This is a genomic window from Enterobacter asburiae (assembly GCF_007035645.1).
GTDB classification, from domain to species: Bacteria; Pseudomonadota; Gammaproteobacteria; order Enterobacterales; family Enterobacteriaceae; genus Enterobacter; species Enterobacter asburiae_B.
Genome location: NZ_AP019632.1, coordinates 976,200 through 1,091,542, shown reverse-complemented (window position 1 = coordinate 1,091,542; position 115,343 = coordinate 976,200). Strand labels below are relative to the sequence as shown.

104 protein-coding genes, 1 tRNA gene, 3 rRNA genes, 1 other RNA gene and 1 other annotated feature (2 of these 110 cut by a window edge) are annotated in these 115,343 nt (G+C 55.7%); of the genes, 46 read left to right on the top strand and 63 right to left on the bottom strand.

The genetic code is table 11. The annotated features are described in order from the left end of the window. The 3 genes from iscS to trmJ form a co-directional block, all read right to left on the bottom strand. Positions 1-276, bottom strand: partial view of a cysteine desulfurase gene (iscS, locus tag FOY96_RS05205; RefSeq protein WP_008502157.1) — the 5' portion only. 939 nt of this gene lie to the left of the window's left edge; only the first 276 of its 1,215 coding nucleotides appear in the window; the start codon lies at positions 274-276; its stop codon lies off the left edge, out of view. Between the two features lie 117 nt (positions 277-393). Next, the gene (iscR, locus tag FOY96_RS05200) at positions 394-885 is read right to left on the bottom strand and encodes a Fe-S cluster assembly transcriptional regulator IscR (protein ID WP_023308826.1); all 492 of its coding nucleotides are present in this window, start codon (positions 883-885) and stop codon (positions 394-396) included. Between the two features lie 215 nt (positions 886-1,100). Next, entirely contained in the window at positions 1,101-1,826 is a 726-nt protein-coding gene (gene trmJ, locus FOY96_RS05195) for a tRNA (cytosine(32)/uridine(32)-2'-O)-methyltransferase TrmJ (protein ID WP_033146224.1), read from the bottom strand. Between the two features lie 131 nt (positions 1,827-1,957). On the opposite strand from trmJ, the gene suhB reads away from it, so the two are divergent. After that, positions 1,958-2,761 (top strand): inositol-1-monophosphatase, encoded by an 804-nt coding sequence (suhB, locus tag FOY96_RS05190; protein WP_023308828.1) that lies wholly within the window; start codon positions 1,958-1,960, stop codon positions 2,759-2,761. Between the two features lie 40 nt (positions 2,762-2,801). Here suhB and FOY96_RS05185 read toward each other — a convergent pair whose 3' ends face one another. Both FOY96_RS05185 and FOY96_RS05180 read right to left on the bottom strand, forming a co-directional pair. Continuing rightward, positions 2,802-3,782: a nickel/cobalt transporter gene (locus FOY96_RS05185; protein ID WP_143346600.1), complete on the bottom strand. Its 981-nt coding sequence runs from the start codon at positions 3,780-3,782 to the stop codon at positions 2,802-2,804. Continuing rightward, entirely contained in the window at positions 3,773-4,411 is a 639-nt protein-coding gene (locus FOY96_RS05180; protein ID WP_033146226.1) for a DUF1007 family protein, read from the bottom strand. Before FOY96_RS05180 ends, FOY96_RS05185 begins: the two co-directional genes overlap by 10 nt. Before the next feature lie 125 nt (positions 4,412-4,536). On the opposite strand from FOY96_RS05180, the gene csiE reads away from it, so the two are divergent. Continuing rightward, the gene (gene csiE / locus FOY96_RS05175; RefSeq protein WP_047173875.1) at positions 4,537-5,814 is read left to right on the top strand and encodes a stationary phase inducible protein CsiE; all 1,278 of its coding nucleotides are present in this window, start codon (positions 4,537-4,539) and stop codon (positions 5,812-5,814) included. On the opposite strand, the gene FOY96_RS05170 is transcribed toward csiE, so the two are convergent. Beyond that, the gene (locus tag FOY96_RS05170; protein WP_039263750.1) at positions 5,809-6,954 is read right to left on the bottom strand and encodes a 3-phenylpropionate MFS transporter; all 1,146 of its coding nucleotides are present in this window, start codon (positions 6,952-6,954) and stop codon (positions 5,809-5,811) included. The two genes, csiE and FOY96_RS05170, sit on opposite strands and share 6 nt — an antisense overlap. A gap of 173 nt (positions 6,955-7,127) precedes the next feature. On the opposite strand from FOY96_RS05170, the gene FOY96_RS05165 reads away from it, so the two are divergent. Then, positions 7,128-7,550 carry a DoxX family protein gene (locus tag FOY96_RS05165; RefSeq protein ID WP_039263751.1) on the top strand — a complete coding sequence of 141 codons (423 nt, stop codon included), beginning with the start codon at positions 7,128-7,130 and terminating at the stop codon, positions 7,548-7,550. 54 nt (positions 7,551-7,604) lie between these two features. Here FOY96_RS05165 and glyA read toward each other — a convergent pair whose 3' ends face one another. Further along, complete coding sequence (gene glyA / locus FOY96_RS05160; protein WP_143346599.1) at positions 7,605-8,858, bottom strand: serine hydroxymethyltransferase; 1,254 nt, start codon at positions 8,856-8,858, stop codon at positions 7,605-7,607. Positions 8,859-9,162: 304 nt separating this feature from the next. Between glyA and hmpA the strand changes: the two genes are divergently transcribed. After that, positions 9,163-10,353: an NO-inducible flavohemoprotein gene (gene hmpA / locus FOY96_RS05155; RefSeq protein WP_143346598.1), complete on the top strand. Its 1,191-nt coding sequence runs from the start codon at positions 9,163-9,165 to the stop codon at positions 10,351-10,353. A 78-nt stretch (positions 10,354-10,431) separates the two neighbouring features. Here the strand turns inward: hmpA and glnB are convergent, their stop codons facing one another. From glnB to purL, 5 genes are all read right to left on the bottom strand, one after another. Continuing rightward, complete coding sequence (glnB, locus tag FOY96_RS05150; RefSeq protein WP_003860685.1) at positions 10,432-10,770, bottom strand: nitrogen regulatory protein P-II; 339 nt, start codon at positions 10,768-10,770, stop codon at positions 10,432-10,434. 65 nt (positions 10,771-10,835) lie between these two features. Continuing rightward, positions 10,836-12,173, bottom strand: a complete 1,338-nt coding sequence (glrR, locus tag FOY96_RS05145) for a two-component system response regulator GlrR (protein ID WP_033146229.1) — start codon at positions 12,171-12,173, stop codon at positions 10,836-10,838. Then, positions 12,160-12,897: a two-component system QseEF-associated lipoprotein QseG gene (qseG, locus tag FOY96_RS05140; RefSeq protein WP_064673770.1), complete on the bottom strand. Its 738-nt coding sequence runs from the start codon at positions 12,895-12,897 to the stop codon at positions 12,160-12,162. The genes glrR and qseG overlap by 14 nt, the downstream gene beginning before the upstream one ends. 1 nt (position 12,898) lies before the next feature. Beyond that, positions 12,899-14,326 (bottom strand): two component system sensor histidine kinase QseE/GlrK, encoded by a 1,428-nt coding sequence (qseE, locus tag FOY96_RS05135; RefSeq protein WP_033146231.1) that lies wholly within the window; start codon positions 14,324-14,326, stop codon positions 12,899-12,901. A gap of 531 nt (positions 14,327-14,857) precedes the next feature. Next, complete coding sequence (gene purL / locus FOY96_RS05130) at positions 14,858-18,745, bottom strand: phosphoribosylformylglycinamidine synthase (protein WP_143346597.1); 3,888 nt, start codon at positions 18,743-18,745, stop codon at positions 14,858-14,860. A 267-nt stretch (positions 18,746-19,012) separates the two neighbouring features. Between purL and mltF the strand changes: the two genes are divergently transcribed. After that, complete coding sequence (mltF, locus tag FOY96_RS05120; protein WP_039263755.1) at positions 19,013-20,563, top strand: membrane-bound lytic murein transglycosylase MltF; 1,551 nt, start codon at positions 19,013-19,015, stop codon at positions 20,561-20,563. Here the strand turns inward: mltF and tadA are convergent. Genes tadA through murQ form a run of 4 tightly spaced genes read right to left on the bottom strand, consistent with a single transcriptional unit; the run spans position 20,451 to position 23,920 of the window. After that, complete coding sequence (gene tadA / locus FOY96_RS05115) at positions 20,451-20,990, bottom strand: tRNA adenosine(34) deaminase TadA (RefSeq protein WP_143346596.1); 540 nt, start codon at positions 20,988-20,990, stop codon at positions 20,451-20,453. The two genes, mltF and tadA, sit on opposite strands and share 113 nt — an antisense overlap. A 24-nt stretch (positions 20,991-21,014) precedes the next feature. After that, on the bottom strand, positions 21,015-21,650 hold the full coding sequence (gene yfhb / locus FOY96_RS05110; protein WP_039263757.1) for a phosphatidylglycerophosphatase C: 636 nt from the start codon (positions 21,648-21,650) through the stop codon (positions 21,015-21,017). A gap of 3 nt (positions 21,651-21,653) precedes the next feature. Continuing rightward, a complete protein-coding gene (locus tag FOY96_RS05105) occupies positions 21,654-23,015 on the bottom strand; it encodes a PTS transporter subunit EIIC (protein ID WP_143346595.1) in 1,362 nt (453 codons plus the stop codon). An 11-nt stretch (positions 23,016-23,026) separates the two neighbouring features. After that, a complete protein-coding gene (gene murQ / locus FOY96_RS05100) occupies positions 23,027-23,920 on the bottom strand; it encodes an N-acetylmuramic acid 6-phosphate etherase (RefSeq protein WP_143346594.1) in 894 nt (297 codons plus the stop codon). A gap of 117 nt (positions 23,921-24,037) precedes the next feature. On the opposite strand from murQ, the gene FOY96_RS05095 reads away from it, so the two are divergent. Together FOY96_RS05095 and FOY96_RS05090 are read left to right on the top strand one after the other, a co-directional pair. After that, complete coding sequence (locus tag FOY96_RS05095) at positions 24,038-24,886, top strand: MurR/RpiR family transcriptional regulator (RefSeq protein ID WP_023308844.1); 849 nt, start codon at positions 24,038-24,040, stop codon at positions 24,884-24,886. A gap of 46 nt (positions 24,887-24,932) precedes the next feature. Then, positions 24,933-25,193 (top strand): YfhL family 4Fe-4S dicluster ferredoxin, encoded by a 261-nt coding sequence (locus tag FOY96_RS05090; RefSeq protein ID WP_008502177.1) that lies wholly within the window; start codon positions 24,933-24,935, stop codon positions 25,191-25,193. Here the strand turns inward: FOY96_RS05090 and acpS are convergent. The 12 genes from acpS to rseD form a co-directional block, all read right to left on the bottom strand. Next, positions 25,190-25,570, bottom strand: coding sequence for a holo-ACP synthase (gene acpS / locus FOY96_RS05085; RefSeq protein WP_023294331.1), 381 nt, complete (start codon positions 25,568-25,570; stop codon positions 25,190-25,192). The two genes, FOY96_RS05090 and acpS, sit on opposite strands and share 4 nt — an antisense overlap. Then, positions 25,570-26,301: a pyridoxine 5'-phosphate synthase gene (pdxJ, locus tag FOY96_RS05080; RefSeq protein ID WP_032659491.1), complete on the bottom strand. Its 732-nt coding sequence runs from the start codon at positions 26,299-26,301 to the stop codon at positions 25,570-25,572. Before pdxJ ends, acpS begins: the two co-directional genes overlap by 1 nt. Before the next feature lie 75 nt (positions 26,302-26,376). After that, entirely contained in the window at positions 26,377-27,084 is a 708-nt protein-coding gene (recO, locus tag FOY96_RS05075; RefSeq protein ID WP_143346593.1) for a DNA repair protein RecO, read from the bottom strand. A gap of 17 nt (positions 27,085-27,101) precedes the next feature. Beyond that, complete coding sequence (gene era, locus FOY96_RS05070) at positions 27,102-28,007, bottom strand: GTPase Era (RefSeq protein ID WP_006176722.1); 906 nt, start codon at positions 28,005-28,007, stop codon at positions 27,102-27,104. Next, positions 28,004-28,684: a ribonuclease III gene (gene rnc, locus FOY96_RS05065; protein WP_003860711.1), complete on the bottom strand. Its 681-nt coding sequence runs from the start codon at positions 28,682-28,684 to the stop codon at positions 28,004-28,006. Before rnc ends, era begins: the two co-directional genes overlap by 4 nt. A 222-nt stretch (positions 28,685-28,906) precedes the next feature. Further along, positions 28,907-29,881: a signal peptidase I gene (lepB, locus tag FOY96_RS05060; protein WP_048978831.1), complete on the bottom strand. Its 975-nt coding sequence runs from the start codon at positions 29,879-29,881 to the stop codon at positions 28,907-28,909. A 15-nt stretch (positions 29,882-29,896) separates the two neighbouring features. Continuing rightward, entirely contained in the window at positions 29,897-31,696 is a 1,800-nt protein-coding gene (gene lepA, locus FOY96_RS05055; RefSeq protein ID WP_032659499.1) for a translation elongation factor 4, read from the bottom strand. A 185-nt stretch (positions 31,697-31,881) separates the two neighbouring features. Further along, positions 31,882-32,358, bottom strand: a complete 477-nt coding sequence (gene rseC, locus FOY96_RS05050) for a SoxR-reducing system protein RseC (RefSeq protein ID WP_023308850.1) — start codon at positions 32,356-32,358, stop codon at positions 31,882-31,884. After that, positions 32,355-33,308, bottom strand: coding sequence for a sigma-E factor regulatory protein RseB (gene rseB, locus FOY96_RS05045; protein WP_023308851.1), 954 nt, complete (start codon positions 33,306-33,308; stop codon positions 32,355-32,357). The genes rseC and rseB overlap by 4 nt, the downstream gene beginning before the upstream one ends. Beyond that, positions 33,308-33,958: an anti-sigma-E factor RseA gene (gene rseA, locus FOY96_RS05040; protein ID WP_008502186.1), complete on the bottom strand. Its 651-nt coding sequence runs from the start codon at positions 33,956-33,958 to the stop codon at positions 33,308-33,310. Before rseA ends, rseB begins: the two co-directional genes overlap by 1 nt. A gap of 31 nt (positions 33,959-33,989) precedes the next feature. Next, a complete protein-coding gene (gene rpoE / locus FOY96_RS05035; RefSeq protein WP_006176728.1) occupies positions 33,990-34,565 on the bottom strand; it encodes an RNA polymerase sigma factor RpoE in 576 nt (191 codons plus the stop codon). Next, entirely contained in the window at positions 34,562-34,648 is an 87-nt protein-coding gene (rseD, locus tag FOY96_RS23080) for a rpoE leader peptide RseD (protein ID WP_223862639.1), read from the bottom strand. The genes rpoE and rseD overlap by 4 nt, the downstream gene beginning before the upstream one ends. A 340-nt stretch (positions 34,649-34,988) precedes the next feature. Here rseD and nadB point away from each other — a divergent pair, with 340 nt between their 5' ends. Continuing rightward, positions 34,989-36,608: an L-aspartate oxidase gene (gene nadB, locus FOY96_RS05025; protein ID WP_143346592.1), complete on the top strand. Its 1,620-nt coding sequence runs from the start codon at positions 34,989-34,991 to the stop codon at positions 36,606-36,608. On the opposite strand, the gene trmN is transcribed toward nadB, so the two are convergent. Continuing rightward, the gene (gene trmN, locus FOY96_RS05020) at positions 36,593-37,330 is read right to left on the bottom strand and encodes a tRNA(1)(Val) (adenine(37)-N(6))-methyltransferase TrmN (protein WP_023308853.1); all 738 of its coding nucleotides are present in this window, start codon (positions 37,328-37,330) and stop codon (positions 36,593-36,595) included. The two genes, nadB and trmN, sit on opposite strands and share 16 nt — an antisense overlap. Before the next feature lie 132 nt (positions 37,331-37,462). Between trmN and srmB the strand changes: the two genes are divergently transcribed. Next, positions 37,463-38,791, top strand: a complete 1,329-nt coding sequence (gene srmB, locus FOY96_RS05015) for an ATP-dependent RNA helicase SrmB (protein WP_023308854.1) — start codon at positions 37,463-37,465, stop codon at positions 38,789-38,791. A gap of 49 nt (positions 38,792-38,840) precedes the next feature. Here srmB and grcA read toward each other — a convergent pair whose 3' ends face one another. Continuing rightward, positions 38,841-39,224, bottom strand: coding sequence for an autonomous glycyl radical cofactor GrcA (gene grcA / locus FOY96_RS05010; protein ID WP_029741127.1), 384 nt, complete (start codon positions 39,222-39,224; stop codon positions 38,841-38,843). Between the two features lie 314 nt (positions 39,225-39,538). On the opposite strand from grcA, the gene ung reads away from it, so the two are divergent. Continuing rightward, complete coding sequence (gene ung / locus FOY96_RS05005; protein WP_023308856.1) at positions 39,539-40,228, top strand: uracil-DNA glycosylase; 690 nt, start codon at positions 39,539-39,541, stop codon at positions 40,226-40,228. Between the two features lie 48 nt (positions 40,229-40,276). On the opposite strand, the gene FOY96_RS05000 is transcribed toward ung, so the two are convergent. Beyond that, positions 40,277-41,407, bottom strand: coding sequence for a tRNA/rRNA methyltransferase (locus FOY96_RS05000; RefSeq protein WP_143346591.1), 1,131 nt, complete (start codon positions 41,405-41,407; stop codon positions 40,277-40,279). Positions 41,408-41,611: 204 nt separating this feature from the next. On the opposite strand from FOY96_RS05000, the gene trxC reads away from it, so the two are divergent. From trxC to FOY96_RS04975, 5 genes are all read left to right on the top strand, one after another. Next, positions 41,612-42,031, top strand: coding sequence for a thioredoxin TrxC (gene trxC, locus FOY96_RS04995; protein WP_023308858.1), 420 nt, complete (start codon positions 41,612-41,614; stop codon positions 42,029-42,031). 69 nt (positions 42,032-42,100) lie between these two features. Further along, entirely contained in the window at positions 42,101-42,799 is a 699-nt protein-coding gene (locus FOY96_RS04990) for a tRNA-uridine aminocarboxypropyltransferase (RefSeq protein WP_143346590.1), read from the top strand. A gap of 35 nt (positions 42,800-42,834) precedes the next feature. After that, positions 42,835-45,498, top strand: a complete 2,664-nt coding sequence (locus tag FOY96_RS04985; protein WP_143346589.1) for a bifunctional acetate--CoA ligase family protein/GNAT family N-acetyltransferase — start codon at positions 42,835-42,837, stop codon at positions 45,496-45,498. A gap of 110 nt (positions 45,499-45,608) precedes the next feature. Beyond that, positions 45,609-46,964, top strand: a complete 1,356-nt coding sequence (gene pssA, locus FOY96_RS04980) for a CDP-diacylglycerol--serine O-phosphatidyltransferase (RefSeq protein WP_023333068.1) — start codon at positions 45,609-45,611, stop codon at positions 46,962-46,964. Between the two features lie 44 nt (positions 46,965-47,008). Then, the gene (locus tag FOY96_RS04975; protein WP_143346588.1) at positions 47,009-47,332 is read left to right on the top strand and encodes a YfiM family lipoprotein; all 324 of its coding nucleotides are present in this window, start codon (positions 47,009-47,011) and stop codon (positions 47,330-47,332) included. On the opposite strand, the gene FOY96_RS04970 is transcribed toward FOY96_RS04975, so the two are convergent. The 8 genes from FOY96_RS04970 to rluD form a co-directional block, all read right to left on the bottom strand. Continuing rightward, positions 47,329-48,624: an MFS transporter gene (locus FOY96_RS04970; protein ID WP_029741120.1), complete on the bottom strand. Its 1,296-nt coding sequence runs from the start codon at positions 48,622-48,624 to the stop codon at positions 47,329-47,331. The genes FOY96_RS04975 and FOY96_RS04970 overlap by 4 nt on opposite strands. 209 nt (positions 48,625-48,833) lie before the next feature. Next, positions 48,834-48,949, bottom strand: a 5S ribosomal RNA gene (gene rrf / locus FOY96_RS04965). A 70-nt stretch (positions 48,950-49,019) separates the two neighbouring features. Then, positions 49,020-51,925 (bottom strand): 23S ribosomal RNA (locus FOY96_RS04960). Positions 51,926-52,107: 182 nt separating this feature from the next. Continuing rightward, a tRNA-Glu gene (locus tag FOY96_RS04955) sits at positions 52,108-52,183 on the bottom strand. An 85-nt stretch (positions 52,184-52,268) separates the two neighbouring features. After that, positions 52,269-53,810 (bottom strand): 16S ribosomal RNA (locus tag FOY96_RS04950). The 16S, 23S and 5S rRNA genes sit together here with 1 tRNA gene alongside, the layout of an rRNA operon. A 428-nt stretch (positions 53,811-54,238) precedes the next feature. Beyond that, positions 54,239-56,812, bottom strand: coding sequence for an ATP-dependent chaperone ClpB (gene clpB / locus FOY96_RS04945; RefSeq protein ID WP_023308864.1), 2,574 nt, complete (start codon positions 56,810-56,812; stop codon positions 54,239-54,241). A 129-nt stretch (positions 56,813-56,941) separates the two neighbouring features. Then, positions 56,942-57,673, bottom strand: coding sequence for a purine nucleoside phosphorylase YfiH (yfiH, locus tag FOY96_RS04940; protein ID WP_143346587.1), 732 nt, complete (start codon positions 57,671-57,673; stop codon positions 56,942-56,944). Further along, complete coding sequence (gene rluD, locus FOY96_RS04935) at positions 57,670-58,650, bottom strand: 23S rRNA pseudouridine(1911/1915/1917) synthase RluD (RefSeq protein ID WP_023308866.1); 981 nt, start codon at positions 58,648-58,650, stop codon at positions 57,670-57,672. The genes yfiH and rluD overlap by 4 nt, the downstream gene beginning before the upstream one ends. Positions 58,651-58,781: 131 nt before the next feature. Between rluD and bamD the strand changes: the two genes are divergently transcribed. The 4 genes from bamD to pheA all read left to right on the top strand — a co-directional run bounded on the left by bamD (position 58,782) and on the right by pheA (position 61,556). Continuing rightward, entirely contained in the window at positions 58,782-59,519 is a 738-nt protein-coding gene (gene bamD, locus FOY96_RS04930; RefSeq protein ID WP_023308867.1) for an outer membrane protein assembly factor BamD, read from the top strand. A gap of 268 nt (positions 59,520-59,787) precedes the next feature. Beyond that, complete coding sequence (raiA, locus tag FOY96_RS04925) at positions 59,788-60,129, top strand: ribosome-associated translation inhibitor RaiA (protein ID WP_003863162.1); 342 nt, start codon at positions 59,788-59,790, stop codon at positions 60,127-60,129. Positions 60,130-60,239: 110 nt separating this feature from the next. Continuing rightward, positions 60,240-60,365 (top strand) — a sequence feature (Phe leader region). Then, a complete protein-coding gene (gene pheL, locus FOY96_RS04920; protein WP_100249759.1) occupies positions 60,241-60,288 on the top strand; it encodes a pheA operon leader peptide PheL in 48 nt (15 codons plus the stop codon). (Overlaps the previous feature by 48 nt.) 30 nt (positions 60,366-60,395) lie before the next feature. Further along, on the top strand, positions 60,396-61,556 hold the full coding sequence (pheA, locus tag FOY96_RS04915; RefSeq protein ID WP_096151144.1) for a bifunctional chorismate mutase/prephenate dehydratase: 1,161 nt from the start codon (positions 60,396-60,398) through the stop codon (positions 61,554-61,556). Here the strand turns inward: pheA and FOY96_RS04910 are convergent. The 3 genes from FOY96_RS04910 to aroF are packed head-to-tail and all read right to left on the bottom strand — an operon-like array spanning position 61,553 to position 64,688. Further along, positions 61,553-62,425, bottom strand: a complete 873-nt coding sequence (locus FOY96_RS04910; RefSeq protein ID WP_064673563.1) for an SMP-30/gluconolactonase/LRE family protein — start codon at positions 62,423-62,425, stop codon at positions 61,553-61,555. The genes pheA and FOY96_RS04910 overlap by 4 nt on opposite strands. A 60-nt stretch (positions 62,426-62,485) precedes the next feature. Further along, the gene (gene tyrA, locus FOY96_RS04905) at positions 62,486-63,607 is read right to left on the bottom strand and encodes a bifunctional chorismate mutase/prephenate dehydrogenase (protein ID WP_033146250.1); all 1,122 of its coding nucleotides are present in this window, start codon (positions 63,605-63,607) and stop codon (positions 62,486-62,488) included. A gap of 10 nt (positions 63,608-63,617) precedes the next feature. After that, on the bottom strand, positions 63,618-64,688 hold the full coding sequence (gene aroF, locus FOY96_RS04900) for a 3-deoxy-7-phosphoheptulonate synthase AroF (RefSeq protein WP_033146251.1): 1,071 nt from the start codon (positions 64,686-64,688) through the stop codon (positions 63,618-63,620). Positions 64,689-64,902: 214 nt separating this feature from the next. Between aroF and FOY96_RS04895 the strand changes: the two genes are divergently transcribed. The 4 genes from FOY96_RS04895 (at position 64,903) to FOY96_RS04880 (ending at position 67,677) form a co-directional block, all read left to right on the top strand. Continuing rightward, complete coding sequence (locus tag FOY96_RS04895) at positions 64,903-65,277, top strand: DUF2799 domain-containing protein (protein WP_064673562.1); 375 nt, start codon at positions 64,903-64,905, stop codon at positions 65,275-65,277. Positions 65,278-65,429: 152 nt separating this feature from the next. Beyond that, positions 65,430-65,966: a regulatory sequestration protein YfiR gene (yfiR, locus tag FOY96_RS04890; protein WP_033146572.1), complete on the top strand. Its 537-nt coding sequence runs from the start codon at positions 65,430-65,432 to the stop codon at positions 65,964-65,966. Next, complete coding sequence (gene dgcN, locus FOY96_RS04885) at positions 65,959-67,179, top strand: diguanylate cyclase DgcN/YfiN (protein ID WP_029741024.1); 1,221 nt, start codon at positions 65,959-65,961, stop codon at positions 67,177-67,179. Before yfiR ends, dgcN begins: the two co-directional genes overlap by 8 nt. Before the next feature lie 12 nt (positions 67,180-67,191). After that, complete coding sequence (locus tag FOY96_RS04880; protein ID WP_029741023.1) at positions 67,192-67,677, top strand: OmpA family protein; 486 nt, start codon at positions 67,192-67,194, stop codon at positions 67,675-67,677. A 2-nt stretch (positions 67,678-67,679) separates the two neighbouring features. On the opposite strand, the gene FOY96_RS04875 is transcribed toward FOY96_RS04880, so the two are convergent. The 7 genes from FOY96_RS04875 to ffh all read right to left on the bottom strand — a co-directional run bounded on the left by FOY96_RS04875 (position 67,680) and on the right by ffh (position 73,097). Then, positions 67,680-69,050: a PepSY-associated TM helix domain-containing protein gene (locus FOY96_RS04875; RefSeq protein ID WP_143346586.1), complete on the bottom strand. Its 1,371-nt coding sequence runs from the start codon at positions 69,048-69,050 to the stop codon at positions 67,680-67,682. 38 nt (positions 69,051-69,088) lie between these two features. Next, entirely contained in the window at positions 69,089-69,493 is a 405-nt protein-coding gene (locus FOY96_RS04870; RefSeq protein ID WP_048979772.1) for a DUF2946 domain-containing protein, read from the bottom strand. A gap of 132 nt (positions 69,494-69,625) precedes the next feature. After that, positions 69,626-69,973, bottom strand: coding sequence for a 50S ribosomal protein L19 (gene rplS, locus FOY96_RS04865; protein ID WP_002914145.1), 348 nt, complete (start codon positions 69,971-69,973; stop codon positions 69,626-69,628). Between the two features lie 43 nt (positions 69,974-70,016). Next, positions 70,017-70,784 carry a tRNA (guanosine(37)-N1)-methyltransferase TrmD gene (gene trmD, locus FOY96_RS04860; protein WP_014832949.1) on the bottom strand — a complete coding sequence of 256 codons (768 nt, stop codon included), beginning with the start codon at positions 70,782-70,784 and terminating at the stop codon, positions 70,017-70,019. Positions 70,785-70,815: 31 nt separating this feature from the next. Next, positions 70,816-71,355, bottom strand: a complete 540-nt coding sequence (rimM, locus tag FOY96_RS04855; protein ID WP_029741020.1) for a ribosome maturation factor RimM — start codon at positions 71,353-71,355, stop codon at positions 70,816-70,818. A 15-nt stretch (positions 71,356-71,370) separates the two neighbouring features. Continuing rightward, the gene (gene rpsP, locus FOY96_RS04850) at positions 71,371-71,619 is read right to left on the bottom strand and encodes a 30S ribosomal protein S16 (RefSeq protein WP_003863133.1); all 249 of its coding nucleotides are present in this window, start codon (positions 71,617-71,619) and stop codon (positions 71,371-71,373) included. A gap of 116 nt (positions 71,620-71,735) precedes the next feature. Then, entirely contained in the window at positions 71,736-73,097 is a 1,362-nt protein-coding gene (gene ffh / locus FOY96_RS04845) for a signal recognition particle protein (protein ID WP_014884878.1), read from the bottom strand. A gap of 166 nt (positions 73,098-73,263) precedes the next feature. Here ffh and FOY96_RS04840 point away from each other — a divergent pair, with 166 nt between their 5' ends. Both FOY96_RS04840 and FOY96_RS04835 read left to right on the top strand, forming a co-directional pair. Then, positions 73,264-74,055, top strand: coding sequence for a cytochrome C assembly family protein (locus FOY96_RS04840; protein WP_014884879.1), 792 nt, complete (start codon positions 73,264-73,266; stop codon positions 74,053-74,055). Between the two features lie 18 nt (positions 74,056-74,073). Continuing rightward, complete coding sequence (locus FOY96_RS04835) at positions 74,074-75,360, top strand: HlyC/CorC family transporter (RefSeq protein WP_025759264.1); 1,287 nt, start codon at positions 74,074-74,076, stop codon at positions 75,358-75,360. 51 nt (positions 75,361-75,411) lie between these two features. Here the strand turns inward: FOY96_RS04835 and grpE are convergent, their stop codons facing one another. Next, the gene (gene grpE / locus FOY96_RS04830) at positions 75,412-76,005 is read right to left on the bottom strand and encodes a nucleotide exchange factor GrpE (RefSeq protein WP_023333122.1); all 594 of its coding nucleotides are present in this window, start codon (positions 76,003-76,005) and stop codon (positions 75,412-75,414) included. Positions 76,006-76,157: 152 nt separating this feature from the next. Here grpE and nadK point away from each other — a divergent pair, with 152 nt between their 5' ends. The 3 genes from nadK (at position 76,158) to bamE (ending at position 79,260) form a co-directional block, all read left to right on the top strand. After that, positions 76,158-77,036, top strand: coding sequence for an NAD(+) kinase (nadK, locus tag FOY96_RS04825; RefSeq protein WP_008502500.1), 879 nt, complete (start codon positions 76,158-76,160; stop codon positions 77,034-77,036). Positions 77,037-77,121: 85 nt separating this feature from the next. Next, complete coding sequence (gene recN / locus FOY96_RS04820) at positions 77,122-78,783, top strand: DNA repair protein RecN (protein WP_033146256.1); 1,662 nt, start codon at positions 77,122-77,124, stop codon at positions 78,781-78,783. Positions 78,784-78,921: 138 nt separating this feature from the next. Further along, the gene (gene bamE, locus FOY96_RS04810) at positions 78,922-79,260 is read left to right on the top strand and encodes an outer membrane protein assembly factor BamE (protein WP_008502502.1); all 339 of its coding nucleotides are present in this window, start codon (positions 78,922-78,924) and stop codon (positions 79,258-79,260) included. A gap of 103 nt (positions 79,261-79,363) precedes the next feature. Here bamE and FOY96_RS04805 read toward each other — a convergent pair whose 3' ends face one another. Then, a complete protein-coding gene (locus FOY96_RS04805; RefSeq protein ID WP_025759268.1) occupies positions 79,364-79,651 on the bottom strand; it encodes an RnfH family protein in 288 nt (95 codons plus the stop codon). Next, the gene (locus FOY96_RS04800) at positions 79,641-80,078 is read right to left on the bottom strand and encodes a type II toxin-antitoxin system RatA family toxin (RefSeq protein ID WP_024908332.1); all 438 of its coding nucleotides are present in this window, start codon (positions 80,076-80,078) and stop codon (positions 79,641-79,643) included. The genes FOY96_RS04805 and FOY96_RS04800 overlap by 11 nt, the downstream gene beginning before the upstream one ends. A gap of 156 nt (positions 80,079-80,234) precedes the next feature. Between FOY96_RS04800 and smpB the strand changes: the two genes are divergently transcribed. From smpB to FOY96_RS04775, 5 genes are all read left to right on the top strand, one after another. Next, on the top strand, positions 80,235-80,717 hold the full coding sequence (gene smpB, locus FOY96_RS04795; RefSeq protein WP_008502505.1) for an SsrA-binding protein SmpB: 483 nt from the start codon (positions 80,235-80,237) through the stop codon (positions 80,715-80,717). An 89-nt stretch (positions 80,718-80,806) separates the two neighbouring features. After that, positions 80,807-81,170, top strand: a transfer-messenger RNA (tmRNA) gene (gene ssrA, locus FOY96_RS04790). 183 nt (positions 81,171-81,353) lie between these two features. After that, positions 81,354-82,550, top strand: coding sequence for an integrase domain-containing protein (locus tag FOY96_RS04785; RefSeq protein WP_143346585.1), 1,197 nt, complete (start codon positions 81,354-81,356; stop codon positions 82,548-82,550). 12 nt (positions 82,551-82,562) lie between these two features. After that, a complete protein-coding gene (locus FOY96_RS04780; protein ID WP_033146327.1) occupies positions 82,563-83,720 on the top strand; it encodes an SIR2 family protein in 1,158 nt (385 codons plus the stop codon). After that, positions 83,708-85,483, top strand: coding sequence for an ATP-binding protein (locus FOY96_RS04775; protein WP_143346584.1), 1,776 nt, complete (start codon positions 83,708-83,710; stop codon positions 85,481-85,483). The genes FOY96_RS04780 and FOY96_RS04775 overlap by 13 nt, the downstream gene beginning before the upstream one ends. Positions 85,484-85,899: 416 nt before the next feature. Here the strand turns inward: FOY96_RS04775 and FOY96_RS04770 are convergent, their stop codons facing one another. Together FOY96_RS04770 and FOY96_RS04765 are read right to left on the bottom strand one after the other, a co-directional pair. Next, positions 85,900-86,463 carry a phage polarity suppression protein gene (locus FOY96_RS04770; protein WP_033146329.1) on the bottom strand — a complete coding sequence of 188 codons (564 nt, stop codon included), beginning with the start codon at positions 86,461-86,463 and terminating at the stop codon, positions 85,900-85,902. Between the two features lie 28 nt (positions 86,464-86,491). After that, positions 86,492-86,710 carry an ogr/Delta-like zinc finger family protein gene (locus FOY96_RS04765; RefSeq protein ID WP_015570058.1) on the bottom strand — a complete coding sequence of 73 codons (219 nt, stop codon included), beginning with the start codon at positions 86,708-86,710 and terminating at the stop codon, positions 86,492-86,494. Between the two features lie 302 nt (positions 86,711-87,012). On the opposite strand from FOY96_RS04765, the gene FOY96_RS04760 reads away from it, so the two are divergent. The 4 genes from FOY96_RS04760 (at position 87,013) to FOY96_RS04745 (ending at position 89,792) form a co-directional block, all read left to right on the top strand. Continuing rightward, entirely contained in the window at positions 87,013-87,735 is a 723-nt protein-coding gene (locus tag FOY96_RS04760) for a hypothetical protein (RefSeq protein WP_049015074.1), read from the top strand. A 2-nt stretch (positions 87,736-87,737) separates the two neighbouring features. After that, a complete protein-coding gene (locus tag FOY96_RS04755) occupies positions 87,738-88,205 on the top strand; it encodes a hypothetical protein (protein ID WP_033146330.1) in 468 nt (155 codons plus the stop codon). 498 nt (positions 88,206-88,703) lie between these two features. Beyond that, positions 88,704-89,060 (top strand): hypothetical protein, encoded by a 357-nt coding sequence (locus tag FOY96_RS04750; RefSeq protein ID WP_029740047.1) that lies wholly within the window; start codon positions 88,704-88,706, stop codon positions 89,058-89,060. Positions 89,061-89,234: 174 nt separating this feature from the next. Beyond that, the gene (locus FOY96_RS04745) at positions 89,235-89,792 is read left to right on the top strand and encodes a YceI family protein (protein WP_047059358.1); all 558 of its coding nucleotides are present in this window, start codon (positions 89,235-89,237) and stop codon (positions 89,790-89,792) included. On the opposite strand, the gene FOY96_RS04740 is transcribed toward FOY96_RS04745, so the two are convergent. Genes FOY96_RS04740 through FOY96_RS04730 form a run of 3 tightly spaced genes read right to left on the bottom strand, consistent with a single transcriptional unit; the run spans position 89,784 to position 91,637 of the window. Further along, positions 89,784-90,575 carry an anti-sigma factor family protein gene (locus tag FOY96_RS04740; protein WP_143346583.1) on the bottom strand — a complete coding sequence of 264 codons (792 nt, stop codon included), beginning with the start codon at positions 90,573-90,575 and terminating at the stop codon, positions 89,784-89,786. The two genes, FOY96_RS04745 and FOY96_RS04740, sit on opposite strands and share 9 nt — an antisense overlap. Continuing rightward, positions 90,572-91,102: an RNA polymerase sigma factor gene (locus FOY96_RS04735; RefSeq protein ID WP_143346582.1), complete on the bottom strand. Its 531-nt coding sequence runs from the start codon at positions 91,100-91,102 to the stop codon at positions 90,572-90,574. The genes FOY96_RS04740 and FOY96_RS04735 overlap by 4 nt, the downstream gene beginning before the upstream one ends. Positions 91,103-91,109: 7 nt before the next feature. Beyond that, complete coding sequence (locus tag FOY96_RS04730) at positions 91,110-91,637, bottom strand: tetratricopeptide repeat protein (RefSeq protein WP_033146334.1); 528 nt, start codon at positions 91,635-91,637, stop codon at positions 91,110-91,112. A 761-nt stretch (positions 91,638-92,398) separates the two neighbouring features. Between FOY96_RS04730 and FOY96_RS04725 the strand changes: the two genes are divergently transcribed. The 7 genes from FOY96_RS04725 (at position 92,399) to nudI (ending at position 108,693) form a co-directional block, all read left to right on the top strand. Next, positions 92,399-102,454, top strand: coding sequence for a BapA/Bap/LapF family large adhesin (locus tag FOY96_RS04725; RefSeq protein WP_143346581.1), 10,056 nt, complete (start codon positions 92,399-92,401; stop codon positions 102,452-102,454). A gap of 81 nt (positions 102,455-102,535) precedes the next feature. Then, the gene (locus tag FOY96_RS04720; protein ID WP_143346580.1) at positions 102,536-103,939 is read left to right on the top strand and encodes a TolC family outer membrane protein; all 1,404 of its coding nucleotides are present in this window, start codon (positions 102,536-102,538) and stop codon (positions 103,937-103,939) included. Then, positions 103,936-106,134, top strand: a complete 2,199-nt coding sequence (locus FOY96_RS04715; RefSeq protein ID WP_143346579.1) for a type I secretion system permease/ATPase — start codon at positions 103,936-103,938, stop codon at positions 106,132-106,134. The genes FOY96_RS04720 and FOY96_RS04715 overlap by 4 nt, the downstream gene beginning before the upstream one ends. A gap of 10 nt (positions 106,135-106,144) precedes the next feature. Then, positions 106,145-107,314: a beta-barrel domain-containing protein gene (locus tag FOY96_RS04710; RefSeq protein WP_086374946.1), complete on the top strand. Its 1,170-nt coding sequence runs from the start codon at positions 106,145-106,147 to the stop codon at positions 107,312-107,314. Between the two features lie 251 nt (positions 107,315-107,565). Further along, positions 107,566-107,865 (top strand): type II toxin-antitoxin system RelE/ParE family toxin, encoded by a 300-nt coding sequence (locus FOY96_RS04705; RefSeq protein ID WP_033146338.1) that lies wholly within the window; start codon positions 107,566-107,568, stop codon positions 107,863-107,865. A 10-nt stretch (positions 107,866-107,875) separates the two neighbouring features. Continuing rightward, a complete protein-coding gene (locus FOY96_RS04700) occupies positions 107,876-108,223 on the top strand; it encodes a HigA family addiction module antitoxin (RefSeq protein ID WP_033146339.1) in 348 nt (115 codons plus the stop codon). A 44-nt stretch (positions 108,224-108,267) separates the two neighbouring features. Next, on the top strand, positions 108,268-108,693 hold the full coding sequence (nudI, locus tag FOY96_RS04695) for a nucleoside triphosphatase NudI (protein ID WP_033146340.1): 426 nt from the start codon (positions 108,268-108,270) through the stop codon (positions 108,691-108,693). Here the strand turns inward: nudI and FOY96_RS04690 are convergent. Continuing rightward, positions 108,665-109,396: a helix-turn-helix domain-containing protein gene (locus tag FOY96_RS04690; protein WP_143346578.1), complete on the bottom strand. Its 732-nt coding sequence runs from the start codon at positions 109,394-109,396 to the stop codon at positions 108,665-108,667. The genes nudI and FOY96_RS04690 overlap by 29 nt on opposite strands. Before the next feature lie 97 nt (positions 109,397-109,493). Between FOY96_RS04690 and FOY96_RS04685 the strand changes: the two genes are divergently transcribed. After that, on the top strand, positions 109,494-109,913 hold the full coding sequence (locus tag FOY96_RS04685; RefSeq protein ID WP_033146342.1) for a nuclear transport factor 2 family protein: 420 nt from the start codon (positions 109,494-109,496) through the stop codon (positions 109,911-109,913). A 2-nt stretch (positions 109,914-109,915) separates the two neighbouring features. Here FOY96_RS04685 and FOY96_RS04680 read toward each other — a convergent pair whose 3' ends face one another. From FOY96_RS04680 to FOY96_RS04670, 3 genes are all read right to left on the bottom strand, one after another. Then, positions 109,916-110,434: a DUF6622 family protein gene (locus FOY96_RS04680; protein ID WP_143346577.1), complete on the bottom strand. Its 519-nt coding sequence runs from the start codon at positions 110,432-110,434 to the stop codon at positions 109,916-109,918. 84 nt (positions 110,435-110,518) lie between these two features. After that, positions 110,519-111,700 carry an aminotransferase-like domain-containing protein gene (locus FOY96_RS04675; protein WP_143346576.1) on the bottom strand — a complete coding sequence of 394 codons (1,182 nt, stop codon included), beginning with the start codon at positions 111,698-111,700 and terminating at the stop codon, positions 110,519-110,521. A gap of 20 nt (positions 111,701-111,720) precedes the next feature. Beyond that, positions 111,721-112,608, bottom strand: a complete 888-nt coding sequence (locus FOY96_RS04670) for a LysR family transcriptional regulator (protein ID WP_143346575.1) — start codon at positions 112,606-112,608, stop codon at positions 111,721-111,723. Between the two features lie 97 nt (positions 112,609-112,705). Between FOY96_RS04670 and FOY96_RS04665 the strand changes: the two genes are divergently transcribed. Then, positions 112,706-113,308: a short chain dehydrogenase gene (locus FOY96_RS04665; protein WP_143346574.1), complete on the top strand. Its 603-nt coding sequence runs from the start codon at positions 112,706-112,708 to the stop codon at positions 113,306-113,308. On the opposite strand, the gene FOY96_RS04660 is transcribed toward FOY96_RS04665, so the two are convergent. Continuing rightward, positions 113,302-114,036, bottom strand: coding sequence for a class I SAM-dependent methyltransferase (locus FOY96_RS04660; protein WP_143346573.1), 735 nt, complete (start codon positions 114,034-114,036; stop codon positions 113,302-113,304). The two genes, FOY96_RS04665 and FOY96_RS04660, sit on opposite strands and share 7 nt — an antisense overlap. A gap of 177 nt (positions 114,037-114,213) precedes the next feature. Further along, a protein-coding gene (locus tag FOY96_RS04655) for an amidohydrolase family protein (RefSeq protein WP_143346572.1) crosses the window boundary here: on the bottom strand, positions 114,214-115,343 show its 3' portion. The gene runs 250 nt beyond the window's last position; only the last 1,130 of its 1,380 coding nucleotides appear in the window; its start codon lies beyond the right edge, outside the window; its stop codon occupies positions 114,214-114,216.

The following is a 115,343-nucleotide window of genomic DNA, read 5'->3' as shown; positions in this document are numbered from 1 at the left end:
TTTCTGATAAAAGTTGGCTGCACCTTTGATCGCCAGGTTGTCGGATTCGGTCGCACCGGAGGTGAAAACAATCTCACGCGGGTCGGCACCCACCAGGTCGGCAATCTGATTACGGGCGATATCAACCGCCTCTTCAGCATGCCAGCCAAAACGGTGTGAACGGGAAGCTGGGTTACCAAAGTTTCCGTCCAGGGTCAGACACTGCATCATTTTCTCGGCAACACGCGGGTCCACCGGCGTGGTTGCGGAGTAATCGAGATAAATCGGTAATTTCATTGCTCTTTAAACTCCGTACATCGCTTCAATGCAAGGAATCAGGCAACCGGCTGGATGTACGACCGAGTACGCGGGGCGTGACCGCCCCGGCCTGATTCTGAAATCTTTATCGTTTTATTACGCGCGCAGTTTGACGTCGATAGCGTCCTGCGCGCGGGTGCTGCGTTGGGAATCCTGACCGTGCTGACGACCAGAGACATCCAGAACTTCCTGGTTATTGACCAGTTCACCCAGGGTGATGTTGTTCAGGAAGCCGGTGAGACGGTCGCTCAGATCGCGCCACAGCGCGTGGGTCAGGCACTTATCGCCGCCCTGGCAGCCGCCTTTACCCTGGCAACGGGTCGCGTCAACGGATTCGTCAACTGCGCTAATCACTTCACCAACTGCAATACTGCCCGCGTCTTTACCCAGCAGATAACCGCCGCCTGGGCCACGAACGCTGGAAACCAGTCCATTTTTACGCAGTCTCGAGAACAGCTGCTCCAGGTAAGAGAGGGAGATCCCTTGTCGTTCAGAAATATCAGCCAACGGAACCGGGCCCGCTTCGGAGTTGAGCGCAACGTCCAGCATCGCGGTCACGGCATAACGCCCTTTAGATGTCAGTCTCATGTCTTACTTAACCTCAAACTCGCCCCTGCCCGGGGTTTTTTATTGTAAAATGGGGGTATTGCATAGCAGGGCCAAGTCTGACATTCCTGACTAAAATGGTCAACTATTTACTTGACTGTTTTAGTCAGGTATTTAACGTTCCGTGCCTTCAAAATCCCGGTGCGGCCTGATGCCCTCACCCCAGCCCTCTCCCACGGGGAGAGGGGAAATCGACACTACTCTTTATTCTTCTGCTCAATCGACGCCAGAATCCCGCGCAGGATGTTAAGCTCCTGGCTTTCCGGGCGCGCGCGGGTAAACATGCGGCGCAGCTTGTTCATCACCTGGCCCGGGTGGCCTTCACGAATAAAGCCGGTTGAGAGCAGCGTCTGCTCCAGGTGACCGTAGAAGCGCTCAAGGTCGTCCACCAGCGGGTAGGCCGTTTCTTCTTTAGGCTCTACCTGTTTCTCCTGCGTCGCCAGCCACGCCATACGCACCTCATAGGCGATAACCTGCACCGCCATCGCCAGGTTCAGCGAGCTGTATTCCGGGTTAGCCGCGATAGCGACGTGATAATGGCACTTCTGCAGCTCGTCGTTGGTCAGGCCAACGCGCTCGCGGCCAAACACCAGCGCAACCGGAGCCTGTTCCGCTTCAGAGACGCTTTTCAGGCCGCATTCGCGCGGGTCCAGCATCGGCCACGGCAGCGTGCGTGAACGCGCGCTGGTGCCAACAACGAGGCTGCAGCCGGCCAGCGCTTCGTCAAGGGTATCGACGATCTGAGCGTTGCCGATCACGTCGCTGGCACCGGCCGCCAGGGCGATAGCCTGCGAGTCAGGTTTGACCAGCGGGTTAACCAGCCACAGGTTCGTTAAGCCCATGGTTTTCATAGCGCGGGCAACGGAGCCCATGTTGCCGGTGTGCGATGTTTCGACCAGCACGATTCGAATGTTTTGCAGCATAATTTTTAATGTCTGAATTCAGCGTCTGAAGAATATTCCGGCATATTATCATAAACGGGAGACATAATCCGATCCCACTGCTATACTCTGCGCCGATTTTCCTGTTCTTTAACATCCAGTGAGAGAGACCGATGCATCCGATGCTGACCATCGCCGTGCGCGCAGCGCGCAAGGCGGGTAATGTAATTGCCAAACACTACGAAACGCCAGACTCCGTAGAAACCAGCCAGAAAGGCAGCAATGATTTCGTGACTAACGTCGATAAAGCCGCAGAAGCGATTATTATCGAAACGATCCGCAAATCTTACCCGCAGCACACCATCATCACCGAAGAAAGCGGTGAACATGAAGGTACCGATCAGGATGTTCAATGGGTTATCGATCCACTGGATGGCACCACCAACTTCGTCAAACGCCTGCCACACTTCTCTGTGTCTATCGCAGTACGCATTAAAGGCCGTACTGAAGTCGCCGTTGTTTACGATCCAATGCGTAACGAACTGTTCACCGCTACCCGCGGTCAGGGCGCACAGCTGAACGGCTACCGTCTGCGCTGCAGCAACGCACGCGATCTGGACGGCACCATTCTGGCGACCGGTTTCCCGTTCAAGGCGAAACAGCACGCGACCACCTATATGAATATCCTGGGCAAACTGTTTACCGAATGTGCGGACTTCCGCCGTACCGGTTCTGCCGCGCTGGATCTGGCCTATGTAGCAACAGGCCGCGTTGACGGTTACTTCGAGCTGTCACTGAAGCCGTGGGACTTTGCTGCGGGCGAGCTGATCGCACGTGAAGCAGGCGCCATCGTGTGTGATTTCACCGGCGGCCATAACTATATGTCTACCGGCAACGTCGTTGCAGGTAACCCACGCGTTGTTAAAGCCATGCTGGCCAACATGCGTGATGAACTGAGCGATGCGCTGAAGCGTTAATCCCGGTCATTCCCTCTCCCCGTGGGAGAGGGAATCCCAACTAAAACGGCCGCAATCCTCTTCCCACCGGCATCGCGCTCATCCACATCGTCACCGCTGCCACCAGCAGAATCACCCCGCCCGCCAGCGCAAGCGTTGTCCACCCTACCTGTCGCCACAGCACCGGCGTTTTATTGCCGCTGAGTTTGACCGCCAGCTGACGGAAGCTGTGAACCAGCAGCGCTAAAGACGAAATGGTGAGAGATGTCCCTGCCGCCATCGCCAGCGCGGAAAGCATTCCCCAGCCAAACACGCCTATCACCTTGCTGAACAGCAGCACCATGATTGCCCCCGAACACGGGCGCATGCCCATCGAGAGAATAATCATCAGCCGCGCGCGCCAGTCGTCGCCGTTCTGCAACTGTTCCTGCGTGGGCAAATGCTGATGTCCGCAGCCGCAGCTTTCATCATGAACGTGGTGCGGCGTGAAGGTTTTGAATTTCGGTTTTTGCAGCAGCACGCGCAGCTTTTTCAGCGCCCGCCAGCAGAGGATCAGCCCCAGCACGCCCACCAGCGCGTAGCTTCCCTTCTCCAGCCAGAAACTGCTCATGTGCAGCTGGCGCGCGGGAAGCTGCAACAGCGAAAGCACGACTACGACGAGCGCAATCGCCACGCTGCACTGAAGCAGCGAGGAGGCCAGCGTCAGCCCGATACTCGATTTCAGCTTCGACGGATGGGTGGCGAGCCAGGTCGTTATCACGATTTTGCCGTGCCCCGGCCCCAGCGCGTGCAGAACGCCATAGATAAAGCTGAACGCCAGCAGGGAACCACCCGCTTTGGTCGGGTTCTCGGCCACCGCCTTCAGCAGACCGCTCATCTGCTGATTGACCTCACGCTGCCAGACGATGCTTTTCATCATGACCTGCGGCCAGGCCTGCCAAAGCCAGAGCGAGCCGCAAACGGCCAGCAGGAGAAAAAGCGCCAGCGGCCAGAGGTGCAGCCAGCGGCGCGGTTTCCGAACCGGAGAGGAGATCACTGACATTGTAACGTTACCTCCTGTGCGAACTGTTTACCCAACTCCATGTCCTCAGGCGGTGCATCTTCCTTATCAAGCGAGACCGCAAAGTTCAGCGTCTCCTCGCTGGGTTTCGGGGTGTGAACGCCAATTTTGCAGTTTTTTTGCAGAGCGTCCGGCAATCGTACGTCGCCGTCTTTGTCATAGCGCATATCGACATAGTAGGTAGGATCAAAAGTGGAAAACGTGTAAGTTTGCCCGGCCAGCGGCTGCGGATGCGCCAGCGGGAGCACAAACGTCAGCACCGCCTGATGCCCGTCACGCGTCATCCCGTATTCCGTTGGCCGGTTCAGAAATTTAACCTTTTGCCCGTTGTGCCAGAATTCCGTGAAGTAGTGCTGACCGAGCACGTTGGCCATCACTTCCGCCGCCAGCTTTTTCCAGATTTCATCGCCGGGCTTCGCGTTTCCCGCATCATAGAGCAGATCGGCCGAGGTGATTTCATCCATCGTCCAGCGCATCTTCAGGCCGCTCAGCTGCGTGCCGTCGGTAACCAGCTCGGTCTGGAGGTCAATAAAACTGTGAGGGTGTGCGCTGGCGGTGAAGCTGATAACCGCCAAAAATAACGCCATCGCACTTTGTTTAACTGTTTGCATCAATTCCTCACGTCAAAAATTCTGTGATGTTCCCCAGCAATCCTGAGTGAAAGGCCTGCCGGCGCGCTTTTCAGCGCTCATCCTTTAGCTATTCTTATCAAACATTCACACTGGATACCTGACAGATGATGACGACGCTTGAAATTCCATCTGTGCTTTCCAGTTCGCAGCGCCGCTGCCAGGTGCTTTTGATGCTTTACCTGCCCGATGCTGCCGTCACCGCACAGAGCATAATTGCTGCCAACGGGGTGGACGACGCGATGGCACGGCAAGATATAGCCGAGACGCGCGATGAAATCCAGCGCTATCACCGGCTGGACATCGTCACGCACCACGACGGCAGCTACCGGATTGAAGGCACAGCCCTGAATCAGCGTTTATGCCTGCTGCACTGGCTGCGCCGGGCGCTGCGGCTTTGCCCGCAGTTTGTCTCGCACCAGTTTACCCCCGCATTAAAAACCGCGCTTAAACAACACGGCATTGCGCGGCCGCTTTACGACGATGCGAACCTGCGGGCGCTGATCGGCTTCTGCTCACGCAAGCTGCAGCGCCAGTTTGAATGCCGCGACGTCCAGTTTTTACAGCTCTATCTGCAATACTGTCTTATTCAGCACCAGCTCGGGAATACGCCACAGTTTTCTCACGTTCAGCGCAGCTGGACCCAGTCGAGAGGGGAGTATTTTACGGCCCAGGAGATCGTGCGTCACTGGAGACGTCGCGTGCCGCAGGGTGCGCACGGGGATGAACAGCTGTTTCTGGCGCTGCTGTTTATGATGCTGCGCACGCCCGATCCGGTGCTCGATAAACACCAGCAGGATCAGCGCTTGCGCCGGGCCATCGTGCGCATGGTCGCCCGTTTTCGCTCGCAGACCGGGATGAACTTCAGCGATGAGCAAGGGCTGACCGATCAGCTGTATATCCATCTTGCTCAGGCGCTGGACCGCTCGCTGTTTGAAATTGGCATCGACAATAGCCTGCCGGAGGAGATCCATCGCCTATATCCCCGGCTGTTACGCACCACAAAGGAAGCGCTGTTTGAGCTGGAGGCGGAGTTTGGGCTGCGTTTTTCTGATGAAGAGATGAGTCTTGTCGCGGTGATTTTCGGCGCCTGGCTGATGCAGGAGACCGATCTGCACGAAAAACAGGTGATCCTGCTGACGGGAGACGATAAAGCCAGCGAGGATCTGATTGAACAGCAGCTTCGCGAGCTGACGCTGCTGCCGCTTAACATTCGCTATCTGACGCTGCAGGCTTTCCAGAAAGAGGGGGCACCGCGCGAAGCCGCGCTGGTTATCACCCCCTACCCTACCGTCCTGCCGCTGTTCTCGCCGCCGCTGATTCATGCCGTTGAAACATTGAACGCGCAGCAACAAGAACATATTCGCGCCATGCTGGAATCATAGCGGCGCGCGAGCGGCCACTTTCGGGCGAACAACGATGGCGGGTAAGGCGACCAGCGCCATCACCCAGAAGACGCCATGCCCCAGATGCTGGTAGAGGAACCCCGCAAAGACCGTCATGATTGCGATACTGCCCCCCATCGCGACCGCCGAGTAGACGGCCTGCAGGCGAATAACGTCTCCGCCCTCGCGCGCTGCGATATAGCGCATAGCCGCCAGATGGCACACGGTAAAGGTGCCGCAGTGAAGAATTTGCGCCACTATCAGCCACGGCAGATCGGTCGTCCAGCCCATAATCCCCCAGCGCGCCACGCCGCACACGGCGGAAAGCAGCAGAAGGTCTCGCGCGCCAAAGCGACGGAACAGCTTCTTGCTCAGGGCAAAAATAATGACTTCGGCCACTACCCCCAGCGACCACAGATAGCCCACTGCGGAAGCAGAATATCCCGCCCCCTGCCAGTAGATGGCGCTGAAGCCATAGTACGCCGCATGCGCCCCCTGAAGCAGACAGACACACGCCAGAAAACGCCAGCTTTGTGCCACCAGGCTCCGCCAGGCGGGCCAGCCTGCGCTCTCCTGATGGCGGCTTTCCCCTTGCGGCATCACCGACGGACGCAGCAGCATACCCAGCAGCATAGAGGCAATACCGATACTCAGCAGGGCGAGAATGGCGCGGTAATCGTAAAGGCTGACCAGTTTGCCCACCAGCGCGGAACCAATCACAAAGGCAATTGAGCCCCACAGGCGCACGCGGCCATAGTCCATGGTGATCTGCTTTTGCCAGGTGTTCGCCAGGGCATCCGTCAGCGGTACCAGCGGTGAGAAGAACAGGTTAAAGCCGACCATCACCACCATCAGCCAGGCAAACTGGTGGCTGACCCAGAAGCAGGCAACAAAGACCAGCGTCAGCAGAGCAAGAATGCGCACGGCCTTGATCAGTAAGGAGGGATCGCTGACGCGCGGGGCAATCAGCAGGCTGCCGAGGAAACGCGCCACCAGCCCGGCCCCCAGCAGGACACCGATAGTCTCAGGAGTCAGGCCGATACCCTTGAGCCAGACGCTCCAGAAGGGCAGAAAAATACCGTAGCTAAAGAAATAGGTGAAATAACTGAGCGCCAGCCAGCGCGTGGAATGCAAGACCATGAATCCCTCCCGAAATCGAGGCCATAGTCTGGCGAGAATATAAAAATTAAGCAAGTAGATAGCCTGCTATAAATTAACGAAAAATTAACATCTTGTGCAGTCGTCTGGCTTATGGCAGGGAATGAAAATATGTATTACGTTTAAATTACTCCACTTGCAGAGGTTTTTCTGCCATGAACTCACTACGTTATTTCGATTTCGGTCAGTCACGTCACCTGCTGCTGCTGATTGGCCGCATCGCACTTGTCGTGCTGTTTATCATCTTTGGTTATCCAAAACTGACGGGGTTTAGCGGCACCGTACAATATATGACCTCGCTGGGTACGCCGATGCCCATGCTGGCGGCCATTATTGCGGTGGTGATGGAAGTCCCTGCTGCCATCCTGATCGTGCTGGGCTTTTTCACCCGCCCGCTCGCGGTACTGTTTGTATTCTATACGCTGGGCACGGCGATTATCGGTCACCATTACTGGGATATGACCGGTGATGCGGTCGTACCGAATATGATTAATTTCTATAAGAACATCAGTATTGCTGGCGCCTTTATTTTACTGGCCATTGTTGGTCCGGGGGCTATTTCCCTCGACCGGCGTTAAGCCAAAAAAAAAGGCCGCAAGCGCGGCCTTTTTTATTTCTGCAAGGCAGAGGAATTACGCGTATACAGGGAAGCGTGCGCAGATATCCAGAACTTTACCTTTGACGCGCTCCATAACCGCTTCGTCATTGATGTTGTCCAGAACGTCACACATCCAGCCAGCCAGCTCTTTCACTTCCGCTTCTTTGAAGCCGCGGCGAGTTACGGCCGGAGAACCGATACGGATACCGGAGGTCACGAACGGGCTCTTCGGGTCGTTTGGCACGCTGTTTTTGTTCACGGTGATGTTGGCGCGGCCAAGGGCTGCGTCAGCTTCTTTACCGGTCAGGTTCTTATCAACCAGATCCAGCAGGAACAGGTGGTTTTCAGTACCGCCGGAGACCACTTTGTAGCCACGGTTCAGGAACACTTCCACCATCGCTTTGGCGTTCTTAGCAACCTGCTGCTGATAAACCTTGAATTCTGGCTCCATCGCTTCTTTCAGCGCAACGGCTTTAGCCGCGATAACGTGCATCAGCGGGCCGCCCTGCGCGCTTGGGAATACAGCGGAGTTCAGTTTTTTGTACAGCTCTTCGTCACCGCCTTTCGCCAGGATCAGGCCACCGCGTGGACCCGCCAGGGTTTTGTGGGTGGTGGTGGTCACAACGTGAGCGTGTGGAACCGGGTTCGGGTAAACGCCAGCGGCAATCAGACCCGCAACGTGCGCCATGTCGACGAACAGGTAAGCACCAATGCTGTCTGCGATTTCACGCATTTTTGCCCAGTCAACGATACCGGAGTAAGCAGAGAAACCACCGATGATCATCTTCGGTTTGTGCTCTTTAGCCTGCTTCGCCATGTCTTCGTAGTCAATTTTACCGGACTCATCAATACCGTAAGGGATGATGTTGTACAGTTTGCCGGAGAAGTTAACCGGGGAGCCGTGAGTCAGGTGGCCGCCCTGCGCCAGGTTCATACCCAGAACGGTATCGCCCGGCTGCAGCAGCGCGGTGTAGACCGCGAAGTTAGCCTGAGAGCCAGAGTGCGGCTGCACGTTCGCGTAGTCAGCGCCAAAGAGTTCTTTCGCACGGTCGATAGCCAGCTGCTCAACGATATCCACGTACTCGCAACCGCCGTAGTAGCGTTTGCCCGGGTAACCTTCAGCATATTTGTTAGTCAGCTGAGAACCCTGCGCCTGCATGACGCGCGGGCTGGTGTAGTTTTCGGAGGCGATCAGTTCGATGTGCTCTTCCTGACGTACTTTTTCCTGCTCCATAGCCTGCCACAGTTCGGCATCATAATCGGCAATGTTCATTTCACGCTTTAACATCCGCATCTCCTGACTCAGCTAACAAGTAAATTTTGGCCTGAAAAGGCAGTCCTGTTGGACGACGGGCAACAGTATAACTGATTAGTTCTGTGATAACAGGTCTTGACAAACGATTTTACGCAAACGTTTTCCTTTGCGCCACGCAAGGGTTTGAGGAATAAAGCTCTCGCCCTTTCCAGCGGATTTCTTTTCAGGTTTGTGATGCATATTTTTCATCTTGCAAAGAACCATTTACAACGCAGGGGTATTTTTTATAAGATGCATTTAAAATACATCATTAAAGTCACATCAGAAGGATGCGCTCATGCTCGACGCTCAAACCATCGCTACCGTTAAAGCCACCATCCCCCTGCTGGTGGAAACCGGCCCTAAACTCACCGCCCATTTCTACGATCGCATGTTTACGCATAACCCGGAGCTCAAAGAAATTTTCAACATGAGCAACCAGCGTAACGGCGATCAGCGCGAAGCGCTTTTCAACGCCATCGCGGCCTACGCCAGCAATATTGAAAACCTGGCGGCACTGCTGCCCGCGGTGGAAAAAATCGCGCAGAAACACACCAGCTTCCAGATCCAGCCCGAGCAGTACAACATTGTGGGTAGCCACCTGCTGGCAACGCTGGACGAGATGTTCAGCCCGGGCCAGGAGGTGCTGGACGCGTGGGGGAAAGCCTACGGCGTGCTGGCAAACGTGTTTATCAACCGCGAAGCGCAGATCTACAGCGAAAACGCCAGCAAGAACGGCGGCTGGGAAGGCACACGCGCCTTCCGCATCGTTGAGAAAACGCCGCGCAGCGCGCTGATTACCAGCTTTGAATTTGAGCCGGTGGACGGACAGCCGGTTGCCGATTACCAGCCGGGCCAGTATCTGGGCGTATGGCTGAAGCCTGAAGGTTTCCCGCATCAGGAGATCCGCCAGTATTCTCTTACCCGCAAGCCAAACGGCAAAGGCTACCGCATTGCGGTGAAGCGTGAGGACGGCGGTCAGGTATCCAACTGGCTACACAACGAAGCTAACGTGGGCGACGTGGTCCATCTGGCCGCGCCGGCGGGCGATTTCTTCATGGCCGTAGAAGCGAATACCCCGGTTACGCTGATCTCTGCGGGCGTCGGCCAAACGCCAATGCTGGCGATGCTCGATTCGCTGGCGAAAGCCAACCACGGTGCGCAGGTAAACTGGTTCCACGCTGCGGATAACGGCGACGTGCACGCCTTTGCGGATGAAGTGAAAACGCTCGGGGCGTCCCTGCCGCGCTTCACCGCGCATACCTGGTATCGCCTGCCGACGGATGCAGACCGCGCGGCCGCACGGTTTGACACTGAAGGCCTGATGAATTTAAGCCAGATGGAAGGGGCGTTTAGCGCGCCGGACATGCAGTTCTACGTCTGCGGGCCGGTGGCGTTTATGCAGTATGCCGCGAAGCAGCTGGTGGAGCTGGGTGTGAACAAAGACAACATTCACTACGAATGTTTCGGGCCCCATAAGGTGCTGTAATGAAAAAGCCCCTCGTTCGAGGGGCTTTTTTTCGCCGGGTGGTTGCACCTTACCCGGCCTACAAAACCGTTGGCATTGTTAAATCGCGGCGTCGTCTTCTTCGCCGGTACGGATACGGATCACGCGCGCCACGTCAAAGACGAAGATTTTACCGTCGCCGATTTTGCCCGTCTGCGCGGTGCGGATAATGGTATCCACGCAGGTATCGACGATATCGTCGCTGACCACGATTTCAATTTTTACTTTCGGCAGAAAGTCGACCATGTACTCTGCGCCACGGTAAAGCTCGGTGTGGCCCTTCTGACGACCAAAACCTTTCACTTCCGTCACGGTCATCCCGGTGATGCCGACTTCCGCCAGCGCTTCACGCACGTCATCCAGTTTGAAAGGTTTAATAATCGCATCAATCTTTTTCATGGTGGGTCCTTAAACTCTTGCCTGTAAGCTGCCTCGTAATCGATTGCTCACAGTATCATACGGCATTACTCTTTAAAATCGTTTGCTTCCAGCTCGTGGCGCGACAGCAGCTTGTAGAACTCGGTGCGGTTGCGTCCGGCCATGCGCGCCGCGTGGGTCACGTTGCCTTTGGTTATCTGCAATAGCTTGCGCAGATAGTTCAGCTCGAACTGATTCCGCGCTTCCGCAAACGTCGGCAGGGCCGTGTTTTCCCCTTCCAGCGCCTGCTCCACCAGCGCATCGCTGATCACCGGTGAGGAGGTCAGCGCCACGCACTGCTCAATCACGTTCACCAGCTGGCGCACGTTACCCGGCCAGCCTGCGGCCATCAGCCGCTTAATCGCGTCGGTGGAAAACGCGCGCACGAACGGTTTATGGCGATCGGCCGCCTGGCGCAAAAGATGGTTCGCCAGCAGCGGAATGTCTTCCGCGCGCTCCGCCAGCGCCGGGATCTTCAGATTCACCACGTTCAGACGGTAGTAGAGATCTTCGCGAAACTCGTTGCGCGCCATCACTTTTGGCAAGTCGCGGTGGGTGGCGGAAATAATGCGCACATTAATATCGATATCGCGGTTGCTGCCCAGCGGGCGAACTTTTCGCTCCTGCAACACGCGGAGCAGTTTGACCTGCAGCGGTGCGGGCATGTCGCCAATCTCGTCCAGGAACAGCGTGCCGCCTTCCGCGGCCTGGAACAGCCCTTCCCGGCTGCTCACCGCGCCGGTGAATGCGCCGCGGGCGTGTCCAAACAGTTCAGATTCGAGAAGCTGTTCCGGAAGCGCGCCGCAGTTAATGGCGATAAAGGCGTTTTTACTGCGCGGGCTGGCGTTATGGATCGCCTGGGCCAGGATCTCTTTTCCGGTTCCGCTCTGGCCGTTGATGAGCACGCTGACGTCGGACTGCGCCACCATCCGGGCCTGTTCAAGCAGACGCAGCATAATAGGGCTGCGGGTGACGATGGACTCCCGCCACGCTTCATCCCCCGCCGGGGCGGCATGTTCCAGCGCGCTGTCGATAGCCTTATACAGCGCGTCTTTGTCCACCGGCTTGGTCAGGAAGCTGAAGACCCCCTGCTGCGTTGCGGCAACCGCATCCGGGATCGACCCGTGCGCCGTCAGGATAATCACGGGCATACCCGGCTGCTGCTTCTGGATCTCCGCGAACAGCTGCAGGCCATCCATTTCGTCCATCCGCAGGTCGCTTATCACCAGATCGATTTTCTCGCGACTGAGGATCTTGAGCCCTTCCAGCCCGCTTTCAGCGGTCACGACGCTGTAGCCTTCGCTCACCAGACGCATCCCCAGCAGCTTTAACAGACCGGGATCGTCATCCACCAGTAAAAGATGGGCAGGTTTACGGCTCGTCATGCTTCACATCCTCTTGTTTCGGCGTATCGCTGTCCGGTGCAGCGGATGAGCTCCCCGGCTGATATTTGCGCGACGAGAGCTGCCTTTCGATATCCGTCAGGTTCTCCAGCTTACGCGTCGTGGTATCCAGCTGCGTACGTAAATGTTGCTGCTGTTGACGCAGCGTATCAAGCTCGCTGTCGGTTGACTGTTGCAGCTTGCTGTAGCGGGAGCGCTCTTCAGACAGCTGAAGCTGTAATGTCTGCCCATCGCGCCAGAGCTGGTATACCGGGCGTACCTGCACGGGAAGATTGACTACAAACGTGTCCAGTCGGGTCACATTGACGCGACGTTCAACGGGGGTAATTTTCGCATCTGCGAGTAAAATCCCGCGCTTGAAAGCGTCCTGCCAGGTGTCGTCATCCAGCATCGCCGCCTTCGAGCGGGCGTCTACCGGCGCCAGACGCTGGGCGCAATCTATCCCACGCAGCCAGAACAGCGGGTTGCTTTCAACGTCATGTCCTGACAGGTTCCAGATGTCGTCACAGCGGGTTGAGAGGAAGTCTGCCAGCTGGTTATCGGGCCATTTATCTTCCTGTTTATCGCTAATGGCACTTTGTGGCGCATGGGAAACACACCCTGCCAGAAATAAACAGGGCAGGCTCAGGCGAAGCGTTTTGCTGGAAAACACCGCACGTACGGCGCGGAAAAAGACGTGTGACATACTCACCAGACATAGATTCATTTTATTGATTTTTCCGGCTCACGGGCAGTTCGATACGGAAGCAAACATCTGAACGTTCGTCCGCGGCAATGTTTAGCTCACCCTGCATGCGTCGAATGCAGTCCCGGGCGATGCTCAAGCCCAGACCACTTCCTTTAACCGCGCCTTTCCGCTGATGACTTCCCTGGAAAAAGGGTTCGAAGATCATGGTTTTTTCGTCATCGGGGATCGGGGTGCCGGTGTTTGCGACGTCAATAAAGACCCGTGAACCATTCGTATTACTTCGGATATAAATGTTACCGGATTCAGTACCATAGTGCACCGCATTGGAGTAAAGATTATCCAGAACGCTCATCAGCAGCATGGGTTCAGCCAGGCACGCAGGCGCATTCAGCTCGACGCCGGTATGCATCATTTTAGCTCTTGCTGGCAAGCTGTGGGCGGAGATCACCATATCCACCAGCGGCTCAATCTCAACGTTTTCCAGTACGACCGCCCCGTCAGCCAGCTTGCGGTTGTAATCCAGCAGTTGCTCAATCAGCTTTTGCAGATTGCGGCTGCTGTTATCCAGGATCTCGACAATTTCTTTCTGCTCTGGCGTAAGGGGCCCGGCCACTTCGTCCGCCAGCAGCTCCGTCCCTTCGCGCATGCTGGCCAGCGGCGTTTTAAGCTCATGAGAGATATGGCGCAGGAACTGATGGCGCTGTGATTCGAGCCACGCCAGGCGCTCGGACAGCCAGATAATGCGCTGGCCTACGGATCGCAGCTCGCGGGGACCTTTAAAGGCGACCGTATCCCCGAGCGATTTCCCCTCCCCCAGACGGTTGATCATACGCTGAATGCCCTTCACCGGGCCGATGATCATGCGGGTAAAGAGCAGTACCAGCCCAAGGCTCACCAGGAACAGCACCAGCGCCTGCCAGCCGAAAAACTGGCCGCGCTCGGCAATCTCCTGCTGGAGCTGCTGGCCGCGAGAGAAAATCACCGCGCGCGTAGACTGCACCATCTCGGTGTTGGCGCTGGCAAAAGCTTCGAGGCGCGCGGCGGCAACGGCATCCGGGCCGCTGTTGCTGCACTGCAGCTGCGCGAGATCGTTCAAATCCTGACGTAACGCCTGATAGAGCTTGTCATCAGGTAAGACCCCCGCGTGAGCGTCCAGCATTTCGCTGTAGCGTTTACGCTGACTCTGATAAACCTTTTCCAGCGTCCGATCGTCAAGCACGCAATACTGACGATAGCTACGCTCCATCTCCAGCGCGGCGTTGGTCATCGCTTCACTGCGTCTGGCGTCGATGAGCGTCGTGCGGTTGGTCAAAGCCGCCTGCGCGCTCAGCGCGTTCAGGCTTTGCCACGCCTGCCAGGCAAGGATCAGCAGCGGCAGCAGGATCAGCAGGAAGGCCATCATGACGAGCTGCCGCAGGGAGCGGGGGAAAACGGGCCAGCGTTTCAACGCATTACTCTCTTAATGGGGATTTACGCAGAGCGTAACTGAGTCTGCCCTTCAGATACAACAAAGCCGGGTAAAAACCCGGCTTTGTCATGGAATGAGGCGGTGCCTAACTCGACGTTTCGCCCTGGCCTGATAAAGCATCGCTATGATCAGTAGTTGGACGGCAGGCACCTTTTTGTGCGTCATTCGAAGTTTATGTAGCGCGTCCCGAAGGGGCTGACATAAGAAGGTGAATGAGCCACTGGTTAATATTATGCAACACCCGTGCCAGAATGCAAAACAAAATATTAACAGTTTGAAATATATGAGTTTTACTCGTTTAGCCTGTTAATTATCGGTTGAATGATTTCCAGGCTAAGTGTCGCTATTAAGCAACACCTTAACGGGAACCTTTACTGCCATATATAAATCAACGAGTTAAATGTCGCCTTTTGGAGACAGTTGAATTACGGGTCTGTCGCGTAATTGCGACACAAATAAAAAAGCCCGGTCGAGCTCGCGCTTACCGGGCCTACAGGTACTGCCTAAAACTTAACCCAGCTGCTTACGCGCGTTGCGGAAGATACGCATCCACGGGCTGTCCTCGCCCCAGTTTTCCGGGTGCCAGGAGTTGCTCACGGTACGGAATACGCGTTCCGGGTGCGGCATCATGATGGTCGCGCGACCGCTTTCGCTGGTCACTGCCGTAATACCGTTGGCGGAGCCGTTCGGGTTAGCCGGATAGGTTTCCGTCACCTTGCCGAAGTTATCGACAAAGCGCAGCGCTACCAGGCCTTTGCTCTCCAGCTGAGCCAGATGCGCAGCGTCGCGCACTTCTACCTGACCTTCGCCGTGGGAAACGGCGATTGGCATCTGTGAACCGACCATCCCCTGCAGCAGCAGAGACGGGCTTTGGGTCACTTCCACCAGGCTGAAGCGCGCCTCGAAGCGGTCAGACTGGTTGCGCACAAAGCGCGGCCAGGCTTCGCTGCCCGGGATCAGCTCACGCAGGTTAGACATCATCTGGCAGCCGTTACACACGCCCAGCGCCAGGGTCTGCGGACGGTGGAAGAAGGTTTCGAACTCGTCGCGCACGCGGCTGTTGAACAGGATGGACTTCGCCCAGCCTTCGCCCGCGCCCAGCACGTCACCGTAGGAGAAGCCGCCGCACGCCACCAGCGCCTGGAAATCTTCCAGACCGGTACGCCCGGCCAGCAGGTCGCTCATGTGGACGTCGATAGCGTCAAAGCCCGCGCGGTGGAAGGCAGCTGCCATCTCAACGTGGGAGTTGACGCCCTGCTCGCGCAGCACGGCCACTTTTGGACGCGCGCCCGTCGCTATGTACGGCGCGGCGATGTCTTCGTTGATGTCGAAGGAGAGCTTCACGTTCAGGCCTGGATCCTGGTCATTCGCTTTCGCGTTATGCTCCTGATCGGCACATTCCGGGTTATCACGCAGGCGCTGCATCTGCCAGGTGGTCTCCGCCCACCACATGCGCAGCGTGGTGCGGCTTTCGCTGAACACCGCGTGACCGTCTGCTTCAATCACGAAGCGGTCACCCTGAACGGCTTTACCCAGATAGTGCACGCAGTCTGCCAGACCGTGCTTCGCCAGAATCGCTTCAACCGCGTCGCGATCCGCCGCGCGCACCTGAATCACGGCGCCCAGCTCTTCGTTGAACAGCGCCGCCAGACGGTCTTCGCCAAGCGTCGCAATGTTCGCTTCCACGCCGCAGTGGCCGGTGAAGGCCATCTCTGCCAGGGTCACCAGCAGGCCGCCGTCGGAACGGTCGTGGTAGGCCAGCAGCTTACGCTGCGCCACCAGCGCCTGAATCGCGTCGTAGAAGCCTTTCAGCTGCGCCACGTCACGCACGTCGGCTGGCTTATCGCCGAGCTGGCGGTAAACCTGCGCCAGCGCGGTAGCACCCAGCGCGTTGTGGCCTTTGCCCAGGTCAATCAGCAGCAGGGCGTTGTCTTCGGTCGCAAGCTGCGGCGTAACGGTGTGACGCACGTCTTCCACGCGGGCAAACGCGGTGATAACCAGCGACAGCGGAGAGGTCATCTCGCGCTGCTCGTTGCCTTCCTGCCAGCGGGTTTTCATCGACATGGAGTCTTTGCCCACCGGAATGGTCAGGCCGAGGGCAGGACACAGCTCCTCGCCCACCGCTTTCACGGCTTCATACAGGCCAGCATCTTCGCCAGGGTGGCCGGCAGCGGCCATCCAGTTGGCGGAGAGCTTGATACGTTTGATATCGCCAATCTGCGTCGCGGCGATGTTGGTCAGCGCTTCACCGACCGCCAGACGGGCAGAGGCCGCGAAGTCCAGCAGCGCCACCGGGGTGCGTTCGCCGAGAGCCATCGCTTCGCCGTAGTAGCTGTCGAGGCTCGCGGTGGTCACGGCGCAGTTCGCGACCGGGATTTGCCACGGGCCGACCATCTGATCGCGCGATACCATACCGGTCACGGTGCGATCGCCGATGGTCACCAAGAAGGTTTTCTCTGCCACAGCAGGCAGGTGCAGCACGCGGTTTACCGCTTCTGCCACGGTGATGCCCTGGCGATCCAGCGCTTTGCCCGCCGCTTTGCGGGTGGTTACGTCGCGGGTCATCTTCGGCGTTTTACCGAGCAGCACGTCCAGCGGCAGATCGATCGGCTGGTTGTCAAAGTGGGTGTCGCTTAAGGAAAGGTGCTGCTCTTCGGTCGCTTCACCGATGACGGCATACGGCGCGCGCTCGCGGCGGCACAGCTCGTCAAAAAGCGGCAGCTGATCCGCAGCAACCGCCAGCACGTAGCGCTCCTGGGATTCGTTACACCAGATTTCCAGCGGGCTCATGCCCGGCTCATCGCTCAGGATGTCGCGCAGGTTGAAGCGCCCGCCGCGGCCACCGTCGCTCACCAGCTCCGGCATGGCGTTGGACAGGCCGCCCGCGCCCACGTCGTGGATGAAGAGGATCGGGTTGGCGTCGCCCAGCTGCCAGCAGCGGTCGATCACTTCCTGGCAGCGGCGCTCCATCTCAGGGTTGTCGCGCTGCACGGAGGCGAAATCGAGATCCGCATCAGACTGGCCGGAGGCCATAGAAGAGGCCGCGCCGCCGCCCAGACCGATGTTCATCGCCGGGCCGCCCAGTACGATCAGCTTCGCGCCGACGACGATCTCACCTTTCTGCACGTGATCGGCACGGATGTTGCCGATCCCGCCCGCCAGCATGATCGGCTTGTGGTAGCCGCGCAGCTCTTCGCCGTTGTGGCTGTCCACTTTCTCTTCATAGGTACGGAAGTAACCGTTCAGCGCCGGACGACCAAATTCGTTGTTAAACGCCGCGCCGCCCAGCGGGCCTTCGGTCATGATATCCAGGGCGGTCACGATGCGCTCTGGCTTGCCGAAATCCTCTTCCCACGGCTGTTCAAAGCCCGGGATACGCAGGTTAGAGACAGAGAAACCGACCAGACCCGCTTTAGGTTTAGCGCCACGACCGGTCGCGCCTTCATCACGGATTTCGCCGCCGGAGCCTGTCGCCGCACCCGGCCACGGGGAGATCGCCGTCGGGTGGTTGTGGGTTTCCACTTTCATCAGGATATGCGCGGGCTCCTGATGGAAGTCATAGCGCCCTGCTTCGCGATCGGCGAAGAAGCGGCCCACCTCGGAACCTTCCATTACCGCGGCGTTGTCTTTATAGGCAGACAGCACGTGGTCAGGGGTTTGCTCCATGGTGTTTTTGATCATTTTGAACAGCGACTTCGGCTGCTGTTCGCCGTCAATAATCCAGTCGGCGTTGAAAATCTTGTGGCGGCAGTGCTCAGAGTTAGCCTGCGCGAACATGTAAAGTTCGATGTCGTTCGGGTTACGGTTGAGCTTAACAAACGCATCCTGCAGGTAGTCGATTTCGTCTTCTGCCAGCGCCAGGCCGAGACGCAGGTTGGCGTCAATCAGCGCCTGACGGCCCTGCCCCAGCAGGTCTACGCTCTGTACCGGCGCAGGCTGATGGTGAGAGAAAAGCTTCTGCGCGTCATCGAGAGAGGCAAAAACGCTCTCCATCATGCGATCGTGCAGTTCAGCCGCAACCGCCTGCCACTGCGCGTCGCTCAGGGTAGAGGCTTCCACGTAGTACGCCACGCCGCGTTCCAGACGGTTAATCTGGCTCAGGCCACAGTTGTGGGCGATGTCGGTGGCTTTGGAAGACCAGGGGGAGATGGTGCCCGGACGAGGCGTAGCAAGGATCAGTTTGCCGGTTGGCGTATGGCTGCTCAGGCTTGGACCATACTTGAGCAGGCGTTCCAGCTGTACGCGCTCCTCTGCATTGAGGGGGGCATTCAGGTCAGCAAAATGGACATACTCAGCGTAAATATTGCTTACCGGAAGGTCGGCCGCCTGAAAACGTGCCAGCAGTTTAGTGATACGGAAGGCAGACAGTGCAGGCGAACCACGCAGAATTTCCATCATAAGTCTCTCGTCTTCGAAGCGCCGGGGCGCTTACAGTGTGCGCAAGGGGGGAAAACGGGCGTCATTATAGAGAATCCTGAGCGCCGACGAAACCGTTTGCGTCGAAATAAAATTTGCACAGAGATTTAACAATAGATGTGACCTGTCTCTCTAATTGGTTGCCAAGTGGCGCAAGTTTACGCAAAATGCCGCTCATTCAATGGCAAACCTTATGATTAACATGGCTACAGCAGACTGAGGCAACCGGCGTCGCAGAGAATTAACTAATTGAAAAAATTAAAGATTAATTATCTGCTCATCGGCATTGTAACGTTGCTGCTGGCAGTGGCCCTCTGGCCTTCCATCCCCTGGTTCGGCAAAGCCGAAAACCGTATCGCCGCCATTCAGGAGCGGGGGGAATTGCGCGTCAGTACCCTCAACTCGCCGCTGATTTACAGCGACGTCAACGGCAAAATCATTGGCCTGGATTATGAACTGGCACAACAGTTCGCCGATTATCTTGGCGTGAAGCTTAAAATCACCGTCCGCCAGAATATCAACCAGCTGTTTGACGACCTCGATAACGACGATGCCGATATGCTCGCCGCCGGGCTGGTGTATAACAGCGAGCGCAGTAAGAACTACCAGCCAGGCCCGACCTACTACTCCGTTTCGCAGCAGCTGGTTTACCGCGTCGGGAGCCTGCGCCCGCGCTCGCTGTCCACGATTAACGATCGGCAGCTGACGATTGCGCCCGGCCACGTGGTGATTGACGATCTGCGGGAGCTTAAGGAGAAGAAATATCCCGACCTGAGCTGGACGGTGGATCCGAAACTCGGCACGACGGAGCTGCTGGAGCAGGTAAAAGATCAGAAGGTGCCCTACACCATCGCCGATTCGGTCGCGATCAGCCTGTTCCAGCGGGTGCATCCTGAAATCGCCGTGGCGCTGGACGTCACCGACGAGCAGCCCGTGACCTGGTTTAGCCAGCTTGATGACGATCAGACCTTCTCTGCCGCGATGCTTGATTTCTTCAACACCATCAATGAAGACGGTACCCTGGCGCGTCTGGAGGAGAAGTACCTCGGGCACGGCGATGACTTTGACTACGTTGACACCCGCAGCTTCCTGCGCGCGGTAGATAGCGTCCTGCCGGACCTGCAGCCGCTGTTCGAAAAATACGCCCAGGAGATTGACTGGAAGCTGCTGGCGGCTATTTCGTATCAGGAATCCCACTGGGATACCCAGGCCACGTCGCCCACGGGCGTACGCGGTTTGATGATGTTAACCAAAAATACGGCGCTGAGCCTGGGCGTGAACGATCGTACCGACGCCGAACAGAGCATCAGCGGCGGCGCGCGCTACCTGCAGGATATGATGGCCAAAGTACCGGAAACGGTGCCGGAAGAAGAGCGGATCTGGTTTGCGCTGGCGGCCTACAATATGGGCTACGCGCATATGCTTGATGCGCGAGCGTTGACGGCCAAAACGAAAGGTAACCCGGACAGCTGGTCAGACGTTAAGCAGCGCCTGCCGCTGCTGAGCCAGAAGCCATGGTATAACAAGCTGACATACGGCTACGCGCGCGGACATGAAGCCTACGCCTACGTGGAAAATATCCGTAAATATCAGATTAGCCTGGTCGGGTATCTGCTGGAGAAAGAGAAAGAGGCGACGGAGGCCAAACAGCTGGCTCAAAGTTACCCTGTCGTAGCGCCGGACGAGCTTAATCGCCCAACAGCTTCAGTTCTGCCTTTTGCTGCTTTTTCTGCTGACGGCGCATTCGAAAGAAATCGCTTAATAGCCCCGAACACTCTGGTGCAAGCACCCCACCGATAGTCTTCACCTGGTGGTTCATACCCGGGTGACCCAGCACGTCCAGCAGCGAACCGGCCGCACCGGTTTTTTCATCCCGCGCGCCGAAAACCAGAGTCCCGATCCGGCTGTGCACCATCGCGCCGGAGCACATCACGCACGGCTCCAGCGTCACATACAGCGTGGTATCAAGCAGGCGATAGTTTTGCAGAACCAGACCGCCCTGGCGAAGCGCCATAATTTCGGCATGCGCAGTAGGATCGTGGCGGCCAATAGGACGGTTCCACCCTTCGCCAATCACCTGGTTGTTATGAACCAGCACCGCGCCCACGGGCACTTCGCCCTCGTCCCAGGCGCGTTGAGCCAGCGTCAGCGCGTGGCGCATCCAGTATTCATGATTGTGTTCAGGGTTGGACAAAGGCTGATACTCCAGTCGAAAAGCGGGCGGCATTATACACGCCCATTATGGATAAGCCTATTCGAGTTGCTGAAGTTCGCCTGATGGCGTGACGCGCCAGCGGTGCTGGCAAAAATAGAGCAGCGGGTTGTCCTGCTTGCTGTCGCTGTAGCCGCTGTACAGGCGCAGCGGCGTACCGATGCGTTTCTCCAGCTGGACCACTTTTTCATGCCCCAGGCAGCGCAGGGTCAGCACCCAGCCGCCGTAACCGCGGGCAATTTGCGTGGCGATAAGATTCACGCGCGGAAGCCAGGGGGTATCAAAGTAGACCTGCTCCACCAGCGTCTGCGGGGAGCCGGTAATCAGCCAGATGTCGGCATCATTCGCGTCGAGGTAGCTGGTCAGGCGCGCCTGCACCACCGGAAAGGCGGCGACGTGGCCGCGAAACCAGTGCGCAAAATCCTTTTCGAGCTGCTTAAGCCGCGCTTCGCTGTGCCCAAAGGTACATCCCCACAGCAGCAGACTCATCGGCCATCGCGCTGCCCGGCCTTTGACCAGCAGCGCGATCCCGATAACCGGTAAGAGCGGCAGCACGAGCAGCGCATTCAAAGGCTGACGCCGCAGCAGGTAACGCATAAACGTACCAAACATATCCTGCTGATGCAGCGTTCCATCCAGGTCGAAAAAGACAACGCGACGCGCGTGATTTGCCAAACCTTACTCCTCTGGGTCGTTGAAACCTAACAGCCAGGTAAACAGGAACCCGGCGATCACCGCTACTAAATAGCCTAACAGATAGAGCATCACTTTTCCGGTCACGATGGTTAATGCCAGCGGTAAACCGGAGAGCCCAAAGGTGATAACGGTAGCGACTTTCCAGTAACTGATCAGCGCCCCGCCTACCGCGCCGCCCAGACAGGCGGCGAGGAACGGTTTACCCAGCGGCAGCGTAACGCCGAAAATCAGCGGCTCGCCGATGCCGAGCAGTCCGACCGGGAGCGCGCCTTTAATCATTTTTTTCAGACGCGCGTTGCGGGTTTTCATCAGGACGGCAATCGCCGCGCCGACCTGCCCCACCCCCGCCATCGACAGGATAGGCAGCAGCGCGTTATAGCCGTGCGCCTGCACCAGCTCGACGTGGATCGGCACCAGCCCCTGATGTAGCCCCGTCAGCACCAGCGGCAGGAAGGTACCTGACAGCACCGCTCCCACCAGCAGGCCGCCGCGGTCAATAGCCAGAGACGCGCCGTGAGCGATGGCTTCAGAGATCCATCCGCCTAGCGGCTGGAGGGCCACAATCGCTGCGCTACCGGTAATCAGCGTGGTCAACAGCGGGTTGAGGATCAGCTCGATCGAGCCAGGCAGAACCGCGCGCAGCCTTTTCTCGATCCAGCACATCAGGATGACCACCAGCAGCACGGCAATCACCCCGCCGCGCCCGGGCTGGAGCGCCTCGCCAAACAGCGTGATCTGCGCCAGCTGCGGGCTGGACAAGATGCCCGCCATTACCCCGCCCATCGCCAGCGATCCGCCAAACACCTTCGCGGTATTTACCCCGACCAGAATGTTCATGATGGCGAAAACAGCGCTGCCGAAGATCCCAAGGATCCCCAGCAGATTCGGATACTGCGTGGCGAAATCCCCCACGATATCCGGTCGCTTGAGGATATTGATGATCCCGGTGATCAGGCCGGAGGCAATAAACGCCGGGATCAGCGGAATAAAGACGTTTGCCAGCTGACGCAGCGCATCGCTCATGGGGGCTTTGTATTTGGCCTTTGCCTGCGCTTTGGTGCGCTCCGCATCGTCAATCGACGCGCTCGCGCTTACGCCCATCAGCGCACGCATGGCATCAACAACCTGCGCCGCTTTCCCCGGCCCGACGATCAGCTGATGCTGCTGCCCCTGTTTAACGTAGCCGCTGACGCCGGACAGCTGCTTCAGGCGCGGCACGTCGAGCTGGTCGTCGTTATGCACCTCGACGCGCACGCGCGTCATGCAGTTTTCGAGACGCTGAATATTTTTTTCCCCACCGATCCCCTGCAGGATATCGCTGGCGAGCGCTGCTGTTTTGTCCATAGACGCCTCTGTTAGTTTTCTAATGCCGCCCGTAAGAAGCCGCTATGCGCATCGAGTTTGGCTCTCGCGGCCGCCGCATCCAGCCCGCTCAGGATCATCAGAATGGCCGGTTTAACATCGTGATCGGTCTGCTTGAGTACCGCTTCTGCCTCTTCACGGCCTGCGCCTGTCGCCTCCATCACCATGCGGCAGGCTCTGTCCACCAGCTTGACGTTGGTGGCCTGCATATCCACCATCAGGTTCTGATAAACCTTGCCGAACTTCACCATCGCGCCGGTGGAGATCATATTGAGCACCAGCTTTTGCGCGGTCCCGGATTTCAGGCGCGTGGAGCCGGTGAGCGCTTCCGGCCCGACAACCGGAGAGATAGCAATAGCGGCCACCTGCGCAATCGGTGAGCCAGGGTTACAGGAGATGGCGACCGTCGTGCAGCCCGTCAGGTTGGCGTATTCCAGCCCGCCAATGACGTACGGGGTACGCCCGGATGCCGCCAGCCCGACCACCAGATCCTTCGCGGTCAGATTCAGATCCTTCAGGTCATCCTCGCCCAGCTGTGCATTGTCTTCCGCTCCTTCAACGGCTTTCAGCAGCGCACCGGGTCCACCGGCAATCAGCCCAACGACCAGACCGTGCGGCACCCCAAAGGTTGGCGGACATTCTGACGCATCCAGAACCCCAAGACGCCCGCTGGTGCCCGCTCCCATGTAGATAATGCGACCGCCGGCCTTAAGGGCTTCCGCCGCCGCATCGACAGCTTTCGCCACCTCGGGTAATGTCTCTTTCACTGCCTGCGCGACCAGCGTATCCTGTTGATTAAAGCGGTTAACCAGCTCCAGGGTGGAGAGCGCATCCAGATCCATGGTTTGCGGGTTACGCGTTTCAGAAACAAGTGAGCCAAGATTCATTTTTGTACCTCAAGAATTTTTAATTCATAATAATCACACTATAATGGAATATAAAATTCATTCAGGCGAGCAAAATTCGTATTTGCGCAGATAATCACATTTTCGCCAGGAGACCCTATGAACTGTTTAATTCGCATTCGCCAGCGCTATGCAGGCTTTGCCCAAAGCGACAAGAAGCTGGCGGATTTTCTGCTTTCTCAACCCGACCATGCACGCCATCTCAGCTCGCAGCAGCTGGCGAGTGAAGCCGGCGTGAGCCAGTCCAGCGTGGTGAAGTTTGCCCAGAAGATTGGCTTTAAGGGGTTCCCCGCCCTCAAGCTGGCGATCAGCGAAGCGCTGGTGAGCAACCCCAACCCGCAGTCAATGCCGGTGCATAATCAGATCCGCGGCGATGACCCGATGCGGCTGGTTGGCGAAAAGCTGATCAAAGAGAACGTGGCGGCTATGCACGCGACGCTTGATGTGAACACCGAAGAGAAGCTGCTGGAGAGCGTGGCGATGCTGCGCGGCGCGCGGCGAATCATCCTGACCGGTATCGGCGCGTCCGGACTTGTGGCGCGTAACTTTGGCTGGAAGCTGACGAAAATTGGGCTTAACGCCATCGTCGAGCAGGATATGCACGCCCTGCTGGCAACCGTACAGGCAATGGATCCTGACGATCTGCTGCTGGCCATCTCCTACTCCGGCGAGCGCCGTGAAATCAACATGGCAACTGATGAAGCGCTGCGCGTCGGCGGTAAAATTCTGGCGATCACCGGTTTTACACCGAATGCCCTCCAGCAGCGGGCAACGCGCTGTTTATATACCATTGCCGAGGAACAGGCCACGCGCAGCGCGGCTATCTCGTCCACCAGCGCGCAAATGATGCTGACGGACCTGCTGTTTATGGCGCTGGTGCAGCAGGATCTGGAGCGCGCGCCCGAGCGCATTCGTCACAGCGAAGAACTGGTAAAGAAACTGGTTTGACGCGTATAATGCCCCCCCGGTTTGTGTTGTTTCTGAGAATTTCCTGATGGCGCTGTTAATTACCAAAAAATGCATTAATTGCGATATGTGCGAGCCCGAATGCCCGAACCAGGCGATTTCGATGGGCGACAGCATCTATGAGATTAACAGCGACCGCTGCACGGAATGCATCGGCCACTATGAAACGCCGACCTGCCAGAAAGTGTGCCCGATCCCGAATACCATCCTGAAGGATCCGGCCCACGTCGAGAGCGAAGAGCAGCTATGGGATAAGTTTGTCCTGATGCACCACGCGGACAAACTTTAACTTTCGATGATCACCGTCGCGCTGGCATAGTGACGTTCATCCGCGATCGTCACGTGCATATGATTCACCCCCAGCTTTTCCGCCAGCTTTTGCGCTTCTCCCCACAGACGCAGGCTCGGTTTGCCCAGCTCATCGTTAAACACTTCGAACTGATTAAACGCCAGGCCGTTACGAATGCCGGTCCCGAAGGCTTTGGCCGCCGCCTCTTTTACCGCAAAGCGCTTTGCCAGAAAACGCACCGGCTGCTGATGCGCTTCCCAGATGGCCCACTCGTTATCGCTCAGCACGCGTCTTGCGAGGCGATCGCCGCTACGGGCGATCACCGCTTCAATGCGGGCTATTTCAACGATATCGGTGCCTAAGCCCAGAATGGCCATTACTGACGCGCTTCCTGCATCAGGCGTTTCATCTCTGAGACCGCCTCTTTCAGGCCGCTCATCACCGCGCGGCCAATGATGGCGTGGCCGATGTTCAGCTCGTGCATTTCCGGCAGGGCGGCAATGGCCTTCACGTTGTGGTAGGTCAGGCCGTGACCGGCGTTAACCTTCAGTCCCAGGCTTGAGGCGTACGTGGCCGCTTTAGCGATACGCTCCAGCTCTTTGGCCTGTTCGGCATCGTTTTTGGCATCGGCATAGCAGCCGGTGTGGATTTCGATATACGGTGCGCCCACGTCGGCCGCCGCTTTAATCTGGGCGAAATCGGCGTCGATAAACAGAGAAACCAGGATACCGGCATCCGCCAGGCGCTTGCAGGCATCGCGCATTTTGTCGAGCTGACCGGCCACGTCCAGACCGCCTTCGGTGGTCACTTCCTGGCGTTTTTCCGGCACCAGGCAGCAGAAGTGCGGTTGGGTCTCGCAGGCAATCGCCAGCATCTCTTCGGTGACCGCCATCTCCAGATTCATACGGGTGTCCAGCGTCTGGCGCAGAATGCGCACGTCGCGATCGGTGATATGGCGACGGTCTTCACGCAGGTGAACGGTAATGCCGTCGGCGCCAGCCTGTTCAGCGATAAACGCCGCCTGAACCGGATCGGGATACGCCGTGCCGCGCGCATTACGCAGCGTGGCGATGTGGTCGATGTTGACGCCTAACAGTAATTCAGCCATGACAATCCTCGGTATTTTGGTTCATTTCTCTTCCCCCTCTCCCTCCGGGAGAGGGCTGGGGTGAGGGGTAAAACGTTAACGTTTCGGCACAAATTGCCTGAATAATTCGCGGCTCTTTAAGGGATTGCCGCCAAGATACGGCTTGAGGGCAATCCGGGTAAAGCGTTTTGCTGCGCGCAGGGTGTCCAGATCGGGAAACTCGCGCTCATACAGCGCCCGGAGCTGGCGCCCGGTAAAGGTGCTGTTGTCTATCACGATACTGGCAATGAAGCCTTTTTCTTCGCGGTAGCGGTAGGTCATGGTGTCTTCTATCTCATCACCGCTGCCCGCGCAGTGCAGAAAATCTACGCCGTATCCGAGGTGGCCCAGCAGCGCCAGTTCAAAACGACGCAATGCGGGTTCGGGCGTGCCGGTTGCGCCAGCCAGCGACTGGATACAGTGCAGATAATCGAAGAAAAGTTCAGAGAAGCGGGTCTCATGTTCAAGAACCCGTGAGATGAGTTCGTTGACATACAGACCGCTGTAGAGCGTGATGCCGGAAAGAGGAAGCGCCAGGGAGACGGCTTCGGCACTGCGCAGGGTTTTCACTTCCCCTCGCCCACCGAAGCGTACCAGCAACGGTGTGAAAGGCTGTAGGGCGCCTTTCAGGTTAGAACGTTTGGAACGTGCGCCTTTCGCAACAAGGCGCACGCGGCCCGACTCTTCCGTGAAGACGTCCAGCATGAGGCTGGTTTCGCTCCAGGGACGACTATGCAGGACAAAGGCGCGCTGCCATCCATCCATATGCTCGTCGTCTTAAGTTACTGGTCTTCGCCGTAACCGAGGCTGCGCAGAGCACGCTCATCATCGGCCCAGCCAGATTTCACTTTCACCCACAGTTCGAGGTGAACCGGCGCTTCGAACATCTCCATCATGTCCTTACGGGCTTCAATGCCGATGGTTTTGATCTTGGCCCCTTTGTTGCCGATCACCATCTTCTTCTGCCCTTCGCGCTCAACGAGGATCAGGCCGTTGATATCGTAGCCGCCGCGCTCGTTGGTCTGGAAACGCTCGATCTCCACCGTTACGGAGTACGGCAGTTCAGCGCCCAGGAAACGCATCAGCTTTTCACGGATGATTTCAGACGCCATAAAGCGCTGAGAGCGATCGGTGATGTAGTCTTCTGGGAAGTGATGAATCGCTTCCGGCAGATGCTTACGCACGATGCCCGCGATGGTATCCACGTTCAGGCCGGTCTCAGCAGACAGCGGAACGATATCAAGGAAGTTCATCTGGCTACCGAGCCACTGCAGATGCGGCAGCAGGTCGGCCTTTTCCTGCACGTTATCAACTTTGTTGACCGCGAGAATGACCGGCGTTTTGCCGTCACGCAGCTTGTTCAGCACCATCTCGTCGTCCGGCGTCCAGCGGGTGCCTTCCACAACGAAAATCACCAGCTCTACGTCGCCGATCGAGCTGCTCGCCGCCTTGTTCATCAGGCGGTTGATGGCACGCTTCTCTTCCATGTGCAGGCCGGGGGTATCGACGTAGATCGCCTGATACGCGCCTTCAGTATGGATGCCGACGATGCGGTGACGCGTGGTCTGCGCCTTACGCGAGGTGATTGAAATCTTCTGCCCAAGCAGATTATTCAGCAGGGTGGATTTGCCAACGTTCGGACGTCCGACGATGGCAATAAATCCGCAATAGGTTTTCTCTTCGCTCATTCCAGCTCCAGCATTTTTAACGCCTGTTCGGCGGCAGCCTGTTCAGCCTTACGACGGCTTGAACCTGTGCCCACCACCGGTTCACTCAGGCCACTGACCTGGCAATGGATGGTAAATTCCTGATCGTGCGCTTCGCCACGCACCTGCACCACCAGATAAGACGGCAGCGGCAGATGACGACCCTGCAGATATTCCTGCAGACGCGTTTTCGGATCTTTTTGTTTATCGCCCGGGCTGATTTCGTCCAGACGGGTCTGATACCAGTTCAGGATCAGCTTTTCTACGGTCTGGATATCGCTGTCCAGGAACACACCACCAATTAATGCTTCGACCGTATCGGCAAGAATAGATTCACGACGGAAGCCGCCGCTTTTCAGTTCACCCGGTCCAAGACGCAGACATTCGCCCAGCTCAAATTCGCGAGCGATTTCCGCAAGGGTATTACCCCGAACCAGCGTGGCACGCATGCGGCTCATATCCCCCTCGTCCACACGCGGGAAACGATGATAAAGCGCATTCGCAATCACGAAACTTAAAATAGAGTCGCCTAAAAACTCGAGACGCTCATTATGTTTGCTGCTGGCACTGCGGTGGGTTAATGCCTGTTGCAACAACTCCTGATGATGAAAAGTGTAGCCCAGCTTCCGTTGAAGCCGATTAATTACGATGGGGTTCATGCGATACCAATAAATGAATGCGTCAAAAATGCAGCACACGAAACCGACCTGAGAAAACCAACGCGGTTTCGTGTGCCGTGGCACCCTTGCAGGGCCAACCTTAAACTTCGGGGGAATATTCTATACACAACGACAGGGGATGTCGTTAGTTCGAAGAGATTTATCGTGGAAATAATTCACGTAGCCGCTAATTAACGCGGCTACGCGTTCATTTATTGAGAATTAATGGATTCCGCCGATACGATTCAGGCGTACACCGGTCGGCCATTCGCCTTCCTGCTTCTCAAAACTCATCCAGATGGCGGTGGCTTTGCCGACCAGATTCGCTTCCGGCACAAAGCCCCAGTAACGGCTGTCCGCAGAGTTATCGCGGTTGTCACCCATCATGAAGTAATGTCCTGGCGGTACAATCCAGCTCGCGAGCTGCTGGCCCGGCTGGCGATAGTACATACCCAGCTGATCCTGCGCGATTGGCACGGTGAGGATTCGGTGCGTCACATCACCCAGCGTCTCTTTGCGCTCAACCAGACGGATGCCGTCCTCTTTGGTTTCACCTTTCGGTACCTGGAAGAATCCGCTGGTCGCTTCGCCGCCGTTACGACGGGCAAAGGTCTGCACAAAGTCACTTGGCTCAACGTTTGAGTAAGTGATTGGCAGCGCGTTTTCACAGGCGGTACCGGAGCTGCAGCCAGGCTGAACGGTGACTTCTTTCGCAACCGGATCGTAAGTGACTTTATCACCCGGCAGACCCACCGCGCGCTTGATGTAGTCCAGGCGCGGATCTTCCGGATATTTAAACACCACGATGTCGCCACGTTTCGGATGACCGGTTTCGATCAGCGTTTTCTGGTAGATAGGATCTTTAATGCCGTAGGCAAACTTCTCTACCAGAATAAAATCACCAATCAGCAGCGTTGGCATCATTGAACCTGATGGGATTTGGAACGGCTCGTAAATAAACGAACGTACCACCAGCACAATCGCCAGCACCGGAAATACCGAAGCGCCCGTTTCCAGCCAGCCCGGTTTCGGGCCGACTTTCTTCAGGGTTTTCGCGTCAATCTCATCACCTGTGGCTGCCTGAGCGGCAGCCTGACGTTCACGACGTTTTGGGGCGAAGATAAACTTATCCAGACACCACAGCAGACCTGTCACCAGGGTAGCAATGACCAGGATCAGGGCAAACATGTTCGCCATGCCAACTCCTTAGGGTTATTTGCCGTCTTTACCAACATGAAGGATGGCAAGGAATGCTTCCTGCGGCAGCTCGACGTTACCGACCTGCTTCATACGCTTCTTACCTTCTTTCTGCTTCTGCAGCAGCTTTTTCTTACGGCTGACGTCACCGCCATAGCACTTCGCCAGAACGTTTTTACGCAGCTGTTTCACGGTTGAACGCGCGATAATGTGGTTGCCAATCGCCGCCTGAATCGCGATATCGAACTGCTGACGCGGGATCAGATCTTTCATCTTCTCAACCAGCTCGCGGCCGCGGTACGGCGCATTGTCGTTGTGGGTGATCAGCGCCAGCGCATCCACGCGCTCGCCGTTGATCAGCACGTCCACACGCACCATGTTGGAGGCCTGGAAGCGTTTGAAGTTGTAATCCAGTGACGCGTAGCCACGGGAGGTCGACTTCAGACGGTCGAAGAAGTCGAGTACCACTTCCGCCATCGGGATCTCATAGGTCAGCGCCACCTGGTTACCGTGGTAAACCATGTTGGTCTGCACGCCACGCTTCTCAATACACAGCGTAATGACGTTCCCCAGGAATTCCTGCGGCAGCAGCATGTGACACTCTGCAATAGGCTCACGCAGCTCCTGAATGTTGTTCAGCGGCGGCAGCTTGGACGGGCTATCGACGTAGATCACTTCTTTCGAGGTGGTTTCAACTTCATAGACTACCGTCGGCGCCGTGGTGATCAGATCCAGATCGTATTCACGCTCCAGACGTTCCTGAATGATCTCCATGTGCAGCAGACCGAGGAAGCCACAGCGGAAGCCGAAGCCCAGCGCCGTTGAGCTTTCTGGCTCGTAGAACAGGGAAGCATCGTTCAGGCTCAGTTTACCGAGCGCGTCACGGAAGTTTTCGTAGTCGTCAGAGCTGACCGGGAACAGACCCGCGTAAACCTGCGGTTTCACCTTTTTAAAGCCTGGCAGCGCTTTATCTGCCGGGTTACGTGCACCGGTCAGGGTATCGCCCACCGGCGCGCCGAGGATGTCTTTAATGGCGCAGACCAGCCAGCCTACCTCGCCGCATCTCAGCTCGGTACGGTCAACCTGTTTTGGCGTAAAGATGCCCAGACGGTCTGCGTTGTAGACCTGTCCGGTACTCATTACCTTAATTTTGTCGCCTTTACGCATGGTGCCGTTTTTAATGCGCACCAACGAGACAACGCCCAGGTAGTTATCGAACCAGGAGTCGATAATCAGCGCCTGCAGCGGGCCATCCGGATCGCCTTCCGGGGCCGGAATGTCACGTACCAGGCGTTCCAGCACGTCGGTCACGCCCACACCAGTTTTCGCGGAGCAGCGCACGGCATCGGTCGCGTCAATGCCGACGATATCTTCAATCTCTTCCGCTACGCGTTCAGGATCGGCGGCTGGCAGGTCGATCTTGTTCAGAACCGGCACAACTTCGAGATCCATTTCCATCGCGGTGTAGCAGTTTGCCAGGGTCTGGGCTTCAACGCCCTGCCCGGCATCCACCACCAGCAGCGCGCCTTCACAGGCCGCGAGCGAGCGTGAAACCTCATAGGAGAAGTCAACGTGGCCTGGGGTGTCGATAAAGTTCAGTTGATAGGTTTCACCATCAGCCGCTTTGTAATCAAGCGTAACGCTCTGCGCTTTGATGGTGATACCGCGTTCGCGTTCCAGGTCCATGGAGTCCAGAACCTGGGCTTCCATTTCACGATCAGACAGGCCACCGCAAATCTGGATAATACGGTCAGACAGCGTCGACTTACCGTGGTCAATGTGAGCAATGATCGAAAAGTTACGTATGTTCTTCATATAGTTAAATAATTATGCCTTACGAATTCCTGGAGGCCGCTGTTCTTAGCCTGACGTTTTTCAGTGCGAAAACGCAGCATTCTACACTACATCCTCGCTACCTGGAAATGCACTTAGAAGCAGGTATAGCGTGAAGAAAGGCCGTTTTCTGTTTTAGGGTGTAAAAAATGATAAAGCCCGATGGATCACCGGGCCTCAGAAGAGAGCGTTTCAACACGAAGCTGGTCTGGCGCCAACCCAACGCTGAGAATGACAGGCTGCCACTCCTCGCGTGCGGCGAGCGTCGGAGAGAGACCTTTGGCAAGCCAAAATCCCCCTACGCCACCCAATGCAGCACCGCACATAGCGGCCACATCGGTACCAAACAGCATCTGAAACAGGCCGCCCATGATAAACAGGCCGACCAGCGGAGAGAGATACACCAGCATAGCGGAGCTGAGCAGGCTGCCTTCCGCGATGCCCAGTTCCACCTTCTGCCCCGCCATCAGCGGCTGTTCGCTTGGCACAGAAATCGTGTGCGATGTTTGTGGCCCGAGCTTATTCAACACGCGGCTGCCGCAGCCGGCGCGGGATGCGCAGCTATTACATGAGGCTTTAACATCGCAGCTCACCAGCGCAATGCCGTTTTGCCAGGAGACAACCGTCGCCCACTCTTTGATCATTGTGCAGCCCTGAATTTAATGCTGTCGGAGATGCGCTTCGCCGTCTGCGGAGGGAGTTCTCCCACAATGGTGATCTCTGCGTTATCGCGTACCGTTGTACTCACCGTACGGCGCCCGGTACGCAGCATTTGTTCAGCGCTGTTTGCCGTTGCGCGATTGATATTCACCGAGAAGCTGAACAAACCATCCGAATAGAGGCGCGATTCTACCGGCGTTTCAATCGTTGGCAGCTGACGACGGCTGCTGGACACTTCGCTAAACCCTTGCGGGATCCAGGCAGGCACCCAGTTGAAATTAACGGAATCCCCGGCAGGAACAGAAAGCAGCGGCGGCAGGCTGGCCTTAGCCAGATTCTGCATGCTGTTACCAACCTGATTGTTCACGCTGAAGGAGATAACCCGGAACTGTTCCAGCGTTTCACCGTCACGGTCGAGCAGGTCAACACGCATAGGGAGTTTGGTTTCGGCATCAATCCAGACGATATAGCTGTAGCGCGTTCCGTCCCGGGCAACAACGCGAATTACCTCGCACAGTCTGTCCGCGATGCGGGTACGCCCTACCGAAATAAAATCGTAGTAAGGGGCAAGCCGTTTGAAATCGGTGTAAATGAGTGACGGCAGGGAATCAACGATATAGTCGCCATTCAGCGTGAAAGGCTCCAGGCCTGGCTCGAAATAGCTGATTTCATTCCCACGCTGGACCACTTCCCGACGCGGGCCATCCATCTGTAAAAGCTGGGCGAGCGGCTGATTATCAAGACGGGCATGGCGATAGCGTAACGACTCGACGCCCTGCTTATTGATGCTGATAAATGCCAACTCGTAATTGAGTGACTGGCTGGCCAGATTCATTTGCTGCAACAACGCCCCGGATGAAACATCAGCCGAGGCGTTGGCAGAGAAGAACAGGCTACCCGCCATCAGAGACATGGCGAACCAAAGTTGCTTCATTACTGCGATTGCGTTCCTAAAGTTTGGTTTCCGGGCACCTGCACAGCAGCTTGCTGTGTCTGCGCCTGCTCAAACTGAAGCTGTTCAGAGTGCAGACGACGCTGCAACTCGTAATCCTGCAACATCGCATTAATGCGACGGCGCTGCTCCTGAACCTGCTGTTGCTGACCGCCGCTGGCGGATGCATCAGCCGGTACGCCCAGGCTTACCGGGCTGGCTTTGCCCATCATCGGCAGTGTGTTAAACACTGGCGCTTCTGGCTGCTGATTAGTTTCAGACTGAGTATTATAGTGCTGGACGCCAACAATAACTGCAAGCGATACGCATGCAGCCACACCCATTTGGGTAAGCTGGCTGGCCCACGGACGCACCTTTTGCCAGAACGGCATTTTCTGCCATTGGTGAGGCGCGGGTTGAGCTTCAGGAATCAGCGGAGTGGTCTGATGAACAGGCTCATTCTCAATCGCCGCCATGACGCGGGCTGAGATATCGAAATGGAGAACCTCGCCGGTGTCACCGCGAAGGGTGTCACGGATGAGATGGTAACTCTCCCAGGTCTCTTGCATTTCGGGTGAATGAGACAGCTCGTTGAGCAGCTCACTATCCACCGTTTCACCATCCATTAAAGCGGAAAGTTTTTCTTTCTGCATGCCTAATACCTTTTCCAGTATCCCGCTATCGTCAACGCCTGATAAGCGGTTGAACTTTATTATCAATAGCTTCTCGCGCACGGAAAATTCGTGAACGTACCGTGCCGACCGGACAATCCATGATCGCGGCTATCTCTTCATAGCTCAGACCATCCAGCTCCCGTAACGTAATTGCCATACGTAAATCTTCCGGGAGCGACTCGATCGTGCGAAAAACGATTTGTCTCAGTTCTTCTGACAACATTAAGTTCTCAGGGTTCGAAATTTCTTTCAACGCGCCGCCGCTTTCAAAGTTTTCGGCGTCGATTGCGTCCACATCACTTGAAGGCGGACGACGGCCCTGAGCGACCAGATAATTCTTTGCCGTATTGACCGCAATACGGTACAGCCAGGTATAAAAAGCACTATCTCCCCGGAAAGAATCCAGCGCGCGATAGGCCTTAATAAAAGACTCTTGCACCACATCAGGCACATCGCCTGACGGTACATAGCGGGAAACCAGGCTCGCCACCTTATGCTGGTAGCGGACCACCAGTAGGTTAAAGGCTTTCTGATCTCCCTTCTGGACCCGTTCAACCAGGACCTGGTCCGTTAACTGCTCGCTCATCCGAGGTAATGTCTCCCCAAACCTAAATTCCACGCGTTATCGAAACGCCACTCTAAAAATACCGCACTTTGAGCAAGCACCATTTAGAGTGTCTGATCTTCAATAAGTTCCGTAACGCCTTTGTTTTTGTTCATCGCGCCGCAGACCGTTTATTTTCTCTCATTATAAGTCTGTTCACGATACGCACCACTTTATGACAAGAAACATCTTTTTCCCGCCAGAAGAGTAACGCAACACAGGCTTTATTTCACCACAAAATCTGACGCTAACGATCTGCTTCGCAAAATAATTTCACTCATTTACCCTCCGTTTACCTCCGCTTACGCGTTTAGCCATTGCGACAGCCTCTAAAAAAATACGTGCGATATATCGCATTCAGGTGCTATTCTGACCCAACACTGTTTAGTAAATTAAACAACAATCATGAACACAACACCTGAACTCCATTGTGATGTACTGATCATCGGCAGCGGCGCTGCCGGTCTCTCTCTGGCGCTGCGCCTGGCCGAGCATCAAAACGTTATCGTTCTGAGTAAAGGACCGATAAGTGAAGGTTCCACGTTTTATGCCCAGGGCGGCATTGCCGCCGTGTTTGATGAGACAGACAGCATTGCGTCTCACGTCGAAGATACGCTCATTGCCGGGGCCGGGATCGTGGATGCACACGCCGCAGAGTTTGTCGCCAGCAATGCCCGTCACTGCGTTCAGTGGCTCATCGACCAGGGCGTCTTGTTCGATACTCAGGTTCAACCCAACGGTGAAGAGAGCTACCACCTGACTCGCGAAGGCGGCCATAGCCACCGCCGCATCCTGCACGCAGCGGACGCCACCGGAAAAGAAGTGGAAACCACGCTGGTCAGCAAAGCGCTAAACCATCCTAATATTCGGGTTCTCGAGCGAAGCAATGCCGTTGACCTGATTATCTCTGACAAGATTGGCCTGCCCGGCACGCGTCGCGTGGTGGGCGCCTGGGTCTGGAATCGTAATAAAGAGAAGGTGGAGACCTGTCAGGCGAAGGCTGTGGTACTGGCGACGGGCGGTGCCTCCAAGGTGTATCAGTACACCACGAACCCGGACATAGCCTCCGGAGACGGTATCGCGATGGCCTGGCGCGCTGGCTGCCGGGTGGCGAACCTCGAGTTTAATCAGTTTCACCCAACAGCCCTGTTCCATCCCCAGGCGCGCAACTTCCTGCTGACGGAAGCCCTGCGCGGTGAAGGCGCGTATCTGAAACGCCCTGATGGCTCACGCTTTATGCCCGACTTTGACGCCCGGGGTGAACTTGCCCCGCGTGACATCGTTGCCCGCGCCATCGATCATGAAATGAAGCGCCTTGGCGTAGACTGCATGTATCTCGATATCAGCCATAAGCCAGCAGAGTTCATTCGCCAGCATTTCCCGATGATTTATGAAAAGCTGCTCAATCTTGGCATTGATTTAACGCGCGACCCGGTGCCCATTGTGCCAGCGGCCCACTATACCTGCGGTGGCGTAATGGTTGACGATCATGGACGTACTGACGTAGACGGTCTGTATGCTATCGGTGAGGTCAGCTATACCGGACTTCACGGCGCGAACCGTATGGCCTCTAACTCGCTGCTTGAGTGTCTGGTGTACGGCTGGTCGGCGGCGGAAGACATCACGAAGCGCATGCCTTACGCCCGCGAGACAGAGCACCTGCCAGCCTGGGATGAAAGCCGCGTGGATAATCCGGACGAGCTGGTTGTGATCCAGCACAACTGGCATGAGCTACGGCTGTTTATGTGGGACTACGTAGGGATTGTGCGCACCACGAAACGCCTGGAACGCGCCTTGCGCCGCATCACCATGCTGCAGCAGGAAATTGATGAGTATTATGCTAATTTCCGCGTATCCAATAATCTGCTGGAGCTGCGCAATCTGGTGCAGGTTGCCGAGCTGATTGTTCGCTGCGCGATGATGCGTAAAGAGAGCCGCGGGCTGCACTATACCCTGGACTACCCGGATCAGCTTGCTGAATCCGGCCCGTCGATACTCTCCCCGCAGGTTTACATAAACAGATAAAACGCCTGGGTCAGGGCAGTGTAATCTTCGGAATAACGCTGGTCTGGCCCACGGATAACCATTCGGTCATTAAAGCATTCCCCCTCTTTTGGCGACAGAGCCAGCAGCACGCGGTGCGGCAGTCGACCTTCCGTATCCGAAATATCGGTACGCAGACGTAACGTCCAGCCGATCTCCTGCGCGATACCGATGAAGGTGTTGCCGGTACTCTCTGGCAGGACCACACAGAAAAAACCCTCTTCGGAGATGAGTTCTGCGGCGCTGGTGAGCAGCGCTTTATGATCGAGGGAGCCGGTATAACGCGCCTGTTCACGCTCGGGTGTCCCGCACTCAACGCCGGGCTCGTAGTAGGGAGGGTTGCTGACGATCAGATCGTAACGAGCGGTTTGTTCAGGCGCCCAGGCGAGCACATCTGCGCATTCCACCTTCATTCGTGCTGCCCAGGGGGATTCGGCCATATTGTCACTCGCCTGCTCTGCGGCCTGCGCGTCCAGTTCGACGGCATCAATGATGACATGTTCTTCCGTACGCTGCGCCAGCATCAGCGCCACCAGCCCGCTGCCGGTACCGATATCAAGAATACGCTTAACACCTGCGACAGGCGCCCACGCTCCCAGTAAAATACCGTCTGTACCGACCTTCATGGCACAGCGATCGTGCGCGACAAAAAATTGTTTAAACGTAAAACCATCGCGGCGCAGCTGCGCTTTGAGTTGAGACATGTCAGGGCAACCTTCTAAGTGAAACTGGAGTAGCATAGGGGAAAGCGAAGTGGCCGAAAAGCGATATCCATACAAACAGATGAAGATTACAGCCGTAACGTCTATAATCAGCGCCCCACACAGAGGTAGAACATGACTGTAACGACTTTTTCCGAACTTGAACTCGATGAAAGCCTGCTCAATGCACTTGAGAGCAAAGGCTTTACACGCCCGACCGCCATTCAGGCAGCGGCCATTCCGCCTGCGCTTGAGGGCCGCGATGTGCTCGGTTCTGCGCCAACCGGCACGGGGAAGACAGCAGCCTATTTGCTGCCTGTGTTGCAGCATCTGCTCGACTTTCCGCGTAAAAAATCTGGCCCGCCGCGTATTTTGATCCTGACGCCTACGCGCGAACTGGCAATGCAGGTTGCCGATCACGCGCGTGAACTCGCGGCAAATACTCATCTGGATATCGCCACCATCACCGGCGGCGTTGCGTACATGAACCACGCCGAAGTGTTCAGCGAAAACCAGGACATCGTCGTTGCGACGACGGGCCGCCTGCTGCAGTACATTAAAGAAGAGAACTTCGACTGCCGCGCGGTTGAAACGCTGATCCTCGACGAAGCCGACCGCATGCTGGACATGGGCTTCGCACAGGATATCGAGCACATTGCAGGGGAAACGCGCTGGCGTAACCAGACGATGCTGTTCTCTGCCACCCTCGAAGGGGAAGCGATCAAAGACTTCGCAGAGCGTCTGCTGGAAGATCCGGTGGAAGTCTCGGCTACGCCGTCCACCCGTGAGCGTAAGAAGATCCACCAGTGGTACTACCGCGCGGATAACCTTGAGCACAAGGTCGAATTGCTGAAACACCTGCTGAAGCAGGAAGATGCTCTGCGCACCATCGTGTTTGTGCGTAAGCGCGAGCGCGTGCACGAGCTGGCTGAGATGCTGCGTAACGCCGGGATCAACAACTGCTATCTTGAAGGCGAGATGGCGCAGATCAAGCGTACCGAAGGGATTAAGCGTCTGACCGATGGTCGCGTTAACGTGCTGGTTGCGACTGACGTTGCCGCACGCGGGATCGACATCCCGGACGTCAGCCACGTCATTAACTTCGATATGCCGCGCAGCGGAGATACCTACCTGCACCGCATTGGCCGTACCGGCCGCGCGGGCCGCAAAGGGATTGCGATTTCACTGGTCGAAGCGCATGACTACCTGCTGCTGCAGAAAATTGGCCGCTATGTTGATGAGCCGCTGAAAGCGCGCGTTATTGACGAACTCCGCCCGACCACGCGTGCGCCGAGTGAAAAGATGACGGGTAAACCGTCCAAGAAAGCGCTCGCAAAACGTGCTGAGAGAAAAGAGAAAGAAAAAGAGAAACCGCGCGTGAAGCAGCGCCACCGCGATACCAAAAACATTGGTAAGCGCCGTAAGCCAAGCTCTGCTGCACCAGAGACGAAAACTGAAGAGTAAAAAAAGCCGGGGAAATCCCCGGCTTTTTTATTCCCCCCTGCTGAAGCCGTTACAGGCTTTCAGTAAAGGTACGGGCGATAACGTCGCGCTGCTGTTCTGGAGTCAGTGAGTTAAAGCGAACCGCATAGCCGGACACGCGGATAGTCAGCTGTGGGTATTTTTCTGGATGCTCAACGGCATCCATCAGCGTTTCGCGGCGCAGCACGTTAACGTTCAGGTGCTGACCCCCTTCCACGCGCACTTCCGGCTGCACTTCCATAGGAACTTCACGGTATTCGATTTCGCCCAATTTGTTTACCGGTACGATTTCATCTTCAGCAAAACCCGCTTTCGCAACGACGCAGCGCGCTTCGTTCTTCTCGCTGTCCAGCAGCCAGAAAGAATTGAGCAGATCGTCATTTGCAGCTTTAGTAATCTGGATACCTGTAATCATGTGTTGCCTCCCTTAGGCTACATTAACTCGTGTCGGCCTCTCGCGGCCAATTGGTAAAACCATTTTTTCTTGTGTGTATATATAACATTCAAACCCCGGCGATTTATTGATTTAAATCAACAAAAACACCAACCACATAAAGAGTGTGGTTTGAATTTATTGTTTTAGATCAATTTAACAACCTTACCAATTCAACTTACCCTGTATCTTTTCAAAATAAATTTAGCCACTTGGCACGTATTTCAGCGCGTAATTTTGCTCACCGGGGTGAAACAGGTAAGCTAGTCAGAGATTGAGATTCGCAGGAGAGCGAGATGACGACACCTTTAACCTGGCATGACGTGCTGGCAGAAGAAAAGCAGCAGCCTTATTTTATCAATACACTCAGCACCGTTGCCGCTGAGCGTCAGTCCGGACAGACGATTTACCCGCCGCAGAAAGACGTGTTTAACGCCTTTCGCTACACCGAACTGAGCGATGTGAAAGTGGTCATTCTGGGCCAGGATCCCTATCACGGCCCCGGGCAGGCGCATGGGCTGGCGTTTTCCGTTCGTCCGGGCGTGGCTATCCCCCCTTCTCTGCTCAACATGTATAAAGAGCTTGAAGCAACCGTGCCCGGTTTTACCCGGCCAAACCACGGTTACCTGGAAAGCTGGGCGCGCCAGGGCGTGCTGTTGCTGAATACGGTGCTTACCGTACGGGCGGGTCAGGCGCACTCGCACGCCAGTCTGGGCTGGGAGACGTTTACCGATAAAGTCATCAGCCTGATCAACGAGCATCGTGAAGGGGTGGTGTTTTTACTCTGGGGTTCTCACGCGCAGAAGAAAGGGGCGATTATCGATCGTCAGCGTCATCACGTGCTCAAGGCACCGCACCCGTCACCGCTGTCTGCACATCGCGGTTTCTTTGGCAGTAATCATTTTGTTCTGGCGAATGAATGGCTGGAAAAACGTGGCGAAAAGCCGATTGACTGGATGCCTGTATTACCGGCAGAGAGCGAGTAGTTAGAGTTTGTATGCCCGGCTCACCGGGCATACAAAAAGCATAATGGATTATGCCTTGTTCTGGCGCCACCATTCGGCCAGCAGTACGCCGGTCGCAACGGATACGTTCAGACTTTCCACATTGCCTGTTCCGTCGATAGAGACGCTCAGATCCGCACTGGAGAGCGCCGCGTCAGACAGACCATCACGTTCCTGCCCCAGCACCAGCACCATTTTGCGCGGCAGCGTCGCTTTAAACAGCGGCGTACCGGCATGGCTTGAGGTGGTCACGATGGAATAACCCGCTTTACGGAACTGCTCGAGGGCGTCCAGAACGCTGTCACCGGTGATCGGCTGTACGTGCTCGGCTCCGCCTTCCGCAGTACGGATCGCGGCGCCGGATTCCAGCAGCGCGGCATCCTGCAACAGCACGCCTTTCACGCCAAAGTGCGCGCAGCTACGCATCATTGCGCCCAGGTTGTGCGGGTTGCCCACATCTTCCAGGGCCAGCACGCAGTCATCGGCATCCGCCTGGCTGACCCACTGCTGCACGGTCGTGCCGTTACGCTTTTTGATCAGGAAGCAGACGCCGCCGTGGTGTTCAGTGCCGGACGCTTTGATCAGCTCGGCATCATCAACCACGTGGTAGGCTTTACGGTTCGCGGCCATCCAGCGCAGCGCTTCTTTGAAGCGCGGGGTCACGCTCTGGATAAACCAGGCGCGGACGATACACTCAGGACGGCTCAGGAACAGCGCCTGGCAGGCGTTCTCGCCATACACGCGGGTCTCTTCCGCACGCTGACGGCGCAGCACTTCCGGGTCGATAAAGCTTTTACCGCTGATACCGCCGTGATCGGCTTTTTCCGGCGTCTCATCGCCAGGGGCGCGAGAAACGGTGCGCCACGGTGAGGCGTTATCACGTGAGAAGTCATCACGCGGACGATCGTCGCGTGGACGGTCACTGCGTGGGCGGTCGGAACGCGGACGGTCATCGCGTTTGCGATCGTCACGTTTGCGGTCATCACCGCGGTTATTTCTGTCATCGCGGGCGGGGCGACGGCCACCGTCTGCACGAGAAGACGCCGGACGCCCGCCACCTTTTCCGGTACGCGGATTTTGGGTGCGTTTATCAGAGTCATCATCACTGCGGACATACATCACTTTGACCTTGCCGCTTTTGTTTTTCATTTCGTCGTTCATGCTTTTCTCCACCAGCGCTGCGCGAAGCGCGCAGATTACCCGATGTGCCAGCGCATAGCCATAATTTCGTACAAAAGCCTGTGACTATTGTTCTCATTGAATAAAACGCATTGTTGTTTCAAACAGGCTCATTGATAATATGTAACATATTAGAAACATTATCGGCGTTGTGCCGCTGTCCCACGGCTCTATCAGAGGTTAGTTATGAATACCGTATGTGCCAACTGTCAGGCTCTTAATCGCATTCCGGACGATCGGATGGAAGATGGTGCGAAATGCGGACGTTGTGGCCATGAATTATTTGATGGCGATGTCATTAACGCGACGGGTGCTACGCTGGACAAACTCCTCAAGGACGATCTTCCTGTCGTGATCGATTTCTGGGCACCATGGTGCGGCCCTTGCCGTAGCTTCGCGCCGATTTTCGAAGATGTGGCCGAAGAGCGCAGCGGAAAAATGCGGTTCGTTAAGGTCAATACCGAAGCCGAACCCGAACTGAGCGCACGTTTTCGTATTCGCAGCATCCCGACCATTATGATTTTCAAAAATGGCGAAGTGATCGATATGCTCAACGGTGCGGTTCCAAAAGCACCTTTTGAAAGCTGGTTAAACGAGTCGCTGTAACATTCACGGGGCACGTCTTGTGCCCCGCTCCCGCCTCTGCGAAAATAGCGTTTTTCCTGCATTTCGACCATGACTGATAACGCCGTTCTTAAATTACGCGCCGAACGCCTTGCGCGCGCCACCCGACCGTTCCTCGCACGAGGCAACCGTATTCGCCGCTGTCAGCGCTGCCTTCTGCCGCTGAAGGTTTGTCTATGCGAGACGCTGGCACCGAGTACGGCACAGAGCCGTTTTTGTCTGGTCATGTTCGATACCGAGCCGATGAAACCCAGCAATACGGGGCGTCTTATCGCCGATATTCTGCCGGATACCGCCGCGTTTCAGTGGTCCCGTACAGAGCCGCCTCAGGCCCTGCTCGATTTAGTGGCCAGCCCCGACTACCAGCCGATGGTCGTCTTCCCCGCGTCATATGCAGGTGTGGATCGCCAGGTGCTTTCAGCGCCGCCATCCGGTAAACCACCGCTGTTTATCATGCTGGACGGTACATGGACCGAAGCGCGAAAAATGTTTCGCAAAAGCCCGTATCTCGACGCGCTGCCGGTGATTTCTGTCGATCTTTCCCGCGTCTCCGCCTACCGCCTGCGTGAAGCGCACGCTGACGGGCAATACTGCACCGCCGAAGTGGCGATTGCGCTTCTGGATTTAGCGGGAGATACCGCTGCGGCTGATGCCCTGGGCAACCATTTCTCATGCTTCCGGGAGCGCTATCTGGCGGGAAAAACCGTTCATAAGGGCAGCGTCACAGCGCCCGAGCCAGAAAGCGTTTAAAATCATCAGGTCGCTTGCATTCACAGGAGGCCTGCATGAGCCAGCGAGGGTTAGAAGCGCTACTTCGTCCTAAATCCATTGCCGTTATCGGCGCATCAATGAAGCCGGATCGTGCTGGCTATCTGATGATGCGTAATCTGCTGGCCGGGGGATTTAACGGCCCCGTCATGCCCGTCACGCCGTCTTATAAGGCCGTTCAGGGGGTACTTGCTTGGCCTGATGTACAAAGCTTGCCTTTCGTGCCGGATCTTGCCGTACTCTGTACAAACGCGAAGCGCAACCCGGAACTGCTGGAATCACTCGGCAAGAAAGGGTGTAAAACCTGCATTATTCTTTCGTCTCCGCCTGAACAGAAAGCCGAGCTTCTGGCCTGCGCCAGCCGCTATCAAATGCGCATTCTTGGGCCAAACAGTCTGGGCCTGCTTGCCCCCTGGCAGGGGCTGAATGCCAGTTTCTCCCCGGTTCCGATCCGCAAAGGCAAACTGGCGTTTATCTCGCAGTCGGCTGCGGTATCGAACACCATCCTCGACTGGGCGCAGCAGCGTGAAATGGGATTCTCCTACTTCATTGCCCTGGGCGACAGCCTGGATATCGACGTTGATGAGCTGCTGGATTTTCTGGCGCGTGACGGCAAAACCAGCGCGATCCTGCTTTATCTTGAGCACCTCAGCGACGCGCGTCGTTTTGTCTCGGCTTCGCGAAGCGCTTCGCGCAATAAGCCGATCCTGGTGATCAAAAGCGGACGCAGCCCTGCGGCACAGCGTCTGCTGCATTCTCATTCCGGCATGGATCCCGCCTGGGACGCCGCCATTCAGCGCGCGGGGTTGCTGCGGGTACAGGATACGCACGAGCTTTTTTCCGCCGTTGAGACGTTAAGCCATATGCGCCCGTTGCGCGGTGAGAAGCTAATGATTGTCAGTAACGGTGCGGCCCCTGCCGCGCTCGCGCTGGACGAGCTGTGGCGGCGCTTCGGCAAGCTGGCAACGCTGAGTGAAGAGACGCTGCAGCGCCTGAAAGAAGCGCTTCCGACCAGCGTGACGCCCGGCAATCCGCTTGATTTGCGCGATGACGCCAGCAGCGACCGCTACATCAGAGCGATCTCCATTTTGCTGGATAGCCAGGATTTCGACGCGCTGATGATTATCCACTCCCCCAGCGCGGTCGCGCCGGGCAGTGAAAGCGCGCGCGCGCTCATTGACGCCGTGCGCAACCATCCGCGAGGTAAATACGTTACCCTGCTCACCAACTGGTGCGGTGAGTTTTCCTCTCAGGAGGCGCGGCGCTTGTTCAGCGAGGCCGGGCTGCCAACCTACCGCACGCCGGAAGGCACCATCACCGCGTTTATGCATATGGTGGAATATCGCCGCAACCAGAAGCAGCTGCGTGAAACGCCGGCTTTGCCGGGGAATCTGACGGCGAACACCGTCGACGTTCACCGGCTGTTGCAGCAGGCCATTGAAGAAGGCGCGACCTCGCTTGATACGCATGAGGTCCAGCCCATTCTGGGCAGCTACGGGATGCAAACCCTGCCGACCTGGATCGCCGGCGACAGCGCTGAGGCCGTGCATATTGCCGAACAGATTGGCTATCCGGTTGCCCTGAAGCTGCGTTCTCCGGATATCCCGCATAAGTCTGATGTTCAGGGGGTTATGTTATACCTGCGTACGGCGACTGAGGTGCAGCAGGCAGCTGATGCCATTTTTGATCGGGTCAAAATGGCCTGGCCGCAGGCAAGGATCCACGGATTGCTGGTGCAAAGCATGGCAAACCGTGCAGGGGCTCAGGAATTACGGGTAGTGGTTGAACACGATCCCGTCTTCGGCCCGCTCATCATGCTGGGAGAGGGTGGCGTTGAGTGGCGTCCGGAGGAGCAGGCCGTGGTGGCGTTACCGCCGCTGAACATGAACCTGGCGCGTTATCTGATCATCCAGGCGATTAAAAGTAAAAAGATCCGTGGCCGGAGTGCGCTGCGCCCGCTTGATATAGCCGGGTTAAGTCAGTTCCTGGTGCAGGTCTCTAACCTGATTGTGGATTGTGCAGAGATCCAGCGGCTGGACATTCATCCGCTGCTGGCCTCCGGCAATGAGTTTACGGCGCTGGACGTGACCCTGGATATCGCACCATTCGAAGGAGACAGAGAAAGCCGTCTGGCGATCCGCCCGTATCCCCTGCAGCTGGAGGAGTGGGTTGAGATGAAGAATGGAGAACGCGCCTTGTTCCGCCCTATTCTGCCGGAAGATGAGCCCCAGCTGCGAGCCTTTATCTCTCAGGTCACGAAAGAGGATCTTTATTATCGCTATTTTAGCGAAATCAACGAATTTACCCACGATGATTTAGCCAATATGACCCAGATCGACTACGATCGAGAAATGGCGTTTGTTGCCGTTCGTCGCTCCGATAAGGGGGATGAGATCCTCGGCGTCACGCGTGCTATTTCTGACCCGGATAACGTCGATGCGGAGTTTGCGGTGCTGGTGCGCTCCGATCTTAAAGGCCTGGGTCTGGGCAGACGGCTGCTGGAAAAACTTATCAGTTATACGCGAGATCACGGATTGTTACGCCTCAATGGCATTACTATGCCTAACAATCGCGGTATGGTGACCCTGGCGCGAAAACTTGGGTTTGACGTTGATATTCAGCTGGACGAAGGTATTGTGGCCTTGTCCCTCAGTCTGACATCAGCAGACAAACGCGAGTAAGCTACTGGAAATGTTACCCACTTTGGACGGGACTGGTGGTATCATTGTCCGCTTATGTTGTTTGCATGGTACAGACAACCCTTCAATGAACAGAGAAGAAACGCACTGTGATGTTGTCAAAATTTAAGCGTAATAAACATCAACAACACCTTGCTCAACTACCGAAGATTTCTCAGTCAGTTGATGATGTAGAGTTCTTTTACGCTCCCGCTCATTTTCGGGAGACGCTTCTGGAAAAGATTGCCAGCGCCACGCGACGCATTTGCATCGTAGCGCTCTATCTTGAACAGGATGAAGGCGGGCGCGCGATCCTGAACGCGCTCTATGAAGCCAAACGTCAGCGTCCGGAACTTGATGTTCGCGTGCTGGTAGACTGGCATCGCGCTCAGCGTGGCCGTATTGGCGCTGCCGCCTCAAACACCAATGCTGACTGGTATTGCCGCACGGCGCAGGAAAATCCTGGCGTTGATGTGCCTGTTTATGGCGTCCCGGTAAATACCCGTGAAGCGCTCGGCGTCCTTCATTTCAAGGGATTCATCATTGATGACAGCGTGCTTTACAGCGGCGCAAGTCTGAATGATGTTTACCTTCATCAGCTCGATAAATATCGCTACGACCGCTACCATCTGATCCGTAATCCGCAGATGGCCGATATCATGTTTAACTGGGTTGATAAAAATCTGGTCCATGGCCGCGGTGTTAATCGCCTTGACGATCCTGAGCGTCCTAAAAGCCCGGAAATCAAAAACGATGTTCGCGCCTTCCGCCAGGAGCTGCGTGATGCGGTCTATCATTTCCAGGGTGATGCGAACAACGAAGAGTTATCCGTTACCCCGCTGGTAGGGCTCGGTAAATCAAGCCTGCTGAACAAAACGATATTCCATCTGATGCCGTGCGCGGAGCAGAAACTCACCATCTGTACGCCGTACTTCAACCTTCCTGCCGTGCTGGTGCGTAATATCATTCAGCTGCTGCGCGACGGTAAAAAAGTGGAAATCATCGTTGGTGATAAAACCGCAAACGACTTTTTCATTCCTGAAGATCAGCCGTTCAAAATCATCGGTGCGCTGCCTTATCTCTATGAGATCAACCTGCGCCGTTTCCTGAGCCGTTTACAGTATTACGTAAACACTGACCAGCTGGTTGTGCGTCTCTGGAAAGATGAGGACAACACCTACCATCTGAAAGGAATGTGGGTCGACGATGAGTGGATGCTGCTGACCGGTAATAACCTGAACCCACGCGCGTGGCGACTGGATCTGGAAAACGCTATCCTAATCCATGACCCGCAGCACGAGTTAGCCGCAAAACGTGAACGTGAGCTGGAGCTGATTCGCACGCATACCACTGTGGTTAATCATTACCGCGAACTGCAGAGCATTGCCGATTATCCGGTAAAAGTCCGCAAGCTTATCCGCCGCTTACGTCGTATCCGTATCGACCGACTTATCAGCCGTATTCTGTAATGTCCAGGCCCTGCAACCCGCAGGGCTTTTTTATGGTGCCGTTGATGCGTATTCCTCTGTTACTTAGCGTCCTCTTTCTGAGTGGCTGTAGCCATATGGCCAACGATAACTGGTCCGGACAGGATAAAGCCCAGCATTTCCTCGCTTCGGCGATGTTGTCCGCAGCCGGTAATGAATATGCGCAGCATCAGGGATACAGCCGGGACCGTAGCGCGGCGATAGGGTTGATGTTCTCAGTCAGTCTTGGAGCATCAAAAGAACTGTGGGATAGCCGCCCCGTAGGGAGCGGCTGGAGCTGGAAAGATTTCGCCTGGGATGTCGCCGGCGCAACGACCGGCTATGCCGTGTGGCAGATGGCGCGCTATTAAAGTCGAATGCCTTTACCTTTGCGATGCAGCATCAGCGAAACAATAAAGGCCAGTGCGCCCATTATCGTTACGTACCAGAAGAATGTCGTTTCACTTCCCCATGATTTAAGCGACAACGCAACGTACTCCGCCGATCCGCCAAACAACGCATTAGCTACCGCATAAGAGAGCCCTACCCCTAAAGCACGTACCTGCGCCGGGAACATTTCAGCTTTCAATATTCCGCTGATAGAGGTATAGAAACTGACAATCACCATCGCCAGCATCACCAGCGCAAACGCCGCATACGGCGAAGTCACATGCTGAAGGGCCGACAGAATAGGTACGGTACATAACGCCGACAGGCCGCCGAAAATCAGCATCGACGTACGTCGACCGATTTTATCCGAGAGCGCACCGATAATGGGTTGTATGAGCATAAAGACAAACAGCGCCACGGTCATGACTACGCTGGCGACGTTTGCGTGCATGCCGGTGGTGTTCACCAGGTACTTCTGCATGTAGGTGGTGAACGTGTAAAAACTGAGAGAGCCGCCCGCAGTAAAGCCCAGCACCATGAGGAAAGCTTTGCGGTTACGCCATAACCCTTTGAATGTTCCCGCCTCCTTCAGCGTTCTGACTTCCTTCTGAGAGGTTTCATCTAACTGACGGCGTAGCCAAAGTGCGACCACCGCCAGTACTGCGCCCATCGCGAAAGGAATTCGCCATCCCCAGGCGTGAAGTTGTTCGTCCGTCAGAATCTGCTGCAGGATCACTACCACAAGAATGGCCAGCAGTTGACCACCAATCAGCGTGACGTACTGGAATGAGGCGTAAAAACCTTTACGGCCTTCCAGGGCAATCTCACTCATGTAGGTCGCACTGGTACCGTATTCACCCCCTACCGATAATCCCTGGAATAAGCGGGCCAGTAATAGTAGCGCCGGTGCCCAGGTACCAATCGATTCATACCCCGGTAAGCAGGCGATCACCAGAGAACCAAAGCACATCATGCACACCGAGATCAGCATAGAAGCCTTACGGCCGCGACGATCCGCAATGCGGCCAAACAGCCAGCCCCCGATGGGCCGCATTAAAAACCCTGCGGCAAATACCCCCGCCGTTTGTAGCAGCTGCGTTGTGGTGTTGCCGGATGGGAAGAAAATATGTGCGAAGTAGAGTGAACAGAATGAGTAGACGTAAAAGTCGAACCATTCAACCAGATTCCCTGAAGAGGCGCTGACGATTGCCCATACCCTTCTTCGGGTATCACTGTTAGCCAGCGTCCCGTTTGATGTAATGCTTTCTGTCATTGTGATTATGCTCCTGCCATAAACAGCGGCGTATTGAGCCAGGAGACTCAATTACCTCGTAAATGAAATGTTATAATTTTGTTATAAATAACATTGCGACAAGGATCACACATTCCATTAGCAGGATAAGGGATTAAGAGAAAGGCCAAAGAGGGTAAGCACAAAGCAAAAAACCCCGCACCTTACGGTACGGGGTTCTTCTAATTGATGCCTGGCAGTTCCCTACTCTCACATGGGGAGACCCCACACTACCATCGGCGCTACGGCGTTTCACTTCTGAGTTCGGCATGGGGTCAGGTGGGACCACCGCGCTAAAGCCGCCAGGCAAATTCTGTTAATCTGTATCAGGCTGAAAATCGTGTCTGTCTCATCCGCCGAAACAGCTTCGGCGTTGTAAGGTTAAGCCTCACGGTTCATTAGTATCGGTTAGCTCAACGCATCGCTGCGCTTACACACCCGACCTATCAACGTCGTAGTCTTCAACGTTCCTTCAGGACCCTTAAAGGGTCAGGGAGAACTCATCTCGGGGCAAGTTTCGTGCTTAGATGCTTTCAGCACTTATCTTTTCCGCATTTAGCTACCGGGCAGTGCCATTGGCATGACAACCCGAACACCAGTGATGCGTCCACTCCGGTCCTCTCGTACTAGGAGCAGCCCCCCTCAATTCTCCAGCGCCCACGGCAGATAGGGACCGAACTGTCTCACGACGTTCTAAACCCAGCTCGCGTACCACTTTAAATGGCGAACAGCCATACCCTTGGGACCTACTTCAGCCCCAGGATGTGATGAGCCGACATCGAGGTGCCAAACACCGCCGTCGATATGAACTCTTGGGCGGTATCAGCCTGTTATCCCCGGAGTACCTTTTATCCGTTGAGCGATGGCCCTTCCATTCAGAACCACCGGATCACTATGACCTGCTTTCGCACCTGCTCGAGCCGTCACTCTCGCAGTCAAGCTAGCTTATGCCATTGCACTAACCTCCTGATGTCCGACCAGGATTAGCTAACCTTCGTGCTCCTCCGTTACTCTTTGGGAGGAGACCGCCCCAGTCAAACTACCCACCAGACACTGTCCGCAACCCGGATTACGGGTCTACGTTAGAACACCAGCCATTAAAGGGTGGTATTTCAAGGTCGGCTCCACGCAGACTGGCGTCCACGCTTCAAAGCCTCCCACCTATCCTACACATCAAGGACCAGTGTTCAGTGTCAAGCTATAGTAAAGGTTCACGGGGTCTTTCCGTCTTGCCGCGGGTACACTGCATCTTCACAGCGAGTTCAATTTCACTGAGTCTCGGGTGGAGACAGCCTGGCCATCATTACGCCATTCGTGCAGGTCGGAACTTACCCGACAAGGAATTTCGCTACCTTAGGACCGTTATAGTTACGGCCGCCGTTTACCGGGGCTTCGATCAAGAGCTTCGCGTTGCCGCTAACCCCATCAATTAACCTTCCGGCACCGGGCAGGCGTCACACCGTATACGTCCACTTTCGTGTTTGCACAGTGCTGTGTTTTTAATAAACAGTTGCAGCCAGCTGGTATCTTCGACTGATTTCAGCTCCACCCGCAGGGGCTTCACCTACATATCAGCGTGCCTTCTCCCGAAGTTACGGCACCATTTTGCCTAGTTCCTTCACCCGAGTTCTCTCAAGCGCCTTGGTATTCTCTACCTGACCACCTGTGTCGGTTTGGGGTACGATTTCGTGTTACCTGATGCTTAGAGGCTTTTCCTGGAAGCAGGGCATTTGTTACTTCAGCACCGTAGTGCCTCGTCATCACACCTCAGCGTTAAAAAGGTACCGGATTTACCTGGAACCTCCGCCTACATGCTTAAACCGGGACAACCGTCGCCCGGCTAACATAGCCTTCTCCGTCCCCCCTTCGCAGTAACACCAAGTACAGGAATATTAACCTGTTTCCCATCGACTACGCCTTTCGGCCTCGCCTTAGGGGTCGACTCACCCTGCCCCGATTAACGTTGGACAGGAACCCTTGGTCTTCCGGCGAGCGGGCTTTTCACCCGCTTTATCGTTACTTATGTCAGCATTCGCACTTCTGATACCTCCAGCATGCCTCACAGCACACCTTCAACGGCTTACAGAACGCTCCCCTACCCAACAACGCCTAAGCGTCGCTGCCGCAGCTTCGGTGCATGGTTTAGCCCCGTTACATCTTCCGCGCAGGCCGACTCGACCAGTGAGCTATTACGCTTTCTTTAAATGATGGCTGCTTCTAAGCCAACATCCTGGCTGTCTGTGCCTTCCCACATCGTTTCCCACTTAACCATGACTTTGGGACCTTAGCTGGCGGTCTGGGTTGTTTCCCTCTTCACGACGGACGTTAGCACCCGCCGTGTGTCTCCCGTGATAACATTCTTCGGTATTCGTAGTTTGCATCGGGTTGGTAAGCCGGGATGGCCCCCTAGCCGAAACAGTGCTCTACCCCCGAAGATGAGTTCACGAGGCGCTACCTAAATAGCTTTCGGGGAGAACCAGCTATCTCCCGGTTTGATTGGCCTTTCACCCCCAGCCACAAGTCATCCGCTAATTTTTCAACATTAGTCGGTTCGGTCCTCCAGTTAGTGTTACCCAACCTTCAACCTGCCCATGGCTAGATCACCGGGTTTCGGGTCTATACCCTGCAACTTAACGCCCAGTTAAGACTCGGTTTCCCTTCGGCTCCCCTATACGGTTAACCTTGCTACAGAATATAAGTCGCTGACCCATTATACAAAAGGTACGCAGTCACACCACAAGGGTGCTCCCACTGCTTGTACGTACACGGTTTCAGGTTCTTTTTCACTCCCCTCGCCGGGGTTCTTTTCGCCTTTCCCTCACGGTACTGGTTCACTATCGGTCAGTCAGGAGTATTTAGCCTTGGAGGATGGTCCCCCCATATTCAGACAGGATACCACGTGTCCCGCCCTACTCTTCGAGTTCACAACCTGTGTGCTTTCGTGTACGGGACTGTCACCCTGTACCGTGCGACTTTCCAGACGCTTCCACTAACACACAAGCTGATTCAGACTCTGGGCTGCTCCCCGTTCGCTCGCCGCTACTGGGGGAATCTCGGTTGATTTCTTTTCCTCGGGGTACTTAGATGTTTCAGTTCCCCCGGTTCGCCTCGTTAACCTATGTATTCAGTTAACGATAGTGTGACGAATCACACTGGGTTTCCCCATTCGGACATCGCCGGGTCAAAGGTTCATATCACCTCGCCGGCGCTTTTCGCAGATTAGCACGTCCTTCATCGCCTCTGACTGCCAGGGCATCCACCGTGTACGCTTAGTCGCTTAACCTCACAACCCGAAGATGTTTCACTTCTGATTGCGAAAATTTGAGAGACTCGAACACACATAACATGTGTGTCGTTTCAATTTTCAGCTTGATCCAGATTTTTAAAGAGCAAATATCTCAAACGTCACCCGAAGATGAGTTTTGAGATATGACGGCAGGTGACTTTCACTCACGAACCAGCAAGTGGCGTCCCCTAGGGGATTCGAACCCCTGTTACCGCCGTGAAAGGGCGGTGTCCTGGGCCTCTAGACGAAGGGGACGTGTAAGTCTCAATCGCAAGACGCCTTGCTATTTACTTTTCATCAGACAATCTGTGTGAGCACTACAAAGGCAGGTTCTTTAAGGTAAGGAGGTGATCCAACCGCAGGTTCCCCTACGGTTACCTTGTTACGACTTCACCCCAGTCATGAATCACAAAGTGGTAAGCGCCCTCCCGAAGGTTAAGCTACCTACTTCTTTTGCAACCCACTCCCATGGTGTGACGGGCGGTGTGTACAAGGCCCGGGAACGTATTCACCGTAGCATTCTGATCTACGATTACTAGCGATTCCGACTTCATGGAGTCGAGTTGCAGACTCCAATCCGGACTACGACGCACTTTATGAGGTCCGCTTGCTCTCGCGAGGTCGCTTCTCTTTGTATGCGCCATTGTAGCACGTGTGTAGCCCTACTCGTAAGGGCCATGATGACTTGACGTCATCCCCACCTTCCTCCAGTTTATCACTGGCAGTCTCCTTTGAGTTCCCGGCCGGACCGCTGGCAACAAAGGATAAGGGTTGCGCTCGTTGCGGGACTTAACCCAACATTTCACAACACGAGCTGACGACAGCCATGCAGCACCTGTCTCAGAGTTCCCGAAGGCACCAATCCATCTCTGGAAAGTTCTCTGGATGTCAAGAGTAGGTAAGGTTCTTCGCGTTGCATCGAATTAAACCACATGCTCCACCGCTTGTGCGGGCCCCCGTCAATTCATTTGAGTTTTAACCTTGCGGCCGTACTCCCCAGGCGGTCGACTTAACGCGTTAGCTCCGGAAGCCACGCCTCAAGGGCACAACCTCCAAGTCGACATCGTTTACGGCGTGGACTACCAGGGTATCTAATCCTGTTTGCTCCCCACGCTTTCGCACCTGAGCGTCAGTCTTTGTCCAGGGGGCCGCCTTCGCCACCGGTATTCCTCCAGATCTCTACGCATTTCACCGCTACACCTGGAATTCTACCCCCCTCTACAAGACTCTAGCCTGCCAGTTTCGAATGCAGTTCCCAGGTTGAGCCCGGGGATTTCACATCCGACTTGACAGACCGCCTGCGTGCGCTTTACGCCCAGTAATTCCGATTAACGCTTGCACCCTCCGTATTACCGCGGCTGCTGGCACGGAGTTAGCCGGTGCTTCTTCTGCGGGTAACGTCAATTGCTGAGGTTATTAACCTCAACACCTTCCTCCCCGCTGAAAGTACTTTACAACCCGAAGGCCTTCTTCATACACGCGGCATGGCTGCATCAGGCTTGCGCCCATTGTGCAATATTCCCCACTGCTGCCTCCCGTAGGAGTCTGGACCGTGTCTCAGTTCCAGTGTGGCTGGTCATCCTCTCAGACCAGCTAGGGATCGTCGCCTAGGTGAGCCGTTACCCCACCTACTAGCTAATCCCATCTGGGCACATCTGATGGCAAGAGGCCCGAAGGTCCCCCTCTTTGGTCTTGCGACGTTATGCGGTATTAGCTACCGTTTCCAGTAGTTATCCCCCTCCATCAGGCAGTTTCCCAGACATTACTCACCCGTCCGCCGCTCGCCGGCAAAGTAGCAAGCTACTTTCCGCTGCCGCTCGACTTGCATGTGTTAGGCCTGCCGCCAGCGTTCAATCTGAGCCATGATCAAACTCTTCAATTTAAGTTTGATGCTCGTGAATTAAACTTCGTAATGAATTACGTATGTTCACTCAGAGACTTGGTATTCATTTTTCGTCTTGCGACGTTAAGAATCCATGTCACTTTGAGTGCCCACACAGATTGTCTGATAAATTGTTAAAGAGCAGTGCCGCTTCGCTTTTCGCAGCGGCGCGGGGTGTGCATATTACGCTTTCCCGCTTCAGAGTCAAGTGATTAATTTCGCTTTTCTCTGCTGACCTGGCGGCGTGTGTGCCGTTGTTCCGTGTCAGTGGAGGCGCATTATAGGGAGTAATTCCGAAGCTGCAAGGATAAAGTGACATTTATTTACTGACTGCTCACTTTCCAGGCAAATCTTACTCCAGACCTCAATTTTCGCCTGGTTTTTAAACAAAAACGAGCCGCAAGCGGCTCGTTTTTGCGTTTTGTGACTTACTGCACTGCCACAATACGATCGTCGTTGGCTTCCAGACGAATAACTTTGCCCGGAATCAACTCTCCGGAGAGGATCTGCTGCGCCAGCGGGTTTTCGATCTGCTGCTGGATAGCACGTTTCAATGGACGCGCACCGTACACCGGATCGTAACCATTCTCGCTCAGCAGCTTCAGGGCCTCGTCGGAGATGTGAATTTCATATCCACGCTCTTCCAGACGTTTGTACAGACGCTGCAGCTGGATCTGCGCAATCGACGCAATGTGTTTCTCACCCAGAGGATGGAATACCACCACTTCATCAATACGGTTGATGAACTCAGGACGGAAGTTATGGCTCACGACACCGAGCACCAGATCCTTCATATGGCTATAGTCCAGTTCACCGAAACGTTCCTGAATCAAATCGGAACCCAGGTTCGAGGTCATGATGACAACCGTATTACGGAAGTCGACCGTTCTCCCCTGTCCGTCGGTCAGACGGCCATCATCCAGCACCTGAAGCAGGATGTTGAACACATCAGGGTGCGCTTTTTCCACTTCATCCAGCAGGATGACGGAATAAGGGCGACGGCGAACGGCTTCCGTCAGATACCCCCCTTCTTCATAACCAACGTATCCCGGAGGCGCGCCGACCAGACGTGAGACGGAATGTTTCTCCATAAACTCGGACATGTCGATACGTACCATCGCATCGTCGCTGTCGAACATAAAGTTAGCCAGCGCTTTACACAGCTCGGTTTTACCGACCCCCGTCGGTCCCAGGAACAGGAACGAACCAATCGGACGGTTTGGATCGGACAGCCCTGCACGACTACGACGAATAGCGTTCGAAACCGCTTCAACCGCTTCGTTCTGGCCAATCACCCGATTGTGTAGATCTTGCTCCATGCGCAGCAGTTTTTCACGCTCGCCTTCCAGCATGCGCGCCACCGGAATACCGGTCCAGCGAGCAAGCACTTCTGCGATTTCTGCATCCGTCACCTTATTACGTAACAGACGCATCGTTTTCCCTTCTGACTGCGTCGCTATCTCAAGCTGTTTTTCCAGCTCAGGAATTTTGCCGTACTGCAGTTCAGACATCCGCGCCAGATCGCCGACACGGCGAGCCTGCTCAATGGCAATTTTGGCCTGTTCGAGTTCAGCTTTAATGGTCTGAGTGCCGGAAAGGGATGCTTTCTCGGCTTTCCACTCTTCTTCCAGCTCAGAATACTGGCGCTCTTTATCGTCCAGTTCTTCATTGAGCATATCCAGGCGTTTCTTACTGGCTTCATCAGACTCTTTCTTCAGCGCCTGCTGTTCCAGCTTGAGCTGAATGATGCGTCGGTCGAGCCTGTCCAGCTCTTCCGGTTTCGAGTCAATCTGCATACGAATGCTCGAAGCCGCTTCATCAATAAGGTCGATCGCTTTATCCGGCAGCTGGCGGTCAGCAATGTAACGGTGTGAAAGCGTCGCTGCCGCAACGATAGCCGGGTCAGTGATCTGCACGTGGTGGTGCAGTTCATAGCGCTCCTTCAAACCACGCAGGATCGCGATGGTATCTTCAACGCTTGGCTCAGCAACAAACACTTTCTGGAAACGACGTTCCAGCGCAGCATCTTTCTCAATGTACTGACGGTACTCGTCGAGCGTGGTGGCACCGACGCAGTGGAGTTCACCGCGCGCCAGCGCAGGTTTCAGCATGTTCCCGGCATCCATCGCGCCGTCCGCTTTACCCGCACCGACCATAGTGTGCAGTTCGTCGATGAACAGAATGACGTTGCCTTCCTGCTTCGCCAGGTCGTTAAGCACGCCTTTCAGACGCTCCTCAAACTCACCGCGGTATTTCGCACCGGCCACCAGCGCGCCCATATCCAGCGCCAGTACGCGGCGGCCTTTCAGGCCTTCCGGCACTTCGCCGTTGACGATACGCTGCGCCAGCCCTTCAACGATGGCGGTTTTACCGACACCCGGTTCACCAATCAGCACCGGGTTGTTCTTGGTACGACGCTGCAGTACCTGAATCGTACGGCGGATTTCTTCGTCACGGCCGATAACCGGATCAAGTTTGCCCTGTTCAGCACGCTCGGTCAGATCGACCGTAAATTTCTTCAAAGCCTGACGTTGGTCTTCGGCTCCCTGATCGTTCACGCTTTCACCTCCGCGCATTTTCTCAATCGCCTGAGTCACATTGGCGGTGGTCGCACCGGCAGATTTCAGCAGGTCGGTCAAGGTACCGCGTGATTCAAGCGCCGCCAGAACAAACAGCTCTGACGAAATAAAGTTGTCCCCACGTTTTTGCGCCAGCTTGTCGCAAAGGTTAAGCACGCGCACCAAATCCTGAGACGGCTGAACGTCGCCGCCGGTACCTTCTACCTGCGGTAAACGGCTCAGCGCCTGATCGATAGCGGTGCGTAACTGGCCAGCATTAATGCCAGCGGACGTTAATAAAGGACGTACCGATCCCCCTTCCTGATTCAGCAAGGCGCTCATTAAATGAAGAGGTTCGATAAATTGGTTGTCGTGCCCCAGTGCGAGGGACTGGGCATCGGCGAGAGCAAGCTGGAATTTATTAGTAAGACGATCCAGACGCATAACTCCTCCCATAACAGGTCAAATTTGCTACTGGAGATTAAATGAGGTCATCCCTCAATTATTCAAGGTTAATGACCTGAATTATGTGAAAAGAAAACGGCACGTACCGGATCGTCTTGATTCTTTAGGTTATATCAGCCAAATGAAACTTGCCATACGCCCCGTGGTCTTGTCGCGACGATAGGAGAAAAAATCACCCTTTTCGGTGAATGTGCAGCGATCGCCGCCGAAGATCTGCGTCACGCCAACGTTATTCAGACGCTGACGGGCGAGCTGGTAAATATCGGCCAGATATTTATCCCCCGAAGGCAGGAAGGCTTCAACCGCTTGCGGATCTTTTTCCATAAAGGCTTCGCGAACCTCTGGCCCCACTTCGAAAGCGCGAGGACCAATGGCCGGGCCAAGCCAGGCCATAATATTGGCTGGCTCATCGCTAAAGCAGGCGACAGTTTCTTCGAGCACGCCTTCACACAGACCACGCCAGCCCGCGTGTGCTGCAGCCACCTCGGTACCTGCACGGTTACAGAACAGAACCGGCAGACAATCGGCGGTCATCACGGCACAAACGGTTCCCGGAGTATTACTGTAAGAGGCATCAGCGCGTTTAGAAGCATAGGGTTCTCCCGTCAACTTCAGCACCGCGTTACCATGAACCTGTTCCAGCCAGACCGGTTTCGACGGCAAGTTCCCCGCAGCAAACAGACGTCTGCGGTTCTCTTCAACATGTTCCAGGTTGTCGCCACAGTGCGCACCGAGGTTCAAAGACTCCCACGCGCCCTGGCTAACACCGCCAATACGGGTTGAACTGCAGGCGGCCACGCCTGCAGGCAATGGCCACTCCGGGACAATCAGTTTGGTCATAACCAGTCCACTTGATCCTTATGTTCTTCGAAATCAGCACGCATGGCGTCAATAAGGTCCACCATATCCTGCGGGATAGGCGCATGCCATTCCATCTGAATACCGGTGATAGGGTGGTAAAGACGCAGCATAGTCGCGTGCAGCGCCTGGCGATCGAATTTACGCAATACGCTGATGAACTCATCCGATGCGCCTTTAGGTGGACGCGGACGACCACCGTATACCTGATCCCCGACCAGCGGATGGGTAATGTGGGCCATATGCACGCGGATCTGGTGAGTACGTCCGGTTTCCAGACGCAGACGCAGGCGCGTATGAATACGGAAGTGCTCCATAATGCGATAGTGCGTCACCGCCGGTTTACCCATCGGATGCACCGACATATGGGTACGTTTAGTTGGGTGACGGCTGATTGGCTCTTCCACCGTTCCGCCAGAGGTCATATGCCCAATGGCTACCGCTTCATACTCGCGGGTGATTTCGCGCAGCTGCAGCGATTCCACCAGACGGGTTTGAGCAGGAACGGTCTTCGCCACCACCATCAAACCGGTGGTGTCTTTATCCAGACGGTGCACGATGCCCGCGCGCGGGACATCCGCGATCGGCGGATAATAATGGAGAAGTGCGTTAAGTACCGTACCGTCAGGGTTCCCCGCGCCCGGATGAACAACCAGGTCGCGCGGCTTGTTGATCACCAGAATGTCATCATCTTCATAGACGATGTCCAGTGGGATATCCTGCGGCTCGAAGCGGATTTCCTCTTCGATTTCAGCATTGATGGCGACAGCTTCCCCACCTAACACTTTCTCTTTTGGTTTGTCCCAGATCTTGCCGTTTACCAGCACGCGCTGGTCAAGGATCCATTCTTTTATGCGTGAACGCGAATAATCAGGGAACAATTCGGCCAAAGCCTGATCTAAGCGTTGACCGAGCTGATTTTCGGAGACTGTTGCGGTGAGTTCTACTCGTTGTGCCATAAACTGCTTCTTCGTTTAACGTTGGGTTTTACGGCTTTGCCGTTTAATATAGTGTGCTATTGTAGCTGGTCTTAATCGGGAGCAGGAACAGAGTTTCTCCCGGACAAACATTTGAGGAAAGTCAAAACGTCATGACGCGCATGAAATATCTGGTGGCAGCGGCCACGTTGAGCCTGGCTTTGGTGGGCTGCTCCGGTTCAAATGAACAGGTCCCTGACAATCCGCCGAATGAAATCTATGCGACTGCACAACAAAAGTTGCAGGACGGTAACTGGAAACAGGCGATAACGCAACTGGAAGCGTTGGATAATCGCTATCCATTTGGTCCATATTCGCAGCAGGTACAGTTAGATCTCATCTACGCATACTATAAAAATGCCGACCTGCCGCTGGCTCAGGCAACTATCGATCGTTTCATGCGTCTGAACCCGACTCATCCTAACATCGACTATGTGATGTACATGCGCGGCCTCACCAACATGGCGCTGGACGACAGTGCGCTGCAGGGCTTCTTCGGCGTGGATCGTTCAGACCGTGACCCGCAGCATGCGCGTGATGCCTTCAATGACTTCTCCAAGCTGGTGCGCGGCTATCCGAACAGTCAGTACGTGACTGACGCCACCAAACGTCTGGTGTTCCTGAAAGATCGTCTGGCGAAATATGAATACTCCGTAGCGGAATACTATACCCGTCGTGGCGCATGGGTCGCCGTGGTTAACCGCGTAGAAGGTATGCTGCGTGATTATCCGGATACTCAGGCAACGCGCGACGGCCTGAAGCTGATGGAAAATGCTTACCGTCAGATGCAGATGACCGCTCAGGCTGAAAAAGTGGCGAAAATCATCGCCGCGAACAGCAGCAACACCTGATATTGCCTCAATGCAAAACGGCAGCCCGAAGGCTGCCGTTTTTTTATTCATTTTAGCGCGTCGCTGAAGCGCTTAAGCCTCAACACATCCAGTCAACTATGGCCCCAATTTTTGCCTTCGACAAGGTAAATCTCACCTCTTCCTGCCCTGCCTCACAAAAAAGATTCCCTGACAAAAACCGACAAAATAACGTGATCTAAATCACACATTTTGACATTAGGTCGGGTATGCTGGAATCACCAAGACGGAAAGACAAGAGGTAAAATTTATGACAATGAACATTACCAGTAAACAAATGGAAATTACTCCGGCAATCCGCCAGCACGTCGCAGACCGTCTCGCCAAACTGGATAAATGGCAAACTCATTTGATTAATCCACATATCATCCTGTCCAAGGAGCCGCAGGGTTTCATCGCTGACGCAACTATCAATACTCCAAACGGCCATCTGGTCGCCAGCGCAAAACACGAGGATATGTACACAGCAATTAACGATTTGATCAACAAGCTGGAACGGCAGCTCAATAAAGTGCAACACAAAGGTGAAGCCCGTCGCGCCGCAACATCGGTGAAAGACGCCAGCTTCGCGGAAGAAGTTGAAGAAGAGTAATCCTTTAAATTGAGTGTACCGCCAACGCGCCTTCGGGCGCGTTTTTTGTTTTTTATTGACAGGGTGAAAACAGTACGGGTACTTTAACGGTATCAATCACAGGATGACTTTATGAAACTTACGCCGTTCTTCTTCGCATTCTTTTTTACCTTCCCCTGAACGGGAGGCGTTTCGTCGTGTGGTAAAGAATGCGAAGACGAACAACAAGGCCTCCCACACCGGGGGGCCTTTTTTATTGATAACGATAAAATGAGACAGGCAACACTATGACACCGGAAAACCCGTTACTGGATCTGCGAGTAAAAATCAGCGCGCTGGATGAGAAACTGCTGGCGCTGCTGGCCGAACGCCGCACCCTTGCCGTTGAAGTGGGCAAAGCCAAGCTGGACTCCCATCGCCCGGTACGCGATATCGACCGCGAGCGCGATCTGCTGGAACGTCTCATTCAGCTCGGCAAATCGCATCACCTCGATGCCCACTACATTACCCGGTTGTTCCAGCTCATCATCGAAGACTCCGTTCTCACTCAGCAAGCGCTGCTCCAGCAGCATCTGAACAAAACCAATCCACACTCTGCGCGTATCGCCTTCCTCGGTCCGAAGGGATCTTATTCTCACCTGGCCGCACGTCAGTATGCCGCACGCCATTTCGAAGAATTTATTGAGAGCGGCTGCGCGAAGTTTGCCGACATTTTTAATCAGGTTGAGACCGGCCAGGCGGATTACGCCGTCGTACCTATTGAAAACACCAGCTCCGGCGCCATCAACGACGTTTACGATTTGCTGCAGCACACCAGCCTGTCGCTGGTTGGCGAGCTGACGATCCCTATCGATCACTGCGTGCTGGTATCCGGCTCAACGGACCTGAGCAAGATCGAAACGGTTTACAGTCATCCACAGCCGTTCCAGCAGTGCAGCCAGTTCCTGAACCGCTATCCGAGCTGGAAAATTGAGTACACCGAAAGCACCTCGGCGGCGATGGAAAAAGTGGCGCAGGCTAACACCCCAACCGTCGCCGCGCTCGGCAGCGAAGCAGGCGGGGCGCTGTATGGTTTACAGGTGCTGGAACGCAACCTGGCGAACCAGACGCAAAATATCACCCGCTTCGTGGTGCTGGCACGCAAGGCAATCAATGTGTCAGACCAGGTGCCGGCCAAAACCACGCTGCTGATGGCGACCGGCCAACAGGCCGGGGCGCTGGTTGAAGCCCTGCTGGTGCTGCGTAACCACAACCTGATCATGACCAGGCTGGAATCACGCCCAATCCACGGTAACCCGTGGGAAGAGATGTTCTACCTCGATATCCAGGCCAACCTGGAATCTGCTTCCATGCAGAAGGCCCTGCGCGAACTGGGCGAGATCACGCGTTCCATGAAGGTGCTGGGCTGCTATCCGAGCGAAAACGTGGTCCCGGTTGACCCGGCTTAACGTTCGATGAACCGGCTTTTCTTCATCCCTGCCACGTTCACCGGCAGGGTGAAGATGGCGCCGGAGAGCGGATACTTCGCCACCTCGTCTGCATCCATATTTTCCCGCGTGGTGGTAATAAACAGCGTTTTCATGTCATCGCCCCCAAAGCAGACCATCGTCGGGCAACGCACCGGCATGCGGTATTCTTCCAGCTGCTCCCCTTGCGGAGAAAAACGCGCAATACGCCAGCCGCCAAACAGCGCGCTCCAGTAGCAGCCTTCCACATCCATGGCCGCGCCGTCCGGTATCCCTTCGCCCTCTTTAAACTGACGAAACACCTCACGCCTGCCGGGTTCGCCCTTCTCATCAAGCTGCGTTCGGTAAATAACGCCGTTTGGCGTATCTGAAGTAAACATCCATTGATTATCAGGGCTAAACGCTAAGCCGTTGTGGCCGTGAATATCACACTGGATCACTTTCGGCGTCAGGTCGTTGTCGATGCGCATCAGCAGGGCACCGTTATAATCTCCCGGCCCCCAAAACGTGCCCGCGTAGAATCGTCCCAGAGAATCGGTGCCGCCGTCGTTAAAGCGTGCGAGCTGCGGGTTAGAGGGGTTATCGCACACCTTGCGGCGCAGCAGGCCGTGTTTATCGGTCAGCCAGATACCCGTTCGCATCGCAACGATAAAACCACCCTGCTCGCGCAGCGCGAAACAGCCCACCTCCTCATGGAAAGAGAGTACGGTGTGTTCTGCCGTCGGCAGATGGTAGCGGTGGATCTCCCCTTCCAGAATATCGGCCCAGTAGAGCGCGCGCTCTTCTGCGCTCCACGTCGGGCACTCAGGCAGATGCCCGGTGTAATTCAACAGCAGCTGCGGTTCGGCCATGACAGTTCCCCAAAATAAAAAAAGCCAGCATTGCTGGCTTTCAGTATATACATCATCGCATTACTGGCGACTGTCATTTGCCTGGCGCAACAGCGTCCGGCTCTCACTCTGGAAACGCTGCGCGTAATCGCCAAACCAGTGCTCAACCTTGCGGAAACTGTCGATAAACGCCTGCTTGTCTCCGTGCTCCAGCAGCGTAATGGCTTCGCCAAAGCGCTGATAGTAGCGCTTGATGAGCGCCAGATTGTTCTCGGAGGACATAATAATGTCCGCGTAAAGCTGCGGATCCTGAGCAAACAGACGCCCGACCATCGCCAGCTCCAGACGATAGATAGGTGAAGAGAGCGCCAGCAGCTGTTCAAGCTGCACGTTCTCTTCCGCCAGATGCAGACCGTAGGCAAACGTCGCAAAGTGGCGCAGCGCCTGAATGAACGCCATGTTCTGATCGTGCTCGACCGCGCTGATGCGGTGCAGTCGCGCGCCCCATACCTGAATCTGTTCCAGGAACCACTGATAGGCTTCCGGCTGACGACCGTCGCAGTAAACCACCACCTGCTTAGCCAGGCTGCCGCTGTCCGGGCCAAACATCGGGTGCAGACCCAGCACCGGGCCCGTATGCGCAGCCAGCATCGCCTGCAGCGGACCATTTTTGACGGAGGCCAAATCCACCAGGATACAATCTTTCGGTAAAGCAGGAAGCTTCCCGATGATCTGCTCCGTCACGTGGATCGGCACGCTGACGATAACCATCCCGGCATCTTTCATGAGTTCCGGAGCATGCGCCCAGTCCTCTTTTTCCAGAATGCGCACCTGATAGCCAGAAAGCGTCAGCATTTTTTCAAACAGACGCCCCATCTGTCCTGCCCCGCCGACAATCACCACCGGCCGCAGGGACGGACAAAGGGTTTTAAAACCCTTGTCGTTTTCGCTGGAATAGGATTCCCGCATCACGCGACGCAGAACATCTTCAATTAAATCCGGCGAAACGCCCAGCGCCTGGGCCTCTTTGCGACGAGAGGCCAGCATTGAGGCTTCGCGCTCCGGGACGTAAATCGGCAGGCCGTATTTGCTTTTCACCTCACCGACTTCGGCAACCAGCGCCATGCGGCGCGCCAGCAGGTCCAGCAGCGCCTTATCCACTTCATCAATTTGATCGCGCAGTGCGGTCAATTCAGCAACCATAACTAACCTCTTAAGCCAGACGCGTCGCCAGCTGGCCTTTCAAATCTTTGTGGATCTCACGCAGCAGCGCATCGGTGGTTTCCCAGCTGATGCAGGCATCCGTCACGGAGACGCCGTGCTTCATTGCACTGCGCGGTTGTTCAGATGATTGATTGCCTTCATGAATATTGCTCTCAATCATCAGACCGATAATCGAACGGTTGCCATCTTTGATCTGTGCGACCACGGATTCCGCAACCGCAGGCTGGCGACGGTAATCTTTATTTGAATTACCATGACTGCAATCTACCATCAGTGCCGGGCGCAGTCCCGCCTGCTCCATCTCTTTTTCACACTGTGCCACGTCCGCCGGGCTGTAGTTAGGTGCTTTCCCGCCGCGCAGGATCACATGGCCGTCCGGGTTACCCTGCGTTTGCAGGAGGCAGACCTGGCCCGCCTGGTTGATACCAACGAAACGGTGCGGCATCGCAGCAGCGCGCATGGCGTTGATCGCCGTCGCCAGGCTGCCATCGGTACCGTTTTTAAAGCCAACCGGCATTGACAGGCCAGACGCCATCTCGCGGTGGGTTTGCGATTCCGTGGTACGCGCGCCAATCGCCGACCAGCTGAACAGATCGCCCAGGTACTGCGGGCTGTTCGGGTCCAGCGCTTCGGTTGCCAGCGGCAGTCCCATGCTGACCAGCTCCACCAGCAGGCGACGCGCAATCTTCAGGCCTGCTTCCACATCAAACGAGCCATCCATGTGCGGATCGTTAATCAACCCTTTCCAGCCGACGGTCGTACGTGGCTTCTCAAAATAGACGCGCATCACCAGATAGAGGCTATCGCTGACCTCCTCCGCTAACGCTTTAAATCGACGAGCATATTCAATGGCGGTTTCAGGATCGTGAATGGAGCAAGGACCGCATACCACCAGCAGGCGCGGATCGCGGCCGGCGATAATGTCAGAAATGGTCTGGCGAGAGTGCTCGATCTGAGCCTCCTGCGCGACGCTCAGCGGAAATTCCGCTTTCAGTTGATCCGGAGTGATTAACACCTGTTCGTCAGTGATATGTACGTTGTTCAGCGCGTCTTTTTGCATGATGGCGATCCTGTAAAGCTCGTTTGCGATAGTTGTTTTCCTCAATGAGGTGAAACCACGATACCATAAAAAGTAAACATTTCAATCCAAAATACGTACACATTACTTTACACATGCCAATTTATTGCAAAAATCAGCCGATAAAAACGTAAACTTTAAATTACAGACAGGTTTTCTTTAGCCAGGCTATGCTGAAGAAAAAAGGAGAATGGCTATGCGTTCAATTGCTCTCGCGCTGTTGTCGCTGTTTTTAACGGGCTGTCAGATCAATCCTTACACCTTCCAGCCCGACTGGACCAGCCCATCCTGGTTTGATGCAGGTAAAGAAGACGCCATGAATGGCCTGCCGGTTAAAGATAACCAGGCCCTGGCCGATAGTTTTAACGACACACACGTTGATCGTAGTGAATATCTTCGCGGCTATGCTGATGGTCAGAAGAAAATCTGCGAAGAAGGGTTTATTCACGCCTGGGGATTAGCAGGCAAATCTTTCCCTGCCAGTTGCGATACAGCCGAAAACGCGGCAAAACTGCGTGCGTCATGGCAGCAAGGGATGGATGAAAGTATGCGCTCCAGCAGACTGAATTAATCTATTTTTATCCACCGGAAAATAAACAACTGTAGGATTTAGCTTAGGTCGGCCTCATGCTATTTCTGACATAATGACGGCCCTGATAAACAATGGTATTCTGCCCGCAACTCTTAAGGACATCTATTTCCAGAGCGATGTGGCGGATTCTGGTGAGAAATTTATTCTTGATCTCTTTTTTCCGACTCACTCTGGTGATAATGCTGTTCCTTATGGTGGGCCCTGCGGCGGCAGGCACGCTTACGGAAACGGATAAATCGGTACGCTCGATTGTCTCAGGCATCGTGAGCTATACGCGATGGCCGTCACTTTCCGGTCAGCCTAAACTCTGCGTCTACGCCACTTCGCACTATACGCACGCCCTCAGCGGCGATGAGGGGCATAGCGAGTTACCTTATACTCCCGTTATTGTACGTAACGATCAGGAAGCCCTGGCCGCGACGTGCGATGCGATCTATTTCGGGTCTGAATCACCGGCAAAACAACTTGAATTAATAAGTCAATATCAGGGCAGAGCGTTGCTATTAATCTCAGAGCAAAATCCGGAATGTGTAATTGGCAGTGCCTTTTGCCTGATAATCGATCGCGGCCAGGTACGGTTCGCCGTCAATCTGGATGCATTGACGCGCAGTGGCGTAAGAGTCAATCCGGATGTATTAATGCTTGCACGGAATAAGCAGCATGGATAAAGATTTCACTTCAACGCCACGTCCGACGTTTAAAAGAACGTTGAGGCGAAACAGCATGATAAGCGTCATCATCACGATGACGCTAATATGGCTGCTGCTCTGTTTTGCTTCCGTCGTGACGTTAAAACAATACGCGCAAAAGAATCTCGAATTAACCGGCGCAACAATGAGCCACAGCCTGGAAGCCTCGCTGGTGTTCAACGACTCGCTGGCGGCCAACGAAACGCTGGCTGCGCTGGGCAAACAGGGGCAGTTTGCCGTGGCCGAGGTTATTAACGCGCATAAAAAGCGGTTTGCCTACTGGTCCTGGAACCCGGAGGACAACAACGACACGCTGGGCGCACTGGTCAGCCGCTGGCTTTTCCCCGTACCGGTTGCGCAGCCCATCATGCATAACGGCGCAACGATCGGCGAAATTCGCCTGACCGCGCGTGACAGTCTGATCGGCCATTTCATCTGGATGTCGTTTGCCGTTCTGACCGGCTGCATTCTCTTTGCAACCGTCGTCGCGCTCACCATTACCCAGTCTTTGCACCATGGGATGGTCACGGCCCTGCAAAACATCACTGACGTCGTGCATGACGTTCGTACTAACCGCAACTTCTCCCGCCGGGTGAAAGACGGCCGTATCGAAGAGTTTCACCAGTTTGGTGAGGACTTCAACAGCCTTCTGGATGAGATGGAGGAGTGGCAACTGAAGCTTCAGGCGAAAAATGCCCAGCTGCTGCGTACCGCCATGCACGACCCGCTCACCGGTCTTGCCAACCGCGCTGCGTTTCGTAACAGCATTGCAGCCTTAATGAACGACCCTTCAGCCAAAACAAACTCGGCCCTGCTCTTCCTCGACGGTGATAATTTTAAGTTTATTAACGACACCTGGGGACACGCGGCAGGTGACTGCGTGCTGATAGAAGTCGCCAGCAGGATGATGGAGTTTGGCGACAAACGTCACCAGGCATACCGCCTTGGCGGTGACGAATTCGCTATGGTGCTGTACGGCGTACACTCTGAGCTCGAGGTTCAACACATTTGTGCTGCGCTATCGCAGCAGTTTATCCGTCCGTTTGATCTTCATAACGGACAAAAAGCATCGATGTCACTCAGCATTGGCTTTGCTCTGGCGTGGGAAAATGCTTCCGTGGAAGCATTACTGGAGAGGGCTGACCGCAACATGTATCAGGTGAAAAACCAGCGTACGAAAACAACAAGTTAGAAAGGATACACTATGTTAAAACGTTACTTCGCGCCGATAGTTCTGGCCTCACTGGTTCTGGCAGGCTGTCAGTCGCCCCCGGAAGGCAAATTCACTCCTGAGCAAATTTCGGCGATGAAGTCTTACGGTTTTAACGAACTGAACGGTGACTGGTCACTTGGCATGTCGGACACCATCCTGTTTGATAAAAATGACGCCAGACTGCGCCCGGAAAGTGAAACGCAGATCCAGTCCATGGCCTCTCGCCTGGCGGAAACCGGCCTGAACCACGCGCGAATGGACGGTCACACGGATAACTACGGTGAAGAAAGCTACAACGAAGCGCTGTCGTTAAAACGCGCCAATGCCGTGGCCGATGCCTGGGCGAAGGGGGCAAATATCCCGCGCAGCAATCTCACCACGCGGGGGTTAGGTCAAAAATATCCGGTTGCGAGCAACAGTACCCCGCAAGGGCGCGCTGAAAACCGCCGCGTCGCAGTGGTGATCAGCACGCCATAGGGTTATTTAGCGGATGATTCGGCGAGCGTCACCCTGGTTGCCGCTCGCCAGCGCAGCCAGTCCACCACAACAAACAGCGCCAGACTCACGCCCATGATCGGCAAGGCCAGCCCCAGCAGTATGCTGATTATCACCGTAATCCCTCTTCCCCACCCTGACAGCGCCAGCCAGCTCTGGCAAAGCGTCTGCACCGGATCCACGGCCGACCGTGCCGGACGACGCATCCACCACATCCGGTAACCCCAGACGATGAGCACGCACAGGGTGAGGCCGAACGCCACCAGCAGCAGCTGATTCACCAGCCCGAATAAGATCCCCATATGGAAATCCACGCCCCAGCGGGTCAGTTTTGCCATTAACGGGAAATCCTCGAATCGGGTTCTGTCCAGGACCTGCATCGTAGAAGGATCAACCGCAACGGCGTCCACCTGGGTCGGCCAGCTACGATCGATTTCCGTCACGGTCCAGGCGCGATCCGCCGTTTTTGCCGGGCGGATCTCCAGCCTGTTGGCATCAATTCCCGCGTTACGGGCCGCGCTTAATACTCCGTCAAACTGCGTCAGATCCATCGCCATTTCCGGCATCATCATTCCGCCGTGATGGCCTCGGTGTTCGGCGTGCTCATCCACGATCTTCTGTTGACCGGAAAGCGTCGTGTTCACCTGCGGGGTAAGCCAGTTCATCTCTGCCCGCACCTTATCAACGTTCCCGCCTGCCCATTGAGACCAGGTCAGGCCGGTTGCTGAGAACAACAGCATTCCGCCCAGCAGACTCCAGCCCAGCGTCACGTGCATCCGACGACGATTCTGGAAGCGATTATTGATCCGCCGTTTGGGTCGGGTATAAAACCACAGGGCAGCACCGCCCAGCGCGGCAACCCACATCCAGGAGGCGGCAAGCTCGCTGTAGAGCCGCCCCACGTCGCCCAGCATCAAAGAGGTATGCAGATAATCAATGGTCTGACGCAGCGGTAAAATCCCGCTGGTGCCGTATACCGTCATATCTCCCAGCACCGCCAGGCTTACCGGATCAATAAAAATAGCCCGGTTCTCCGATGGCCCAAGCGTCGGGTCAGCAAACATCACGCGGGTGGTTTCGCCTTCAGCCAGCCCGGGACGCACGGCGTGCAAATGCACATCTGATCCAACGTTTTTTTCCGCCACGGCAATTTGTTCCGCCAGCGGCTGCGGCACGCCCACGGAATCCGTGTGGAGCGCGTGCCGGTAGAGCGCATTCTCCAGCTGCGGGGTCGCCACATACAGCGTACCGGTCAGCGCGGCAAAGAAGATAAACGGACCAACAAAAAGCCCGACGTAGAAATGGAGGCGACGCAGCAGGTTTCCCCATGCCGCGCGCGGAGTGCAGGTAGTCATACTTTTCCTTTTTAAGGCAAAAAGTTATCGATTTAGTTTTAAAGGGAAAAAGCAGACTGCCGCGGCGGCGCGCGGGTATCAGGGTAAAGCCAGGGGAAAAAGTGCCAGTGGCTGACCGCCTGGCGCGGCGGCTTAATGCGAAGCCTCTGTAATACCGCGCTGAGCAGGACGATCAGCGCCAGCATCACGCCAGGGACATGCGCTAACAGCACGCAGTAGCCGCACGCTTCCGCATGGTCGACAGGCATCGTATGCGGCATATCGCCCTGATGCTCGTCCATCGACATCATGCTCATGTCATGATGCATGCCCGGCATCGCGCTCATGGGATCTTTCTGCAAGGAGACGGAGATAAGCGGCGCCACCACGATCAGCAGGATCGCAAACAGCGCGGTCAATGCCGCTGCGCGTTTCCGGTCAGGCTGATGCAGTACGTTATCCACTTCTCCTCCTTTCAAGAGGCAAGCATTGTAAATGATTTATGACAAAAGGGTTAACGCGAGAGGTGCGCAGGGATAAAAAAAGGGCCAGCCTTTCGGCCAGCCCTTTCTAACAGGATGTCGCTTAAGCGAATCTTAGTTCAGACGCTCTTTAATACGAGCAGACTTACCAGTACGCTCACGCAGGTAGTACAGTTTAGCTTTACGTACAGCACCACGACGTTTAACAGCAATGCTGTCAACTACCGGAGAGTGAGTCTGGAAGACACGCTCAACGCCTTCGCCGTTGGAAATTTTACGAACAGTGAATGCAGAGTGCAGACCGCGGTTACGAATAGCGATAACCACGCCCTCGAATGCCTGCAGACGTTTTTTGGAACCTTCAACAACCCATACTTTCACTTCCACGGTGTCACCTGGACGGAAGGAAGGTACGTCCTGCTTCATCTGCTCTTGTTCAAGTTGCTTAATAATGTTGCTCATAATTTAATCTCTTATCCTGGGTAAACTGATATTCGGGAGCGTATTACGCATTCCCATCATGTTCATGCTGCTGGTGCGCGTGTTCAGTTTTGAACTCGGCCAGCAACTTTGCTTGCTCTTCAGTCAGAGCCAGGTTTTCCAGAAGTTCAGGTCTTCTAAGCCAGGTTCGGCCCAGCGACTGCTTCAAACGCCAGCGACGTATCTCGGCATGGTTTCCAGACAGTAACACCGCCGGTACTTCCATCCCTTCTAACACTTCAGGACGAGTATAGTGTGGACAGTCCAGCAACCCATCGGCAAAGGAATCTTCCGTTGCCGAAGCTTCATGGCCCAGAACCCCCGGAATGAACCGGGCGACGGAGTCAATCAGCGTCATTGCGGGTAACTCACCACCGCTGAGAACGTAATCGCCGATAGACCATTCTTCGTCAATCTCGGTTTGAATTACGCGCTCATCTATTCCTTCGTAGCGCCCACAGACCAGAATCAGCTTTTGATTCGTCGCCAGTTCGCTCACGCCCGCTTGATCAAGCTTGCGTCCCTGAGGTGACAGATAAATCACCTTTGCGCCTTCACCTGCCGCGGCTTTTGCTGTGTGAATGGCGTCCCGTAAGGGTTGCACCATCATTAGCATCCCCGGTCCGCCGCCGTAAGGACGATCGTCCACGGTACGGTGCCGGTCATGAGTAAAGTCACGAGGACTCCAGCTCTGGATGCTCAGCAGGCCATTCTTTACTGCCCGGCCAGTTACCCCGTAATCGGTAATCGCGCGGAACATTTCAGGAAACAGGCTAATTATGCCAATCCACATAGCGCCGTCTTTTACCGTTTATCCGGAGAATTTAAAAACCAGGATCCCAATCTACTTCAATGGTTTGAGTAGTGAGATCGACTTTCTTGATAACCTGTCCATCGAGGAACGGAACCAACCGCTCCTTGATGCCAAATGCATCTTTCAGGTTTGCCTTAATGACGAGAACGTCATTTGACCCGGTTTCCATCATATCGATGACTTTCCCCAGGCTGTAGCCTTCGGTAGTGACTACCTGGCAACCCATAAGGTCTTTCCAGTAGTAGTCGCCCTCTTCCAGCTGTGGCAACTGCGACGAATCCACGACAATTTCACAATTAGTCAGCGCATTCGCAGCATCACGATCGTCAACGCCTTTCAGCTTGATGATGATGTCCTGATTGTGGTGACGCCAGCTTTCCAGCTCGACCTCTTCCCACTTACCGCCTTTCTGGATAAACCAGGGCTGGTAATCAAAAATGCTATCAGCGTCTTCAGTGGAGGAAAACACTCTGAGCCAACCACGGATACCGTAGCAAGAACCCATTTTTCCCAATACGATCGGTTCAACAGGTGCTTTATTGCTCATCATGACCACCGTGACAGATTAAGCTGCTTTGTTTGCTGCTTTGATCAGCGTAGCAACGCGATCGGAAACAGTAGCGCCCTGGCCAACCCAGTGAGCGATACGATCCAGATCCAGACGAGTTTCTTCTTCTGCGCCAGCGGCCAGTGGGTTGAAGAAACCAACGCGCTCGATGAAGCGACCGTTGCGTGCATTACGGCTGTCAGTCACAACAACCTGGTAGAACGGACGCTTTTTAGCGCCGTGACGAGCTAAACGAATAGTTACCATAACATCCTCTTGTGTGAATAAAACAACCGGGCCCCATCGAGGAACGGAGCCCGGGTGTCATATTAAAAGCCCGAAAATTTTACTCATTTTCGGGCAAAAAGCAATCTCAAAAGCGATTAACGCCCTGGAAAACCGGGTGGCATCATGCCTTTCATGCCGCGCATCATCTTCGCCATGCCGCCTTTCTTCATTTTCTTCATCATGCGCTGCATGTCGTCGAACTGTTTAAGAAGACGGTTAACGTCCTGCACCTGCATGCCGCAACCGGCTGCGATACGGCGTTTACGGGAACCTTTGATGATATCCGGGTTAGCGCGCTCTTTCAGCGTCATCGAGTTGATGATCGCCTCCATACGCACCAGCACCTTGTCATCCATCTGCGCTTTCACGTTGTCAGGGATCTGGCCCATGCCCGGCAGTTTGCCCATCAGGCTGGCCATGCCGCCCATGTTTTTCATCTGACGCAGCTGCTCAAGGAAGTCGGTAAGATCGAAACCGTCACCTTTTTTCAGCTTGCTGGCAAGCTTCTCGGCCTGCGCGCGGTCAACTTTGCTCTCGATATCTTCGATCAGCGACAGCACGTCGCCCATGCCGAGGATACGGGAGGCAATACGATCCGGGTGGAACGGCTCGAGCGCTTCAGTTTTCTCGCCCACGCCGAGGAATTTAATCGGCTTACCGGTGATGTGACGAATCGAGAGCGCCGCACCGCCGCGGGCGTCACCGTCCACTTTAGTCAGCACCACGCCGGTTAGCGGCAGCGCTTCGTTAAACGCTTTCGCGGTATTCGCCGCATCCTGACCGGTCATGGCATCGACAACGAACAGGGTCTCTACCGGGTTGATAGAGGCATGCACCTGCTTAATCTCGTCCATCATCGCTTCGTCAACGTGCAGACGACCGGCGGTATCCACCAGCAGCACATCATAGAATTTCAGCTTCGCTTCTTTCAGCGCCGCGTTAACGATGTCGACAGGCTTCTGCGCCACGTCGGACGGGAAGAAATCTACGCCGACCTGCTCGGCCAGGGTTTCCAGCTGTTTGATCGCCGCCGGGCGATAGACGTCCGCAGAAACCACCAGCACTTTCTTCTTGTGCTTTTCACGCAGGAATTTACCCAGCTTACCGACGCTGGTCGTTTTACCCGCACCCTGCAGGCCCGCCATCAGCACCACGGCCGGCGGCTGAGCCGCCAGGTTAAGCACCTGGTTCTCTTCGCCCATCGCCGAAACCAGTTCATTACGAACGATTTTGACGAACTCCTGACCCGGGGTCAGGCTCTTGTTAACTTCATGACCAACCGCCTTCTCTTTAACGCGGTTGATAAAATCACGAACAACCGGCAACGCGACGTCTGCTTCCAGCAGCGCCATGCGCACTTCGCGCAGCGTTTCCTTGATGTTCTCTTCAGTAAGGCGTCCGCGGCCGCTGATGTTGCGCAGCGTGCGCGACAAACGATCGGTTAAATTATCAAACATTGTCTCTCGCCTGAGTAGAAACGTTGGGCCGCCATGGGCGACACATACACAGAATTTTGCCGGAGTATAACATGAAGGCGCCTTTGTTGTTATGCAACGGTTGGAGCAGGCGTCACGTAACGTTATACTGCTTCTCTTTCTTATTAAGACAACTGTCGATGCCTATATGCCTGTTTTCGCACTGATCGCCCTTGTTGCCTACTCTGTCAGCCTCGCGCTGATCGTTCCCGGACTGCTGCAAAAAAACAGCGGCTGGCGGCGCATGGCTATTCTTTCCGCGGTGATCGCACTGATCAGCCACGCGTTTGCGCTGGAATCACGCATCATTCCCGGCGACGGCAGCGTGCAAAACCTGAGCGTCCTTAACGTCGGCTCGCTGGTCAGCCTGATGATCTGCACGGTAATGACCATCGTCGCGTCTAAAAATCGCGGCTGGCTGCTGCTGCCGATTGTCTATACCTTCGCGCTGATCAATCTGGCCCTCGCCACCTTTATGCCTAATGAATTCATTACGCATCTGGAGGCGACGCCGGGGATGCTGGTGCATATCGGCCTGTCGCTCTTTGCCTACGCGACGCTGATCATCGCCGCGCTTTACGCCATGCAGCTCGCCTGGATTGACTATCAGCTGAAAAACAAAAAGCTGGCGTTTAACCATGAGATGCCGCCGCTGATGGTCATTGAGCGTAAGATGTTCCACATCACCCAGGTGGGCGTTGTGCTGCTGACGCTGACGCTCTGCACGGGCCTGTTTTACATGAAGAACCTGTTCAGCGTGGAGAACATCGATAAAGCTGTGCTCTCCATCATCGCGTGGTTTGTCTATATTGTCCTGTTATGGGGCCATTATCATGAAGGCTGGCGCGGTCGTCGCGTGGTCTGGTTCAACGTCGCGGGTGCGGGCATTCTCACCCTTGCCTATTTTGGCAGCCGCTTCATACAGCAATTTGCTGGCTAAGAAACAAAGGAGTTCCCCCTGGAACACATCTCTACCACCACGCTGATCGTTATCCTGATCGTCATGGTGGTCATCTCCGCCTATTTCTCCGGCTCGGAAACCGGCATGATGACCTTAAACCGCTACCGGTTACGTCATCGTGCTAAACAGGGTAACCGTGCCGCTCGTCGCGTTGAAAAACTGCTTCGCAAGCCGGATCGCCTGATAAGCCTGGTGCTCATCGGCAACAACCTTGTCAACATTCTGGCCTCCGCCCTCGGCACCATCGTTGGGATGCGCCTGTACGGCAACGCCGGGGTGGCGATTGCCACCGGCGTGCTGACGTTCGTGGTGCTGGTGTTTGCCGAAGTGCTGCCGAAAACCATCGCCGCGCTTTACCCTGAGAAAGTCGCCTACCCGAGCAGCTTCCTGCTGGCACCGCTGCAGATCCTGATGATGCCCCTGGTCTGGCTGCTGAACATGGTGACGCGCGTACTGATGCGGATGGTGGGGATCAAAGCCGATGTCACCATCAGCAGCGCGCTCAGCAAAGAGGAGCTGCGCACCATCGTGAATGAATCCCGCTCGCAGATCTCCCGGCGCAATCAGGACATGCTCCTGTCAGTGCTGGATCTGGAAAAGGTGAGCGTCAACGACATCATGGTGCCGCGTAACGAAATCGTCGGTATCGACATCAATGACGACTGGAAAGCCATCGTTCGCCAGCTGACGCACTCCCCGCACGGGCGCATTGTGCTCTATCGCGACTCGCTGGATGACGCCATCAGCATGCTGCGCGTGCGCGAAGCCTACCGTCTGATGACCGAGAAAAAAGAGTTCACCAAAGAGGTGATGCTGCGCGCCGCCGACGAGATTTACTACGTGCCGGAAGGTACGCCGCTCAGCACCCAACTGGTGAAATTCCAGCGCAACAAGAAGAAGGTCGGCCTGGTAGTCAATGAGTACGGCGATATTCAGGGGCTGGTGACGGTCGAAGATATTCTGGAAGAGATTGTCGGGGACTTTACCACGTCAATGTCGCCTTCCCTCGCGGAAGAGGTTACCCCGCAAAACGACGGCTCGGTGCTGATTGACGGTAGCGCGAACATTCGTGAACTCAACAAAGCCTTTAACTGGCATTTACCGGAAGATGAGGCTCGTACGATTAACGGGATGATTCTGGAAGCGCTGGAAGAGATCCCGGCGGCGGGCACGCGGGTGCGCATTGAGCAGTACGATATTGATATCCTGGACGTGCAGGACAATATGATTAAGCAGGTGAAAGTCCTGCCCGTAAAACCCCTGCGCGAAAGTATCGCTGAGTAAGGCTGTAGGCCGGGTAAGGCGAAACCGCCACCCGGCACTACGAATGGCAAATTACGCTTTCGCTTTCGCCACGGTCACCATCGCAGCGCGAATGGTACGGCCGTTCAGGGTGTAACCTTTCTGCATCACGCCCAGCACTTTACCGGCTTCCACCTCTTCGGACTCCACCATTGCAATCGCCTGGTGAACGTTTGGATCCAGCGGTACGTTGGTATCGGCAATGACTTCTACGCCAAACTTACGCACCACGTCGAGCATGGATTTCAGCGTCAGTTCGATACCTTCGATCATCGCCGCGTTGTCCGGATTCGCTTTGTCAGCCACTTCCAGCGCGCGGTCGAGGCTATCGATTACCGGCAGCAGTTCGTTGACGAATTTCTCCAGCGCAAATTTATGCGCCTTCTCAACGTCCTGCTCGGTACGGCGACGCAGGTTTTCCATTTCCGCCTTGATGCGCAGAACACCATCGCGTTCGCGATTCTGCGCTTCTACCAGCTGGGCTTCCAGATTCGCAATTTTTTCATCGCGCGGGTCCACCTGCTCAGCAGATGCGTCTGGCTCTACAGCCTCAACTTCATCGTGCTGTTCCGTGATAATTTCTTCAGGGGCTTGCCCCTCAGGCGTTTTCTGTTCTTTACTACTCATGAATTTCTCCGCGTTTTTCTGCATTCATCTCGCTAACTTCGCTTATTATGGGGATCAGTTTCCGGGATTCAAGGGAACAAGACAGATTGTTCCGGGATTCAAGGGAACAAGACAGATTGTCATCATTCATCAGGCACAAGGACCTCCAGAAAATGAATAATCATTTCAGGTGTATTGGGATTGTCGGGCATCCGCGTCACCCTACCGCACTAACGACACATGAAATGTTGTATCGCTGGTTGTGTAGCAAAGGCTATGAAGTGATGGTCGAGCAGCAGATTGCGCAGGAGCTTCAGCTGAAGAGCGTCAAAACCGGCACGCTGGCGGAAATTGGCCAACAGGCCGATCTCGCCGTGGTGGTGGGCGGCGACGGCAATATGCTCGGCGCGGCCCGCACGCTGGCGCGTTATGACATTAAGGTCATCGGCATCAACCGTGGCAATCTCGGCTTTTTAACCGACCTCGACCCGGACAATGCGCAGCAGCAGCTGGCTGACGTGCTGGAAGGGCACTATATCAGCGAAAAACGATTTTTACTGGAAGCGCAGGTGTGCCAGCAGGACTGTCAGAAGCGCATCAGCACCGCAATTAACGAGGTGGTTCTTCACCCCGGAAAAGTGGCGCACATGATTGAATTCGAAGTTTACATCGACGAAATCTTTGCTTTCTCCCAGCGTTCCGACGGGCTGATTATCTCCACCCCGACAGGCTCAACCGCCTACTCGCTTTCTGCCGGCGGCCCGATCCTGACGCCCTCGCTGGATGCCATTACCCTGGTGCCGATGTTCCCGCACACGCTCTCCGCCCGCCCGCTGGTCATCAACGGCGACAGCACGATACGTCTGCGCTTCTCGCATCGCCGTAACGACCTGGAGATCAGCTGCGACAGCCAGATAGCGCTGCCGATCCAGGAAGGTGAAGATGTTCTCATTCGTCGATGTGATTACCACCTTAATCTGATTCATCCGAAAGATTACAGCTATTTCAACACATTAAGCTCGAAGCTTGGCTGGTCAAAAAAATTGTTCTGATTTTGCATCCAGTACTTTACTGTATAAAAAACCAGTTTATACTGTATGAAAACACAGTTATGGTTTTTCATACAGGAAAACAATTATGCTGGCACAATTGACCATCAGCAACTTTGCCATTGTTCGTGAGCTTGAGATCGATTTCCACAGCGGCATGACGGCGATCACCGGGGAAACCGGTGCAGGTAAATCCATTGCCATTGATGCCCTCGGCTTGTGCCTTGGTGGCCGCGCAGAGGGCGACATGGTGCGCATGGGCGCAAACCGTGCCGACCTGTGCGCCCGTTTCTCCCTGAAAGACACCCCTGCCGCCCAGCGCTGGCTGGAACAGAACCAGCTTGAAGATGGACGTGAGTGTTTACTTCGCCGCGTGATCAGCAGCGACGGTCGTTCACGTGGCTTTATCAACGGCACGGCGGTCCCGCTCTCCCAGCTTCGCGAACTCGGCCAGCTGCTTATCCAGATCCACGGTCAGCACGCGCACCAGCAACTCGTCAAACCTGAACAGCAGAAAGCGCTGCTGGATGGCTATGCGGGTGAGTACGCGCTTACTCAGCTTATGGCGGAGCACTATCGCCAGTGGCATCAGAGCTGCCGTGAACTTGCCCAGCACCAGCAGCAAAGCCAGGAGCGCGCCGCACGTGCGGAACTGCTGGCGTACCAGCTTAAAGAGCTCAACGAATTCAACCCGCAGCCGGGTGAGTTTGAGCAAATCGACGAAGAGTACAAACGTCTGGCGAACAGCGGCCACCTACTCTCAACCAGCCAGAATGCGCTCAACCTGCTGGCGGACGGCGAAGACGTGAACCTGCAAAGCCAGCTGTATAACGTCCGCCAGCTCATTACCGAACTGGTTGGCATGGACAGCAAGCTTTCTGGCGTCCTGGATATGCTGGAAGAAGCGGCCATTCAGATCTCCGAAGCCAGTGACGAACTGCGCCACTACTGTGAACGTCTGGATCTCGACCCGAACCGTCTGTTTGAGCTGGAGCAGCGCATTTCCCGTCAAATTTCACTGGCGCGCAAGCACCACGTCACGCCGGAAGAGCTGCCAGGATTCTATCAGTCTCTGCTGGAAGAACAGCAGCAGCTTGACGATCAGGCTGACTCGCAGGAAACCCTCTCTCTCGCGGTGAACCTGCATCATGAACAGGCGCTGGCGACAGCGCAAAAGCTGCATGAAATCCGTCAGCATTACGCCCAGGAGCTAAGCCAGCACATCACCGACAGCATGCACACGCTGGCGATGCCGCACGGTATCTTCACCATTGATGTCCGCTTTGAAGAGAATCACCTGACGGCAGAAGGTGCGGACCGCATCGAGTTCCGCGTCACCACCAACCCGGGGCAGCCGCTGCAGGCTATCTCCAAAGTGGCCTCCGGTGGTGAACTTTCGCGTATTGCGCTGGCGATTCAGGTGATTACCGCGCGTAAAATGGAAACCCCGGCGCTGATTTTCGATGAAGTGGATGTCGGCATCAGCGGCCCAACGGCGGCGGTGGTGGGCAAACTGCTGCGCCAGCTAGGCGAATCAACGCAGGTGATGTGTGTCACCCACCTGCCGCAGGTCGCGGGCTGTGGCCATCATCACTTTATCGTCAGCAAAGAAACCGACGGTGAAATGACCGAAACGCACATGAAGCCGCTGGATAAACGTGCGCGTCTGCAGGAGCTTGCTCGCCTGCTCGGTGGCAGCGAAGTCACCCGCAATACGCTCGCGAACGCGAAAGAACTGCTGGCGGCATAAACTTTTTCGGGATCTCAGGGTCATACAGAACAACAAAAACGCCGCCAGACCGGTTTCAAAGTGGGGCAAGGTCTATTATCATCGGCATATTACATATGAGCCGCGTTCTGCTCGGGCCCGAAAAGGAATCAAATCACTATGCGTTGTAAAATGCTGACCGCTGCCGCAGCGGTTCTTCTGATGTTGACCGCAGGCTGTTCCACTCTGGAGAAAGTGGTTTACCGTCCTGACATCAACCAGGGGAACTACCTTACCCCTAACGATGTGTCCAAAATCCGTGTGGGGATGACACAACAGCAGGTCGCTTATGCACTGGGAACCCCGATGATGTCCGATCCGTTCGGCACTAATACCTGGTTCTATGTATTCCGTCAGAAGCCGGGCCACGAAGATGCGACCCAGCAGACCCTGACGCTGACCTTCAGCAGCGCCGGTGTGTTGACCAACATCGACAACAAGCCTGCCCTGACCAAATAATCAGAAGTCAGAAATGCAAAAAGGTGCTCATTGAGCACCTTTTTTGTTTTTCTTTTATCCCCTCGCCCCTTTGGGGAGAGGGTCAGGGTGAGGGGAAAACACGCTACTTACCCGATTTCTCCGCACGCTGACGTCGCAGTTCTTTCGGGTCAGCAATCAGCGGGCGATAAATCTCAACCCGGTCGCCCTCTTTCAGCACATCACCCAGCTTCACCGGACGGCTATAAATCCCGACCTTATTTTTCGCCAGGTCGATATCGCTGCGAAGTTCGAGGATGCCGGACGCGCGGATAGCCGCCTCAACGGTTGCACCCTCTTCCAGCGTCACGCGCTGCAGATACTGCTTCTCCGGTAGCGCATACACCACTTCTACAGCAATCTTATGCGACACTGTAAACCTCTTTGGCGCGGGTGGTGAACGCCTGAACCATATTCGAGGCCAGCTCTTTAAAGATGCGGCCAAACGCCAGCTCAATCAGCTTATTGGTAAATTCAAAGTCCAGCTGGAACTCGATGCGACAGGCGTCAGCGCTCAACGGCGTAAACTTCCAGCCCCCCATCAGGGTTTTAAACGGACCATCCACCAGATGCATCAAAATACTCTGATTGCTGGTCAGCGTATTGCGGGTGGTGAACGTCTTGCTGATCCCCGCTTTGGAGACATCCACCGCCGCAGTCATCTGCGTCGGGCCGGACTCCAGAACGCGGCTCCCGGTGCACCCCGGAATAAATTCTGGATAAGACTGAACGTCGTTCACTAACTGATACATTTGTTCCGCGCTGTAAGGCACGAGCGCAGTACGGCTAATCTGAGGCATAGCATTTCCCATGGTCACACAACGGACAAATAATAACATTTATCACCTGTTAAAAAAACGCTAAGCCTCATCTCGTGCTAAGATAGCGCGTTAGACCTCACAGGACGCAATGAGGTGACTTTTTGAAATCAGATTACCGACGGCTTTACGACACTTATGACGAAGAAAAAAGCACATAAACCAGGCTCGGCGACCATTGCGCTCAACAAGCGTGCTCGCCACGAGTATTTCATTGAAGAAGAATTCGAAGCTGGCCTTGCGTTGCAGGGCTGGGAAGTAAAATCGCTGCGCGCCGGGAAAGCCAACATCGGCGATAGCTACGTGATCCTGAAAGATGGCGAAGCCTTCCTGTTCGGCGCGAACTTTACGCCGCTGACCGTCGCCTCCTCACACTACGTGTGTGACCCAACGCGCACGCGTAAATTGCTGCTGAACAAGCGTGAGCTGGAATCCCTCTACGGACGCATCAACCGTGAAGGTTTCACCGTGGTAGCCCTGTCGCTGTACTGGAAAAACGCCTGGTGTAAAGTGAAAGTTGGCGTCGCAAAAGGTAAAAAACAGCACGACAAACGTACTGACCTGAAAGAGCGCGAGTGGCAACTTGATAAAGCGCGCATCATGAAAAACGCAGGACGTTGATTCTGCACACTTATTGTACTATTCAATAAGTTAGCGTTCCGGGCTGGTATCCAGGAAGTGAAATCTGGTATACTTAATTCAACACTATTGGGGCTGATTCTGGATTCGACGGGATTTGCGAAACCCAAGGTGCATGCCGAGGGGCGGTTTGCCTCGTTAAAAGCCGCAAAAAAATAGTCGCAAACGACGAAAACTACGCTTTAGCAGCTTAATAACCTGCTCTGAGCCCTCTCTCCCTAGCTTCCGCTCTTAAGACGGGGATCAAAGAGAGGTCAAACCCAAAAGAGATCGCGTGGAAGCCCTGCCTGGGGTTGAAGCGTTAAAACTAATCAGGCTAGTTCGTTAGTGGCGTGTCTGTCCGCAGCTGGCGTGCGAATGTAAAGACAAACTAAGCATGTAGTACCGAGGATGTAGAAATTTCGGACGCGGGTTCAACTCCCGCCAGCTCCACCAAATCATGATCCGGATACGTCCGGTGAAGTACAGAAAGCCCGCATGGCATCAGCCCTGCGGGCTTTTTTGTGTCTGTCGTTGTCCGAGACGATCCGCCTGAATCCAGTAAAAATTGGTACACGTTTAGGTACACGCTATACTGTGGTCCATTAAACGTGTACCAATTATGGAAGGAATCCAGACATGGCGCGCATCACACGCCCCCTAACTAACGACGAAATTCTAAAAACTAAACCCCGCGATAAAGACTTCACACTTCATGATGGTGATGGTCTGTTCTTACTCGTCAAAACCTCCGGTAAAAAACTCTGGCGCTTCCGTTATCAACGACCGGGAAGCAGCAGCCGAACAAATTTGAGCCTCGGCTCATACCCTGCCCTTACACTCGCAGCAGCTCGTCAGATACGCGACCAGCATTTAACTACTCTTGCGCATGGTACCGATCCCCAGCAGCAGGAAGAGCAAGTCTCTGAGCAGCGGCAGATTGAGTTGGACAGTATTTTCTCGACCGTGGCCGCCAACTGGTTTCAGCTCAAGAGTAAAAGCGTCACAGAGGATTATGCGAAAGATATTTGGCGTTCATTAGACAAAGATGTTTTCCCAGCTATCGGCGCAATACCTGTTCAGGAACTCAAAGCCAGAACAATTGTTGAAGCACTGGAGCCAATCAAAGCACGTGGGGCATTGGAGACAGTTCGACGTTTAGTGCAGCGAATTAACGAAATCATGATTTACGCCGTCAACACCGGCCTGATTGATGCTAATCCGGCATCAGGTGTTGGTATGGCTTTTGAAAGACCCAAAAAGCAAAATATGCCTACGCTGCGGCCAGAAGAATTGCCAAAGTTGATGCGTTCTTTGGTTATGTCGAACCTGTCTGTACCGACTCGCTGCCTGATTGAGTGGCAGCTCCTGACTCTTGTTCGCCCTTCTGAGGCCTCTGGTGCTCGGTGGGAAGAAATCGATCTCGATGCCAAGCTTTGGACAATTCCAGCTGAACGGATGAAGGGCAAACGCGAGCACGTTGTTCCTTTATCTCCTCAGGCGCTATATATATTGGATGTGATGAAGGCTATCAGTGCTCACCGGGAGCATGTTTTTCCAAGTAGAAATGATCCAAAGCAAGCAATGAACAGCCAAACGGCTAATGCAGCATTGAAGCGTATCGGATATGGAGGCAAGCTAGTCGCACATGGTTTACGTTCAATAGCAAGCACAGCTCTGAATGAAGCGGGTTTTAACGCAGATGTTATTGAAGCTGCCTTGGCGCATACAGATAAAAATGAAGTTAGAAGGGCATATAATCGTTCAATCTATTTAGAGCAGCGAAAAGATTTAATGTCTTGGTGGGGTGTTTTTGTGAATAAAACTAATAAATAAGGATTACTACACATGGCAAACGAACTATTTAAAGCATTCAAAGCATCAGAGTTACATGATAAGAACATTAATTTCCTTATCGGCTCAGGTGCTTCAGCTTCGTATATACCAACGCTAAAGATTAATGATGATTTAACTTACGAGGATCTACTTACAGATAATAACTACTCTGACATAAACAACTTCATTTACTATCAATATTATAAAAATATTTTAAAAAAGAGTTTCTGTTTCCTGCCAAAAGCTGATGATACCAGATCGCGTAAAAGTCGCAGAAAAACATTAAATGCGTACATACAATTAATAGATAGCATTGTGCATTTAATTAATAGGAAAGGGGCAAACCAGATACGCAGAGCCAACATTTTCACTACAAACTATGATTTATTTTTCGAAAATGCTTCAGATAGGTTGCTTCGTGATTCTACAAATTTTATTTTTAACGATGGTGCTAGAGGCCTTAAAAAACGTCACCTTCAAATCAGTAATTTTCATACATCAACTTGGCATCAAGGTACAAATGACCTTTATAAATTCGAGATCCCAACAATAAACCTCATTAAAATGCATGGTTCTGTTTCATGGAATAAATATAGCGAAGAAAGAATTGAAGTAAATTACCCCAATCATTTCCCAGAAGATTTAGAAATTGATTTAGATATTCCAGACATACAAACCGCTGTACAATTAGTAGAAGATTTTTCATTTATCGAAACCGCCAAAGAAAGTCTCAATCTTGCTGAGAAAGATGAATTAGCGTTAGAAGAATTCAGGAAAGAATACAATAAACTTGCTATCGTAAACCCAACTAAAGCAAAATTTGAAGAAACTGTTTTCCAACAGCATTATTACCAATCATTAAGACTCTTGAGTTATGAACTTGAGAAGCCTCAAACTGTTTTAATATGTTTTGGTTTTTCTTTCAAAGATGAGCACATTCGAGAAATTATTTCTCGTTCTTTGAGTAACCCCTCGTTAATAGTTTACATATTCTGCTATAAAAACAATGACAAGACCGCAATAAAAGAATTAATAAACAATAAAAAGATTGTTTTTATTTATCCAGAAAACGATGACGAAAATAATGTGATTGATCTAGAAAGATTCATAGATTGTATTTTTTCCCTTAGCGGAACCGACTCAATGGAGGGATTAACATGCAGTTTATAATCGGGTATGTCACAGCTGTAAGAGGAACCTCCGTCCGTGCAATCGTACATCCAAACCTGTATCAGACTACATATATATATGATGGAAGATTATACCGTGGTGTTGCTATAAATGAATTTATAGTCATAAAAAAAGGGTATCACGATATTATCGGAAAAATTGAGGGTGAAGAAATCATCGAAAAGAAAAACTTTGACAACACACAACCCAACAATGAAAAGTTTGATAGATTTGTAGATATTAAAATCATCGGTTATATTTCAGGAAATAAATTTCACTCGGGTATAAAATACCTACCAATGATTCAGGATGAATTACACCTCATATATGACGAAATTATATCCACAATATATTCTTTCGAAGGCAAGATAGATGCTAAAAAAATATTAATTGGCAAATCACTCTTAGAAGAAATACCTATTCACATCCCAATAAACGGCATATTCAATTCACACATCGGAATATTTGGAAATACAGGAAGTGGTAAATCCAATTCTTTAGCAAAAATATATAGTGAGCTTTTCTCTTGTGTGGGAGATAAATTATTCAATAAATCCACCTTTGTATTTATTGACTTCAACGGTGAATATAAACCCATTCACAATCAGTTCAAAGACAAGAGTAATTATATTGAACTTGACACTCATTTAAAGAATGGAAATCAAAAGTTAAAAATCAAAAAATCAGAGTATTGGGACCCAGAATTACTTTCAGTCCTATTTTCTGCCACAGAAAAAACTCAAAAACCATTTCTAAATATACTTGTTAGAAACAGACTCAAGTATGGCGATGAACTCAATGATTATTTTCATGACACCATAAAAATAATGTTTGGTCAAAATCAACACCGAGAAACAATTAGTGTACTTCGTTCAATAATTAACATTATCAATCCTGAAAAATCTAAAGAAATAAACTCTGAATTATCTGAGTTCAGTTGGTTCTCAAGAGGGGAAAACAACAAATATTATAGAAATGGTACATTTCTCAACACTCCAGATGAATATCTTGCTCACCTACCTACTCTTGCAAGTACCAATATCGACATCACAACATTATCGCCTTTTCAGCAAATAACTGTTAGGGCAACCCTTCAATTAATAAAATCCGTATCTAGGAACTATGTACAATATGAGCATATAAGCCCATTAATTAGCAAAATAAACTCCTCAAGCAGTTCACTTGAAAAAGTGATTGAAATAATTGATGATATTGAGCTTGAAACCAAACCATTATTATTTATATCATTAAAGAATTGTAACCAAGAAACGAAAAAATCGATTCCAATGTTGATTGCAAAATGTTCTTTTTTGGAACATAAGAAAAAAGACACATCGCAAAACAGCTTTCACCTGATTGTTGATGAGGCTCATAACATATTATCGGAGACATCTAATAGAGAATCCGAGACCTGGAAAGATTACCGATTAGAACTGTTTGAAGAAATAATAAAGGAAGGCCGGAAATTTGCTTATTTTGTCACGATTGCAAGCCAGAGACCAGCAGACATATCAACAACAATAATATCTCAAATACATAATTATTTTCTCCACCGCTTAGTTAACGAAAATGATTTATTCTTACTCAAAAACTCTATAAGCAATCTTGATAGTTCTTCGCGCGGCTTAGTTCCTATACTGCCATCTGGTGCCTGTGTAGTATCGGGCACAGCATTTCATACTCCGATGATCATACAAATCCAGCGTCTACCTTCAGAATTAGCACCTGAAAGCGATACTATTGATCTGGACTCATTTTGGTAATTACTGGAAATGTTTCACTTTGAAGTTATTACGCCAAACAGGAAATTTGATTGATACCTGCCGCCACCAGGCGGCTTTTTTTTCTTCACCATGCCTACGAACCTCAGAAACCCGCTACACCGACAAACACCTTGATGCCCCCTTAAGACTTCTTAGCGAATCTGCATCCCATAGCAACGCTCTCAACCTGCCAAAATAAATATGTACGTTAGCGCTGGCGCGCAATGCTCTCCCCGCCACGCCTGCCCGCTTAAGGGGGCGCTTTTAATGCAGGTGCATGAACGGCCTCAGGACGCGCCAGTGCTGGCGCTGGCGGGGGATTGAGTGTCGGTAAAACGCATGCAAAACCATGCACCTTATGCATGCATGGCTTTTATACGTAAAAATGGCGAGATTTTCGGGGATTTTTAAGCGGACTACTGCACGGCCAGTTCTGCACGGCGGCGGGTGTAATTCAGGTTCTGTGCGGGTGTGAATTTTTCACGATTATCATCGCGCGAAGCCGCGTCAGGCCTGAATCCGATGGCAGTTAAAATGTCATTATCCTGCGCCGAATAATTAATTTTTTCACCAGCGGACAGCCAGAGCTGTAGCGCCTCGCGCAGATAATCGAGCGAGTGCTGCATGGCGCAGCGCTGAACGGCGGAATGTTGCCCGGAATAATTCATCAGCTCCGGGGCAAGGGCGGCGGCCAGCTCCGCACCGTGCGCCTGCATAAAATCATTTAATCGGTCGCGGATGCTGATGCGCTGCACCTCCTCATGCGAGCGGATATAACGCCCGGCAGCCTGATTTATTTCCCACTTTTTCACCTCGATAATCTCACGCAGCGTTTGCAGGCTCCGGCCGCTGTGGCCGCTGCCGGCAAGCTGTTCGCGGTATGCCTGTTCGGCCTGCTTCAGTTCATCCCGGCGTTGCAGCCAGGCGGATTTATTTGCCTGGCTGGCCTCAAAGGCTTTCTGTAGCGTCAGTGTGGTCACGTATGTTTCTCCTGATGACTGGCCGTGCTCACGCACCGGCACGGTTAACGGTGGCCGCCGGTGCGGGTACCGGGATGACCGGCTCTGTCACCGGTGAACGAATAACCCCGTCGATGGATTCAAGCGTGCGGAACGTGGCCGAGCACTCGATGTTCATGCACTGGTGATAGCGCTGTTTGACGTTATCTGACAAATACCGACTGGTGCGGGAATGCGCGCTAGTTTTGCAGAACGGACAGTGAAACATGCCTATGCCCCACCTTATGAAAGCCATTTTGAATCAGTTTTTTGAAAAGAACATAAAACTACCTGACTACCAAGGTGCGCTGAACCAGCAAAGTAATCCCTACTAACAACAATCTTCATTCTTTTAAAGCTGCAAATCGTTCATAGCGAAAAGTCCCTAACCTCATCAATATCTCATTGAAATATAATCAAAAGAAACAAAATCAAAAGCGAGGTTAATAAATATTAAAAAGACCTTTTGCCGATAATGTGCTAGAAATTTGTTCAACGCATCTCAGAGCCAATGACGGGAATAATGAGAATATGGATACGACGTTGCTGAGCGCATTAGATACCGATGGACGCGATAAATTCGAAAGCGCTATGAATGCCTTACAAGGCGATGTTTCCGCTGCAGCCGCGAGGTTGTCGGTCGACCCCCGCTTACGCCTTGAGTACTCAAAAAGAATCAAAGAAATGTCCGCAGACTTACGCGCAAAGGCCAATGCTGGAGTGATCTCTTGGGACAAAGCGGCACGAGAGGCTCAGGAAACGAGAAATTTGATCATGGAGATGGTGCGCTCTCGCAGCACTCCCCTGGGACGGGCAATGGCCGAACGGATAAAAAGCGAAGGTAAGACGCTTAATGAGTTGGTAGCAAAAAAAGCGAAAGCTTTATTCGGCCCGCAGGCAAATTTTAACAGTCTTTCGGAAGTACAAAAAAATCAGATATATGCAAGTATCGTTGAATCCGCAGGCAAGTCTAACCCACAAGTAAACATGAAAATGATGCAACTCTCGCGCATTGGAAGAGGGCTGATTGTTCTTTCGATTGCGATTTCTGTTTACGAAATTTATACCGCTGATGATAAGGTTTCTGAATCAGGCAGGCAGATAGCGATTAATGGTGCAGGTATTGCCGGTGCTGCCGCGGGTGGCGCAATGGCGGGATTAATGTGTGGGCCAGGCGCACCTGTTTGCGTGCTCATCGGTGGCTTCGTCGGCGGCGCTCTTGCTGCATGGGAAATGGGACGTTTGTGGAATTGATTATGCAACAGGTTAATTCAATATCTCTGGTTAAGCTTCGCGAAGCTACCGATGTAACCCAGGCTCAATCTGACGTTGTGCTCAATGGTAAAAGCACCGGCATTATTGTACCGGGACAAGTGCTTGAAGCAGCGGTCCAGGTTAATGAGCTGCGTTATATCCTGTTTCTGACGGATGACATTATTTTCGAGGAATCCCTGACGATTGCCCTTATTGACGTTCATGAAGGGCTTAAAGAAATTGTTCGTTTGGGAAATGAGTACTCGACAGGTAGTTTTGCGGATCTCCAGGTCACTGACGATAGCGTAGATTTTAGGTTTATTGGGGATTATATCTGGACACTGAAAGTATCAGATTCACCTCGCCTGCGGCTTCCTTTTGTTTCCGATCCAAAAGGTGTTAAACGGGAGTCTGGTCTGAAAAAGTACATAACGATCTCTGCCACACCGGCGTCGGAAAACGTAAGCTGAAGTCATTATTTAAAAGAATGAAAAGGCTTTCTGCTGAGCGGGATAAATGCTCGTGAGAATTATGCAGACTCGGATAGCCAACCAGAATCTCCATCGGTAATAACCCTATTCATCCGATGAAACCTGAAAGCCCACACGGTATAACCCCTGCGGGTTTTTCAGTACCATCAACCCACCGTTCCCCTTTCTCTTTGACAAACATCAACGACACCTCCCCTCCCCCTATGCAGAAAAAAAAAACACCACCCAGCGCTACGGAATAGCCGCTCAACCCGGAAGGAACCCCACCATGTACAGACCCATAACCGTTATTATCTTCATTCTCCTGACCCTCGCCGCCCTTGCTGAAATAGGCTTTTTATCCTTTGGATAATCCTCAGGCGAAATATCCCTCTTCAGGGAACATTGATCTCATTACAGTTTTTTCCTAAAGCCATCCCGTTTCGCCTGTGCCATGCTGAATCACGCTCATAACCGATAACGTTAAATGAGGATATTATGAAAAAAACAATTATCGCATTATCTGCCGTTCTGCTGGCTTCCCCAGTATTTGCTGCGACCACACATGCAACTGACGATACCGTCGCTGCGGCGAACGCAAACGCCAACGAGGCGAAGCAAAAACTGCACGAAGAGCAGAACAAAGGTGAAGAGCTGAAGCTGAAGCAAAAACATGCTGCGGAAGGTAAAAGCGAAAGCCTGGGCAGCAAGGTCAGCGAAGATTCCCAGAAAGCCTGGCATAAAACCAAACAAGGCACCGAGAAAGGGTGGGATGCCACCAAAGAAGGCGCTGAGAAAGGCTGGAACAAAACCAAAGAAGGTGCCAGCGAGCTGGAAAAGAAAGTCACTGAGTAATCCCTTCGAAAGGCCGCGCAAGCGGCCTTTTTTATTCCCCGCAGCTCTGCGTGCTCAAGGCTACACTTGTCACCAGGTCCGGTTATCGCGATCCGGTTGAAATAATATCAACAAAGCCGAATAGATCCCGGGGGTGACGCGTTTACTCCCTGCCCCCCTAAAAGAGATCCTGAGATGCTTCGACGCCTGGTGATAGTGCTTGTTTTGATTTGTCCGTGGGCGATGGCTGCCCCGAAGAGCTACATAATTGACACCAATAACACCGCCATTCGGCTGTCGTGGCATGCCTTTGGCGGCATCCTCTCCTGGGCGACGTTCAGCGGCGTGACGGGCGCCGTGACGCTCAACCCGGAAAATGACGTCGACGACCATATTCACGTCACCATTCCCGTAGCGACTCTCGTAGCCTCAAACAAGCTGCTCACCTGGCAGCTGAAAAGCGATATGTTTTTTGAATCCGAGCGCTACCCGACTATCGAGTTCATCAGCTCTCGCGTGGTCGCCCAGGGCGACGGGCGGTTCAGGGTGTTCGGCACGTTGACCGTACGAAACATCGCCCGCCCGGTGATCCTGGAGGCCGTCGTGAAAGACCCACACGCGCAGGCACTCACGCTGGATGCCACGACGGCGATCTCGCGCGCGGCCTACGGGATGGATAAGTTTGCGCTGGTCGTGGACGATCGTATTGCCATCGCTATTGCGATTCAGACGAACGACGTGCCGTCATCCTGAGATGAGGCGCTGTAGCTGCTCCGCGTTTCCCCGCAGGTGAGACGGCGGGTTGCGGCCAATCAGGACAAACTGGTAGCCCGCCTCCTGCCACCACGCCAGGTTCATGCCGTGCCGCTGCTCCTGGCGCAGAGAGGCCATAGTCTTCTCATCTACAGGAGAGATACAGAGCGCCATCGGGCCGTAGTCGGCGTTAATCCAGGCAATCTGCGCGATCGAGGTGGTTTCATAGCGCAGCATTCGCACCATTTTCAGTTCTGCCCCCTGCAGGACAAGCTGCGACATGTGCAGCTTGATGCCGATGTCCTGCGAGGCTCGTTCCAGCCCGCGCTGCAGGACCGGCGTTGCGCTGTCCATATCCAGCAGCGTCTCAACGCTGTACAGGGACATATATTGCGCTTCGAGGTCGCGAATATGGGCGTTCTCATCCGCTGGCGCGGAAGCGGGCCGCAGCAGGTAGCCCAGCCCGGATCCGACCATCAAAAAGCTGGCCGACGCGGCGATCAGCGCCCGCCTGCTGACGCCAGCCGGCGTGGAGGATTGTGGATCGGGAAGTGCCGCCAGACGCGCCTGCATTGCCTCCAGAGGTGCCTCATCCAGCAGGGGGGCAAACGCCCCGGCGAAATCCTGGCTGCTTTTCATCAGTTCGGCGGTTCGCCCGGAGAGGCGTTCGTCACTTTTCAACTGTTCTTCAAATTGCTGCGCGTCGGCGCGGCACATCTCGCCATCTATCCATGCCACGATAGCGTCGTCGTTATAGGGCGGTGCAAAACGGTGCGAGTTCAAGAGCGTTTCTCCTTTACCGGAGGCAGTGCGTCAGCGGATCTGGCAAGCCGAGCCCGCGCCGTCGCCAGCCGGCTCATCACGGTACCGACAGGCACCGCAAGAGTGTCCGCCGCCTCCTGGTAGGTAAAGCCTTCGACATAAACCAAAAATACCGCGTTGCGCTGGGCTTCAGGCAGCGCGTTGACGCGCTGCATCACCTTCATGTAATGCAGGCGCGTCTCATCCTGTTCGCGGGTGTCCGGCGCCAGAAGCTCGTCGCTGGCCACAAATCCCTGCCCCTGACGCACGTGTCGTGCCCGAAGCTCAGAGATCCAGATGGAGTGCAGTATCGCGAACAGCCACCTGTCGATGCGCGTGCCCGGCGTATACTGGCTGCTCCTTTCAAGCGCACGCACGCAGGTGGACTGAACCAGCTCTTCGGCGATATCCCTGTTTCGCGACAGCACCAGCCCATAGCGCCAGAGGCGCGGCAGGTGTGCGGCTAACTGTTGACGAACCTCACTGGTAGCGATGTGTTTTTCCTCCACGAGAAAATCAGGATTCCGGATGCCCGTTGATGGCGGCCTGCAGGTCACGGTACTCCTCGCAGGACTGGCCACAAATACCGGCAATCACCTTCAGCTGTTCTTTCGCGAGGTCAGGACGTCCTTTTACCATCCACGCTTCACCGAGGTATTCCCGGGCTTTGGCATAATCCGGTGCGATAGCCAGCGCGCGCTGGTAGTAACCAATCCCTTCGTCCGTGCGGCCAAGCTTGCGCGTGGCGAACCCGCGATAGTTCCACGCTTCAGCCGTATTGCCATTTTTCAGCGAATCAAGCAGGTTCAGCGCCGCCTGGTACTCGCCTTTCTTCGCGAGATGGTACGCATAGTTGGTTTTGTCCTGGTCGCTGAGGCTGCTGCTCTTGTCCGGCACGCATTTCTGGGTGGCGCTGTCATACACCTGTCCGGAAGGACAATCGGGCGTTTTGCTCTCGGTACTATTATTGCCCATTGCCAGCGCCAGGGGGGACAGCAGGGAAAAAATCAGCACCGGGATCAAACGAAACGAGATCGTGTTCATATAAAGCTCCAGGGTAAGAAGGAAGTGACGTCAGTAAACGCCCGACTGACGATTTTTATTCATTCTCCCCGTGAATTTTTTGCTGTCGCTAAATCATGCTGACGTCGTAGCACCAATGGAAATAAATCAGGTTATTTTACCCTTTACTTAACGCTATTATTTTCGCGTGATAGCAGAGTTTTAAGCCTGCATAAGAATATATTTTATTGTGTGAGTGACATAATATATCTTATATCAAAAACGTTACCCTAACTTAAATGCATATTAAGCGCGCTTAAACAATAACGTTTTATATTATATTAAAAATGTCCCCTACCAATTATCATACTGCGTAAATCATATTCAGAATCAACGTCACCGGTTAAAACTAAAATGATATAAAACAAAAGGTTGAGCCAAGTAAATTATTAACCACCCCAATACATTAATGCCCTCTTCATTGTTTTGGCACTTATTTACGAAAGCTTAATTTGCACAACCTTCGTTTTCTGTCTATATCATTTTTATATTCTAAAAAATAATTCCTCTATTAATTACAGGGTTTTACACGATACAAAACACCCATAAAAATTGTTCACTTTTATAAGTCATTAGATTCGCTCTGATGTTGCCACTCTGAATTCTGGCGGGCATCGTGCGCGCTAAAAACAACGGTCAGTGCTGCGTAATAACAGCGACTGCGCCGGGGGCGCCCTTTACCTTCTGCAGAGATGGCTCGTCTTGCTCGCCGTTCATGACACATCTGCTGGAGTAATGCCTAAATGAGCCAAATCTCTGTTATATCGAAACTTACTGGCGTGGAAACGACCACGGAAGGCACACAGGTTACCCTGAGCCATTCCTCTATCGTTGAGCTTAATGTCGAGCGAGCGAGCGTCTCCCATTTCGCGCGAAACGGTAACGATCTGCTGGTTACGCTGCACTCCGGCGAGGTGATCACCCTTAAAAACTTCTACGTCACGGACGCGCAGGGCGTGAGCCAGCTGGTACTGCAGGACAGCAACGGCGCATTATGGTGGATTGAAGATCCGACCGGAGCCGCCACGTACGAATCCATCGCGTCTACGGACGTGCTGCTTGCAGCCTCCGGGAGCGACGCCGGTGGTGCCGCCATCTGGCCATGGGCACTGGGCGGCATTGCCGCCGCGGGCGGCATCGCGGCGGCGGCAAGCACCGGCGGCGGTGATAGTGGCGGCAGTAACAATTCGGCCAATGCGGATACGACAGCACCGAACGCGCCTTCCGGCCTTAAGTTCTCTTCAGATGGCAAAACCGTCACCGGTACCGCAGAACCCGGCAGTACCATCACGCTGAGAGACGCGAACGGCAACGTCATTGGCACAGGAAAAACGGGCAGCGACGGCAGCTTTACCGTCTCTCTCGGCACACCGTTGACCAACGGTGAGCAGGTGACCGCCACCGCCACGGATAACGCCGGGAATACCAGCCCGGGCACAACGCTCAACGCGCCGGACACCACCGCGCCCGATGCGCCAGCAATCACCAGCGTAACGGACGATATCGCCCCGCAGACGGGGGCAGTCAGCAACGGCGGCAGCACCAACGATCAGCGCCCGCAGCTTACCGGCACCGGCGAAGCGGGCTCGACCGTGACGATTTATGACGGCGGGGTCGCCATTGGTACGGCGGTCGTCGCCAGCAACGGCACCTGGACCTTTACCCCGTCGGTTGACCTGAGCGAAAGCACTCACCAGATTACCGTGCGGGCAACCGACGCCGCCGGCAACACCGGGCCAGCCTCGCCGGTGTTTACCCTTACGGTGGATCTTACTCCGCCGGACGCGCCGAGCGCGATTGTGCTGACCGACGATACGGGCCTTATCAAGGGAACCATCACGTCTGTCGCGCCAACCGATGCTTCACTGCCCATCCTCGCGGGAACCGGCGAGCCCGGCGGAACCATCACCATCTACGATAACGGCGTGGTGGTTGGCACAACGACGGTGTTGCCCAACGGCACCTGGAGCGTCACGCCGAACGGCCCGCTCCCGGACGGGACACACTCCATAACCGTCACTGAAACCGATGCCGCCGGAAACCTGAGCGCGACCTCAGAGCCCGTCATCTTCACCGTGGACACCACGCCGCCGTCTGCCCCGGGTAATCTCGAGGTTTCGAATGATGGCGGCACCATCAGCGGCATCGCGGAAGCTGGCAGCACGGTGACCATCCGTGAAGGTAATGTCACCCTTGGCACTGTTGTTGCCGACAGCGAAGGGAACTTTAGCCTGACGCTGACCCCGCCGAAGCTCAACGGCGAAATCCTGACCGCTGACGCCACCGACGCGGCAGGCAACACGGGGCCCGCAACCTCCGCGGCGTCACCGGATATTACCCCACCGCAGACGCCAATTATCGTGTCGGTGATGGATGACGTGCAGGCCACCACCGGCCCCGTGGGCCAGAACGGCCTCACCAACGACCGGGCCCCGACCGTGAACGGGACGGGCGAAGCGGGCTCGACCATCACGATTTATAACGGCAGCGATGTCCTCGGTACGACGGTTGTTCCCTCCTCCGGCCTGTGGAGCTTTACGCCGCCCGCACCGCTGACCGATGGCACCTGGGTGCTGACCGCGAAGGCGACGGATCCCGCCGGTAACCCAAGCGGGTTATCAGACCCGTGGACAATTAACGTCGACGGCACGGCACCCGGCGCCCCGGTGATTTCACAAGTTGTGGACGATGTTCCCGGTCGCACCGGCTCGCTCGACATTTATGAGACCACTAACGACGCCACCCCGACGCTCAGCGGTACCGCCGAAGCAAACGCGACGGTCACCGTGCGCGTGGACGGTGTTGCTATTGGTACGACCGTCGCCAATGGTCTTGGCGTATGGATCTTTACGCCTTCCTCGCCGATCGGTGAGGGTCCGCACGCCCTGACCGCCGTCGCGACCGATGCGGCAGGTAACACCAGCGGCGTCTCCAACACCTGGACTCTGACGATTGACAGCGTCGCGCCTGCCGCCCCGGTCATTACCCAGGTGCTGGATGATGTGCCGGAGCGCCTCGGTGCGCTCAACCCCAACGACAGCACCAACGACACCACGCCGACGCTCAACGGTACGGCTGAACCTGGCTCAAGCGTCACCATCCGCCTGGATGGCACCGATCTTTTCACGGTCCTGGTCGACGACAACGGCACGTGGACCTATACCCTCACCACGCCTCTTGGCAGCGGGCCTCATACCTTTACCGTTGTCGCCACCGATGCGGCGGGTAACACCAGCCAGCCGTCAGGCGGCTTTACCCTGACCGTCGATACCACGCCGCCTGCGGCGGCAACCATCGCCACCGTGACCGATGACGTCGGCGGCGTTCAGGGCACGCTCATCAGCGGCGATACCACGGATGACACCACACCGCTGCTGCAGGGCACCGCCCCGGCTGACGCGGCGATCACCGTCTATGACGGCGCCACCCTGCTCGGCACCGCCACCCTCGACGGCAGCGGGGGCTGGAGCTTTACGCCCGTTACCCCGCTCACCGACGGCCCGCATTCGCTGACGGTTCACGCCACGGATGCCGCCGGCAATACCACTGTCTCCAGCCCGTTTGTGTTGACGGTAGATACCGTCGCGCCCGCCACGCCGGACGTCCCGGCCATCACCGTCAATCCTGACGGAACAGCAACAACGCTAAACCCGGGCGAAACCACCCGCGACACCACGCCAACCCTGAGCGGTACCGGCACGGCGGGCGATACCGTGACGATCTACAACAACGGCGCCAAAATCGGCGACGCTGTCGTGGACAGTACCGGCAGCTGGTCGTGGACGCCATCACCCCCACTGTCCGGCGGTACCTATGACATCACCCTGACCGTCACCAACGTGGACGGCACGGGCAACGAAAGCGCCCCGTCGCAGCCGGTAACCATCACCATTGATACCGAAGCGCCGGCTACGCCTGCGGCACCGACCGTCACCGACAGCGTCACCCAGATCACCGGCCCCGTACCCGATGGCGGAACCACCAACGATCCGCGCCCGGTCCTGAGCGGCACCGGCACGCCGAACGACGTCATCAACATCACTGACACCGTCAACGGCATATCGACCGTCGTGGGCACCGTCACGGTAGACAGCAGCGGCAACTGGAGCTGGCGCCCTGGCAGCGACATTGCCGAGGGCAGCCACGCCTATACCGCCACCGCCACCGATGAAGCGGGCAACGTCTCTGACCCTTCTCCAGCGATTACCATCATCGTGGATACCCTGGCGCCGGATACGCCGGTGATTAGTGCAGTGGGCGGTGAGCCTAACGGTGGCTACATCACGGATACCACACCGACCGTGGGCGGAACCGGCGTCAACGGTGAGACGGTGATCGTCTACAACAACGGCGTCGAAGTGGGCCGTGTCGTGGTGGCTAACGGGGAATGGAACCTGACGCTTCCAACGCAAACGGACGGTCCGCTCAACATTACCGTGGCGGGCGTGGACGCAGCGGGCAACGTCAGCGCGCCGAGTTCGGTCTTTACCGTTACCCTCGATACCGTTGCGCCTGAGATCCCCGTCATTAGCGCCGTAGCTGACAGCCAGCTGTCTAATAATGTGCTCTACACGAAGGACGGCACGCCAACCCTTACCGGGACCGGTGAACCCGGTACCACCGTTATCGTTTCCGTAGACGGCACGCCATCTACGGTGCTGGTGACGGTCCAGCCGGGCGGCACCTGGAGCTGGACTGCCGACACGACGCTGTTGGATGGCCCGCATACCTTCACCGTCTCTTCCAGCGATCCCGCGGGTAATCTCTCAGGCAGTTCAGCGCCGCTGAGCGTGACGGTAGACACCGTCGCCCCGGCAGATCCGGGCAACATGCTGCTGGCTGATGAAGGAACACCGCTGACCGGTACCGGTGAAGTGGGAAGCATCATTACCGTGACAAACGGTTCCACGGTCATTGGTACCGGCGTTGTCGGCAGCGACGGCAACTTCTCCATTGCGCTGAGCCCGGCGCAGCTGGATCCGACCACGCTGACCGTGACCGCTACGGATGCCGCAGGGAATGCCAGCGCGGGCGTGCCTTTTGTCGTCGTCGATTCACCGATCGACCTGCCGCAGGTGCCCGTCATCACGGCGATCGTCGATGACGCGGATCCGATCACTGGCGATGTGAAAGGCAAAACCACTAATGACACCACGCCAACGCTTACCGGTACGGCCGAAGCGGGCAGCCTGATAACCATCTATCAGGACGGTAGCGCGACGCCATTGACGACGGTGACCGCCGACGGCAGCGGCAACTGGAGCTATACGCCAGCCGCGCTTGGCGAGGGGCTGCACACCTTTGAGGTGACGGCGACCCTCAACGGCCAGACCAGCGGCCGCTCTCCGGCGGCCAGCGTCACCGTCGACCTCACCGCACCGGGCACGCCAGCTATCGGCGCGGTGATTGACGACGTCGGTCCGGGCACCGGCCCGCTGACCAGCGGCCAGACCACCAACGACAACCAGCCGACCCTCACCGGCACCGGCGCGGTCGGCGATATCATCTCCATCTACAACAACGGCGTGCTGCTGGGGACCGCGGAGGTCGGCAATACGGGCACCTGGAGCTACACCACGCCCGTCCTGACAGAAGGCAACCATATCCTGACCATCCGCGAGACCGATCCGGCGGGGAATCAGAGCGGTCCTTCGGCGGGCTTCACCGTCGTGGTGGACTCCGTTTCCGCCACGCCGGTCATCACCAACGTCACGGATAACGTCGGTAACGCCGCCACCACGGTGGTCAGCGGCACCGAGACGAACGATGCCACGCCAACCCTTTCGGGGACAGCGGACGCAAACAGCGTGGTGACCATTTTCGACGGCGGTACCCAGATTGCCGTGGTAACGGCTGACGGCACCGGCGCGTGGACGTTTACTCCTGACACCGCGCTCGGCGAAGGCTCGCACAGCTTCACCGTCCGGGCGACCGATCCGCTGGGCAACGTCAGCGCGGTCTCAGCTCCCTGGAGCGTGGTGATTGACCTGACGGCACCGACGATTCCGACGCTGGATAATGTGAGCGACAACGTCCCTGGCGGCGTCCAGGGTAACCTCACCAGCGGCCAGGTGACCAACGACAGCACCCCGACCATCAGCGGCACCGGGCAGGCGGGCAGCACGATTCACATCATGAATAACGGCACGCAGATTGGCACGACGATCGTTGACGGCAGCGGGAACTGGTCCTTTACGCCGACCGCGCCGCTGGGCGACGGCAGCTACTCCCTGCGCGCGTATGCAACGGATACCGCAGGCAACGCCTCGGCTAACTCATCGGTCTTCACCTTTACCATTGATACCGCAGCTCCCGGCGTACCGGTGGTGACCAGCGTGATTGACGACGTCGGTCCGGTCACCGGGGCGCTCACGTCGGGTAACAGCACCAACGACGCGCGCCCAACCTTCAACGGTACGGGCGAGGTGGGTTCTACCGTGCACGTGATCGTTGATGGCAACGAAATTGGCACTGCGGTGGTGAATGCCCAGGGCAGCTGGACCTTCACCCCGGGTACCGATCTGGGCGAAGGTCCACACGCCATCACCTTCAACGCCACCGACGTGGCTGGCAATACCGGCAGCACGACGACACCGTTTAACCTGACGGTGGATACGGGCGTGCCGTCGGCGCCGGTCATTTCGACCGCGGGTGACAACGCGGGCAGCATTCAAACTCCGCTCTCTTCCGGGCAGAGCACCGACGACACCACGCCGACGCTAAACGGCACCGCGACCGCCAACGCCACGGTCACCGTGTATGAGAACGGGCAGCCGGTCGGCACCGTTCAGGCGGACGGTACTGGCGCATGGAGCTTTACGCCGTCAACGCCGCTGACCAACGGCAGCCATACCTGGACCGCCACGGTCACCGATGCAGCGGGCAACGTCAGCCTGAACTCGCCGGACTTTACCCTGATTGTGGATACCACCGCACCGAACGCGCCGGTTATCAGCCAGGCGATAGACGACGTGGGCACCATCACCGGCCCGCTTACGTCCGGGCAAACAACAGACGACACCGTTCCGCGCCTTGTCGGAACCAGCGAACCGTTTGCCATCGTGAAGATCTATGAGGGAACTACCCTTGTCGGAACGGGCACCGCGGATGGCAACGGAAGCTGGAGTATCTTGCTCAACACCACGCTGACCGCGGGCGCGCACAGCTTCACCGCGCAGGCGACGGATGCGGCAGGCAACACCAGCGTGTCGTCCACCAGCTTCAGCCTCACCGTCGACACCACGCCGCCTGCGCTGCCGGTGCTGACCAGCATTCTGGATGACGTGGGCAATGCGGCGACGCCGGTGGCGAACGGCGGGTTCACCAACGACGCGCAGCCAACCCTCAGCGGTACGGCGGAAGCCGGGTCGACGGTGAAAATCTTCGATAACGGCGTACAAATCGGCAGCGTGACGGCGACCGGTGGGGCGTGGAGCTTTACGCCATCCCCGGCGCTGGGCAACGGTCCGCACAATTTGACCTTTACCGCCACCGATGCGGTGGGCAACGCCAGCGCGCCGACCGCCGGGTACGTGATTAACGTCGATACCCTCGCGCCGGGCGCGCCGACCATCATTTCAGTGATTGATGACGTCGGCAGCGTTACCGGCCCGGTGACCGGTACGAATCCGACCAACGACACGCGCCCAACGCTGAGCGGAACAGCCGAAGCGAATGCCACGGTGCGGATCTACGATGGCATTACGCTGGTGGGCACGGTGACCGCCGACGGCAGCGGCAACTGGACCCTGCCGCAAACCACCACGCTGGCGCAAGGCACGCATAACTTCACCGCCACGGCCACCGATGCGGCGGGCAACACCAGCGTGGCGTCAGCCGTGACGACGATTATCGTCGATACGACTGCCCCAACGGCCCCGACCGGGACCTTCAACGCCGACGGTAGCGTCCTGACCGGGACTGCGGAAGCAGGCAGCACCGTCGCGATCCGCCTTGCGGACGGCTCGACGGTGACCGCCATTGCGGGCAGCAACGGCACCTACACCTACACCTTCATTAACAAACAGACCGAAGGCCAGACGCTGCAGATCACCGCCACAGATGCCGCGGGCAACACCTCGCTGCCGGGCTCCGCCCTTGCGCCGGTGGTGCCGCTCTCCGCCAGCAATAACGTCGAAGAGCTGAACCTCAGCACCACGGCAACCGTGACCAACAGCCAGTACAGCGATTACGGCTTCCTGCTGGTTGGCGCCGTGGGCAACGTCCTGACGCTGCTGGGCAATGATACGGCCCAGGTCAACTTCACGGTGGGCAGCGGCGGCAGTGCGGATATCGTGGTGAACGCCAACGCCACGGGTGCGGTGCTCTCTCTGCTCAACACCCTTGAGCTGGTGGTTCAGCATTACGTCAACGGCGCCTGGACCACCGTGGTGGATACCGGCCAACCGCAGTTTGCCGATCTCCTTACCCTCGGCGCAACCGGCGTATCGCTGAACCTGACCGGGCTGGCCGACGGCAACTATCGCGTGCTCAGCTACAACACCAACCTGCTGGCGACCGGCTCCTACACCAGCCTCGACGTGGCGGTGAAAGAGACCGGTCCGGGTACGGTCACGGGCGATACCAGCCTCAACGGCAACGTGATCCTCGATACGGACCCGACAGCCGGCAGCGACAACGCGCCGGCCGGAACCACCGTTTCCGCAGTCACTAACGCCCAGGGCGTCACCACCAGCGTGAACGCCGACGGCACGGTGATCCAGGGCAAATACGGTACGCTGACCATCAACCGCGACGGCAGCTACACCTACAACCTGACCGACACCAGCGCCGCGGTCGTTGGCCGGACGGAGAACTTCACCTACACCATCACCCATAACGGCGTCAGCGCGTCGGCGCAGCTGGTGATGTCTCTGGGTGCCGGTACGGTAATCAACGGCATTGTGGCGGTGGACGATACGGCCTCGCTGACCTTTGACACCACCGTGAGCGAGATTAATAACGGCGCCTCGTCTCAGAACGGTTTTACCCTGGTGGGCATTAATCTCGGCAGCACGCTGGGGCTTAACCTGCTGGACGACATGACCAACCCGATTATCTACAACGTGGAGGAAGGCACGACCCGCACCATGACCATCCAGGCCTCCGTGGGCGGCGTGGCGCTGGCGTCGGTATTCGATCTGTACGTCTATAAGTTCAACAACGCCACCCAGACCTTCGAGCAGGTTCGCGTCGAGTCGGGCTGGCTGCGCGCTCCGCTGCTAGGGGGCTCGTCATCCCAGCTGACGCTGAATCTGCCGGCCGGGGAGTACCTGTTCTTACTCAATACCGCATCGGGGATCGCCGTCCTGACGGGCTACACGCTGAGCGTCCTGCAGGATCATGTCTACAGCGTGGCGAGCATCAGCGAAACCACCACGGGCGACGTGCTGGCGAATGACCCAGTTCCGGCGGGCACGTTGGTCACCGAAGTGAACGGCGTGGCGGTCAACAGCAGTGGAACCACCACCATTCAGGGGGAATACGGCACGCTGACCATCAATTCGTCCGGACAGTACACCTACACCCTGAGAAGCGGCGTGGGAGCGGACCATATCAGCACGCCGGATACCTTCGTCTACACCGTTACCGCGCCTGACGGCTCGAAGGATACGGCATCGCTCAACATCACCCCAACCCCCCGGGCGATGGATGCGGTGAACGATGTCAGCGCCACGATGGACCTCACCTCGGTGCACCACACGTCGGCATACTCGGATACGACCGTGGGCACCGCCAGCTGGACGACGGCCCTGCTCTCGTCAACCCAGGGCTCCGGCAGCGGAACCTTCGTGGTCGACGCGAACACCGCGCTGCACAACGTGTCGCTCCACTTTAACGTGGCCTCGCTGCTGGCGCTGGGCGGGCTGACGGTAAACTGGTCCATCAGCGACGGCTCGGGCGTGATACGCAGCGGCTCCTTCAGCGGCGGCTCCCTGCTGGGCGGCAGTATCGACATCCCGCTCACCGGGCTGGATCTGAACGCCGGGACCTATACGCTGAACTTTACCGGTAGCGTACCGGGGCTGAGCGTGGGGAACATCACCATCACGCCAAGCGTGAACGGCACCACCTACTCGCTGAGTGATTTCGACGTCACCGGCAGCCACACCGTCAACGGCAATATCTTTGACGGTACCGATTCTGGCGGCGTGCTGGATCAGCTCCACTCGGTGGATACCCGTCTGAGCGTGACCGGGTACAACGGCGTGACCACCACGCTGGATCCGTATACCGGCAGCGCAACGGTGAACATCACCGGCCATTACGGCGTCCTGGCGATCGGCGCTGACGGTCATTACACCTACACCCTCAACAGCGGTGTATCGTTCTCATCCATGACGTCGAAGGAGACCTTCAACTACACCCTGACCGACGCTACCGGGAGAACGGACAGCGCCACGCTGACCATCAATATGGCGCCGCAGTTCATCAGTTCGGAACATAACGACGCCATCACCGGTACGGCCTACGGCGATACGCTGATTTACCAGGTGCTGAACAGTACGGTGGGGAATGCCACGGCGGGTAACGTCAGCAGCACCGCGGGCGATCACTGGACCGGCTTCTCGCTGGCGCAGGGGGACAAAATCGACATCGGCGATCTGCTGGTGGGCTGGAACGGTAGCGCCGCGACGCTGGGGAATTATCTCCATGTCACTAATAGTAATGGCAATACCGTGATCTCCATCGACCGTGACGGTGCGGGAGGCACCTACACTAATACCACGCTCGTTACGCTTGATGGCGTTCAGACCACCTACGACGAGCTTGTTAACCAGCAACACATCATTACCTGATAGCACCTGCAAGAGATGACCCGGGCGCACAGCGCCCGGGCATAAATAATAAAGACATACTTTTTTTAATAGGGACATGACATGGGAATGAAGATGCCTCACTGGTGGCTCTCGTGCTGCCTGATATCTGTGCCCGCTCTTTGCGCGAACCCGGCGGCAATCATCAATACCGGACAGCTTCGCGAAACGCAGGAACTCCCCTCGCTCAATGGCCGCGTCGCACCTGCGGCCGGCAAAGCCGCACCCGGTTCATTGCAGCTTGGCGATGCCGTCAACCGCGCCGTCACCTGGCACCCGGCCATCAGCGAAGCCGTGGGGAAACTCTATGAACAGAGCGAAGAGGTGGACGTCGCTAAATCAAAATACTATCCGCAGATTAATGCCGGCGTGGACAACGGTTATTCCCATGACGGCGACCAGAACGGCTTTACCCCGTCGCTGGTGCTTTCTCTGTCACAAATGCTCTACGACTTTGGCAAAGTGGACAGCCAGGTGCGGGCCGAGAGCGCGGGCGTTGCCCAGCAGCAGGCCAACGTGCTGGTGAGTATCGACACCATCGCCCACGATACCGCCATCGCCATGGTGCAGGTGCAAACCTGGCAGCAGATGGTCGAGACCGCTAAAGAGCAGCTCGACGCCCTCTCCTCCATTGGCACGCTGACCCGCCAGCGTAACGACGAAGGGGCCACGTCGCTCTCTGACGTGGTGCAGACCGATGCCCGTATCGAAGGCGCCCGCGCCCAGCTGATGCAGTACCAGGCCAGCCTGGACAGCGCCCGCGCCACGCTGATGAGCTTTCTCGGCTGGAACAGCCTGAACGCCATCAGCAATGACTTTCCGCAAAAGCTGGGCCGGAGCTGCGACATTGCCGAGCCGGATGACCGTCTGGTGCCCGCGGTGCTTGCCGCCTGGGCGCAGGCTAACGTCGCCCAGGCTAACCTCGACTACGCCGACGCGCAGATGACGCCAACCGTCTCGCTGGAGCCGGAGGTGCGTCACTACATGAACGATCGCTACGCGGGGAGCGAAACCCGGGATCGCACCCAGTATTCCGCATGGGTGAAAGTGCAGATGCCGCTCTACCAGGGCGGCGGCCTCACCGCCCGGCGTAACGCTGCAGGACACGCGGTGGAGGCGGCGCAGTCCACCGTTCAGCGTACGCGCCTTGATGTCCGCCAGAAGCTGCTGGAAGCCCGCAGCCAGGTGATGAGCCTGCAAAGCACGCTGCAAATCCAGGGCCGCCAGGAAGCCCTCAGCGCCCGCACCCGCGAACTGTACCAGCAGCAGTATCTCGATCTCGGCTCGCGCCCGCTCCTCGACGTGCTCAACGCCGAGCAGGAGGTCTACCAGGCGCGCTTCACCCAGCAGCAGACCCTCGGTCAGCTGCACCAGCTGCAGCTCAACTGCCTGTATAACACCGGGCAGCTGCGTCATGCGTTCGATCTTGATAACCGCACCATCCAGACCGTGGAGATCCAGCCATGAAGCAACGCGAAATCCCGCAGGGCGAAACGATGACGGATGAGGCGCTGGCGCAGTGGGCGCAGGCCTTCGGTTTTGTCGCCACGCGCTACCGCGTGGCCTGCTCCCCCGGCGCGCTGATCGCAGGCGCGCCGTGGCTGAAAGGCAAACCGATGGTGCCCGCCCTCACCCAGCTGGCCCGCGAAGCGGGGCTGTCGTTTCAGCTCCTTACCGACGATCGGCAGGCGATCAACAGCTGGCGTCTGCCGGTGGTAGTGGCGATGCATGACGGCAGGATCGGCGTGATCGAGCATTTCGACGGGGACGATACGCTGGAGATCAGCTTCTTCGACGATGACACCTACACCAACCGGCTGTCGATGACGGCGATGCTGCCCGCTATCCGCCACGTCATTGCCCTGCGTCCACTCGCCGCGCTGAAGGACAGCCGCGTGGATGCCTATATCTCAAAATACCGTCCGGACTGGCTCTACCGGCTGGTGATGCGCGACCTGCGCCCCTACAGCTGGGTCATGCTGGCCGCCCTCTTTATCAACGTGCTGTCGCTCTCCGGGATCGTCTTTTCCATGCAGGTCTATGACCGGGTGATCCCCGCGCAGTCCTACCCGACGCTTTACGTCCTGACCATCGGGGTGCTGATTGCCACCCTGTTTGGCTTTGTGCTGCGCGTGACGCGCGGGCACATTATGGATCTGCTCGGCAAGCGCTCGGACATGCGCGTTTCGGATCGCGTCTTCGGCCACGCGCTGCGGCTGCGCAACAGCGCGATCCCCCGCTCCACCGGCAGCTTTATCTCTCAGCTGCGCGAGCTGGAGCAGATCCGCGAGATGGTGACCTCGTCCACCATTTCGACCATTGTCGACCTGCCGTTCTTTCTCCTGTTCGTGGTGGTGCTGGCGATCATCGCCCCGCAGCTGGCGTGGATCGCCCCGGTCGCGGCGGTGATCATGGTCCTGCCCGGCCTGCTGCTGCAGAAGAAGCTGGCGGAGCTGGCAAAGCAGTCGGCTCATGAATCGACCCTGCGCAACGCGGTGCTGGTGGAGAGCGTGCAGGGGCTGGAGGACATCAAGCTGATGCAGGCGGAAAACCGCTTTTTGCAGCAGTGGAACAGCTATATCCAGATCACCGCAGAATCCGGCCTGCGCACCCGCGAGCTGACGCAGAACCTGATTAGCTGGGGGATGACCATTCAGAGCCTGGTCTACGCCGGGGTGATTGTGGTCGGCGCCCCGATGGTGATCGACGGCACCCTGACCACCGGTTCGGTGGTCGCCGCGTCGATGCTGGCCTCCCGCATGATCGCCCCGATGGCGACGCTGTGCGGCGTGCTGGCGCGCTGGCAGCAGGTCAAAGCGGCAAAAGAAGGGCTGGACAGCATCATGCAGCTTCCCACCGAAAATCAGCGCGAGGAGACGCCGATCCGCCAGGACGTGCTGCGCGGTCATTACCTCTTCGAGCAGGCGCAGTTTCGCTATCAGCCGGACGATCCGCGCATGGCGCTGCGCATTAACCGGCTGGAGATCATGCCGGGAGAAAAAGTGGCGATCCTCGGGCGCAACGGCGCGGGCAAATCGACCCTGCTGCAGGCCATGGCGGGCGGGATGGATCTGGCGGCCGGCGAGCTGCGGCTTGATAACTTCAGCCTGCCGCATCTCGACGTCGCCGACGTCCGGCGCAACGTCGGCTTTATGACCCAGAACGCCCGTCTGTTTTACGGCACCCTGCGCGAAAACATCACCCTCGGCATGCCGCGCGCCACCGACGAAGAGATTTTCGAGGCGCTGGAGCTGACCGGCGCGGCAGGCTTCGTGCAGAAGCTGCCCAAGGGGCTGGACTACCCGATCATGGAAAACGGCGTGGGATTATCCGGCGGGCAACGCCAGTCGATTCTGCTGGCGCGAATGCTGCTGCGCGATCCGAATATTGTGCTGATGGATGAACCCACCGCCTCGCTGGACGAGCACACCGAGCGGGAATTCATCCAGCGTCTGGGCGACTGGCTCGGGCATCGCACCCTGATTGTCGCCACGCATCGCGTACCGGTGCTGGAACTGGTGGAGCGCGTCGTGGTGTTAAAAGAGGGGATGCTGGTGATGGATGCGCCAAAAGCCCAGGCGCTGAACAACAGCCGTATGCAGCAGCAACAGCAGCAGGCAGCAACCGGACGGGAGTGGAAAAATGAAAATCAGTCAGCGTGACGTGGCGGCAATGGACGATCTGGATAACGCCCTCGACTCCGAAAGCGGCTACACCGGCGCGCGTCGGATCGTGATCTTCTCGCTGCTGATGTTTGTGGTGCTGGGCGTCTGGGCGTGGTTTGGCGTGCTGGATGAGGTATCAACCGGCTCGGGTAAAGTGATCCCCAGCTCGCGCGAGCAGGTCTTGCAGTCTCTCGACGGCGGGATCCTCACCGAGCTGAACGTCCACGAGGGCGATCAGGTGCAGGCCGGGCAGGTGCTGGCGCGGCTCGATCCGACGCGTTCCGAATCGAACGTCGGCGAAAGCGCGGCGCGCTACCGGGCTTCACTGGCCTCCAGCGCCCGACTGTACGCCGAGGTGAACGATCTCCCGCTGAAGTTCCCCCCTTCGCTGGCAAAGTGGCCGGATCTGATTGCTGACGAAACGCGACTCTACAACTCCCGCCGCGCGCAGCTGGAGGACACCCAGCGGGAGCTGCGCGCCGCGTTAGATCTCGCCAATAAGGAGCTGGCCATCACCCAGCGGCTGGTCAAAACCGGCGCCGCCAGCCACGTGGAGGTGCTGCGCCTGCAGCGGCAGAAAAGCGATCTGGAGCTGAAGCTCACCGACGTACGTTCGCAGTATTACGTTCAGGCGCGCGAGGCGTTATCCAAGGCCAACGCCGAGGTGGATATGGTTTCGGCGATCCTCAAAGGCCGCCAGGATTCCGTCACCCGTCTGACGGTAAAATCCCCGGTGCGCGGGATCGTGAAAAACATCAAGGTCACCACCATCGGCGGCGTGATCCCGCCCAACGGCGAGCTGATGGAGATTGTGCCGGTGGACGATCACCTGCTGATCGAAACCCGCCTGTCGCCGCGCGATATCGCCTTTATCCACCCGAACCAGGAGGCGCTGGTTAAAATCACCGCCTACGATTACGCCATTTACGGCGGCCTGCACGGGGTCGTCGAAACGATCTCTCCGGACACCATCCAGGACGAGGCCAAGCCGGAGGTGTTCTATTACCGGGTGTTTATCCGCACCAGCCAGGATTACCTGGTGAATAAGGCCGGCAGGCACTTCTCGATTGTGCCGGGGATGATTGCGACGGTGGACATTAAGACCGGCGAGAAAACGGTGCTGGATTATCTGATCAAGCCGTTTAACCGGGCGAAAGAGGCGCTGAGGGAGCGATAGTCAATCGCCGGGTGGCGGCTCCGCCTTACCCGGCCTACATACCCGGAGGCCCTTGCAAGCGCAGCGCCGCCGGGTATTTAACCGCACGTCAGAACTGGAACCTACCTCGAAATATTAATCTTTAGTCATGCATCCCACTTCCCTTCAGCAATCGCCAAGGTAATATTAACCGCAGACAAAAACGCACTTGCGCACTGTGCAGGAGTGCATTACTATTCAATCAGCTTCAAGGACTGGAGCTCAGCACCATTATGATTAGTTATTTTCGGGATCAATGGCTTGAGGATTTTTTTCTTTACGGCAGATCGAGCAATGTTATTCCTGCAAATCTGGAAACAGCGCTTGCGAGAAAGCTCGATATCATCAGGGCAGCAACCTCGCACAGGGATTTGCGATCGCCACCGGGCAATATGTATGAAGCATTGAATCCTCCGCTGAAGGGATATTCCTCAATCCGGGTAAACAGGCAATACAGGCTCGTATTTCGCTGGACAGAGGGTAAAGCAGAAGATCTCTACCTCTCTCCACACAAGTACACGCAACACAAGTGAGGCATCACCTATGACACTTCAACAGGCACTCCGCAAACCCACCACGCCGGGCGACGTGTTGCAGTATGAGTATCTTGAACCGCTCAATCTGAAAATCAGCGATCTGGCGGAGATGCTCAATGTTCACCGCAACACCATCAGCGCGCTGGTCAATAATAATCGCAAGCTGACTGCCGATATGGCGATCAAACTGGCAAAAGCCTTTGATACCACGATTGAATTTTGGCTTAACTTACAGCTGAACGTCGATATCTGGGAAGCGCAATCCAATCCCAGGACGCAGGAGGAGCTAAGCCGTATAAAGACCGTTGCGGACGTCATGGCTAAGCGAAAATCTGGCCAGCCGGATGTAGCCTGATTCGGTAAACACTTCACCTATTAATAATTTTTCAGGAAGAAATCATGCGCCAACGAACCATTGTCTGCCCCATCATCCAGAATGACGGTGCCTACCTCCTGTGTAAAATGGCCGACGATCGCGGCGTGTTCCCCGGCCAGTGGGCTCTCTCCGGCGGTGGAATGGAGCCGGGCGAAACCATGGAACAGGCGTTGCGCCGTGAGATCCGCGAAGAGCTGGGCGAAGCGCTGGAGATTGTCTCGGTTACGCCATGGGCTTTTCGCGATGACATCAGGGTGAAAACCTACGCCGATGGCACTACAGAGGAGATTTACATGATCTATCTGATCTTCGACTGCATCAGCGCCAACCGGGAAGTCACGTTTAATGAAGAGTTTCAGGAGATCGCCTGGGTTAATCCGGAGTCGTTAAAAGAGCTGGATCTCAACGCAGCCACGCGCATTACCTTCGCCCAAAAAGGCCTTCTTTAATCACCCACTGCCCCGGCGTTTTACCTGTCCATGCTCTGAAAACCTCAATAAATGCGCTGACGCTGCTGTAGCCGCAGGACAGCGCAATCCACCCTACCGGCTTCCCCGCCGCCAGCCACTCCATTGCCCGCATGACGCGAGCCAGCTGCCGCCAGTTAACAAAGTTCATTCCGGTCTGGGCGCTAAACCGACGGTTGAACGTACGCACGCTCATCCCAGCATGAATAGCATGGCTCTCGACCGTCTGGTTATCATCGACACACTGCAGCAAATGGCTGACCACGTTCTTCAGACGCGGATCCGTCGGCACGGGCAGAGAAAAGCGAGCCTGGGGCGTCAGGGCAAGCTCATCCAGCAGCAAAGTAAGCTTTCGCGGATCGTACTCGCTCTCTGCATCGCATAAACGGGAAAACAGTGCATGGGTGAGATCGTCGGGCTCGAACAGCGCGGGCGCATCGGGAAGCATTGCGCACACGGCGGGATCAAGAAAGATAGCGCAGCCTTCTACCGCACTTTCGGAAAAAGCGGCGTGCTGCCGATCCGGAGGGATCCAGCCGATGTGTTTTGCCGGTACGACCGATCGCGCCTGCTGCGTCTCAATGACCAGCAGCCCCGTTGCAATGCGCCACAGCTGGCCGGTGCGATGACTGTGCCGGGGCGTTCGGTACCCGCCGGGATGAAGGAGCGTTTCAACACTGACCATATCATTTTGACCGAAAATCGTTATTCTTCGGCATATTAGAGAAACTGCGACTTCTGCTGTCAAGGATAATGGTGATTCAACCACATAAGGAGCCCGCATGAGCATTATCACGTCCCTGATATCCCACGCCGACAACGCCGCGCAGCGCGAAAAGATGGCCTGCCTGTTAACCCGCTTATTCAACGGCGATATCGATCCGGCAGAGGTATTTACGCCCGATTACCAGCAGTTTACGGACGGTCACGCGCTTGACTACCGGGGTTTTGTCCAGCATCTGAGCCACGTCAGCTCACAGATCCGCGCAATCGCCTTTACCGTGGTGGAGATAGCCTGTCATGACGAACTTCTGGCTGACCGGCATATCGTGACGGTCACGTATCCTGATGGTCGTCAGGCAGAGATCGAGGTTTACCTGTTTGCCGCGCTGCGTGAAGGGAAAATCTGGCGGATCCATGAAGTCACGCGAGCACTCAGCGGCGATGCTGCAGATCGCACGCTGGCACACGCGACAGAATAACCTTACTCCGCCGGGCGCGGTGCGGCACTGTTATACACCCCAACGTAACGCGCAAATTTCCCGAGAAACACGCCGGCAAACACGCCGCCGGAGACGATCGCCAGCGCGCTCATGGCGGGCTGCTGCATCGTCTGGGGAGAGACCGCGCTCATCACGCCCAGCACATACTTCACGCCGAACGCCAGCATCATAAACGGCAGCGCGGTGTAGTCTGCCTGGCGGTAAAGGGTGCGCGGCGCATCTGCGCGGGTGATAACCGCCTGCTTAATCAGGATATACCCCAGCGCGGCCCCGGCGAGGATCCCCGCCGTCCACAATGCGACAGTCCCGGGCGTCAGCTTGCGGTAGATCACCAGATCGTAGATATCCCAGATTAGAAATATTGCCGGAATGATGGCAAGCCTCTCCAGCGTAACGGTGGCAGGCCTTCGGGCTTTAATGCCGCGAGAGATAAGGAAGATAAACAGCACCCACACCCAGGCGGGCGTGTGCGTAACGACACCGAACAGAAATTCAAACATGGAGATCTCCATGGACGATCGCGGCCCGTGCCGCCTGAACGCGTATTGCGCATAACGGCAGGAAAACCATTATGCGCAGGTCTTTTACAGCGATTTTTTCAGGCGTTGAACCGCTTCCTTCAGCTCTTCATCCGTTGGCGTGACAAACGACATACGCAGCGTTGAATGGTCTGGCTCATTGCAGTAGAAAAATTCGCCCGGCACAAATACTACGCCGTTACTTAACGTTTTTTCCAGCCAGCGGGTGGTATTACTACCATTTTTCATATTCGCCCACAGGAACATGCCGCCCTTCGGCTTGTGGAACGACATCACATCGCCCAGCTCGGCCTCCAGCTCGGTTGCGAACGTCTGGTATTTCTGGCGATAGGCTTCGCGGATCGTTTTAATCTGATCGGGCAGGCGACCGGTTTTCAGGTATTCATACGTCATCAACTGCGACAGCGTGCTGGTGTGCAGGTCGGTGGTTTGCTTGAGGTTGACTACTGCGCGCTTCAGCCATTCCGGCACCAGCACCCAGCCCACGCGGGTTCCTGGAGCGAGAATTTTGGAGAAAGTCGAGGTATACACCACGTTCTCTTCGTTGCCGATATCTTTGGCATGGGCAATTAACGGGCGGAAAACTTCATCGGTATAATTAATTTCGCTGTACGGATCGTCTTCAATAATGACGAAGTCATAGCGCTTCGATAATTCCACCAGCTGTTTGCGGCGCGCCTCAGAAAGGGTTACCCCGCCAGGGTTGCCAAACGTCGGAACAATATAGACCGCTTTGATGGTTTTATTTGCCGCCAGCGCTTCAAGCTCGTCGACCTTCATGCCGTCGCCATCGGTGCCAACGGATTCAAAATTCGCCTGCGCCAGGCCAAATACCTGCAGCGCAGCAAGATAGGTTGGACGCTCAACCACAACGGTATCGCCCGGGTTAATTAATGCACGCGCCAGCACGTCGAGGGACTGCTGTGAACCGGAGGTCACGAGCACATCATCCGCCTTGCAGCGGATCCCGCGCCCTTCGCAGATGCGCTGAATTTCTTCCCGCAGCCCCGGTACGCCTTCGGTCAGACCGTACTGAAAGGCCTCACCAAAATGCTGTGATAATACGGCATCAGCGGCAATTTTCAGCCCTTCGTGATCGAACAAGGCCGGGTTAGGAATCCCCCCACCCAGCGAAATGACGCCGGCCATTTTGCTATGTTTTAACAATTCACGGATGGCAGATGATTGCAGGCCCTGCGCGCTGCTGGCGAGTTTATTCACAGACATTCTTTGCATACCTTCTTTTTTTATAGTGTGCCCAATCTTAGCAGAATATGGGCGATAAATTCCGTTAGCTTAGGGAGAGGTCGTAAATCCTGACGCCACAGCAAATGCACGGGTCTCGGCGCCGGAATATACGCCTCCAGCACCCGCACCAGCCTGCCGCTTTCCAGATCTTCCGCCACCAGCACTTCCGGCTGCAGCAGCAGTCCCGCCCCGGCTCTGGCGGCCATCCGCAGCCCGTAACCGTCGTTGCATCTTAAGACCGCATCCCGCTTCCAGCGCACCTCGCCCTCGACGCCCGGCAGCCGCCACTCGTTGCGCGCGGTCCACACGCTGTGGGATAAGCAGAGATGATCCACCAGATCGGCAGGGGTTTGCGGCGTACCGTAGTGCGCAAGGTAGTCCGGCGCGGCGCAGATCACCATCCGGTAAGGGCAGAGGTATTTCGCCACCAGATCGTCGTTGTGAATGTCGCCAATGCGAATGGCCAGATCGATACCCTCCTCCACCAGATCCACCATCCGGTTGGTGAGATCCAGCTCGATGCGCACCTCCGGGTAGCGTTGTAAAAAAGAGGCCGTAAGCGGCGCGATCGCGCTGCCGCCAAACGAGGTGGGTGCGGTCACGCGCAGGGTGCCGGACGGCGCGGCGCGCAGGCGTTCCACGGCGCTTTCGGCGATCGCGACCTGCTCCAGCACCCGCTTCGCCTCGTCGAAATAGACCCGCCCGGCGTCGGTCAGGCTCTGGCGCCGCGTGTTACGCTCCAGCAGGCGGGTACCGAGCTGTGATTCCAGCAGCGCAACGTATTTCCCCACCATTACCGCCGACATCTCCAGCCGTGCCGCCGCGCCGGTAAAGCTGCCGCTTTCAACCACGGCAATAAAGGTCTCCATGCTGCGAAGCTTATCCATATTCCAAACTCCTGGTTAGCAATCTTCTAACTTTAGCCCAGTTTATCTCCATTTTTATTTATTAAAGAATGGAGGCTCACAACATAAGGAGTCGGCTATGAAAATCGTCATTATTGGTGCCAGCGGTACGGTCGGTCGTGCGGTAACGGAAGAGCTGAGTCGTCGCCACGAGGTCATCCGCGTCGGCCGCACGCAGGGCGACGAGCAGGTGGATATCACCTCGCAGGCGAGCGTCCAGGCGCTGTTTGAGAAAATCGGCCCGGTGGATGCGATTGTCTCCGCCAGCGGTGGCCTTTACTTTGGCCCGCTCGCGACCATGAAGGACAGCGACTTCAACCAGGGCCTGCAGGACAAGCTGCTCGGGCAGGTGCGCCTGGCGTTGACCGGCCAGCATTATCTGAACGAGGGCGGCTCGATTACGCTGATAAGCGGCATCGTGGCGCACGAGCCGATTGCCCAGGGCGTGAATGCCACCACGGTGAATGCGGCGCTGGAAGGGTTTGTCCGCGCCGCAGCCTGCGAGCTGCCGCGCGGGATCCGCATCAACCTGATTAGCCCGACGGTACTCACCGAATCCGTCGATACCTACGACGGCTTCTTCCCGGGCTTTGAGAGCGTTCCCGCCGCGACCGTGGCGCAGGCCTATCGCCGCAGCGTGGAAGGCGTGCAGAGCGGGCGGGTGTATAAGGTGGGTTACTGAGCCTTACGGGCGGCGATCAGCACCAGCATCGGGCGCTCCGCCTCTTCGGCCAGCGCGGGCCAGGCGTCAATCTGCGCCTGCGCTGGCCCCCACTCGTTGACGTCGCTTATCGTTAATCCGGCCCCGATCAGCGCGTTAAGCGTGGTGCCGAGCGTGCGGTGGTATTTAACCACCCCGTCCGCCAGCCAGTTGCTGACGCGTTTGCCTTCATCCTGATAATGGTTCACGCCCCAGAACCGCTCTCCGTTATCGTCGGTCAGCCAGCCCTGACGGGTGGCGCAGGTGTAGATCGGGTGCTCCATTGAGAACACCAGGCTGCCGCCGGGCTTGAGCGCGCGCTGAACCCTGGCGAATAGCGTATCCAGTTCCGGCAGGTAGTGCAGCGCCAGCGAGATGTAGACCAGATCGAGGCTGTTCTCGTGAAGCTTAAGAGATTCCAGATCGCTACGCTGATAGTGAATCTGTGGGTCAGCGGTAAGCTCCGCCGCGCGGGCGAGCATCTTTTCTGAGATATCGACCCCCGTGACGTCAGCAGCGCCCAGCTCGCGGGCCGCGCGGCAGAACCAGCCGTAGCCGCAGCCGAGATCGACAACCGATTTGCCGGTTAAATCCGGCAGCATACTTTTTAGCGCGGGCCACTCCGGCGCGCCGTCCAGACCCTGCACCGAGCGTGGAAGCCGGGCGTAGCCTTCAAAAAACGCCGGATTGTCGTAGATATTTTGTGCCATGGCAGATCCCTCTTTAAGAATGTGCATAGCAGTATACTGCATTGTCGGGTGGCGGCTTCGCCTTACCCGACCTACGGAAGTGCGGCCTGATGCCCCCACCCCAACCCTCTCCCACAGGGAGAGGGAGAAATGCACCTCACCCCAACCCTCTCCTACAGGGAGAGGGAGAAATGCACGTCAACCCACCGAGCCCCAGACAAGGTTGCCCTTATGGAACGTCGCGGTGCGCGGTGAAATGCGCGCCACGGCCTCGGCGGAGCAGGAGGCATCCACCAGCACAAAGCTGGCGTCGTCCTGCGCTTTCGGCCACACGCGCTCGCCTTTGTCATTCAGCGGCAGCACGTCGCCGGTGGCAATACCGAGCGCGCGGGAGAGCGTCTGCTCGTTCGGGCGGATGTAGAGCTGAGCGTAAAGATTCGCTTTTTCCAGCATGTCCCCCAGACCGTACGGCGACCAGTGATCGATCACGCTGTCGGTCCCCGTCATCACGAACACCCCCTTCTCACGCAGCTGCTTCAGCGGCATATGCAGGGTGCCAATCGGCACGGTGGAGGCGATGGTCACCCGCTGCGCCGCCATGCGGGTGGCGATCTCATCCACCTGCTGCTCGTTGAGCGTCGCCAGCGCGAAGGCGTGGCTGATGGTCAGCTTGCTCTTCAGCTCCGGCGTTTTCTCCACGGTCTCGACCATGTAATTCACCGCCGCCACGCCCGCCGGGCTGGTTTCGTGCAGGTGGATATCCACCCCTTTGTCGTAGTCCAGCGCAATCTGGAACATGGTGTCGAGGGATTTCTCCATCGCGCCGTCGACGTTGGTAGGATCCAGCCCGCCCACGTAGTGCGCCCCAGCCTGCATCGCCTCGCGCATCAGTTTTTCTGAGTTTGACAGCAGCAGCCCGTGCTGCGGAAAAGCGACGATTTCGCAGTCAAAGCCGGGCTTACGGCGCGATAAAACCGCCTGCAGGTTTTCCAGATTCTTCAGGCCGGAGGTCGGCTCGATATTGCAGTGGCTGCGGGCGATGGTGGAGCCTTTCGACTGGATCAGATCGATCAGCTTTTCCGCGCGCTCCTGGGTGTAGGGCTGTAGCTCCGGCAGCAGCTTCTGCTCAAGGCGGATCATGTCCTGAATCGTGGTGCCCGCGGGGCGGTTCAGGGAGCGCCACGGACCGCCGTAAAAGGTTTTATCCAGGTGAATGTGCATGTCGCGCATCGCCGGGAGCATCAGCTTGCCGCCCGCATCGTAGTGCGGCAGCGTGGCGTCGGCGTGGCGCTTGTTATCGCGCAGGGCGACGATCTTCCCGTCGTTAA

What these genes read in the sequence shown, in the direction of transcription:
- iscR (WP_023308826.1), bottom strand. Translation starts at nt 885, where the DNA reads ATGAGACTGACATCTAAAGGGCGTTATGCCGTGACCGCGATGCTGGAC.
- trmJ (WP_033146224.1), bottom strand. Translation starts at nt 1,826, where the DNA reads ATGCTGCAAAACATTCGAATCGTGCTGGTCGAAACATCGCACACCGGC.
- suhB (WP_023308828.1), top strand. Translation starts at nt 1,958, where the DNA reads ATGCATCCGATGCTGACCATCGCCGTGCGCGCAGCGCGCAAGGCGGGT.
- FOY96_RS05185 (WP_143346600.1), bottom strand. Translation starts at nt 3,782, where the DNA reads ATGTCAGTGATCTCCTCTCCGGTTCGGAAACCGCGCCGCTGGCTGCAC.
- FOY96_RS05180 (WP_033146226.1), bottom strand. Translation starts at nt 4,411, where the DNA reads ATGCAAACAGTTAAACAAAGTGCGATGGCGTTATTTTTGGCGGTTATC.
- csiE (WP_047173875.1), top strand. Translation starts at nt 4,537, where the DNA reads ATGATGACGACGCTTGAAATTCCATCTGTGCTTTCCAGTTCGCAGCGC.
- FOY96_RS05170 (WP_039263750.1), bottom strand. Translation starts at nt 6,954, where the DNA reads ATGGTCTTGCATTCCACGCGCTGGCTGGCGCTCAGTTATTTCACCTAT.
- FOY96_RS05165 (WP_039263751.1), top strand. Translation starts at nt 7,128, where the DNA reads ATGAACTCACTACGTTATTTCGATTTCGGTCAGTCACGTCACCTGCTG.
- glyA (WP_143346599.1), bottom strand. Translation starts at nt 8,858, where the DNA reads ATGTTAAAGCGTGAAATGAACATTGCCGATTATGATGCCGAACTGTGG.
- hmpA (WP_143346598.1), top strand. Translation starts at nt 9,163, where the DNA reads ATGCTCGACGCTCAAACCATCGCTACCGTTAAAGCCACCATCCCCCTG.
- glnB (WP_003860685.1), bottom strand. Translation starts at nt 10,770, where the DNA reads ATGAAAAAGATTGATGCGATTATTAAACCTTTCAAACTGGATGACGTG.
- glrR (WP_033146229.1), bottom strand. Translation starts at nt 12,173, where the DNA reads ATGACGAGCCGTAAACCTGCCCATCTTTTACTGGTGGATGACGATCCC.
- qseG (WP_064673770.1), bottom strand. Translation starts at nt 12,897, where the DNA reads ATGAATCTATGTCTGGTGAGTATGTCACACGTCTTTTTCCGCGCCGTA.
- purL (WP_143346597.1), bottom strand. Translation starts at nt 18,745, where the DNA reads ATGATGGAAATTCTGCGTGGTTCGCCTGCACTGTCTGCCTTCCGTATC.
- tadA (WP_143346596.1), bottom strand. Translation starts at nt 20,990, where the DNA reads ATGCCGCCCGCTTTTCGACTGGAGTATCAGCCTTTGTCCAACCCTGAA.
- FOY96_RS05105 (WP_143346595.1), bottom strand. Translation starts at nt 23,015, where the DNA reads ATGGACAAAACAGCAGCGCTCGCCAGCGATATCCTGCAGGGGATCGGT.
- murQ (WP_143346594.1), bottom strand. Translation starts at nt 23,920, where the DNA reads ATGAATCTTGGCTCACTTGTTTCTGAAACGCGTAACCCGCAAACCATG.
- FOY96_RS05095 (WP_023308844.1), top strand. Translation starts at nt 24,038, where the DNA reads ATGAACTGTTTAATTCGCATTCGCCAGCGCTATGCAGGCTTTGCCCAA.
- FOY96_RS05090 (WP_008502177.1), top strand. Translation starts at nt 24,933, where the DNA reads ATGGCGCTGTTAATTACCAAAAAATGCATTAATTGCGATATGTGCGAG.
- acpS (WP_023294331.1), bottom strand. Translation starts at nt 25,570, where the DNA reads ATGGCCATTCTGGGCTTAGGCACCGATATCGTTGAAATAGCCCGCATT.
- pdxJ (WP_032659491.1), bottom strand. Translation starts at nt 26,301, where the DNA reads ATGGCTGAATTACTGTTAGGCGTCAACATCGACCACATCGCCACGCTG.
- recO (WP_143346593.1), bottom strand. Translation starts at nt 27,084, where the DNA reads ATGGATGGATGGCAGCGCGCCTTTGTCCTGCATAGTCGTCCCTGGAGC.
- era (WP_006176722.1), bottom strand. Translation starts at nt 28,007, where the DNA reads ATGAGCGAAGAGAAAACCTATTGCGGATTTATTGCCATCGTCGGACGT.
- rnc (WP_003860711.1), bottom strand. Translation starts at nt 28,684, where the DNA reads ATGAACCCCATCGTAATTAATCGGCTTCAACGGAAGCTGGGCTACACT.
- lepB (WP_048978831.1), bottom strand. Translation starts at nt 29,881, where the DNA reads ATGGCGAACATGTTTGCCCTGATCCTGGTCATTGCTACCCTGGTGACA.
- lepA (WP_032659499.1), bottom strand. Translation starts at nt 31,696, where the DNA reads ATGAAGAACATACGTAACTTTTCGATCATTGCTCACATTGACCACGGT.
- rseC (WP_023308850.1), bottom strand. Translation starts at nt 32,358, where the DNA reads ATGATCAAAGAGTGGGCGACGGTTGTCTCCTGGCAAAACGGCATTGCG.
- rseB (WP_023308851.1), bottom strand. Translation starts at nt 33,308, where the DNA reads ATGAAGCAACTTTGGTTCGCCATGTCTCTGATGGCGGGTAGCCTGTTC.
- rseA (WP_008502186.1), bottom strand. Translation starts at nt 33,958, where the DNA reads ATGCAGAAAGAAAAACTTTCCGCTTTAATGGATGGTGAAACGGTGGAT.
- rpoE (WP_006176728.1), bottom strand. Translation starts at nt 34,565, where the DNA reads ATGAGCGAGCAGTTAACGGACCAGGTCCTGGTTGAACGGGTCCAGAAG.
- rseD (WP_223862639.1), bottom strand. Translation starts at nt 34,648, where the DNA reads ATGGTGCTTGCTCAAAGTGCGGTATTTTTAGAGTGGCGTTTCGATAAC.
- nadB (WP_143346592.1), top strand. Translation starts at nt 34,989, where the DNA reads ATGAACACAACACCTGAACTCCATTGTGATGTACTGATCATCGGCAGC.
- trmN (WP_023308853.1), bottom strand. Translation starts at nt 37,330, where the DNA reads ATGTCTCAACTCAAAGCGCAGCTGCGCCGCGATGGTTTTACGTTTAAA.
- srmB (WP_023308854.1), top strand. Translation starts at nt 37,463, where the DNA reads ATGACTGTAACGACTTTTTCCGAACTTGAACTCGATGAAAGCCTGCTC.
- grcA (WP_029741127.1), bottom strand. Translation starts at nt 39,224, where the DNA reads ATGATTACAGGTATCCAGATTACTAAAGCTGCAAATGACGATCTGCTC.
- ung (WP_023308856.1), top strand. Translation starts at nt 39,539, where the DNA reads ATGACGACACCTTTAACCTGGCATGACGTGCTGGCAGAAGAAAAGCAG.
- FOY96_RS05000 (WP_143346591.1), bottom strand. Translation starts at nt 41,407, where the DNA reads ATGAACGACGAAATGAAAAACAAAAGCGGCAAGGTCAAAGTGATGTAT.
- trxC (WP_023308858.1), top strand. Translation starts at nt 41,612, where the DNA reads ATGAATACCGTATGTGCCAACTGTCAGGCTCTTAATCGCATTCCGGAC.
- FOY96_RS04990 (WP_143346590.1), top strand. Translation starts at nt 42,101, where the DNA reads ATGACTGATAACGCCGTTCTTAAATTACGCGCCGAACGCCTTGCGCGC.
- FOY96_RS04985 (WP_143346589.1), top strand. Translation starts at nt 42,835, where the DNA reads ATGAGCCAGCGAGGGTTAGAAGCGCTACTTCGTCCTAAATCCATTGCC.
- pssA (WP_023333068.1), top strand. Translation starts at nt 45,609, where the DNA reads ATGTTGTCAAAATTTAAGCGTAATAAACATCAACAACACCTTGCTCAA.
- FOY96_RS04975 (WP_143346588.1), top strand. Translation starts at nt 47,009, where the DNA reads ATGCGTATTCCTCTGTTACTTAGCGTCCTCTTTCTGAGTGGCTGTAGC.
- FOY96_RS04970 (WP_029741120.1), bottom strand. Translation starts at nt 48,624, where the DNA reads ATGACAGAAAGCATTACATCAAACGGGACGCTGGCTAACAGTGATACC.
- clpB (WP_023308864.1), bottom strand. Translation starts at nt 56,812, where the DNA reads ATGCGTCTGGATCGTCTTACTAATAAATTCCAGCTTGCTCTCGCCGAT.
- yfiH (WP_143346587.1), bottom strand. Translation starts at nt 57,673, where the DNA reads ATGACCAAACTGATTGTCCCGGAGTGGCCATTGCCTGCAGGCGTGGCC.
- rluD (WP_023308866.1), bottom strand. Translation starts at nt 58,650, where the DNA reads ATGGCACAACGAGTAGAACTCACCGCAACAGTCTCCGAAAATCAGCTC.
- bamD (WP_023308867.1), top strand. Translation starts at nt 58,782, where the DNA reads ATGACGCGCATGAAATATCTGGTGGCAGCGGCCACGTTGAGCCTGGCT.
- raiA (WP_003863162.1), top strand. Translation starts at nt 59,788, where the DNA reads ATGACAATGAACATTACCAGTAAACAAATGGAAATTACTCCGGCAATC.
- pheA (WP_096151144.1), top strand. Translation starts at nt 60,396, where the DNA reads ATGACACCGGAAAACCCGTTACTGGATCTGCGAGTAAAAATCAGCGCG.
- FOY96_RS04910 (WP_064673563.1), bottom strand. Translation starts at nt 62,425, where the DNA reads ATGGCCGAACCGCAGCTGCTGTTGAATTACACCGGGCATCTGCCTGAG.
- tyrA (WP_033146250.1), bottom strand. Translation starts at nt 63,607, where the DNA reads ATGGTTGCTGAATTGACCGCACTGCGCGATCAAATTGATGAAGTGGAT.
- aroF (WP_033146251.1), bottom strand. Translation starts at nt 64,688, where the DNA reads ATGCAAAAAGACGCGCTGAACAACGTACATATCACTGACGAACAGGTG.
- FOY96_RS04895 (WP_064673562.1), top strand. Translation starts at nt 64,903, where the DNA reads ATGCGTTCAATTGCTCTCGCGCTGTTGTCGCTGTTTTTAACGGGCTGT.
- dgcN (WP_029741024.1), top strand. Translation starts at nt 65,959, where the DNA reads ATGGATAAAGATTTCACTTCAACGCCACGTCCGACGTTTAAAAGAACG.
- FOY96_RS04880 (WP_029741023.1), top strand. Translation starts at nt 67,192, where the DNA reads ATGTTAAAACGTTACTTCGCGCCGATAGTTCTGGCCTCACTGGTTCTG.
- FOY96_RS04875 (WP_143346586.1), bottom strand. Translation starts at nt 69,050, where the DNA reads ATGACTACCTGCACTCCGCGCGCGGCATGGGGAAACCTGCTGCGTCGC.
- rplS (WP_002914145.1), bottom strand. Translation starts at nt 69,973, where the DNA reads ATGAGCAACATTATTAAGCAACTTGAACAAGAGCAGATGAAGCAGGAC.
- trmD (WP_014832949.1), bottom strand. Translation starts at nt 70,784, where the DNA reads ATGTGGATTGGCATAATTAGCCTGTTTCCTGAAATGTTCCGCGCGATT.
- rimM (WP_029741020.1), bottom strand. Translation starts at nt 71,355, where the DNA reads ATGATGAGCAATAAAGCACCTGTTGAACCGATCGTATTGGGAAAAATG.
- rpsP (WP_003863133.1), bottom strand. Translation starts at nt 71,619, where the DNA reads ATGGTAACTATTCGTTTAGCTCGTCACGGCGCTAAAAAGCGTCCGTTC.
- ffh (WP_014884878.1), bottom strand. Translation starts at nt 73,097, where the DNA reads ATGTTTGATAATTTAACCGATCGTTTGTCGCGCACGCTGCGCAACATC.
- FOY96_RS04840 (WP_014884879.1), top strand. Translation starts at nt 73,264, where the DNA reads ATGCCTGTTTTCGCACTGATCGCCCTTGTTGCCTACTCTGTCAGCCTC.
- grpE (WP_023333122.1), bottom strand. Translation starts at nt 76,005, where the DNA reads ATGAGTAGTAAAGAACAGAAAACGCCTGAGGGGCAAGCCCCTGAAGAA.
- nadK (WP_008502500.1), top strand. Translation starts at nt 76,158, where the DNA reads ATGAATAATCATTTCAGGTGTATTGGGATTGTCGGGCATCCGCGTCAC.
- recN (WP_033146256.1), top strand. Translation starts at nt 77,122, where the DNA reads ATGCTGGCACAATTGACCATCAGCAACTTTGCCATTGTTCGTGAGCTT.
- bamE (WP_008502502.1), top strand. Translation starts at nt 78,922, where the DNA reads ATGCGTTGTAAAATGCTGACCGCTGCCGCAGCGGTTCTTCTGATGTTG.
- FOY96_RS04800 (WP_024908332.1), bottom strand. Translation starts at nt 80,078, where the DNA reads ATGCCTCAGATTAGCCGTACTGCGCTCGTGCCTTACAGCGCGGAACAA.
- smpB (WP_008502505.1), top strand. Translation starts at nt 80,235, where the DNA reads ATGACGAAGAAAAAAGCACATAAACCAGGCTCGGCGACCATTGCGCTC.
- FOY96_RS04785 (WP_143346585.1), top strand. Translation starts at nt 81,354, where the DNA reads ATGGCGCGCATCACACGCCCCCTAACTAACGACGAAATTCTAAAAACT.
- FOY96_RS04780 (WP_033146327.1), top strand. Translation starts at nt 82,563, where the DNA reads ATGGCAAACGAACTATTTAAAGCATTCAAAGCATCAGAGTTACATGAT.
- FOY96_RS04775 (WP_143346584.1), top strand. Translation starts at nt 83,708, where the DNA reads ATGCAGTTTATAATCGGGTATGTCACAGCTGTAAGAGGAACCTCCGTC.
- FOY96_RS04765 (WP_015570058.1), bottom strand. Translation starts at nt 86,710, where the DNA reads ATGTTTCACTGTCCGTTCTGCAAAACTAGCGCGCATTCCCGCACCAGT.
- FOY96_RS04760 (WP_049015074.1), top strand. Translation starts at nt 87,013, where the DNA reads ATGGATACGACGTTGCTGAGCGCATTAGATACCGATGGACGCGATAAA.
- FOY96_RS04755 (WP_033146330.1), top strand. Translation starts at nt 87,738, where the DNA reads ATGCAACAGGTTAATTCAATATCTCTGGTTAAGCTTCGCGAAGCTACC.
- FOY96_RS04750 (WP_029740047.1), top strand. Translation starts at nt 88,704, where the DNA reads ATGAAAAAAACAATTATCGCATTATCTGCCGTTCTGCTGGCTTCCCCA.
- FOY96_RS04745 (WP_047059358.1), top strand. Translation starts at nt 89,235, where the DNA reads ATGCTTCGACGCCTGGTGATAGTGCTTGTTTTGATTTGTCCGTGGGCG.
- FOY96_RS04730 (WP_033146334.1), bottom strand. Translation starts at nt 91,637, where the DNA reads ATGAACACGATCTCGTTTCGTTTGATCCCGGTGCTGATTTTTTCCCTG.
- FOY96_RS04725 (WP_143346581.1), top strand. Translation starts at nt 92,399, where the DNA reads ATGAGCCAAATCTCTGTTATATCGAAACTTACTGGCGTGGAAACGACC.
- FOY96_RS04720 (WP_143346580.1), top strand. Translation starts at nt 102,536, where the DNA reads ATGGGAATGAAGATGCCTCACTGGTGGCTCTCGTGCTGCCTGATATCT.
- FOY96_RS04715 (WP_143346579.1), top strand. Translation starts at nt 103,936, where the DNA reads ATGAAGCAACGCGAAATCCCGCAGGGCGAAACGATGACGGATGAGGCG.
- FOY96_RS04710 (WP_086374946.1), top strand. Translation starts at nt 106,145, where the DNA reads ATGGACGATCTGGATAACGCCCTCGACTCCGAAAGCGGCTACACCGGC.
- FOY96_RS04705 (WP_033146338.1), top strand. Translation starts at nt 107,566, where the DNA reads ATGATTAGTTATTTTCGGGATCAATGGCTTGAGGATTTTTTTCTTTAC.
- FOY96_RS04700 (WP_033146339.1), top strand. Translation starts at nt 107,876, where the DNA reads ATGACACTTCAACAGGCACTCCGCAAACCCACCACGCCGGGCGACGTG.
- nudI (WP_033146340.1), top strand. Translation starts at nt 108,268, where the DNA reads ATGCGCCAACGAACCATTGTCTGCCCCATCATCCAGAATGACGGTGCC.
- FOY96_RS04690 (WP_143346578.1), bottom strand. Translation starts at nt 109,396, where the DNA reads ATGGTCAGTGTTGAAACGCTCCTTCATCCCGGCGGGTACCGAACGCCC.
- FOY96_RS04685 (WP_033146342.1), top strand. Translation starts at nt 109,494, where the DNA reads ATGAGCATTATCACGTCCCTGATATCCCACGCCGACAACGCCGCGCAG.
- FOY96_RS04680 (WP_143346577.1), bottom strand. Translation starts at nt 110,434, where the DNA reads ATGTTTGAATTTCTGTTCGGTGTCGTTACGCACACGCCCGCCTGGGTG.
- FOY96_RS04675 (WP_143346576.1), bottom strand. Translation starts at nt 111,700, where the DNA reads ATGTCTGTGAATAAACTCGCCAGCAGCGCGCAGGGCCTGCAATCATCT.
- FOY96_RS04670 (WP_143346575.1), bottom strand. Translation starts at nt 112,608, where the DNA reads ATGGATAAGCTTCGCAGCATGGAGACCTTTATTGCCGTGGTTGAAAGC.
- FOY96_RS04665 (WP_143346574.1), top strand. Translation starts at nt 112,706, where the DNA reads ATGAAAATCGTCATTATTGGTGCCAGCGGTACGGTCGGTCGTGCGGTA.
- FOY96_RS04660 (WP_143346573.1), bottom strand. Translation starts at nt 114,036, where the DNA reads ATGGCACAAAATATCTACGACAATCCGGCGTTTTTTGAAGGCTACGCC.